General features: G+C 39.7%; 101 protein-coding genes (2 of these 101 only partly in view). 47 read left to right on the top strand and 54 right to left on the bottom strand.

The genetic code is table 11. From position 1 onward, the window contains the following. The 5 genes from PLZ15_07040 to aspS form a co-directional block, all read right to left on the bottom strand. Positions 1-1,561, bottom strand: partial view of a GspE/PulE family protein gene (locus PLZ15_07040; protein ID HOI29505.1) — the 5' portion only. Its footprint begins 227 nt before the window's first position; only the first 1,561 of its 1,788 coding nucleotides appear in the window; its start codon is at positions 1,559-1,561; its stop codon lies beyond the left edge, outside the window. Between the two features lie 19 nt (positions 1,562-1,580). Then, positions 1,581-2,921: a type II secretion system F family protein gene (locus tag PLZ15_07035; GenBank protein ID HOI29504.1), complete on the bottom strand. Its 1,341-nt coding sequence runs from the start codon at positions 2,919-2,921 to the stop codon at positions 1,581-1,583. Positions 2,922-2,999: 78 nt separating this feature from the next. Next, positions 3,000-3,386 carry a hypothetical protein gene (locus tag PLZ15_07030; GenBank protein ID HOI29503.1) on the bottom strand — a complete coding sequence of 129 codons (387 nt, stop codon included), beginning with the start codon at positions 3,384-3,386 and terminating at the stop codon, positions 3,000-3,002. A gap of 71 nt (positions 3,387-3,457) precedes the next feature. Continuing rightward, a complete protein-coding gene (locus PLZ15_07025; protein ID HOI29502.1) occupies positions 3,458-3,838 on the bottom strand; it encodes a hypothetical protein in 381 nt (126 codons plus the stop codon). Positions 3,839-4,099: 261 nt separating this feature from the next. Continuing rightward, on the bottom strand, positions 4,100-5,866 hold the full coding sequence (gene aspS / locus PLZ15_07020; protein ID HOI29501.1) for an aspartate--tRNA ligase: 1,767 nt from the start codon (positions 5,864-5,866) through the stop codon (positions 4,100-4,102). A gap of 130 nt (positions 5,867-5,996) precedes the next feature. On the opposite strand from aspS, the gene PLZ15_07015 reads away from it, so the two are divergent. Continuing rightward, positions 5,997-7,133 (top strand): 4-phosphoerythronate dehydrogenase, encoded by a 1,137-nt coding sequence (locus PLZ15_07015; GenBank protein HOI29500.1) that lies wholly within the window; start codon positions 5,997-5,999, stop codon positions 7,131-7,133. Here PLZ15_07015 and PLZ15_07010 read toward each other — a convergent pair. After that, complete coding sequence (locus tag PLZ15_07010; protein HOI29499.1) at positions 7,126-8,250, bottom strand: M20/M25/M40 family metallo-hydrolase; 1,125 nt, start codon at positions 8,248-8,250, stop codon at positions 7,126-7,128. The genes PLZ15_07015 and PLZ15_07010 overlap by 8 nt on opposite strands. A 269-nt stretch (positions 8,251-8,519) precedes the next feature. Between PLZ15_07010 and PLZ15_07005 the strand changes: the two genes are divergently transcribed. Together PLZ15_07005 and glnA are read left to right on the top strand one after the other, a co-directional pair. Continuing rightward, positions 8,520-8,966, top strand: coding sequence for an Lrp/AsnC family transcriptional regulator (locus tag PLZ15_07005; protein HOI29498.1), 447 nt, complete (start codon positions 8,520-8,522; stop codon positions 8,964-8,966). 13 nt (positions 8,967-8,979) lie between these two features. Beyond that, positions 8,980-10,407 carry a type I glutamate--ammonia ligase gene (gene glnA, locus PLZ15_07000; protein HOI29497.1) on the top strand — a complete coding sequence of 476 codons (1,428 nt, stop codon included), beginning with the start codon at positions 8,980-8,982 and terminating at the stop codon, positions 10,405-10,407. Positions 10,408-10,451: 44 nt separating this feature from the next. Here glnA and PLZ15_06995 read toward each other — a convergent pair whose 3' ends face one another. The 13 genes from PLZ15_06995 to htpX all read right to left on the bottom strand — a co-directional run bounded on the left by PLZ15_06995 (position 10,452) and on the right by htpX (position 24,103). Further along, entirely contained in the window at positions 10,452-11,966 is a 1,515-nt protein-coding gene (locus PLZ15_06995) for a T9SS type A sorting domain-containing protein (GenBank protein ID HOI29496.1), read from the bottom strand. A gap of 287 nt (positions 11,967-12,253) precedes the next feature. Then, on the bottom strand, positions 12,254-13,678 hold the full coding sequence (locus PLZ15_06990; protein HOI29495.1) for an NOL1/NOP2/sun family putative RNA methylase: 1,425 nt from the start codon (positions 13,676-13,678) through the stop codon (positions 12,254-12,256). 1 nt (position 13,679) lies between these two features. Beyond that, positions 13,680-14,105, bottom strand: a complete 426-nt coding sequence (locus PLZ15_06985; protein ID HOI29494.1) for a hypothetical protein — start codon at positions 14,103-14,105, stop codon at positions 13,680-13,682. 9 nt (positions 14,106-14,114) lie between these two features. Continuing rightward, positions 14,115-15,239, bottom strand: a complete 1,125-nt coding sequence (locus PLZ15_06980; GenBank protein HOI29493.1) for a hypothetical protein — start codon at positions 15,237-15,239, stop codon at positions 14,115-14,117. A gap of 19 nt (positions 15,240-15,258) precedes the next feature. Continuing rightward, positions 15,259-16,041: a prolipoprotein diacylglyceryl transferase gene (lgt, locus tag PLZ15_06975; protein ID HOI29492.1), complete on the bottom strand. Its 783-nt coding sequence runs from the start codon at positions 16,039-16,041 to the stop codon at positions 15,259-15,261. Positions 16,042-16,132: 91 nt separating this feature from the next. Then, positions 16,133-16,792, bottom strand: coding sequence for a heme exporter protein CcmB (locus PLZ15_06970; GenBank protein ID HOI29491.1), 660 nt, complete (start codon positions 16,790-16,792; stop codon positions 16,133-16,135). Between the two features lie 66 nt (positions 16,793-16,858). Then, on the bottom strand, positions 16,859-17,500 hold the full coding sequence (locus PLZ15_06965) for an ABC transporter ATP-binding protein (protein HOI29490.1): 642 nt from the start codon (positions 17,498-17,500) through the stop codon (positions 16,859-16,861). Next, a complete protein-coding gene (locus PLZ15_06960) occupies positions 17,493-19,133 on the bottom strand; it encodes a hypothetical protein (GenBank protein HOI29489.1) in 1,641 nt (546 codons plus the stop codon). Before PLZ15_06960 ends, PLZ15_06965 begins: the two co-directional genes overlap by 8 nt. Further along, a complete protein-coding gene (locus PLZ15_06955) occupies positions 19,130-21,277 on the bottom strand; it encodes a VCBS repeat-containing protein (protein HOI29488.1) in 2,148 nt (715 codons plus the stop codon). The genes PLZ15_06960 and PLZ15_06955 overlap by 4 nt, the downstream gene beginning before the upstream one ends. Further along, positions 21,204-21,692: an acyl-CoA thioesterase gene (locus PLZ15_06950; GenBank protein HOI29487.1), complete on the bottom strand. Its 489-nt coding sequence runs from the start codon at positions 21,690-21,692 to the stop codon at positions 21,204-21,206. The genes PLZ15_06955 and PLZ15_06950 overlap by 74 nt, the downstream gene beginning before the upstream one ends. Continuing rightward, positions 21,689-22,441, bottom strand: coding sequence for an outer membrane protein assembly factor BamD (gene bamD / locus PLZ15_06945; protein HOI29486.1), 753 nt, complete (start codon positions 22,439-22,441; stop codon positions 21,689-21,691). The genes PLZ15_06950 and bamD overlap by 4 nt, the downstream gene beginning before the upstream one ends. A 99-nt stretch (positions 22,442-22,540) precedes the next feature. Continuing rightward, the gene (locus PLZ15_06940) at positions 22,541-23,131 is read right to left on the bottom strand and encodes a hypothetical protein (protein ID HOI29485.1); all 591 of its coding nucleotides are present in this window, start codon (positions 23,129-23,131) and stop codon (positions 22,541-22,543) included. 114 nt (positions 23,132-23,245) lie between these two features. After that, a complete protein-coding gene (gene htpX / locus PLZ15_06935) occupies positions 23,246-24,103 on the bottom strand; it encodes a zinc metalloprotease HtpX (protein HOI29484.1) in 858 nt (285 codons plus the stop codon). A gap of 180 nt (positions 24,104-24,283) precedes the next feature. Between htpX and porQ the strand changes: the two genes are divergently transcribed. Beyond that, on the top strand, positions 24,284-25,207 hold the full coding sequence (gene porQ, locus PLZ15_06930; GenBank protein ID HOI29483.1) for a type IX secretion system protein PorQ: 924 nt from the start codon (positions 24,284-24,286) through the stop codon (positions 25,205-25,207). A 29-nt stretch (positions 25,208-25,236) separates the two neighbouring features. Here porQ and PLZ15_06925 read toward each other — a convergent pair whose 3' ends face one another. After that, a complete protein-coding gene (locus tag PLZ15_06925) occupies positions 25,237-26,385 on the bottom strand; it encodes a tetratricopeptide repeat protein (protein HOI29482.1) in 1,149 nt (382 codons plus the stop codon). A gap of 527 nt (positions 26,386-26,912) precedes the next feature. Here PLZ15_06925 and PLZ15_06920 point away from each other — a divergent pair. Genes PLZ15_06920 through PLZ15_06910 form a run of 3 tightly spaced genes read left to right on the top strand, consistent with a single transcriptional unit; the run spans position 26,913 to position 30,372 of the window. Beyond that, positions 26,913-27,611: a hypothetical protein gene (locus PLZ15_06920; GenBank protein HOI29481.1), complete on the top strand. Its 699-nt coding sequence runs from the start codon at positions 26,913-26,915 to the stop codon at positions 27,609-27,611. A 10-nt stretch (positions 27,612-27,621) separates the two neighbouring features. Then, the gene (locus PLZ15_06915; GenBank protein HOI29480.1) at positions 27,622-28,698 is read left to right on the top strand and encodes a hypothetical protein; all 1,077 of its coding nucleotides are present in this window, start codon (positions 27,622-27,624) and stop codon (positions 28,696-28,698) included. Positions 28,699-28,734: 36 nt separating this feature from the next. After that, positions 28,735-30,372 carry a tetratricopeptide repeat protein gene (locus PLZ15_06910; GenBank protein ID HOI29479.1) on the top strand — a complete coding sequence of 546 codons (1,638 nt, stop codon included), beginning with the start codon at positions 28,735-28,737 and terminating at the stop codon, positions 30,370-30,372. 73 nt (positions 30,373-30,445) lie between these two features. Here PLZ15_06910 and lpdA read toward each other — a convergent pair whose 3' ends face one another. The 9 genes from lpdA to mfd form a co-directional block, all read right to left on the bottom strand. Then, entirely contained in the window at positions 30,446-31,858 is a 1,413-nt protein-coding gene (lpdA, locus tag PLZ15_06905) for a dihydrolipoyl dehydrogenase (protein ID HOI29478.1), read from the bottom strand. A 92-nt stretch (positions 31,859-31,950) separates the two neighbouring features. After that, positions 31,951-33,231: a 4Fe-4S dicluster domain-containing protein gene (locus PLZ15_06900; protein HOI29477.1), complete on the bottom strand. Its 1,281-nt coding sequence runs from the start codon at positions 33,229-33,231 to the stop codon at positions 31,951-31,953. A 12-nt stretch (positions 33,232-33,243) separates the two neighbouring features. Next, a complete protein-coding gene (locus tag PLZ15_06895; protein HOI29476.1) occupies positions 33,244-33,969 on the bottom strand; it encodes a hypothetical protein in 726 nt (241 codons plus the stop codon). Positions 33,970-34,113: 144 nt separating this feature from the next. Further along, positions 34,114-35,805, bottom strand: coding sequence for a dihydrolipoyllysine-residue acetyltransferase (locus PLZ15_06890; GenBank protein HOI29475.1), 1,692 nt, complete (start codon positions 35,803-35,805; stop codon positions 34,114-34,116). 97 nt (positions 35,806-35,902) lie between these two features. Further along, entirely contained in the window at positions 35,903-38,581 is a 2,679-nt protein-coding gene (aceE, locus tag PLZ15_06885; protein HOI29474.1) for a pyruvate dehydrogenase (acetyl-transferring), homodimeric type, read from the bottom strand. 186 nt (positions 38,582-38,767) lie between these two features. Then, the gene (locus PLZ15_06880; GenBank protein ID HOI29473.1) at positions 38,768-39,979 is read right to left on the bottom strand and encodes an acyltransferase family protein; all 1,212 of its coding nucleotides are present in this window, start codon (positions 39,977-39,979) and stop codon (positions 38,768-38,770) included. 239 nt (positions 39,980-40,218) lie between these two features. Then, the gene (locus tag PLZ15_06875) at positions 40,219-40,656 is read right to left on the bottom strand and encodes a heme-binding domain-containing protein (GenBank protein ID HOI29472.1); all 438 of its coding nucleotides are present in this window, start codon (positions 40,654-40,656) and stop codon (positions 40,219-40,221) included. A 38-nt stretch (positions 40,657-40,694) separates the two neighbouring features. Continuing rightward, positions 40,695-41,972: a hemolysin family protein gene (locus PLZ15_06870; protein ID HOI29471.1), complete on the bottom strand. Its 1,278-nt coding sequence runs from the start codon at positions 41,970-41,972 to the stop codon at positions 40,695-40,697. A gap of 5 nt (positions 41,973-41,977) precedes the next feature. Further along, positions 41,978-45,337: a transcription-repair coupling factor gene (mfd, locus tag PLZ15_06865; GenBank protein HOI29470.1), complete on the bottom strand. Its 3,360-nt coding sequence runs from the start codon at positions 45,335-45,337 to the stop codon at positions 41,978-41,980. Between the two features lie 208 nt (positions 45,338-45,545). On the opposite strand from mfd, the gene PLZ15_06860 reads away from it, so the two are divergent. From PLZ15_06860 to PLZ15_06835, 6 genes are all read left to right on the top strand, one after another. Beyond that, on the top strand, positions 45,546-48,029 hold the full coding sequence (locus PLZ15_06860) for an ATP-binding protein (GenBank protein ID HOI29469.1): 2,484 nt from the start codon (positions 45,546-45,548) through the stop codon (positions 48,027-48,029). Continuing rightward, positions 48,026-49,450 carry a pyruvate kinase gene (gene pyk / locus PLZ15_06855; protein ID HOI29468.1) on the top strand — a complete coding sequence of 475 codons (1,425 nt, stop codon included), beginning with the start codon at positions 48,026-48,028 and terminating at the stop codon, positions 49,448-49,450. Before PLZ15_06860 ends, pyk begins: the two co-directional genes overlap by 4 nt. 29 nt (positions 49,451-49,479) lie before the next feature. Beyond that, positions 49,480-50,508, top strand: a complete 1,029-nt coding sequence (gene amrS / locus PLZ15_06850; protein HOI29467.1) for an AmmeMemoRadiSam system radical SAM enzyme — start codon at positions 49,480-49,482, stop codon at positions 50,506-50,508. 125 nt (positions 50,509-50,633) lie between these two features. Next, on the top strand, positions 50,634-51,155 hold the full coding sequence (locus PLZ15_06845) for a hypothetical protein (GenBank protein HOI29466.1): 522 nt from the start codon (positions 50,634-50,636) through the stop codon (positions 51,153-51,155). Positions 51,156-51,643: 488 nt separating this feature from the next. Beyond that, positions 51,644-52,936 (top strand): PAS domain-containing sensor histidine kinase, encoded by a 1,293-nt coding sequence (locus tag PLZ15_06840; protein HOI29465.1) that lies wholly within the window; start codon positions 51,644-51,646, stop codon positions 52,934-52,936. Continuing rightward, on the top strand, positions 52,918-53,382 hold the full coding sequence (locus PLZ15_06835; protein HOI29464.1) for a response regulator: 465 nt from the start codon (positions 52,918-52,920) through the stop codon (positions 53,380-53,382). The genes PLZ15_06840 and PLZ15_06835 overlap by 19 nt, the downstream gene beginning before the upstream one ends. 57 nt (positions 53,383-53,439) lie before the next feature. Here PLZ15_06835 and PLZ15_06830 read toward each other — a convergent pair whose 3' ends face one another. Genes PLZ15_06830 through PLZ15_06820 form a run of 3 tightly spaced genes read right to left on the bottom strand, consistent with a single transcriptional unit; the run spans position 53,440 to position 56,874 of the window. Beyond that, complete coding sequence (locus PLZ15_06830; protein ID HOI29463.1) at positions 53,440-54,717, bottom strand: adenosylhomocysteinase; 1,278 nt, start codon at positions 54,715-54,717, stop codon at positions 53,440-53,442. Positions 54,718-54,733: 16 nt separating this feature from the next. Further along, positions 54,734-55,879 (bottom strand): methionine adenosyltransferase, encoded by a 1,146-nt coding sequence (gene metK / locus PLZ15_06825; GenBank protein ID HOI29462.1) that lies wholly within the window; start codon positions 55,877-55,879, stop codon positions 54,734-54,736. A 17-nt stretch (positions 55,880-55,896) separates the two neighbouring features. Then, positions 55,897-56,874: a sugar phosphate nucleotidyltransferase gene (locus PLZ15_06820; GenBank protein ID HOI29461.1), complete on the bottom strand. Its 978-nt coding sequence runs from the start codon at positions 56,872-56,874 to the stop codon at positions 55,897-55,899. Between the two features lie 97 nt (positions 56,875-56,971). Here PLZ15_06820 and PLZ15_06815 point away from each other — a divergent pair, with 97 nt between their 5' ends. The 3 genes from PLZ15_06815 (at position 56,972) to PLZ15_06805 (ending at position 59,876) form a co-directional block, all read left to right on the top strand. Then, positions 56,972-57,937 (top strand): nitronate monooxygenase, encoded by a 966-nt coding sequence (locus tag PLZ15_06815; protein ID HOI29460.1) that lies wholly within the window; start codon positions 56,972-56,974, stop codon positions 57,935-57,937. A 220-nt stretch (positions 57,938-58,157) separates the two neighbouring features. Then, positions 58,158-58,847 carry a helix-turn-helix transcriptional regulator gene (locus PLZ15_06810; protein HOI29459.1) on the top strand — a complete coding sequence of 230 codons (690 nt, stop codon included), beginning with the start codon at positions 58,158-58,160 and terminating at the stop codon, positions 58,845-58,847. A 339-nt stretch (positions 58,848-59,186) separates the two neighbouring features. Next, positions 59,187-59,876, top strand: coding sequence for a helix-turn-helix transcriptional regulator (locus PLZ15_06805; GenBank protein HOI29458.1), 690 nt, complete (start codon positions 59,187-59,189; stop codon positions 59,874-59,876). A gap of 431 nt (positions 59,877-60,307) precedes the next feature. Here the strand turns inward: PLZ15_06805 and PLZ15_06800 are convergent, their stop codons facing one another. Continuing rightward, the gene (locus PLZ15_06800; protein ID HOI29457.1) at positions 60,308-61,417 is read right to left on the bottom strand and encodes a hypothetical protein; all 1,110 of its coding nucleotides are present in this window, start codon (positions 61,415-61,417) and stop codon (positions 60,308-60,310) included. Positions 61,418-61,454: 37 nt separating this feature from the next. Beyond that, entirely contained in the window at positions 61,455-62,123 is a 669-nt protein-coding gene (locus PLZ15_06795; protein HOI29456.1) for a FlgD immunoglobulin-like domain containing protein, read from the bottom strand. 138 nt (positions 62,124-62,261) lie between these two features. On the opposite strand from PLZ15_06795, the gene PLZ15_06790 reads away from it, so the two are divergent. The 3 genes from PLZ15_06790 to rseP are packed head-to-tail and all read left to right on the top strand — an operon-like array spanning position 62,262 to position 65,287. Beyond that, positions 62,262-62,753 (top strand): hypothetical protein, encoded by a 492-nt coding sequence (locus PLZ15_06790; GenBank protein HOI29455.1) that lies wholly within the window; start codon positions 62,262-62,264, stop codon positions 62,751-62,753. Positions 62,754-62,778: 25 nt separating this feature from the next. Continuing rightward, positions 62,779-63,924: a 1-deoxy-D-xylulose-5-phosphate reductoisomerase gene (locus PLZ15_06785; GenBank protein ID HOI29454.1), complete on the top strand. Its 1,146-nt coding sequence runs from the start codon at positions 62,779-62,781 to the stop codon at positions 63,922-63,924. A gap of 10 nt (positions 63,925-63,934) precedes the next feature. Beyond that, the gene (gene rseP, locus PLZ15_06780; GenBank protein HOI29453.1) at positions 63,935-65,287 is read left to right on the top strand and encodes an RIP metalloprotease RseP; all 1,353 of its coding nucleotides are present in this window, start codon (positions 63,935-63,937) and stop codon (positions 65,285-65,287) included. A gap of 56 nt (positions 65,288-65,343) precedes the next feature. Here the strand turns inward: rseP and PLZ15_06775 are convergent, their stop codons facing one another. The 7 genes from PLZ15_06775 to gpmA all read right to left on the bottom strand — a co-directional run bounded on the left by PLZ15_06775 (position 65,344) and on the right by gpmA (position 70,144). After that, positions 65,344-65,715 carry an energy transducer TonB gene (locus tag PLZ15_06775; GenBank protein ID HOI29452.1) on the bottom strand — a complete coding sequence of 124 codons (372 nt, stop codon included), beginning with the start codon at positions 65,713-65,715 and terminating at the stop codon, positions 65,344-65,346. A 22-nt stretch (positions 65,716-65,737) separates the two neighbouring features. Beyond that, positions 65,738-66,526: an energy transducer TonB gene (locus PLZ15_06770; GenBank protein ID HOI29451.1), complete on the bottom strand. Its 789-nt coding sequence runs from the start codon at positions 66,524-66,526 to the stop codon at positions 65,738-65,740. Between the two features lie 8 nt (positions 66,527-66,534). Continuing rightward, positions 66,535-66,993 (bottom strand): hypothetical protein, encoded by a 459-nt coding sequence (locus PLZ15_06765; GenBank protein HOI29450.1) that lies wholly within the window; start codon positions 66,991-66,993, stop codon positions 66,535-66,537. Positions 66,994-66,995: 2 nt separating this feature from the next. Beyond that, positions 66,996-67,523, bottom strand: coding sequence for an RNA polymerase sigma factor (locus tag PLZ15_06760; protein ID HOI29449.1), 528 nt, complete (start codon positions 67,521-67,523; stop codon positions 66,996-66,998). Between the two features lie 61 nt (positions 67,524-67,584). After that, positions 67,585-68,133, bottom strand: coding sequence for a hypothetical protein (locus PLZ15_06755; protein ID HOI29448.1), 549 nt, complete (start codon positions 68,131-68,133; stop codon positions 67,585-67,587). Between the two features lie 17 nt (positions 68,134-68,150). Continuing rightward, positions 68,151-69,182, bottom strand: coding sequence for a PorV/PorQ family protein (locus PLZ15_06750; GenBank protein HOI29447.1), 1,032 nt, complete (start codon positions 69,180-69,182; stop codon positions 68,151-68,153). Between the two features lie 215 nt (positions 69,183-69,397). Further along, a complete protein-coding gene (gpmA, locus tag PLZ15_06745) occupies positions 69,398-70,144 on the bottom strand; it encodes a 2,3-diphosphoglycerate-dependent phosphoglycerate mutase (GenBank protein ID HOI29446.1) in 747 nt (248 codons plus the stop codon). 108 nt (positions 70,145-70,252) lie between these two features. Between gpmA and PLZ15_06740 the strand changes: the two genes are divergently transcribed. From PLZ15_06740 to PLZ15_06730, 3 genes are all read left to right on the top strand, one after another. Beyond that, positions 70,253-70,711, top strand: coding sequence for a TPM domain-containing protein (locus tag PLZ15_06740; protein HOI29445.1), 459 nt, complete (start codon positions 70,253-70,255; stop codon positions 70,709-70,711). Between the two features lies 1 nt (position 70,712). After that, positions 70,713-71,861: an alanine racemase gene (alr, locus tag PLZ15_06735; protein ID HOI29444.1), complete on the top strand. Its 1,149-nt coding sequence runs from the start codon at positions 70,713-70,715 to the stop codon at positions 71,859-71,861. Positions 71,862-71,925: 64 nt separating this feature from the next. After that, positions 71,926-72,864 carry an MBL fold metallo-hydrolase gene (locus tag PLZ15_06730; GenBank protein HOI29443.1) on the top strand — a complete coding sequence of 313 codons (939 nt, stop codon included), beginning with the start codon at positions 71,926-71,928 and terminating at the stop codon, positions 72,862-72,864. On the opposite strand, the gene PLZ15_06725 is transcribed toward PLZ15_06730, so the two are convergent. Next, on the bottom strand, positions 72,861-73,745 hold the full coding sequence (locus PLZ15_06725; protein ID HOI29442.1) for a DMT family transporter: 885 nt from the start codon (positions 73,743-73,745) through the stop codon (positions 72,861-72,863). The genes PLZ15_06730 and PLZ15_06725 overlap by 4 nt on opposite strands. A 247-nt stretch (positions 73,746-73,992) precedes the next feature. Between PLZ15_06725 and PLZ15_06720 the strand changes: the two genes are divergently transcribed. From PLZ15_06720 to PLZ15_06670, 11 genes are all read left to right on the top strand, one after another. Beyond that, positions 73,993-75,387, top strand: coding sequence for an aminopeptidase P family protein (locus tag PLZ15_06720; protein ID HOI29441.1), 1,395 nt, complete (start codon positions 73,993-73,995; stop codon positions 75,385-75,387). A gap of 76 nt (positions 75,388-75,463) precedes the next feature. Continuing rightward, positions 75,464-76,390, top strand: a complete 927-nt coding sequence (locus PLZ15_06715; GenBank protein HOI29440.1) for a proline dehydrogenase family protein — start codon at positions 75,464-75,466, stop codon at positions 76,388-76,390. Positions 76,391-76,405: 15 nt separating this feature from the next. Beyond that, positions 76,406-77,290, top strand: a complete 885-nt coding sequence (locus PLZ15_06710) for a dihydrodipicolinate synthase family protein (protein ID HOI29439.1) — start codon at positions 76,406-76,408, stop codon at positions 77,288-77,290. Positions 77,291-77,323: 33 nt separating this feature from the next. Further along, positions 77,324-79,780 (top strand): beta-galactosidase GalA, encoded by a 2,457-nt coding sequence (galA, locus tag PLZ15_06705; protein ID HOI29438.1) that lies wholly within the window; start codon positions 77,324-77,326, stop codon positions 79,778-79,780. Positions 79,781-79,807: 27 nt separating this feature from the next. Next, entirely contained in the window at positions 79,808-80,932 is a 1,125-nt protein-coding gene (locus PLZ15_06700) for an alanine--glyoxylate aminotransferase family protein (protein ID HOI29437.1), read from the top strand. A gap of 173 nt (positions 80,933-81,105) precedes the next feature. After that, complete coding sequence (gene pruA, locus PLZ15_06695; GenBank protein HOI29436.1) at positions 81,106-82,743, top strand: L-glutamate gamma-semialdehyde dehydrogenase; 1,638 nt, start codon at positions 81,106-81,108, stop codon at positions 82,741-82,743. Between the two features lie 77 nt (positions 82,744-82,820). Then, positions 82,821-84,110, top strand: a complete 1,290-nt coding sequence (locus PLZ15_06690; GenBank protein ID HOI29435.1) for a S28 family serine protease — start codon at positions 82,821-82,823, stop codon at positions 84,108-84,110. 129 nt (positions 84,111-84,239) lie between these two features. Then, entirely contained in the window at positions 84,240-84,992 is a 753-nt protein-coding gene (locus PLZ15_06685) for a cytidylate kinase-like family protein (protein ID HOI29434.1), read from the top strand. Between the two features lie 96 nt (positions 84,993-85,088). After that, on the top strand, positions 85,089-86,591 hold the full coding sequence (locus PLZ15_06680; GenBank protein ID HOI29433.1) for a serine hydrolase: 1,503 nt from the start codon (positions 85,089-85,091) through the stop codon (positions 86,589-86,591). A gap of 131 nt (positions 86,592-86,722) precedes the next feature. Further along, a complete protein-coding gene (locus PLZ15_06675; protein HOI29432.1) occupies positions 86,723-88,531 on the top strand; it encodes a PDZ domain-containing protein in 1,809 nt (602 codons plus the stop codon). A gap of 97 nt (positions 88,532-88,628) precedes the next feature. After that, the gene (locus tag PLZ15_06670) at positions 88,629-89,678 is read left to right on the top strand and encodes a serine protease (GenBank protein HOI29431.1); all 1,050 of its coding nucleotides are present in this window, start codon (positions 88,629-88,631) and stop codon (positions 89,676-89,678) included. Positions 89,679-89,693: 15 nt separating this feature from the next. On the opposite strand, the gene PLZ15_06665 is transcribed toward PLZ15_06670, so the two are convergent. Continuing rightward, positions 89,694-91,010, bottom strand: coding sequence for an aminotransferase class V-fold PLP-dependent enzyme (locus tag PLZ15_06665; GenBank protein HOI29430.1), 1,317 nt, complete (start codon positions 91,008-91,010; stop codon positions 89,694-89,696). A gap of 162 nt (positions 91,011-91,172) precedes the next feature. On the opposite strand from PLZ15_06665, the gene PLZ15_06660 reads away from it, so the two are divergent. From PLZ15_06660 to PLZ15_06635, 6 genes are all read left to right on the top strand, one after another. Continuing rightward, positions 91,173-93,515, top strand: a complete 2,343-nt coding sequence (locus PLZ15_06660; GenBank protein HOI29429.1) for a CotH kinase family protein — start codon at positions 91,173-91,175, stop codon at positions 93,513-93,515. A gap of 59 nt (positions 93,516-93,574) precedes the next feature. Next, positions 93,575-94,084 (top strand): DinB family protein, encoded by a 510-nt coding sequence (locus tag PLZ15_06655; protein HOI29428.1) that lies wholly within the window; start codon positions 93,575-93,577, stop codon positions 94,082-94,084. Then, the gene (locus tag PLZ15_06650) at positions 94,085-94,609 is read left to right on the top strand and encodes a 2'-5' RNA ligase family protein (GenBank protein ID HOI29427.1); all 525 of its coding nucleotides are present in this window, start codon (positions 94,085-94,087) and stop codon (positions 94,607-94,609) included. 110 nt (positions 94,610-94,719) lie between these two features. Next, positions 94,720-95,064, top strand: coding sequence for a DUF2752 domain-containing protein (locus PLZ15_06645; protein HOI29426.1), 345 nt, complete (start codon positions 94,720-94,722; stop codon positions 95,062-95,064). Continuing rightward, complete coding sequence (locus PLZ15_06640) at positions 95,036-95,380, top strand: TM2 domain-containing protein (protein ID HOI29425.1); 345 nt, start codon at positions 95,036-95,038, stop codon at positions 95,378-95,380. Before PLZ15_06645 ends, PLZ15_06640 begins: the two co-directional genes overlap by 29 nt. Positions 95,381-95,433: 53 nt before the next feature. Next, complete coding sequence (locus tag PLZ15_06635; protein HOI29424.1) at positions 95,434-95,649, top strand: cold shock domain-containing protein; 216 nt, start codon at positions 95,434-95,436, stop codon at positions 95,647-95,649. Between the two features lie 70 nt (positions 95,650-95,719). Here the strand turns inward: PLZ15_06635 and PLZ15_06630 are convergent, their stop codons facing one another. Beyond that, complete coding sequence (locus PLZ15_06630; GenBank protein ID HOI29423.1) at positions 95,720-97,156, bottom strand: pyridoxal-dependent decarboxylase; 1,437 nt, start codon at positions 97,154-97,156, stop codon at positions 95,720-95,722. 11 nt (positions 97,157-97,167) lie between these two features. Next, positions 97,168-98,004, bottom strand: a complete 837-nt coding sequence (locus PLZ15_06625) for an alpha/beta fold hydrolase (protein HOI29422.1) — start codon at positions 98,002-98,004, stop codon at positions 97,168-97,170. A gap of 130 nt (positions 98,005-98,134) precedes the next feature. On the opposite strand from PLZ15_06625, the gene PLZ15_06620 reads away from it, so the two are divergent. From PLZ15_06620 to PLZ15_06595, 6 genes are all read left to right on the top strand, one after another. Further along, positions 98,135-99,820: a proline--tRNA ligase gene (locus PLZ15_06620; protein ID HOI29421.1), complete on the top strand. Its 1,686-nt coding sequence runs from the start codon at positions 98,135-98,137 to the stop codon at positions 99,818-99,820. Positions 99,821-99,909: 89 nt separating this feature from the next. Beyond that, entirely contained in the window at positions 99,910-100,599 is a 690-nt protein-coding gene (gene rsmI / locus PLZ15_06615; GenBank protein ID HOI29420.1) for a 16S rRNA (cytidine(1402)-2'-O)-methyltransferase, read from the top strand. Further along, the gene (locus PLZ15_06610) at positions 100,596-101,603 is read left to right on the top strand and encodes a uroporphyrinogen decarboxylase family protein (GenBank protein HOI29419.1); all 1,008 of its coding nucleotides are present in this window, start codon (positions 100,596-100,598) and stop codon (positions 101,601-101,603) included. The genes rsmI and PLZ15_06610 overlap by 4 nt, the downstream gene beginning before the upstream one ends. Positions 101,604-101,611: 8 nt before the next feature. Beyond that, complete coding sequence (locus PLZ15_06605; protein ID HOI29418.1) at positions 101,612-102,775, top strand: sialidase family protein; 1,164 nt, start codon at positions 101,612-101,614, stop codon at positions 102,773-102,775. Positions 102,776-102,804: 29 nt separating this feature from the next. After that, entirely contained in the window at positions 102,805-103,476 is a 672-nt protein-coding gene (locus PLZ15_06600; GenBank protein HOI29417.1) for a M15 family metallopeptidase, read from the top strand. Positions 103,477-103,629: 153 nt separating this feature from the next. After that, positions 103,630-104,172 (top strand): NifU family protein, encoded by a 543-nt coding sequence (locus tag PLZ15_06595; protein HOI29416.1) that lies wholly within the window; start codon positions 103,630-103,632, stop codon positions 104,170-104,172. Between the two features lie 47 nt (positions 104,173-104,219). Here the strand turns inward: PLZ15_06595 and PLZ15_06590 are convergent, their stop codons facing one another. From PLZ15_06590 to pepT, 7 genes are all read right to left on the bottom strand, one after another. After that, entirely contained in the window at positions 104,220-105,563 is a 1,344-nt protein-coding gene (locus PLZ15_06590; protein ID HOI29415.1) for a lysine 2,3-aminomutase, read from the bottom strand. A gap of 206 nt (positions 105,564-105,769) precedes the next feature. Continuing rightward, on the bottom strand, positions 105,770-105,934 hold the full coding sequence (locus tag PLZ15_06585) for a DUF4295 family protein (GenBank protein ID HOI29414.1): 165 nt from the start codon (positions 105,932-105,934) through the stop codon (positions 105,770-105,772). A 91-nt stretch (positions 105,935-106,025) separates the two neighbouring features. Next, on the bottom strand, positions 106,026-106,493 hold the full coding sequence (ybaK, locus tag PLZ15_06580; protein ID HOI29413.1) for a Cys-tRNA(Pro) deacylase: 468 nt from the start codon (positions 106,491-106,493) through the stop codon (positions 106,026-106,028). A gap of 58 nt (positions 106,494-106,551) precedes the next feature. Further along, the gene (locus PLZ15_06575; GenBank protein ID HOI29412.1) at positions 106,552-108,624 is read right to left on the bottom strand and encodes a carboxy terminal-processing peptidase; all 2,073 of its coding nucleotides are present in this window, start codon (positions 108,622-108,624) and stop codon (positions 106,552-106,554) included. 184 nt (positions 108,625-108,808) lie between these two features. Continuing rightward, on the bottom strand, positions 108,809-110,503 hold the full coding sequence (locus PLZ15_06570; GenBank protein ID HOI29411.1) for an AMP-binding protein: 1,695 nt from the start codon (positions 110,501-110,503) through the stop codon (positions 108,809-108,811). A 37-nt stretch (positions 110,504-110,540) separates the two neighbouring features. After that, complete coding sequence (locus tag PLZ15_06565; protein HOI29410.1) at positions 110,541-111,392, bottom strand: cation diffusion facilitator family transporter; 852 nt, start codon at positions 111,390-111,392, stop codon at positions 110,541-110,543. A gap of 78 nt (positions 111,393-111,470) precedes the next feature. Next, positions 111,471-112,721 carry a peptidase T gene (pepT, locus tag PLZ15_06560; GenBank protein ID HOI29409.1) on the bottom strand — a complete coding sequence of 417 codons (1,251 nt, stop codon included), beginning with the start codon at positions 112,719-112,721 and terminating at the stop codon, positions 111,471-111,473. Between the two features lie 153 nt (positions 112,722-112,874). Between pepT and PLZ15_06555 the strand changes: the two genes are divergently transcribed. Both PLZ15_06555 and PLZ15_06550 read left to right on the top strand, forming a co-directional pair. Next, a complete protein-coding gene (locus PLZ15_06555) occupies positions 112,875-114,185 on the top strand; it encodes a thymidine phosphorylase (GenBank protein HOI29408.1) in 1,311 nt (436 codons plus the stop codon). Next, positions 114,186-115,112, top strand: a complete 927-nt coding sequence (locus PLZ15_06550; protein ID HOI29407.1) for a cobalamin-binding protein — start codon at positions 114,186-114,188, stop codon at positions 115,110-115,112. On the opposite strand, the gene PLZ15_06545 is transcribed toward PLZ15_06550, so the two are convergent. Both PLZ15_06545 and PLZ15_06540 read right to left on the bottom strand, forming a co-directional pair. Further along, positions 115,069-115,305: a hypothetical protein gene (locus PLZ15_06545; GenBank protein ID HOI29406.1), complete on the bottom strand. Its 237-nt coding sequence runs from the start codon at positions 115,303-115,305 to the stop codon at positions 115,069-115,071. The genes PLZ15_06550 and PLZ15_06545 overlap by 44 nt on opposite strands. Further along, on the bottom strand, positions 115,280-115,343 hold the end of the coding sequence (locus tag PLZ15_06540; GenBank protein ID HOI29405.1) for a hypothetical protein. It continues 278 nt past the right edge of the window; only the last 64 of its 342 coding nucleotides appear in the window; the start codon falls outside the window, past its right edge; the stop codon is at positions 115,280-115,282. Before PLZ15_06540 ends, PLZ15_06545 begins: the two co-directional genes overlap by 26 nt.

Here is a 115,343-nt window from a genome sequence, read left to right as displayed (position 1 = left end):
ACTTATCGCATCCTACCTGCTCATAAATTTCGTTGCCGGACCAATCCTTTATATCAAGTCCCGCAAGTGCAATATGCTCTTCAAGATTTTCAACTTTCCGTTTACAAACCGTACACAGTTTTCTTATCAGTCGCTGAGCAACAATAATGTTGATTGCATAAGCAATCAGGAACGGTTCTACACCCATTTTGAAAAGACGCGCTACCGCACTGGGTGCATCATTTGTATGAAGTGTAGAAAACGTAAGGTGACCGGTATTAGCAAGTTTAATAGCTGTTTCGGCAGTCTCTTTATCACGCATCTCACCAACAAGTACAATATCCGGATCGTGGCGGAGTATTGATCTGATGGCCTGTTCGAAATTCATTTTATGACCGATTTTAAGCTGCCGGGCACCTTCAATGACATATTCAACAGGATCTTCAACTGTTAAAACATTTTTCGTAGGATTTATAACCTGGTAGAGAGCAGCAATAAGAGTAGTACTTTTTCCCGAACCTGTTGGACCGGTTAATATGATCATTCCCTGCGGCTGGCTGATGGCTTTTACAAACGCCTTATTTGAGTATCCGGTTAAACCGAGCTTACCTAAATCCCTTATTACTTTTCTATCGTCGAGAATTCTTATTACGATACTTTCAAATTTGTTTTTAAGTTCTGTTCCTACAGTCGGAAGCACGGAGACTCTGAAGCGGATTATATGACCATCGATTTCCCTTTGTATAAATCCATCCTGTGCTCTTTCTCTTTCGAATCTGTCGAGGCCTTTTGAACGGTCTTTAACAACCGCCATAACTGCTTCGGGCATTGTTCCCTCCTGAACATGCCAGAGCTGCAGTTTACCATCAAGGCGGAAATGAATTTCTGTTTTGTTACCGCTCCTTGGTATAATGTGAATATCACTGACTCCTTTGCGTACCCCCTCAACCAGAGCCGCTTCAATTAGATTTATAAGAGCACTTTTATTTATTTCAGCATCAAGTTCATCTTCATTGATCGAAACCTCTTCCTGAACAACCTGCATCTCTTCGGCAGCTTCTTCGATCATTTTAAGGTATTCATTCTCGGAAGTAACCAGCAGATTTATCAGACGGTCGTAATCTTTTTTTCTCAGATAGTTTATTTCATACTTTTTTGCGTTAAGTGTATATGCAATTTTTGCAAGCGTCCTATCGGTCGGATCAACAGCTGCAAAAACAAGTTTATCTTTTATTTTATCGTCATACCTGTAAGGAATTACACGGTGTTCGAGGAGCATTTTACGTACTTCCGGCCCCTGTTTATTCATCAGGTTTTTTATCTCGCTGACTCTCTCTTCCGAAAGTTCCTCGGGATGAATGTTCAATTCTTTGAATGCGTAGAGGACGGCAACTTCGCGGAAGATAACATCGTGTTCAAATCCAAATTCTTCAACAAGGATCTGCGCCAGATTCCTCTTCTGTTTTAATTGATCGGCATCCTTGATTTTAAGGGATTGTTCTAAAATTTTTGAATCGATAATTCCCTTCTTGAGTAAAAGGTAACCGATTTTATCAGTCATTTCGAGATGCGCGTCAATCATACCGCTTCCTTATGTTTTTTTACATCACCGGTGATTTCGGACTAATAGTAGCTGTCTCCGCCGATATTAGTGTCAATGCGATCATTACTATCATAATCACCATTGCAATTCCAACCTGAATTAATTCAATTACGTTTTTAAGTCTGAATACAGTTTCGCTTTCGTAGTAATTTGCAAGCTGAAGCGCAGTATTCTTGATTGTACCCGTCTCTTCTCCGGAATGGAATCTTGAAAGAGCCGTTTCTGTAAAAACATCGCTCGCCTGGAAAGCTTCGGTAATTCCAATTCCTTTTTTAATCATAAGCGGGATTGCAACTGTTTTAATCTGATTTTCAAAATAGGCATTGCCGGTTGCTTCGGCTGCTATACGTATCGGTTCAATACTTTCAGCCGATCCGCTGTAAAGAGTATAGAATACACGGCAGAAAACTTCAATTGTTGTTTTATGTATAAGCGAGCCCATTATCGGTATCTTGAACATAAACCTGTCTAATAAAAGTTTTCCCTTTTTTGTCTTTGCAAACTGCCAGATGCCGATAACAGGTATAAACATTCCAATTGTAATTAATAGCATATTACCCATCAGGAAATCGCTAATTTGAAGAGTCGCTGCAGTTAAAGGGGGCAGATCAATTTTAAATTTGACAAACAGTTTTGCCGTTTCCGGGAAAATGTAACCGATATAAAATATGACGGCAAGAAAGAGAACAAATAAAGTAACAAGAGGAGTAATGAGCGCGCTTCTCAGATTTTTCTTAAACTCCTGCTGTCTTTCCAAAAATTTTGCGGTTGCTTTATAAATTTCTGACATATTACCGCTCTTAGATGCAAGTCCCAACATATAAGCTGTAAACTTTCCAAAAATTCCCTGATACCTTAAAAAGGTTGCTTCGCTATCGGCTCCTTTTTTCAATTCATTGTTAATCTGTTTTAAAGTCTCCTTCAGGGTTTTGTTCTCAATATCATTAATAAGGAGGGTTAAAATTTCACTGTACGGCAATTTCTGATCCAGAAGTTCTGCGCTTATTTTAACAAAAGAAACAATGTCCTGCTGAGGCGGCTTAAAATTAAAATCGAGTAGCTTCTTGTTGACCGATAAAACTTCATAGCCAAGTTTACGGAGTGCATTTGAGACTTCCTCTTTAGAGTAAGCTCTTTGTTCGCCGATAATCGGTTTTTCTTTACCACGTCTTATTTTATAGAGGTACGAGCTTTTCTTTTCAATCGAATTGATTTTAAGCTGGTGTTTTTCGGCAAGCTTATGAATCTTTTTTTTTGCTTCTTTATAGGTAGGTTCGCTCAAGTTGCCGGAAATCGCCTGTCCATTAATTTTTTGCGCGTTGAATCGAACTTCAATCATGTTAATCGTCCTTAACTAAAAAAGAAGGCGGTTAAATTGATTTAACCGCCTCCAATTTAAGAAAATTCAAACAAAAAATTAATTATCTATGACAGTTGATTCGATTCGATTCGGACCAACCACCATTGTTGCCTGAACCGGACCGGAACCGTCATTACCGGTTTCATTACCGATACCTACTAGTGTTACCGACTGAGCAGCTACAGTTGCAGCATAGGTTCCATTACCAGTTGTATCGAGCGTGCCGGGAACTGTCCAGCCAGTAAATGTATTACCGCCGCCGCCGAGAGCTTCCGGTTTTCTGTAGAACTGCTGTGCTAAAGATGCAAGGTTTGTCATATCTGCAATAACTGCATCTCTGTTAGCCTGCGTACTGCTGGCTGTGAAAACATTAATACCAACTACAACAGCGATACCAACAATGATAACGCCCAATACGATTAAGAGAAGTTGTTGCTGACCCATAATTTACTCCTGTTATTTAGTTGCTAATGAATTAATTAGTTACAATAAAAGAATATTTCTGTTTTGATATATCAATAAACTATTACTGTCCTATATGAAGTAGGTCTTACAGTTAATTCAACCTGTATTGAATCATTATTTGTAACTACTTCATTTCCAATGCCAACCAGAACAACACTATCCGCAAAAACTGTTGCGGTAAAATGTCCGTTGGCTGTAACTTTAAGTTCATCTGGGACGCGCCAGTCGGTAAATGATCTTGATCCGCCGCCAAGTGAAAGAGGTTTCATATAGTATTGTTGAGCTAAGGATGCAAGATTGACAAGTTCATTGGTTACATTACTTCGTTTGGCTTCGATGGCATTAGCGCGGAAGAGATTTATTCCCACAAAAATTGCAACACCCACAATCAGAATTCCCAATAAGATTAATAGAAGTTGCTGTTGTCCCACTTAAAATTCCTCAATAATTGTTTTCAAGTAAAAATTTCCGATTAATCAAATCAAACTCAACTTAACATCCTGATCTTCACTTAAACAAATATCAAACCAATTGGGAAAGTGGAAAATTTTTCATCTTACGGAAAGGAATATAGCAAAGGAAAGACTTAATCCAAAGAAATATTTTAAAGAAATTAATAATAATGAGGCATTTCAGGTAATTGTTACCTGTAACCGGAAGGGTAGGACAGAACTCCTACCCAATAGAATTTATTATTTTATTCGAATATGCAGTTCGGTAAGTTGAGCTTCATCGACGTGCGAGGGGGAATCGTCCATTAATGAAAGTCCACTGGATGTTTTAGGAAACGCAATAACATCTCGGATTGATGATTTACCGGCAAACAACATAACAAGCCGATCAAACCCGAATGCAATACCACCGTGAGGCGGGGCTCCATATTTGAACGCGTTCATTAAAAATCCGAATTTCTCTTTTGCCTCTTCCTCACCGATTCCAAGAGCTTTGAACATTAATGCCTGAAGTCCCGAATCATGAATTCTTATACTTCCTCCGGCAACTTCGTTACCGTTAAGAACCAGGTCGTATGCGCGTGCTTTTACTTTACCGGGTTCTGCTTCCATAAAAGGAATATCTTCAATTCTTGGAGAAGTGAACGGATGATGCATTGCATAGTAACGCTTTGTCTCATCATCCCACTCGAACAATGGGAATTCTGTTACCCAGATCAAAGCCGGTTTTGAATCCGCAAGTATAAGATTCATTCTCTTTGCCATCTCGAGGCGGAGATTACCCATCACGGATAATGTCTTAAGTCTCTGACCTGTAAGAATAAACAAGAGATCCCCGGGTTCGGCATTCATTTGAGCGATCAGATTTTTCTTCTCGTCATCAGTCAAAAATTTTGCGATCGGAGCGTCGAGATCATTTTCTTTTACACGCATCCATATAAGTCCGCCCGCACCAAGCTTTTTAACATAGTCGGTAAGAACGTCGAGTTGATTTCTGGTATAATCTCCGCAACCCTTGGCGAGCAATCCGGTAATTATTCCGTTTTGAGAGATAGAATCTTTGAACACACGGAATTCCGATTTTTCAAAAACATTATTCAGGGTAACCATTTCGAGACCGAATCGAAGATCCGGTTTATCGCTTCCGTATTTTTCCATTGCTTCGTCAAAACTGAGTCTGGGTATCGGTGTTTCCAGATTGTAGTTCCAGATCTCTTTGAAGAATATCTTCATTAATCCTTCAACTACTTCAAAAATGTCTTCAACGTCTACGAAGGACATTTCAACGTCGATCTGAGTAAACTCGGGCTGACGGTCGGCTCTCATATCCTCATCGCGGAAACATTTAACAATCTGGAAGTAACGGTCGAATCCCGAAACCATAAGTATCTGCTTATAGGTCTGCGGAGACTGAGGCAACGCATAAAACTTTCCTTTATGAAGCCGGCTCGGCACTAAAAAGTCGCGCGCACCTTCCGGTGTGCTTTTCATAAGCACAGGAGTTTCAATTTCAACAAATCCATTGGAATCGAAATATTTTCTGGTAATCTGGTACATTCTATGACGCAGAAGCAGATTCTTCTGAACCTCTCCTCTCCTCAGATCCAGATATCGATATTTAAGTCGAAGATCCTCACTGGCATCAACATTATTGTCAATCGGAAACGGGGGGGTCTCGGCCTGATTCAGAATAATCAGCTTATCTACCATTACATCAATTTGTCCTGTCGGGAGATCCGGATTATCGGTTCCTACCGGACGTTTGCGGACTTTTCCTTCAACCGAAATTACAAATTCAGATCTTAGTTTTTTTGCAAGTTCGTGAGAGGCAGGGTTATAAGAAGGTTCAAAAACGATTTGTGTAATTCCAAAACGATCTCTCAGCTCAATAAAGATTACTCCTCCGAGGTCTCTTCTGTTGGCAACCCATCCGTTAAGGACAACACTTTCCTGAATATTTACTTCGCGCAAGTCGCCGCATGTATGTGTTCTTCTATTGAATTTCATTGAATAAACTTTACTCCTTTTTCAAAGTCAGGCGCAAAAATAAACATTTAATAAAGTGATTACAAATTGAAGCAAGTTGACTAAGTTTAACGCCATTGAGTTATATTTGCAAATCAGAATCGGGAAGACAATGAACATTTTAGCAGACGAGAATATTCCGCAGGTAAAAGAGGCTTTTTCAAATTTCGGTGAAGTCCGGCTTTCGCACGGCCGTCATATAACCGGTGAGATGCTGAGAGATACCGATGTTTTAATTGTCCGTTCCATAACGGATGTAAACAGGAATTTACTGGATGGAAGTAATATTAAGTTTGTGGGGACGGCAACAATCGGAACGGATCATATCGACAAAGAGTATTTAAGATCCAGGGTTATTTATTTTGCTGATGCAGCAGGTTGTAATTCGTATTCGGTTGCCGAATACGTAATTAGGGCTGTTGCAAAAATTTTTACGGAAGAGAAGAAAAGTTTTGTTGGAAAAACTTTTGGTATAGTCGGTTACGGAAATATCGGGACAAAAGTGGCAGTATTTGCCCGTGCGCTCGGATTCGAGACTGTAATCAACGATCCGCCTCTTGAGAGGAAACTCGGGAAAGAGAATTTCCGGAGCCTGTCCGATGCACTTCAATGCGATGTTGTAACTTTCCACGTCCCGCTCAACAAGAGCGGAATTGATAAAACTGTTCACCTATTGAATGAAAAGAATATCGCGGAGATAAAATCAGGAGCTCTTTTAATAAACACTTCGCGCGGACCTGTGATTAAGAATTCCGTTCTGAAAAAAAGACTTCTCGAAAACCGGAATATCAGGACAGTCCTCGACGTCTGGGAAAACGAACCGGTTATAGACACAGAACTGCTCGGCCTTGTTGATATTGCTTCGGCGCATATTGCCGGTTACTCGCTCGAAGGAAAACTGAACGGAACGCTATTCATCTATAATAAATTCTGCGGGTTTATGAATTGCAAACCGGAATGGAAACCCGACTATCCTCAAATAGAGGAACCGGAAATTGCTCCAGATAAAATTGATGGTCTTGAAGAGTTGATTGATGAGATTACCGGAAAGGTATATGATATTTCACTGGATACGGAACTGATAAAAAAAATAATTGCGATTAATCCCGAAGAGCGGGGCAGGCAGTTCGATCAGCTAAGAAAAACTTACAGGATAAGACGCGAATTCAATAATTACTCGGTAAAGTCGAAAGATTTGAATAACACAATGGCTAATGTCCTTACAACGCTCAGGTTCCGGCTTACTTAAGGTAGAGCATTTTCCTGGAGATTGTATAATTACCCGAGTACATTGAATAGAAATAGAGACCGCTGGACAATCCGCCCCTTACATCCGACGCATCGAAGTTTACGCTGTATGAAGCCGGCGGTTTTACTTCATCTACGAGTACCGCTAATTCCCTTCCGATAAGATCATGGACAACAATCTTTACCGGCATTTCTTTATCAATTGAATAATTGATTACCGTGGTTGAATTAAACGGGTTGGGATAATTCTGAGATAAACTATATGAAGAAGGCAACGGAGAATGAACATATGTAGGATTCTGAACACCGGCATAAAGCGCTACTGTGCCGATAGCAACTTTCGAACACTTTTCGAAATAGGATTTATTTATGTATTCAATTCTATCATTAGCCGTATGATAATATGGATGAAAATCTCTTGAACCATTTGTCGCATCATAATCTTCTATTAATAGTACAGCCGGATAATTGTTATACCAAAACGATGCGTGATCACTCGCAGTTGTTGCTTGATTTGCAACTAAAAGATTTAATCCAATATTATAATTAGTATTCACTTCCTGAAGCTTTTGAACAATTTCGTAGGAGGTGCTGTAGTTTTGAAAATGAATTTCTGCAATATTATCGTTATTGCCATCCCACCCGATCATATCCATATTAATAACGGCAATAATTTTATCGTTCCTCAACCGAGCCTGTTGTGCATAATAATAACTACCCTGAAGTCCAAGTTCTTCGTTATCCCACAGCGCATAAATAATTGTGTAATCAGTCGGATACTTCGAGAGAATTCTCGCCGCTTCAAGGACTGCCGAGGTTCCGCTTCCGTTGTCATCCGCGCCAGGTGCAATGTAAGATCGGGGCATGCTATCGAAGTGGGCACAAATAATAATCTGTTGTTCAGGATACTTAACTCCGTGCTGAATTGCATAAATGTTTCCAATCCCGTTGTCGTGATTCTGCTGATAAGTTTCGAGTCCGTAAGCTTCGAGACGTTGTTTTAAATATTCTTCCGCGATGAGATTTGTATATTCGTATGCGTGCCGCGATAGGATTTGAAAAGTGCCGCTGGGAACCGTTACCTCTTTTGCGCCCGTCAGGTATTCCAGGTTTTCCATTAAACGGCCGGAATCGACTTGGTTGATAATTGATGATATTAATGGATTTGCCTGCGGCCGGATGATCCCCGAAAATAAGAACAGGATTACCGCAACGGCGTAATTTACCCTCTGTAACAAAAGCCCTCCAAATCTTGAATACTAATCTAAAAAAGAAACCGGTTACGGCAATGCAATAAAAGAAGAACTTTTTTTATTTGTTTATTATTTCTATATACCTTATTTTTTCAGTCAATTAAATATAATTACCTAAATAATTAAGAAAATATATGCTGGATAGCTTAGATTTAATTATACTGAAAAAGCTGCAGGAAAACGGAAGGACTAAGCGGAATGAACTTGCCGACGCTGCTGGCCTCTCACTTCCCTCGCTGAGCGAACGGCTCAGAAAGCTGGAAGAGAACGGAATTATCGAGGGATATTACACAAAGCTCGACCGTCACAAATTCAACCTCGATATAATGGCTTTCATAGTTGTGATAATGGACTCCTCAAAGAATTACGAAAAGCTGACCGATCACGTAAAAAAAACTCCCGAGATACTTGAATGCCACGCTATACTCGGCGAAGGCTCGCATATTATGAAAGCGCTGGTTAAGGATACAAAATCTCTCGAACAGCTTTTAAGTAAGATACAATCCTGGCCGGGTGTAAACCGGACCGTTACAAATTTTGTACTTTCAACAATTAAAGAGACCACAAACATTAACATATAACTCAGGAGAAACTATGGGTAAATCTGCATCAAAGATTCAGGAAATTCTCTCATACATTAAGAGTAACAAAATTCAGTTCGTCGATTTCAAGTTCATGGACTTCCCGGGACAGTGGCAGCACTTTACCGTTCCGGCAGGAGAATTGAAAGCCGATTCATTTGAAGACGGATTCGGGTTCGACGGATCTTCAATCCGCGGATGGAAAAGCATTCACGAAAGCGATATGCTTCTCATTCCGGATTCCGAAACTATGTTTTTCGATCCGTTCATCGAAGCACCTACAGTATCATTAATATGCGATGTATACGAACCGGCAACCAGAGAAAAGTACGACCGCTGTCCTCGCAACATCGCGCAGAAAGCAGAAGCATATCTGAAATCAACCGGGCTGGCAGATACATCCTATTTCGGTCCCGAGGCAGAGTTCTTCGTATTCGATGATGTCCGTTTCGATTCCGGACCTAATTTTTCATTCTACACAGTCGATTCAATTGAAGGTAAATGGAATTCCGGCCGCGAGGAGAATCCGAACCTCGGATATAAACCCCGTTTTAAAGAAGGATATTTCCCGGTTCCCCCGACAGACCAACTGATGGATCTCCGTAATGAAATGGTTATGAACCTTATCAATATGGGAATTGAGATAGAAGCCCAGCATCACGAGGTTGCAAGCGGCGGACAGTGTGAGATCGATATGAAGTTTAAACCGCTTCTTCGCGCGGCTGACCAATTGCTGATGTTTAAATATGTAATTAAAAACACGGCAAAGAAGCGCGGCAAAACCGTTACGTATATGCCCAAGCCGATCTTCGGTGATAACGGAAGCGGAATGCATGTTCATACAAGTTTGTGGTTGAAAGGCAAACCTCTCTTTGCAGGGGGCGGATATGCAGGACTGAGCGATATGGCGCTCTACTTTATCGGCGGATTATTAAAACATGCACCTTCGCTACTCGCTTTTACAAATCCAATTACAAATTCCTATAAGCGGCTTGTACCCGGATTCGAAGCACCCGTGAATCTCGCTTACTCTCAAAGAAACCGGAGCGCTTCCATAAGAATTCCGATGTATTCAAATTCTCCAAAGTCTAAGAGAGTGGAATTCCGCTGCCCGGATCCTGCTGCCAATCCGTATCTCGCGTTTTCGGCAATTATGATGGCGGGTCTGGATGGAATTATGAACCGTATCGATCCGGGTGAACCGCTCGAAAAGGATATCTACGATATGTCCCCCGAAGAACTGAAGGATGTTCCGTCAACACCCGAATCGCTAGCCCAGGCATTGAAAGCACTTGCCGAAGATCATGAGTACCTGCTTAAAGGGAATGTGTTTACAGAGGATGTTATCCGTGCGTGGATAAATTATAAAGTTGAAAAAGAGATCAAGCCGATGGCGTTGAGGCCTCATCCCTACGAATTCGAAATGTACTTTGATGTATAATAACCTGTTTAAATATAAGAGCGGCTCTATGCGAGCCGCTTTTTTCATTTAATAATTATCATCTTCCTTGTTTGGGAAAAACTTTCGGTTTGCAGCCGATATAAATAGATACCGCTTGAAAGTTCTCCTGATTCAAATTCAATCTCGTAATTGCCCGGTTCAATTCTCCCGTTTATTAATGTTGCAATCTCCCTTCCGAGAAAATCGTATATTTTTAATGACGCTGTTTGAGTAACAGGGATCGATACTCTAATCACCGTCGAAGGATTGAACGGATTAGGATAATTCTGCGACAATCGGAATTGAGCAGGTATAACATCCTGCTTTTCATCCAGGCCGGTAATTGTAACTGTTCCTTTCGAGAAATAGACTCCATCGTTGCTGCTTCTATTATCAGACCAGACAGAATAAATCATATCGTTTGCATCCACAAAGAGAGATGGATTTTTGGAATCCGCGTTTGTGCTGTTTACAAATGAAGTTTTAGGGAATGAAACTCCGCCATCAATGGATTTGGTACAGAAGATGCCGTTCTTATCCCCGGAATAATTAGGATATGCAATATAAATCTCGCCTTTACTGCTAACATTCATGGACGGGGATCCGAATCCGTTGGAAGCGATTTCATATTCCGTACTGAAAGTTGATCCGCCGTCGGTAGATTTTTTAAAGTAGATTTTCCGGTTGCTTCCGTTATTATCGTCCTCCTCTCTCCAGACGACATAAAGATTCGAACCGTAAGCCGAAATGCTTGGAGCTGTCCGTTTTTTATCAACACTGCCAGATACGCTGTTTACCATTTTGTTCTGGCCGAAACTTACACCGTTATTTGTAGATTTCGCATAGTATATATCAGTACCGCTTCCGCCTCTTCTGCCATCATTCCATATACAGAATATATTACCCTGTGCATCAACGGATATCGAATTAGGTGAATCAAATTTAACCGAGTTGCTTCCGATTACTGCATCTGTAACTTCATAGGGAGTTTCGAAATTCGCCCCTCCATTTGTAGATCTTGCAAAGAAGAGACCCGTTTTATTATCGGCTTTCGGTCTGAAGAAACAGACATAAACATTGTCGCCATTAACAGCTATCTGAGAAATGAAACCGTCGGATGAAATCGTAACAGGAGAGCTGAACGTTGCTGCCTGATCGGTTGATCTGGAAAAATAAACGCCTGTCAGATTATCATTAACAACTCCGCTCCATACAGTGAAAAGAGTGCCGGAATTATTAGCTGCCATGGCACCGAACAGATGCGGATCATTTCCTCCAATCTTAATCCCGTTACCAAAGCTTGTCCCTCCGTCCGTTGATTTTGATATATAAGAAGAAAATGTAGTATTAAGATCCTGCCATAAGACATAGACATTATTGCCGTTTACAACAATAGAATTTCCCCCATCTGTATTCTGATCACCCTGGGTCAAATGATTGATTTTAAGATTTGAAGAAAAACCCTGACCGGCAATAGAAATTTGGAAAAGGAATAATAGTACAATCGGGTAAATAGAAAGTCTGGCAATGCAATTTTTAAGAAGAATATCAGAACTCATTTTGCCCTCCTAAATAAGGTTTCTAAATTATTCGATACCTCTTACAAGAGTAGATTTTTACTTAATTAAAAAATTTATCTGTCGAACTGCAGTATCTACTTTAACACATAATTTTTATTTAGGAGAGAAATTTTTTTGATTCCGTACTTATGGTAAATAATTCGACCTGGAATAGCAACAGTTTATTAAGGAAATCATCCGGTCAGTATCATTTCAAAAAAGATAATAAGTCACAGATTTTGCGATTATAATTTTTTGAATAAGAAGCGGATGGTTTTAAGCAGTAACTACTTGATAATAATTTCCTGTGTTCGTAAAGCCCGCGGGAACTGACTCTTCAATCCGTCTTTGGATAATGAAGCTGTGCCGATAATCATGTTATCCCATTTAACAATTTTCTGTCCCGTCGTTCCAAATTCTCTCTTTATCGTTCCACCGTTAAGATAAATTTCCAGGTCTTTAATATCATTAAACTCAACTACGTTTCTGGTGAAATTAATTCCAAAAGTTTGAGCAGCTAGAGTATGAAGTTGAATAAACTGCTTTTTATCAATCAGTCCGAGTTTAGAACCGACGCGAATAAATATTTCCGGATTTTCTATTTCCAGTCCTTCATCCGCAAAATAAATATCACCGTTTTTAATCAGGAATTTGTATTGTTCAAAGTGTTTGCTCTCAATTCCGAAATATTCGCAAAGAAGATCAAGCAATTTTCTTATCTGAAGATTCCGGGAGTTCACAAAACTATTTTTCTTCCTGTTAATAATCTCGGATGATTTTTCTATCTCTCCAATTTTTCGAAGTTTAGCTACAAAAAATCCTTCCGAGCCGATCTCCCACGGTACAATCCTTCGTGCTTTACTTATCGACTTATCAAGAGTCTGATCCTTGTAATAAGTAAAAGCTTCGCGGCTTTTTACAGGCAGTTCTATATCCAAAAGTTCTACCGGATACTTCTTCAGTATTTTATCCAGAACCAGTTCATTCTCTTCGAGAGCAAGGGTGCAGGTTGAATAGAGAATTTCACCTCCGACTTTGCACGACTTTATCGCGCTCAAGAGAAGTTTAAATTGTATTTCCGCAAGTCCGGATGCTTTTTTCTCATTCCACCAGCCGCTCACTTCATTTTTCTTCTGAAGTATTCCTAATGCGCTGCAGGGTGCGTCCACGAGAATTTTATCAAAATAATTCTGATATATTTTACTAAGCAGCTCCCCTTTCCCCTGAAGTACGCCGACATTAACAAGATTCATTTTATCGATGTTGAAAACGAGGCTTTTTAATCTCTCCAGCGAAATTTCATTTGCAATCAGGGTACCCCTGTTGCCCATCATGTCGGCAAGCTGGGTGGTTTTAGAACCGGGTGCGGCGCACAGATCGAGAACTTTATCACCGGGTGCAGGATTCAGGACTAACGCGGGGATCATTGAAGAGAGACTCTGGATATAGTAAGCGCCTAAAATAAAATCGAGCGTCTTACCGGCAACAGACTGCCCGCCAGTTATTATAAAAGCATTAGCGACGTTTTTTACAGGTTCAAGCTGAACATTGTATCCGCTCAGTCGCTCAAGAATTTTATCCCGGGATAATTTAGATGAAAAACGGAGATATGTATTATGACCGCTGTTAATAAATTCGAGATAATTTTTAAGATAGTCTGTTCCGAAATGAGTAGTGATGTAGGAACTGATATTATCACCGAGATGAATCACCTTAGGTTCTGGTAAGATTTAATGAACTGAAAATCTGCGAAGAGATTATTTTAAATCCTTTCGTCTTCTGGAAGATCTGCTTAAAATCTTTTTCCATCTCTTTCAGGAATCCGTCGAGGTATCTTTCGTAGTCGCGCACCGCTTCATATGTCTGAAGCTGATCTGCTGGAATCTTAACCAGGGCAGGTTTAACCCTGTTTGCGTAATAGACATATTTTGCCCGGAACATATCGTCCGTGGAGTAGAAAGTATCGCCTGCCTCATCTGAAAGCTGATAGCTTCCGAATAAAGGCGGATTTAGAAAAAGAATTTTCCCGGGAAGAGATATCTCCTCGTACTTATCGGAATGAACAAAATCATCCGGAAAGTTCTTAAGCTCCGCCTTAATCTTTTCAATCCACTTCTGGGAGAATTCTTTTTCTGTCATAGTATTAAATTATTTTTCGGGTTCTTCAACCCAGTCAGCAATAAAAATGTTTGTGTCCCTTGAGGGTTTTCTTTCTGCATTTCTGTTTGAACAGAAGACGAGCTTTTTACCGTCGTAAGAGAACATCGGGAAAGCATCGAATATTCCCGAGTTGGTTATTTGTTTTAACCCGGTTCCGTCAATATTAATCATAAAGATATCGAAGCGTCTGCCGCCTTCGTTGAGTGAATGATGATTTGAACAGAAGAGCACTTTTTTGCCATCCGGGTGGAAAAAAGGCGCCCAGTTTGCTCCGGGTAATTCTGTAACCTGTCGTGCATTTTTACCATCAATATCAGCGACAAAAATATTAAGCTCTTTCGGTTCTACTAAACCCTCGGCAAGAAGTTTTTTATAATTTTCTGCATCTTCGCCTTCAGGTCTGCTCGCACGCCAGACAATATATTTAGAATCGCGTGAGAAGAAAGCGCCGCCGTCGTAACCAAGTTCATTGGTTAACTGCAAATACTCTTTGGTTTGAATATCATAACGCCATAATTCCAGATCGCCGGAACGTGTGGAAGTAAAAATAATATATCGTCCGTCAGGTGATACAGTAGCTTCAGCATCATAACTTTCACCGCCGATAAGTAATTCGGGATTAGAACCATCAGCATTAGCAACATAAACATCATACGAATTATAAATCGGCCAGACATACCTTCCGCCGGAGAACATAACGGTTTCCGGGCATTTGGCATCGGCTTCGTGTGTAGAAGCGTAAATTATTCTTCCGTCACTTAAAAAATAGCTGCACGTAGTTCGTCCTTTTCCGGTTGAAGCGAGCTGATATTTATTTCCGCCGGTAAGATCGGACCCATCGGCATTCATTATGAAAATCTGATCGCAGCCTTGCGGATTTATCTTATCCCAGTCGCTCTGAAAGACCAGCAGTTTATCATCAAAACTCCAGTACGCCTCGGCATTGTTTCCGCCGAAAGTAAGCTGACGGATATTTCTAATGTGAACTTCCCCTTCATAACGCAATGTGTCTTTTGAAGGATCGTAAGATTCGGATTTGATACAGCCGGTAAATGAATATGAGATAGTAATTATTAGAACCGCGATAAGGAAGATGTATATTTTTCTAATCATTAATTAAGTCGCTTTCCATTTATAGTTTTAAAATCTTTTTGTCCTTATGAAAGACAAGATAAACTCCCAGAATTATGAAAGGGATACTGAGCAGCTGACCCATATTTAAAAGCCAGCCCTTTTCAAAATAAGTCTGATCTTCTTTTACAAATTCAACCAGGAACCGGAATGCAAAAACTGAAATGAGGAACCATCCGAGAAGCAGTCCGTTTTTAAATATTCCCGATTTTTTGAAATAGTAAAAGAGGAGGAAAAAGAAAATTGCAAGGTATGCAAGCGCTTCATAAAACTGGGCAGGATGACGCGGCACACCATCTACTGCAGGAAAAACAAATGCCCAGGGCAGGTCGGTTGGTTTACCGATAATTTCCGAATTGAACAGATTTCCCATTCTGATAAAAAATCCGCCCAGCGCTACAGTTATTACAATTCTGTCGAGTATCCAGAGGTATGAGAATTCTTTGTGCTTTCTTACAAAAATGTATATTGCCAGCAGAATACCAAGTGCTGCGCCATGACTTGCCAAACCTCCCTTCCACACCTGCAGAATTTCGAGCGGGTTGGCGAGATAATAGGCAGGATTGTAGAAAAAACAGTGACCCAGGCGTGCACCGAGGACGGTTCCAAGAATCATATACCAGATCAGATCATTCAAAATAGCATCCGGTCGGGATTCTTTTTTGAATATCACATAAAAAATCTGATAACCGATTATAAATGAAAACGCAAATAAAAGACCATACCAGCGGATTACGAAGGGGCCTATAGAAAAAATGTCCGGACTGACATCCCAATAGATCACAGGCAACCTGAATTTTTTGAATAATTAACTAAACCCTGGCTAAATTTAGTAATTGAAGGGGTATTTAACAACGGCCAAAATCAGTAAAAAATCACTCTTTCCAGATAAAATCGAATAAAAGATAGGAAGCCGTAAGCATTATTACATCATAGCAGACAAGAACGAGGATCTCAACAAGAGAATCGTTCAATGAATTTCCATCCATCGAAAATTTTGTAAGCTCAAGAAGTGTGAGAATCAACGGAAGAAGAATTGGAAAGGAAAGGACCGGGTAGAGAGTTCCTTTGGAAGAGGCCTTCGAAATAATGGCCGCGATTATTGTAGAAGAAATTGCGATACCAATATTCCCAAGAAAAAAAGTGACGGCAAAAAGTAAAAAGTTCTTAATAATAAAAGATTCGAAAAGAATCAGAAAGAGGAATGTTATTGCAAAATTCATAAGGAAAACAAGCAGCAGGTTGAAAATCAATTTACCTGAAAAAATTGTTGATGGGGATGCGATCAAATGAAGAGTCATGGTTGTGCCCCGCTCCTCCTCGGAAATGAACGCACGTGATAATCCGGACATTGCAGAGAAAAAGATTACCACCCATAGAAGACCGCCGGTAAGGTATGAAGTTATTTTTTCGCTGCCTATCGAGAACATTATTACACTGATGGTCACAAGTATAAACATAGCAAGGGCATTAATCGCATAACGTGTTCGAAGTTCCGATTGCCAGTCTTTCTTGAATAGTGAATATGATTTCATCTAAGTTTTCCTTTGCGATCTCTGCGTGAAATTCTTTAAAGATTAACACGCAGAGAACGCAGAGTCCTATCTTTTATTCCGTTTATAATTCTCTATATTAATTGTCTCTTTACACAACTGCAAATCTGAATCTTCATTCGAAGCAATTATAACGATATTCGATTTAGCTTCTTCTTTTATTAATTCATAAACTTTTTCTTTACCGTCGTTGTCAAGATTGGAAGTCGGTTCATCCAGAATTATCAACTGCGGATTATGGAGTAGCGCAAAAATAAATTTCAGACGCTGCTTCATTCCGGAAGAATAACCACGTACAAGATCCCCCCGTCTTTCATAAAGATTCAGTTTGCTGAGCAGAAAACCGGAGCGCTCCCTGTCAAATTTAATCCCCCTTATATTTGCAAAGTGAACGAGGTTTTCTTCTGCCGTGAATTCATCATAAAGAAACAGGTACGGGGAAACAAAACCGATATAATTGTGGAGATTTTCGGGCTCAATTATTTTTCCGCCCGATTCGTGAATTACTTTACCGCGGGTTGGAGAGATGATATTCGACAATATCTTTACAAGTGTCGATTTTCCAGATCCATTCGGACCCGATATACCGTAAATAGTTCCGGCTTCGAAAGAGAAATTCAAATCGTTAAAGACGAGCCGTCTTCCGAAATATTTTACAAGATTTTCGAGTGTTACTTTATAATCAGTCATTATAGACTACAAACTTTCCCTTTTTTATAATATCGCCGCTTTTTACAATGTAAATATAAACACCGGTCTTTAATTTGCTTCCATTATTGTTTTTGGGATTCCACAAAAGAACTTTTTTATCGGAAGCGATTATCCTCTCCTCACCGCTGAAAACAAGATCCATATCCGGTGAATAGACGTTGAGAAAAGCGTATGCGTCATCAGAATTCCCCGCAGGGAAATAAATAAACGAATCCTTCGAATACCTGAACGGCTGCGGAAAAGCATAATCGATTTCTGTTGTTGAAATGAAATCAATTGGTGAATTATTAAAAATATTTATCTCGGAGAGGAGAAATAAATTGTCGCTTTCAAGATTTGTAAAGTAGCCGTCCCGTATTTTTCTATAACCGGAGCCTGCCTGATTCGACAAACTGTATTTAAAGGAGAGCGATTTAGTAATATCATTTACTCCGTTTGCTAAATCGGAATTGGCAATTATTGCATAAAACGTATCGGCAGCCGAGGAATTATCGTAGAACATAAGGTAATTGAGTGAAACCGGATTTGAAGCAATATTAACTTCTGATACCGGTTTGGAGAACGGCATAACCATAAATGGATTAATCCGCGGATAGTTTTGAGCTTCTTCAAAATATTTACCGGGCACCGCTCTGCTTCCGGTAAAATAGAGCCACTGACCAAAGAGGCAAAATTCATTTTTAAACATTGAACCAGCTTCTGCTATAGCATCTGCAATAGCATTCAGAGCCCTCTTATCTTTCATCAGTTCCCATGTTCTTTTCAGAATTCCGAAACCGAATCTCTCTTTGAGGAAAATATTCCAGACGGCCAGATCGTATCCGTCAGTAATCCAGGCTCTTCCAAAAGATCTTTGAGGATTATAAGTATAAGAATGAATATAAAAGTAGTAATCATTGATCGAATCGAAAACAAATTCCTCCATTGCCGTGGAAGAAAGCTCATTAAAGAAACTATCTGAAGAACGGTAAATGAAATTTCCGGAATGAATTGCATGGTGCATTTCGTGGGCAACTGTAACCCTGGCTCCATCAATTCCTTTTGTAAACACGGAAGAGAAATCGTTATCTATCACCATAAAACTTGTCCATCTTCCGTTTCCCAATTCCGATTCCAGTTCAGTATAACCGTAAACACCGGTTCCGGGATTTCCGACTATATAAATATCGTAAAGATCATCTCCTCCGGCACCTGAATCCGTAGGCGGGGCAGGATACCCGAGTTTAAGCACCTGAAAATTGTATGAGGAATCAATTGCCTTTGCAAGATCGTTTAAGCTGTATACCGGCGATTCAAATCCGCTCTTCCTAAAATGAATTCTGAATTTGCCGGAAGGAGTTACAAAACTTGTATCCGAACCGGGACGGTTTAAAAATCCGGCGAGCACTTCTTTCTGTTTTTGAGTGAATTTGTTGAAGTTGATTTTAACATCGTTAACTATTCCGAATCCGCATTTAACAGGAATCTTATCAACTGCTGTTTGATGCCGGTCCTTTTCAGTAAGAGGAACAGTCTTAATTCTAATGAATTCATTGTAAAGCGAATCCAGGTTCTGAGCTTTCAAAGCAACTGCTGCTATTAATATGAGTATTAATCCGGAAAATTTTATCATTTAATCTGTTCTATTTTTATAAGGTTGTCGGAACTATCGGTGTAAATAAAAAATTCATTTCTATTATTTAATTTATCGACAATATAACTATTGATAGTCTTTGATTCAAAAACATCCCGCGAGCTTAAATCCTGGCTCTGAATATTTATGTTTACCCTTCTTACCTTTCCTTTCCTGCGGTCGTAAAGAAAGAGGCTATTCTGTTCGTCATCATCAAGGTAGATCATCGAACCGGGTTCGGGGTTAAAATCGTCCAGTTTAATTCTACCGCTCCATCTTAAAGTGAATAGGCTGAGTTCGGTGTTATTTTCAAGACTAATAAAAGCGGCGACAGTATTTTCTGTTCGGATTCTGTCGTTAAAACTTTTTACTTCCAAAAGAGGATTAAAATCTTCCGGAATTCTCCTGTTTGCAAGGATTTCCTTACCAATTACTTTTCTATTATAAACTGATTTAAGCAAAGAAAGTTTTTCTTTTTCCCTATTGAAATGAAAAATTTCTTTATACAAATTAAAAGAAAGAGCGGCATTCATAACATCCTCAGCAACCTGATCCACACCGGCGCTCAAATATCTGAAATCCCTGAATTCAAATTGTTCTATAAAGAGTTTTCGATCTTTGCCTGATAAGAGAAAAATAGTCTGCCTGTCTTTTACCCGGTCGCTTGTAATCTTAAGATCGTATATCGGCCCGTTTGCGTAAAAAAATCTTTTGGAGAATTCCAGTTTAGGGTAACCTATTCGAAGCAATTCAATAAGTTTTTCACCCTCGGAATAGAAATAAAATGTTTTGTGATCTTTGCTGATCTCATCAACGACTACATTTTTATAATCCTGTGCAACCGGAATTGAGAAATATGTATCGTAAAGTCTTTTCCTGGATTCCAAAAAGTTTATTTTCAGATCATCCTTATCGACAAAGAAAATTCCTTTACTCTTGTAAACAGGAAGATCGTAAGTTCCGATAATTGACGGATTTAGTCCCAGTGCAATTGAAACATTGCCAGATTCAGTAATCCGTTCCAGCTGATAAATTCTACCCTCTGAGTTAAGCACTGCCAGTTTTCTTCCGTCCCGATCGATATAACCGGATAGATCCACAAGGCCTTTCTTCTGGAAGTATGTAACGTACGGGAAGAATTCCTCTGAACTTTTTGCATAGGAAATGAAAAGTTTTCCTGATTCAATATTTATGTAAGCAACATCGTTGAACCCGTCGCCGTTAAAATCAAGTATGGTATACCGGTCCGGTGGCAAAGGTGTGTTTAATACAATTCTCTTTTCGAATGATGAAACTGAATCGCCAAGCAGCACTTCGAAACCGTATTTGGTTGTAAATACCAGATCATTAAAACCATTGCTGTTAAAATCCGCCACGCTGAATTGTTTTAGTTCGCTCTGTAATCCGATTGACCGGGAAGGGCGGAAGTTACCCGACCTGTCGTTGTAAAAAAGAATTAATGAATTCCTGAGCAGGTTTAATGCTACAATATCCTGGTAGCCGTCGTAATCGAGATCAAAAAACCTTGAACAGGAATAGATCTGCTCGTTGTCAATTAAGGTTTCAGTTAATTTATTTCTTTCTTCTTTTAATAATGATAATCCTTTAAAACTGCTTCCGGAGACCAGCATCTGGGATTTTCCGTTTTTATCCGGAGCATCTAAATCCATGCTTGAAGGATACGATTCATATTTTTTCTTCAATTGGAACGAAGGAATACCGGAGCGATTGATAATTACAAATCCGGCTTCTCTTTCCTTTCTTGAAATGAAAGCAAATTTTCTGCCCCTTCCCTGTTCCGGTCCCGCTGGGATAAGATCGTAAAATGAAACCGATGTAAACCTACCGCCTGGAGAGGAAAATATATTTTTATTCCGGGTTTGAATCGAGAATTTTTTAGTAACCTGATCCGAGAGGATAAAATCGCGCCATCCGTCGGAATTTATATCGATCGGAAAAATTCTAGTTTGATTTTTTGAAGTCGTAAACTCCTGATATCCGCAGAAACCGTTCAGGGGAATTTGCGCGGACAATTCTGAGGTTACAAGAAATATTAATAAGAATGAAATGCTAAATATTCGGCCTGCTTTCAAGACGGGCTTTTCTTCTATTGAGTGCATCTTCAAACCGGCGTTTCTCTTCATCTGATTCCGGTACAATTTCGAATGTATCAACTGGTTTTCCATTTTCATCAACACTTACAAAAGTCAAATATGCAGAATTTGAGTGAATTTTTTTTCCTTCTACATACGACTCGGTAAAAACTTTAACCCCGACCTCCATAGAAGTTTTGAAGGCTCTATTAACCGAGGCGATCAAAGTTACAACATTTCCAAGTTTAATTGGATGATGAAAGTCAATCCTGTCTACCGACGCTGTAACACAAACGCGCTGCGAGTGTTTTGCCGAAGCAAGAGCGGCGCATATATCGATCCAGTGCATTAACTGTCCGCCCAGAAGATTACCAAGCTGATTTGTATGGTTGGGCAGTACAAGCTCGGTCATAGTAACAACCGATTCGCTTACAAACTTACTTCTTTTTTTCTGAGCTGTACTCATTTATTCGTCAATCCTGATTCAATGCTTTGTAGTTCTCCTGCATTCGGGTGATCGGGATACCGGCTCAGAAAGAGGGCTATATCGGCAAGCGCTTCGTTATTCATCCCTTTCTTAACTTCGATCTTTATCTTGTTGTATAACGCGACCGGCGCATACTTTGTATCGTGAAACGATTCTGTTACATAAGTATAATATTTCAAAGCGGCGTATTCATATTCCATTTTCTCATAAATCAATCCGCTCTGGTATTCCTTTTCCGCGAGACGTTCATTCATCTCTTTTATTTTCATTTCAGCCTGTTCAACTTTTGGACTGGCCGGGAAGAAATCAATGAATGCCTGAAACTCCTCGATTGCTTTTTTCGTATATGCCTGATCGAGGGGATAACCCGGAGCCAACTGGTAATAGGACTCGCCCAGCATAAACTGTGCGTCGGGTACGAAAGGGCTAGCAGGCGTATTACGAATCAGTTTGCTGAATTCATACGCGGCAAGGAGAAACTGTTCCCGGTTGAAATATGTCATGCCAAGATAATACTGCGCATCATCATTTACAGAGCTGCCGGGGTACTGAAGCAGTATATTCTGAAACTCTACGATTGCCACTTCATAATCTTCGTCGTTAAATAATTCCATCACATATTTAAAATAATCTTCCGGTGTCATTTGAGATGTATCAACAGAAGAAGAACATGCCGCAATTAATAATGCAATAAAAGTTAAAGAAAGGTACTTTATTTGATTTCTCAAAAACTGCTCCCAATTAAAAATTCGAGTTGTAAAAATAAGTAAAAATGAATAGCCGTGAAATACTGCTATCATCATATCGGGGAAATTTCAACGAAATATTCATTTACTTCTGACTGTAAAAAATAAAATAATTGTAACGATTAAAGTACCGACCACGATAATTGGTTCCAGAAGGTTGGAAAAAAGGGGAATTTCCGGGATTGTCCCCCTTGTGAAAGGTATCGATTGGTCCTCAATTTCCGCAATCCGGCCCAATTCTACACTATCAATTAAAGATTCATTCAGCCGAATCGAGACGACACCATCCGGTCCTGTAAAAAGGGCAATTCCTTCAAAAATTACATTCCTTTTAACCATCAGCTCACCGAAAAAACCATCCTTAAAAGGTTCGGTGTATTCAACTTTTATGTTATGAATCGAATATTCAAGTGTGGCATTACTTCCGGATCCATCGAACTTATACCCGGACTTTAATAGATTATCTGCGACTTTAGATTTAAGGAAATTATATGAATCGGATGATGTATAGGAAAAATTTGAAATTTTTTCCCTGTTAACAACAAATGAATCGATTTTAGAAATTGAGTTTGAAATTAATTGATAAGCAATATCAAGATTGGTCTTTTGTTGGAGAAGGACCGGCGAATTACTGATGATAAGCAGAAAGAAAACTAAGAATATTCTTTTCAAAAAATTCCATCGTCAATTTGTTATGGCTCAAATTATAGAATCAATTATGGAATATCAAACGAAAGATGATTAAAAGAAATCCGCCGCCCGGTACATGGACGGCGGATAAAAAGATTACCTTCGACCCGCAGCAATTTCCTTCAAACGTTCTATTCTTTCCTCAATCGGAGGATGAGTTGAAAAGAGTTTCATCATAGAACGGGCGCTGAGCGGATTGACAATAAACATATGAGCGGAAGATGCGCCTGCATGAGCCATCGGCAGCATTTCATTAGCCTGGTTCAGTTTGCTCAAGGCATTAGCAAGTCCCATCGGTTTACCGGATATTTTAGCTCCGCCTTCATCGGCCATATATTCCCTCGATCTTGAAATAGCCATCTGGATCAATACAGCCGCAATAGGGGCGACAATTAGAAGAGCTAATTCGTAGAAAATATTTCCGCCACGGTCGTTGTCGTCTCTGCTGCTGCCGCCGAACATAGCGGCATAACCGGCCATACGGGCAAGAAATGTAATAGTGCCTACAAGAGTTGCGGCAATAGTGCCGACAAGAATATCCCTGTTGCGTATGTGCGAGAGCTCATGAGCTATAACGCCTTCGAGTTCCTCCCTGTTAAGAATTTTCATAATACCTGTTGTGACGGCAACAGCTCCGTTCTGAGGATTCCTTCCGGTTGCAAATGCGTTAGGCGTAGGGTTCTCCATAATATATACTTTAGGCATCGGGAGTTCGGCCCTGGATGCAAGTTTTTCAACCATATCATATAATTGAGGCTGATCTTCACGGGTTACCTGCCGGGCACGGTACATACTAAGAACGATTTTGTCCGAAAACCAGTAAGCCCCGAAATTCATTACAAGTGAAATCACAAATGCCATCATAAGACCCTGCTGACCGCCGAGTACGCTACCTACAATAAGGAAGAGTACCATCATAATTGTCATAAGAATAACGGTTTTAAATCCGTTCATTTTCACTCCTTCTTTTTTCCGTTTCAAATTTATCTAAACTTTGACAAATGTAACAGAAACGGGATGATAAATGTTCCTCGGATTAGTTTATCCGATAGAAGGGATTAACACCGGTCCTAAATCAGTACCTTGCCTTTATAAACAATAATCTTTAAAATCGTGCGTCAATTTGGAAGAAATATGAAAAAAATCTGGCTTTTGTTCATTTTTACAACGGCATCTCTATATCCGCAAAGCACATATAAATTTCTTAATCTGGATACGTCACCCCGCGCTGCCGCGGTGGCCGGGAGTTTTGTATCGAACAATGACGATCCTAATGTAATTTTCTATAACCCGGCGGGCATCAACTTTCTTACAGAGTCGCCAATCTCATTTTCATTTCTTAAACACCTTATGGATATTAACTCGGCTTCACTGGTTTATTCACGTGAATTTGAGAATATCGGCCGGTTCTCCGCCGCAGTTCAATATATTAACTACGGCGAATTTACTAAAGCGGATGCAAACGGAATGACATACGGAAATTTCGGTGCCGGTGATGTGGCTTTTATTGTGGGATACGGAAATAAACTCGATCAGAATTTTTATTACGGCGCGAATATTAAATTTATTTATTCCGGGATTGAAGAATACTCTTCTTCGGCTGTCGCATTCGATTTAGGTTTGCATTACGAAATCCCTGAATCAAAATGGAATTTCGGATTTTCAATATTAAATCTGGGCGGACAGATTTCATCCTACTTCGACACGAAAGAGGAATTACCGATTGATATCCGGCTCGGATTTTCCAAGCAGCTGGAAAATCTACCATTCAGACTCTACTGGTCGTTCAATAAACTGAACGAAAACCAGGAGACATTTTTCGACCGATTCAAGCAGATAACAATCGGAGGAGAATTCAAATTGGGTACCAGTTTCAGGCTTCGATTCGGATACGATAATGAAAAGAGGAAGGAATTTAAGATCGGCTCCACGCCGGGTTTAGCAGGATTCAGTCTTGGAATCGGTTTTAATGTTAGCTCGTACGTAATAGATTATGCTTTTTCTTCGATGGGCTACATCGGCTCGCTTCACAGATTCGGAATCTCTACAAAGCTTTAAGAAATACAGAACTTTAATTTCTTATCCCGTTACTTCCTGTAAGGAGTTTTAAGATATTGTTTTGCGATGTCGTGGGAATTATTCCGCTCCTTAAGGCGCAGAACTTCATTATAATATTTTACCGCTTTATCCCGATTTCCCAGAAGATCGTATAACTGCCCGAGATATAATACTGTGTTGATTAAAAATCCGGATTCGTTTCCTTTATCCAGTTCACGAGAGAGTTTTTCAGACATTTCAAAAAAGTGGGCAGCCGAATCTGCGATATTCCTGTTTTTGAATTCCTGGCCGATGTAATAGGAAGCTTCTCTTTTATAACGTTTATTATATCCCGGCAGACCTTTTTCAGATTTTAAAAAAATATCACGGAAAGTTTTTACGGCTTCGGGATAGTTATTCTCTTTAACATATGTTAGCCCGTAATATTTCTGAAAGTTCGGATTATTGGGGTAATCGCGCAGCAACGCTCTTCCCCACCGTCTCGATTCCTCCATATTCTCTTCGAACTGGAAATTAAGTTTCTGTAAAAAGTGTCTCGATTCTACAAGTGTGTACCGTCCATTAAGGGCAACGTATTCCAGTTCCTTAAGGCCTTTCTCCTTATCGCCTTTAGGGAAGAAAATCATAAAAGGTTTTACAACCGGATATTTCTTGGGGATAACGTCGGCATAATAGTGATATATTCCGAAACCGAGCTGAACATCTACGTTCTTGGGATCGACCTCATACGATTTGAAGACAAGACCTAAACCGTCTTTTCCATCCAGTGCGGCTTTAAACCAGCTTTCGCGGATTGCAAGCAGCTGTCCCCTGAATCCGAGCGAGCCCCCTTTGAAAAACATTGCATCAACATTTCTTTCGTTCTTATCGAGGATATCGTCACACATATCGATGCATTCCTCAAGCTGGTCATAGAATTTATCATCCATGCTTTCGTTGTCGAGGTCGAGAAGAATTCGCCACCAGGTTGTCATTGCTTTGAAGAATTTACCGGAAGGATGTGACGGATATTCTTTTTCAATTTTATCGAAAGTCCGGTCGGCTTTATCAAATTCGATGCTGTAAATCTGGTTTATTCCGGCTTTTACAAGTGAATCGTGTTTAACCCAATTGTAGTTTTGAGAAAAGACAAGTGATGCGTTTATAAGAATTATGGCTAACGAATATCCTGTTTTCAAGCTTTTTTCTCTGAAAATTTTGAAAGTCTAATCCGAACCTAAAGACTTAGGTAGTCAATTTCCAATGAAAAAGGAGTCACTTACTTTTGTTATATGTCCCATGGTAATAAATAATATAAAGAAATAGAATAAAATCAATAATTAAACATTCTCAATTTTCTCAATAAATTATATTAAAAGTATCGTTGATAAAATTAATTCCGTTTGCTAAGTTTCCTACGGCTATCATGATATATTCTTCACACTTTATTCAATTGAAAATAGTTGGCCCGTCTCAATTTCTCTTTTCCGGTTCGACATATTAAATACCGAACAGATATATGTCATTGCACCTATGCGGTAAAATGACTTTTTCCTTTGGCCAATCATTTAAAAACGACCTCATAAGCCAATCCAAATTATCATACCTATTAATAAAATCGAAGCTGAACATAAATTTTTTCATTCATGCATTAATTAACAGGAAAAATCATTCATTAGCCGGAATTTTAGTTACCGGCTAACTAAAACTCTACACCGGAAATATTATGTACTTCGTAGTTGTAAAGGAAATTTCAACCGGTAAAATTGTTGATAAAGCTGGACTATCATCTACAGGAAACATTGTTGGAGGTTTAGCACAGTCTGCTCTACTGACAAAAAGAAATTTTGAGCGGCAATACCCTCCGGAAACCTACTCAATTACTTTTGAAAAAGCGGAAAGCTGGGAAGAAATAAAGTCAAAAAATGTTCCGGCTGACAATGATACTTTTAGAATGACCGGTTCAAGAACTTATCAGCTCATTGTAAACGTTGCGGTAATGATCGGCGGAACATTTCTTATGTTCCTTTTAATGACAGTAAGATTACTTTTTAATCCCTTCCTTTTTATTCTAGGAATCTTCATTCTATTTCTGTATCTGGCAATTGACTACAGCATCTGGCTTAAAAAAGGAATCCACAAGATTGAAATCGATAAGAATGGCTTTACTGTTTATTACGGCACGGAAATGATTCCTGCACGAATTGATAAGAAACAAATAACCGGAATTAATTTCTTCAAGAAATTGAACAGAAGAATCGTAAATGTTTTACTCGGCGGTAATGCTGATAGTTCGATTCCTGGCATTACACTGTTTTCCGGACCACGTATTAGAATTACCGACGAAGCATTTAATGAAGCAGAGTTCAAAGTCTTTGTAAAACTTATTTACGATTTGAGACCGGACATATATTTCATAAAATAAAAGGTGTAAGATGAATAGAATTATTAAAGCAATAATATTTACATCTATTCTTACAACTTCATTCCCAATTAAAAATTTATCACAAATAGAACTTACAACAACAAGAGAATGGAAAATCGGCAATAACATCAATTCTGTTTTATTCAGCCCTGACGGGAAGGTTCTTGTCGCAGTGGATAATGTTTTTACGATCTTCTATAATTTGCCGGATTGGGTAAATTATAAAAAATTGAATATCCCGGCTCCATCACTAATCAGCAAAATAACCTTTAGTGTCGATGGTAAATACCTGGCAGGCGGTTGTGATGACGGCAATATTTATATCTGGGATGCGCTAAAATTTGAATCCGCAGATCCCTCAAGCATTAATAGTAATATAAAATTATCGGGACCTTCAGAGGAAATCACTTCTCTTGCATTTAGTCCAGATGGAAAATGCTTCGTAGCCGGAACCTTAGACGGTAAAATTAATATTTGGGAGACTTCATCCTGGAAAAGTATTAAGAATATTACCATCCATAAGGGTAGAGTTACAGACTTAGCATTCCGCCCGGACGGGTCATATTTAGCAAGCTCAAGTTCTTACGAGAAATTTATTCGAGTTTGGGATGTTTCAACCTGGAATGAGAAGAATAAATTTTTCAATGAGGATAAAGAATATGATGAATATGATTTAACAGATTTCAGAAATCTTTGCTTTAGTCCGGATGGGAAATATCTAGCATGTGCTACTTTTAACGGATTTAGGGATATAATTTCCATCTGGAATATGTTCTGGGAGGGAAGCATTAAAAGTATTCATTCCATCTATATTACATCTGCTAGTGATCTTAAATTCAGTCCGGATGGAGAGTATTTATTCATTGCAGGCTCGAATAGTGTATTAGCTATTTTCAATACATCGGGCTGGGAAGCTGTTAATGCAATTAAATTGGAAAATGACAATCCTATAAGATCAATTTCGTTTAGTCCCGATGGTAATTTTATTTCTTTTGCTCACGGAGATAAAATATTTATTTGCAGTATTGATCCACCTTTGACACCCAATAAAGAAAAAATTCCTAAACCTCAACCAAAGCGAAAGTAATAATGAAAAGTTTTTTACTAATATTCTGGAGATAAAATGAAAACAATGATTAAATTTTTAATCTGTCAATTAATTGTCGCGACTATATTAAATGTATTTCTGGAAAACTCTATTCTTAATGCACAGCCTAAATACTTTAATATCTCGATTTGCAAAGTGCACAAAGAATTGCAGGACAAGGGTTATGGAAAATGTGCTTCGTGTAATAATAGTGTTTCCTCAAGAAGTAAAAGAGCAAAAATTTGTGAAGAGTGCTGGGTAAAACAAGGAGGACTCTGGAACACTGGATGTTACTTTTGTAAAGAGAATATTATTGGCGGCGACTATGCAAGAGTTTGCAGCGATTGTGCCGCTAAAGATGAATGTATTGTTTGCAAGAAAAAACTTCACAGCGGGAATGATTCGAATGAGGACGGACGGCGAATTGTTGAGAAATACTCTATACAAATAACAGTTCCAGGTCAAAAAGAAAAATTTCAAGAATATCTAAACTCCGCAAGCATCGCTATGGCAAACGAAGAATTTGAACAAGCTATCACCTATTTTAAAAAATGTGAAGAAATTATTCCCAACAGCATGGCCTGTAATATAGGAGTTGCTTTAAGAGAATTGAATAAAAATGAGGATGCTCTAGGTTATTTTGATACCGCTATTAAAGAAGAACCCACTTGGGGCGATCCATATGGCGAGAAAGCAATTACACTTGCTTATATGGGACGCTGGAATGATGCCGGTCCCTTGTTTAAAAAATCAATTGATCTGAAATATGACTCTCCGACAGTTTACTGGATGTACGGAAAGTATCTTGAAGAAATTCTAAAAAAACCTTCTGAAGCAATTCCATTTTATGAAATGGTGATTGCAAAAAATCCCAATAGTTATAAACTTTACAACAACATAGGCGATATTTACTTTAATGAGGAAAAATATGACGATGCTGAAAGAGCATACAAAAAAGTTCTTGAACATGATAATAACGATTTTAACGCATTAGCTTTTTCTGGAGAAATTAATTTCATAAAGCAAAATTTTGAAGAAGCATTAAAATATTTTTTACTCAGTCATAAAATTAAACCCGATAACCTTGAACTTAATTATCATATGGGGATTTGCTATGGGTATTTGAACCAACTTGATAAGGCAGAAAGTCATTTTAAACATGCTTTATCATTGAATCCAAATCTTGCAGATGTTTCATTAGAACTTGCCCGGCTCTATAAATCTTACGGGGTTTATGCTAAAGCTATTCCGATATATGAAAAACTAATTTCCGATGACGCTGTTACCCATCCCGCTTATTTGGATCTTGCGTTATGCCAGTATATGAACAAACAATATAAAGACGTTATTGAGAGCTGTAAAAAGTTTATCGAAAAAGACACAGGTAATTATCCGGATCCATATAAATGGATGGCGTTAGCAGCTGCAAGATTAAACGATACGCAGGACGCGGAAAAATATTGCAACAAAGCCATCGAGCTTAACGTGGAAAATCAAAGTGAAATATTCTATTTCGTTGCTGCTGCTTACTCTTTAATTAATGATTCTGATAAAGCTTTGCTCTATCTCGAAAAAGCAATTAATGGAGGAATGCCAAAAGAAAGTCCGGAAAATGATTCTGAATTTGATAATATAAGAAACTTACAAGCGTACAAAAACTTAATTGACAAATAGTAATTATTTAATAAAAATATTTACCTTAACAAAAGTGAGCTTCTGAGTCCGGTAATTTCCGGACTCAGAATTGTTATTTTCTTTTTGGTCTATACATATCTGTTGCATGACCGTAGAATAATTCTGCCGCAAACATCATAGTTTCTGATAAAGTAGGATGCGGATGGATTGTCAGTTCGAGATCTTTAACAACCGCACCCATTTCAATTGCTAGAGTTCCTTCTGCAATCATATCCCCCGCGCCAACACCAACAATAGCTACACCCAGAATTCTTTCACTTTCCGGCTCTATAATAAGTTTTGTCATACCATCGTTACGGTCTAAAGTTGTAGCTCGTCCGCTTGCGCCCCACGGAAATTTTGCAACTTCAACTTTAATTCCTTTTTCACGTGCTTCGGTTTCTGTTAAACCCGCCCATGCTAACTCGGGATCGGTAAACACAACTGCCGGAATTGCGTTTGGTTCGAATGCAACTTTATGACCAAGTATTGCTTCAACTGCAACTTTACCTTCAGCAGAAGCTTTGTGTGCAAGCATTGCACCACCGACAATATCACCAATTGCATAGATGTTAGGATCATCAGTTTTCAATTGCTTATCAACAATAACAAAACCGCGCTGATTAACTTTTACATTTGTGTTTTCAAGTCCAAGTCCTGCTGTAACAGGTTTTCTTCCAATTGAAACTAAAACTTTATCAAATGTCTGTTCGGGTTCTGTAACATTTTTCCCTTCCAGTTTAACAACAATCGAATTGCCGTTATCTTTAAGATCAACAACCTTTGTTTCCGTATAAACTTTATCAAGAATAGTTTTCAATCTCTTTTCAAGCACTGCAACCACATCTCTATCTGCACCGGGTAATAATCCCGGTAACATTTCAACAACCGTAACTTTACTTCCGAGAGATGCATAAACGGTGCTTAATTCCAGTCCAATATATCCGCCGCCAATCACTAATAATTTTTTGGGAACATCATTTATATCTAGCGCTGAGGTTGAATCCATAATACGCGGAGAATCCGTTGGAAAACCGGGAACAGTGGCTGGAATAGAACCGGTTGCAAGAATCGCCTTCTCATAAGTTACTTCTTCAGTTGTTCCATCAACCTTTGCAACCGACAAAGTATTAGAGTTTACAAATGCGGCCTTTCCGTTTATATAGTTTACTTTCCTCTGTTTGCAGAGCTGACCTAATCCGCCGGTGAGTTTATTTACAACACCGTTTTTAAAATCGCGTAGTTTATTTATATCGATCTTCGGTTCTCCGAATTCCACGCCCCATTTTTTAGCATCTTCAGCTTCGTGAATAAGTTTGGCAACATGAAGCAATGCTTTTGAAGGAATACATCCTCTGTAAAGACAGACACCACCGGGATTTTTTTCTAAATCTATTAAAGTTACATTCATACCTAAGTCTGCTGCAAGGAACGCTGCGGCATAACCGCCGGGTCCGCCGCCAATTACTGCCAATTGAGTCTTCATCGATATATAACCTTTCCAAGTATTTAATTAACAATGATTCAAAAATAGTAAAAAGTAAAGAGAGTTTTTTCCTGCTTAGTAAGCGGCAGCTATCAATTTTTATTATAATTAGATAGCAGATAGCCGAGGTAATTCGATTTTAATTGCTGACTTGCGAGAACCTGTTTTAACGGGGGCAATTTAAGAATAACACCAAGAATTGCGGCCATAGCTCTATGGTTCCATAATGCCTGATTATCAAAAATTAAATTCTGAAGTTGCCCTCTTTCAATTGCCATTATCACTGCCCGATGCGCGGAATTTACCGGTGTAATAACTTTGTTATCCCTCGCACGCATTAAAATATACTCTTTACTGCAGACACGGACACAAACTCCGCATCCAAGACAAATTTCTTCATTCAATTTTGCTTTCTTCTTTTTCTTTTTACCCGGATCGTTTGCAGAGACAAGAGTCATAGCTTCAACAGGACATACCTCAACGCATTTCCCGCAGCCGTTGCATTCAGATTCATTTATAACTGGTAGAAAATTCGTTGTATGTATTGGAGATAATGAAGCAAACCTTTTTGCTGCAAGCATGGCTTCGCAGCAGCATCCGCAACAATTGCAGATAAAGCTTACACTGTTCTGAACATTCTCGCCGAATTGAACAAGGTTATTATCATAAGCTAAATGAAGCAGATCCATACCTTCCTTAATATCAACCTTACGTGCAATTTTATGCCTTATCAAAGAATCGGCAACTCCATTAAAAGTCATGCAGATTTCCATTGGTGCATCGCAGGCTTTTCCCAGATGTTCCATTTTATGACGGCAGTAGCAGATCCCGACTCCTATGTGAGTTGCAGTGTTGATTACTTCAGAAGCTCTTTCATAATCCAGCACTTCCAGTTTTGTATTTTCTATGGCTTTCTCATTTACAAAAGTTCTGCCGAGCTGTGTTTCTCCGTTTGTAAACAATTCTCTTATAAAATCCTCTTCAACATTTAGATACTGATAAAACAATTCAGCCAGGACTTTTTGATCTATATCGGTGCGCAATCTCATCATAGAGAATTCGAAGAAGCCGGCCATAGGGGGCGGGAGTGTGTATTGCTTATTCCCTTTTACTTCAGCATCGAGTAAAATTCCCCGAGATGATAGTTCGTCCAGAATTTTTTCTGTTTCCGCCAGCGATTTTTTTGCAAGCTTTGATGCAAGTTTTGAATCGAACGGTTTTATCGGAAGTAAAGAAACAAATTGGGCTTCTTTTTCCGAAAAGAGCATTGTTAAAATTTTGTAAAGAGTTTCAGAAGGAGGAGCTCCTTGAGGGAATAGATTCAAACGATCAGTTAAATTCTGATATGCGGATCGCAGAGTAATATGCGCCATAACTCAAAGACTTTATTGAATGTTTTCGGATTCCGATTTAAATTCTTTTACGTTCGGCGGATTCCATCCTACAACAGAACCGCTTTTAACTACCGAGAAGTATGGAGAGAGTGTAGTACCCGGCAGAGTTCTCACGTTATCCTCTATTTTGATTGGACCCATTCCGGTTCCGGCGCCGAGCAGGCAATTATTTCCAATCTCAATTATTCCATAGCGGAATTTTCCCGAGCCTTCATAGGAGTGAACGGTCAGCCTTGTGAATGCACCCAACAATGAATTACTGCCTATAAAAATTAATTCCGGCCGGAAATGATCGAGCCAGACCATCTGCATTATTTCAGTCCCCTTACCGATATGAATACCCATCCACCTGTAAAACCTGTTCTTAAATTTATTCCCTTTCAGAAAAAATGACAGGGCAACCTGAAAAGTGTGGAGTGTTCTGCGTCCGAACGGAAGGTTCAGTACGCGCCAGTTAATTGAATCCGGTTCTTCAATTGATCCCAATCCTGAAAATGTATAATGCCTTCTAACAGGTGAAAAGAATTTCTCGAGGTTTGTCTTTCCTTCAGAAGTCCGGGGATTCAACTGATTTACATTTGTTCCTTTTCCGCCGGAAGTTTTACTAATAAAGATCTGCCGATTCTTTTTGCGGCCGAGTTTAACTGCACGCTGTATAATTTCAGTGGTTACAATTCGAATAACATCCTCGGGGGACTTGTCTCTGTATTTGTTCAAATCAAACACCTGCGGAAATTCAATTACAAAAAACGAATAATAAAATTGTCAGTCAAGAATTGTTTTTTATAAGATTTAACCTATCGAGGATTCTGGCGGGATATTAAAAAGCGAGACGTTCAATTCTGAACGTCTCTAAAACTACTATCCTTCCAGGCTAAGCAGGAATGGATTTTCGAGAGCGTTGATCACCCATCTTAAAAACCGGATAGCATCGGCACCGTCTATTATTCTGTGATCATAAGAGAGTGATAAAGGCATCATCAGTCTTGGTTTAAATTCCCCTTCAATATAAACAGGCTCGAAAGCAGATTTCGAAACACCGAGTATAGCAACTTCCGGCGAATTAACAATCGGCGTAAAATATGTTCCGCCGATTCCCCCAAGATTAGAAATTGTAAAGCATCCGCCCTGCATCTCTTCGAGCGAGAGTTTTTTATCGCGTGCTTTCCTGCTAATCTCATTCAGCTCGACTGAGATTTGAGTAATATTTTTCTTGTCTACATCACGGATCACCGGCACCAACAAACCTCTGTCTGTATCAACAGCTATTCCGATGTTGAAATATTTCTTGTAAACAATCTCATTCTTTTCCATATCAACGCTGGCGTTGAACTGGGGAAAGACTTTCATTGCCGAGGCAATCACTTTGAGAAGAATTCCTGTTACAGTAAGTTTGCCGCCGGCTTCTTCAACTTTCTTTCCGAATTGTTTGCGGAGTTTTTCAAGCTCAGTAATATCGGCTTTATCGAATTGTGTAACGTGAGGTATAGTTGCCCAGGCATAGCTTAAATGCTCGGCAGTCTTGCGGCGAATATTGCTCATTGGCTGACGGTCAATCTCTCCCCACTTACTGAAATCGGGTAATGTTTCTTTTGTAATTGAAACACCGCTGCCAACTATTCCTCCTTTCTGAATCTGCTGATTCAGATTTTTCGCATACGCTTTAACATCTTCAATCGATATTCTGCCGCCGGGTCCGCTTCCTCTAACTCCGGTAATTTCGACACCGATTTCGCGGGCAAATCTTCTAACGGAAGGCGCCGCAGGGACAACAACTTTAGAAATATCTTTGGGAACAGTGATAATCTGCGGCATATGTGAATGTTCTTTGGCAACAGCCGATTCTTTAATTTCAGTCTTCTTCTCTATCGATGATGAAACGGGTTGTACCGGACTGGCCGGTGTATCTATCCCCGGTTCTGACGCAGATGCCGTTTCAGATCCTTCAATTATTAAAGCCACTGATCCGACGGGTACTTTATCACCCTCTTTAATCTTAACTTCTTTCACAACACCTGCAGATTCCGCAGGAACTTCTACAGTTGCTTTATCAGTTTCAATTTCAAAAACGATTTGATCAGTCTTAATCTTGTCCCCCGGCTTTACAAGTACTTTTACTATCTGGGCTGATGAGATATTTTCTCCGAGAGCCGGAATCTTAAACTCATAAGTTGATAAGTAATTATTAATTGCCGGTTTTGGTTTGTCCGCCGCAATTTTTGTTTCGGCAAGTTCAGATTTTTTGACCGGCGCCGTTTTTTCAGGTTCTGCTTCTACTATTCGGGTTTCAGATTTTTTACCTGGTGCATCACTTTCATCAACCTCAATTGATAATACCGGTTCACCTACATTGGTTTTACTACCTTCTTTTACAAATACCTCTTTAACTATACCGGCTATTTCGGAGGGGACTTCGACAGTTGCCTTGTCCGTTTCAATTTCTACAACCACCTGGTCTATTTCAATTTTGTCGCCCGGTTTAACAGGTATTTTAATAACATCAGCGGAATTTATTCCATCGCCAAGAAACGGCATTCTAAAATCTACTATCATTTTATCCTCAATTAAATTCTTCTTGTTAAATGAAGAATCCTTTCAAAATTATTTTTAAATCTTCATCCCGAAAATTTAAGGATGATAAATTCTACAATTAGCTTTTAGCCGGATTAGGTTTATCCGGATTTATACCCAAATCTTTCTGTGCCTTTTTAACGGTTTCGGTTTTTATTTTACCTTCTTTAGCAAGTGAATGGAGTGACGCATACACAATATGTTTTGTATCCACTTCGAAGAAATCTCTAAGAGATGCGCGGCCTTCGCTTCTTCCGAATCCGAATGTACCGAGAGAATGAAGCGGTCCGGGGAGCCACTTAGCAATAGCATCGCTGGAGAGCTGTACAAAATCCGATGCGGCAACGAATACTCCGCTTTCACCTTTGGTTATTTCTGAAACATAAGGCGTTCTTTGATCTTTATCGGGATTCAGCATATTCCATCTTTCCGTTTCCTGAGCATCCAGATGGAGATTCTTATAACTAGTAACACTCCAGATATCAGCGGCAACACTGTAATCCTTTTCTAACTTTTCAGCTGCTTTTATAACTTCATTAAGAATTGTACCGCTACCGAGAAGATGAACTTTTCCCTTAGCATTTTTCAGTTCACTTTTTTTGAATCGGTACATTCCTTTCAGAATACCTTCCTTTGATCCTTGGGGCATTTCGGGCTGAGCATAGTTTTCGTTCATCACGGTTATATAGTAGAATATATTCTCCTGCTTTTCATACATCCGGTAAATTCCATCGCGGACTATTACAGCAAGTTCATAGGCAAATGCAGGGTCGTAGGCCATTAGATTAGGAAGAGTATAGGAGAGGAGCAGGCTGTTTCCGTCCTGATGCTGAAGTCCCTCGCCGGCAAGAGTAGTTCTTCCGGCAGTAGCACCAAGGAGAAATCCCTTGCATCGCATATCACCCGCGGCCCAGGCAAGATCGCCGAATCTCTGAAATCCGAACATCGAATAATAGATAAAGAATGGAATAGTATTAATTCCATGTGTGGCGTAAGCAGTTCCCGCGGCAATAAACGACGACATGGAGCCGGCCTCTGTAATTCCTTCTTCAAGAATCTGACCGTTCTTTGCTTCCTTATAATAGAGCAGACTGTCTTTATCAACCGGTTCGTAGAGCTGGCCTGCGTGCGAGTAGATACCGATCTGGCGGAAGAGCGCTTCCATTCCGAATGTTCGCGCTTCATCCGGTACTATAGGTACAACAAGATGACCCAGTTCCTTATCGCGCAGCAGTTTCGATAAAATTCTAACAAACACCATCGTAGTTGAAACTTCTCGGCCCTCTGTGCCCTGATAGAATTCCTCGAACAATTCCTCTGACGGCGTCTTAACAGGTGTTGCTTTAACAACCCTCTTAGGGACGTAACCGCCGAGCTGTTTTCTTCTCTCCTTCAAATAAGTAATCTCAGGACTATCCTCCGCAGGACGATAGAAAGGAGCTTTAACAACTTCATCGTCGCTGATCGGAATGCCGAAACGTGTTCTGAATTCTTTCAGTTCATCTTCATTCAACTTCTTCTGCTGATGTGTGATATTCTTTCCTTCACCTGCCTCTCCCAGTCCATAACCTTTAACAGTTTTGGCAAGAATAACTGTCGGTGCGTCTTTATGTTCAACAGCGGCTTTAAATGCGGCATATACTTTTTCGGGATCGTGACCGCCGCGTTTCATTTTCTCAAGTGTTTCATCCGAATATTTCTCAACCAGTTTGGCAACTTCAGGATATTTGCCGAAGAAGTGATCGCGTATAAATTTTCCGCCGCGTACAATATAATTCTGGGATTCGCCGTCAATAATTTCATTCATTCTTTTTATCAGAAGTCCGTTCTTATCTTCATCCAGCAATGGATCCCAATCGCTGCCCCAGATTACTTTAATCACATTCCAACCTGCACCCCGGAAACTGGCTTCAAGTTCCTGAATAATGTTTCCGTTTCCGCGAACAGGGCCATCGAGGCGTTGTAAGTTACAATTGATTACGAAAATCAGGTTATCTAGTTTCTCACGTGCAGCAAGAGATATTGCGCCGAGAGCTTCGGGCTCATCAGTCTCGCCGTCTCCAAGGAATGCCCATACTTTCTGATCGCTTGGCTGTTTCAATCCTCTGTCTTCGAGATACCTGGCGAATCGGGCCTGATAAATTGCCTGGATCGGGCCCAGACCCATCGAAACAGTCGGGAATTCCCAGAACTCCGGCATCAGCCAGGGATGCGGGTAGGAAGATAATCCGCCGCCTGGTTTTAATTCCCTTCTAAAATTCTGCAGCAGCTCTTTAGAAAGTCTTCCTTCCAGGAAAGCGCGGGCATAAAAGCCGGGTGCGGCATGCCCCTGAAAATAAATTATGTCCCCTGGATGATTTCCGTCCTTTCCTCTGAAGAAATGATTAAAGCCGACTTCGTACAAAGTAGCGGCCGATGCATAGGTGGAAATATGTCCGCCTATTCCGGATTCCTCTTTATTAGCGCGGACAACCATAGCCATTGCATTCCAACGTATCAAACTTTTTATACGGCGTTCAATTTCTCTTCCGCCCGGGAACGGGGGCTGATTCTCTTTTGGAATTGTATTTATATAAGGGGTGTTTGCAGTAAACGGGATTTCGACACCGGATTCCTGCGAGTAAACACTTAAGTTGTGCAAAAGCTCTTTTACTTTTTCAGGTCCTCCCGATTGCAGGACATATTCAAGCGATTCAAGCCATTCCCGTAACTCAACTTCATCGAGGACTGACTGACCATTGTTTTTAATATCGTTCATTTATATTTCCTTTGTATTTCATTATCTGCAGAAAAATGGTAGAATTTATTAAATGCGAAAGCAAATTTAACAATTAATAGAACCGATTTCTATTATAGAGTTTTATATGAAGGACAACGATGTCTTTGATGGATTAGTTCAAAAAAAAACGGGATACTAAATATCCTGCTACAGATTGAATTATTTTCAATCGCCGGTATCCACTTCAAGATTCTTTTCGGTTCTATTGAATTTTGTGAATGCCGGCTTAGCAACAGCCGGTTTCATACCGAAAAGTAATCTCAGAATTCTGCTCCGTTTTATCAGTAATTCATAAATCATAAAACTTCCGCCGAATGTAAGAAAGACAAGGAGGATAAACTTCGGCATAATTCCCCAGTTCCATTGAATTATGTAATATCCGAAGAAGATCATAACAGTTTGATGAAGTATATAAAGAGGGTAGACAGATTCATTTGCATAGGTAAGCACACTGCTTGATTTGTTTAACAATATTCTGCCGTAACCTATAAAAGTGAAGAGCCAGTAAGGAATCAGAATCCATTTAAGAATTCTATAGATAAATGCGAATTCCTCTGTGCGGTCGTTGAATATCTCAAATGTCGGACCCCATACAAAAAGTATCAGGAACAGAGATGGAACTAACGCTAATATTAAAGATTGTTTCCGTTTTGCGGTAATAGCTTCTGAAAGGCCATCAATTGCAGAAATAAAGAATCCATATACAAACAACGTAAACGAGATGCTGTGGTTATACCAATCGTCAAAAAAACCATGCGTGGTAGGAAAGCGCCTGGCAAGAGTTATACCAATAAGAAAGAGAGGGATAATAATCAGATAAATAGAATTTGGATGCCGCTTAACAAAGTTGCTTAATCCATTTCTTAATGATTCGGAGCGATTATTTTTAAGGTATAAAAATAATGGTAATGCAATAATCGAATAGAATAAAACATAGAGCACATACCATAGGTGATGCCAGCTTAAACTTCCGCCGAGCGGATAAGGTACAAAATTGAAAACTGTTTTCCAGAAATCCCAATAGCTTGCGAAATGAACTCCGTTAGAAATTCTTTCAAAATAGATTTGCGGCGGGACAATAATGAGCATACCAAAGAGAAGCGGGACGAATAACCGCTTTGTTCTTTCGAGAAGAAAACTTCCACCTGTACGCTTTCCCAGTGAATAGTAAACAACCATCCCTGAAATTAAAAATAGCAGCGGGAGTCGCCATTGACTTAAAAAAGCCATCCATGTTTCGAACCACTCCGCTGTTGTATTGTTTTTAATATGAAAATCCCAGGGGACGAATATCATGCCGACATGATAGAGAATCAGCAGGTAGAAAGCTATTACTCTTAACCAGTCAATATCGTAGCGCCGTTCTTTTATATCCATAGTAATTTATTTTCTTCTGTAATTTTGACGTCAAAAAAATATGATAGTTATATATTCATTTAACGATTTTAAGTAATCTGGAAAAGTATGCCGGAATAAATCACTCTTAAATAAAAGTATCGACCAGGTTCATAAAATGCAATCTGGTTCGCCTGGCAATTACATTATTACATTGAAGAACAGTGATAAGCTTCTGATGAGAAGAAGTTTTTAAGTCGGTTTATTCCCGAATAAATAGATCAATTCAAGAATCCGTTGCCGGTAGCCCACTGTTTAATCAGATTTTTCTGTGTAAAATCGAGTTTAGCTTCCGGATGCGTGTATGTATAAATTGTCATAGGCATTTTATCATTCCTTACTTCCTCCCAGATCTCTTTTTTCAGCTCCTCTTTTTTTCTGCCGGGCAGTTTTTCCCAATCGGAAAAGTTAAGATGTTTTCTACCTTCAGCAACATCGTTTGCTACCAGCCATGAAACCGGAGCGACATAACTGTACCAAGGCCATTCAGTTTGATTCGAATGACAATCGTAACATGATTTTATGAAAAGCTCTTTTATTGCAACCGGAGCTTTGAGATCAGCAGTTACAACAGGATTGGTTCTTTCTACATCTATAAATTGAATTCCGATCAGCGCAATCAGAATCATAACAAAAAACACTTTTAATATTCTACCCATTATTACTCCTCGATTATGGACGTAAAAATTACTTCTATTTAACTTATTTTTTTGACCATCACCTTATCGACGCGTTTACCATCCATATCGATTACTTTGAAAAGGTAATTAAATTTTTCAAAGTTATCTCCTGTAGCGGGAATCCGGTTAAGATAATACATCACAAATCCCCCCAGAGTATTGTATTTATCCTTCTCTTCCAGTTCAATATTTAATTTTTCCTCGAGCTCATCAACCAGGTACGAACCATCAATAAGCATCGACCCGTCCTTCTCATAATAAATTTCCTCCTCACTCTTTTCAAAAAACTCGGGGAGATCGCCGAAAATGTTTTCAACAAGATCGTGCAGCGTTATCATTCCCTTGACATCTCCATATTCATCAATCACAATCGCGGTATAATTTTTTGTCTCTCTGAACTTATCGAGAATCTTAAGCGAACTTGTAAACTCGGTAACAATAACGGGTTGAATCAGAATTGAACGGAGGTTTACATCATCAATAGTAAAATAGTTTTCAAGAAAATCTCTTATACTCATTATACCCAGCAGTTTATCCAGCGAACCGTCGCAAACAGGGTATTTGGAAAATTTATACTTAATAATAAAGTCTCTTATTTTTTCGGGTGAATCGTTCACATTAATCCAGACAATGTCTTTTCTGATAGTCATAATCGATTCCGCATTTCTATCACCGAATCTAAAAATACTTCTGATCATATCGGCTTCCCTGGTTTCAACTGTTCCGTATTTGGATCCCTGTTCCAAAAGAATTTTTAATTCTTCTTCTGTAACGGGAGGCTGAACATTCTGCTTGATACGAAAAAGTTTTAAAAAGAGTTTTGTAGAAATACTGAGAAACCAGATTACAGGCGAAACAATTACCGATAAAACTTTCATAGCAGGAGCAACAGCAACCGCAATAGCTTCTGGATTGTTGAATGCAATTGTTTTAGGAACAAGTTCTCCAACAACAAGTGAAAGGTATGTAATTGCCGATACAACCAGAATAATCGCAATCTCGTCGGCAGCATCTTTAATAAAATCGATCTTCTGCAAGACAGGAGTAATATCCTCCGATATAGCAATACCGCCGTAAGCGCCGGCAACTATCCCGATCAATGTTATTCCGACCTGCACAGTAGAGAGAAACTTCTCCGGTTCTATCATAAGGTTTAAAGCAATCCCGGCACCTTTTTTACCTTTCTTTGCAAAATCCTCAAGTCTCGCTTTTTTGGAGGATACTATTGCGATTTCAGACATTGCAAAAAAACCGTTCAACAGAACCAGGAACAGTATAATTATAGTTTCAATCATCCGGATCAGTTATTAATAAGGTTGTTTAAGTTCTGCAGAAAGTTAATCAAGAATATTAAATTTTGCTCGGGGGATTCAAATCTTCGTGTTATCTCAAGTTTAAGCAGGTCTCTGTTTTGAGTAAATCTGACCTCTTTTGAATAGTTTTTATCTATAAAGTCGAGCATCTGAACAAATTTAGCTTTATAAAATTCTTCGCGTTCACCTTTAGGGAGAATTACAGAAGTTTTGTCTTTCTGAATTACAATCCTCTCAAGTAACGCATAGGATGCATAGTATCTGATAAGAGCAGCTGAAATTAATCTTTCTACCATAACAGGAGGCTTACCGAATCGATCGAACATCTCCTCTTTAATCTCGTCGAGTTCTTCAATCTTAATCATTGAAAACAGCGCAGTATAAAAACTTAGTCTGTCCGACTGATCCGGCATATAATGCTTAGGGATACCGATTTCAAAGAAAGTATCTATAGTAGGTTCGGAGCGTTCGGCTATTCTAGGAAGATCCTTAAATACCTCCTTGAATTCATCCTGTTTCAGTTCATCAACCGCTTCATCAAGTAATTTCATATAGAGCTCAAATCCGATCGAATCAATAAATCCGCTCTGCTCCGTTCCTAATAAATTACCTGCACCGCGGATTTCGAGATCCCTCATTGAAAGGTTGAATCCTTCCCCGAGATCCGTGTACTCTTCAATTGCCTGAAGACGGCGAACCGCCTTCTTGGTTACAGAATTTAGAGACGGAACAAGAAAATATGCATAAGCCTGACGATCACTTCTTCCGACCCGACCCCTTAATTGATGAAGTTCGGCAAGACCGAACCGGTCTGCACGATTTACAATAATCGTATTAACATTGGGAATATCGATACCTGATTCAATGATCTTGGTTGAAATAAGCATATGATACTTCTTGTTTAGAAATTCATAAATCACTTTTTCAAGCTGAGCAGGTTTCATCTGGCCGTGGGCTACACATATATTGATCTCGGGAATATGTTTCTGAATATAGCCAGCAATCTTTTCAATTGATTGAATCCTGTCGTGAACAAAATAAATCTGGCCGTTTCTTTTAACTTCGTTCAGTATCCATTCTCTAACTTTGAAAATATCGAACTTATCCACCCTGGTATAGATCGGCTGACGGTTGGGCGGTGGTGTTGCAATAATCGAAAGATCCCTGGCTCCAAGAAGAGAAAGATTTAAGGTCCGCGGAATCGGAGTAGCCGTTAATGTGAGAGTATCTACATTTGCTCTCAGCGAACGGAGTTTCTCTTTAGCCATCACACCGAAACGGTGTTCTTCATCTATAATAAGAAGGCCGAGATCCTTAAACCGGATATCCTTGGACAATAAGCGGTGAGTTCCGATTACCAGATCAACCTCCCCACTTAAAAGCTTATCTAAGATAATAGATTGTTCGGATTTCGTCTGAAACCTTGAAAGAGCTTCTATCTTAACCGGGTATTGAGAAAGACGGTCTTTAAATGTGTTGTAATGCTGCTCTGCAAGAATTGTAGTTGGAACAAGAAGAGCAACCTGTTTACTGTCGTTAATGGCTTTAAATGCGGCACGCACGGCTATCTCGGTTTTGCCGAAACCTACATCTCCGCAGACTAGCCGGTCCATCGGATTCCCGTTCTCCATATCACGCTTTACATCCTCGGTAACTTTAATCTGATCCGGGGTATCCTCATAAAAGAAAGAAGCTTCAAGTTCGCGCTGCCAGATTGAATCGGGGCTGAAAGCGATTCCTGTTGATGCTTTCCGTTTCGCGTATAATGTAATAAGCTCGCGGGCCGCTTCCTTTATTTTCGACTTTACTTTCTTCTTTGTCGATTTCCATTCTGCACCGCCGAGTACCGAGAGCTTCGGTTCTGCATTTTCTTTTGAGGAGAATTTCTTTACAAGAGAGAGGTAATTAAGATTTACATATACAACTCCCCCTTCGGCGTATAATATTTTTATTGATTCCTGTTCGATCTGACCGATCTTAATTGTTTCCAATCCAGCATACTGTCCTATTCCAAAATTTTCGTGAACAACGAAATCCCCTTTTTTTATTGATGCAAAATCTTTTACCCGGGATTTTTTGATTTTGTAAGCTTTGCTGATTTTCGTCCGGTATGGTTTATTAAATATCTGATAGTCGGTTAATAATAAAAGGGAGCTTCCTTTAGAGATAAAACCCGACTTAACCGGAAGGACAATTATTTTGATAACTCCATTTTCAATAAGCTCTGTAATAGTCTTATTAAATTCAACAAGAAGTTCAAACAGCCTTTTGCTTTGCAGCTCATTCTCAACTGCAATAAATATCTGGAAATGTCTTCCGGAGTATTCTTTAAGTAAACCGGTTAACAATTCGAAATTGGAATTTATCGGCGGAGGTTCTGTAAGGTCGAGATTTATCCTGTCATCACTTTGATTCAAAATATCTTCGATTATCCATCTTGCATTTTTTTTCAAAATATCATCTAATGATGTGGTCCCGTCGGTAATATCCTGCTTATGTTCAACTTCAAAGGTCTTATCGTTCGGCTCTTCATAAAGTTCTTCTAATAGTTCCCGATCTATTTCAAATGGAGTTTTTTCTGGTTTTTGCGAATCACTCGTTGTAAAAAGATTTGCAAGTTCATAATTATCTGCAATTATCAGCGGATTATCGAGATAGTCGAAGATAGTATCACTAAAAATTTCCTCCATGCTTTCAATAGAAGAGGCAAGAGAAACAGAAGGGATCTTATCGAGCGATCTTTGATTTTCAGGGTCAAAATGTCTGATCGATTCGATAAAGTCGCCGTTGTACTCGAGTCTAACAGGCTGCTTTTCACTATACGACCAGAAATCGATAATCGAACCCCGCACAGAAAACGTACCGGGCGAATCGACAAATTTATCGCTGTCGTAATTGATCGAATTAAGATACTCGATTAAATCGTCATAAGAGAGGTTACCACCCAGCTCAATGTTCGTAGTACTTCTATTCAATGAATTCCGGGAAGGGAGACTAAGTGTAAGAATCTCGTATGTGGCTACAAGTATAAAATGCTCTTTCTTTGCAATATCGGTCAGGCGCTCCTGAAGATTCTCGGCATTAAATTCATCTGCCGAGATAAGGAATTCTTCGAGGCCGAGTATTGTTAGTTCAACTTTTACTTCGTTAACCACCTGAACTGTAGGGCATAGCAGTAAAATCTGTTTTTCATTTTTTATCATTCTGCTTATTAACAATTGTCTGGTGCATCCGGCCAGGCGAGAGACGTAAAATAACCCGGAATCAGTTTCTCTTGACTTAATTTTCTTATAAAATTCCCGGAGGGATTCTATCTTATCAAATAATTCGTGCTCAGTTCTATTCATTTCCACGCTGTTTTAAAATATAATTATCCCCTTCCGGAAAACTTCGGGGGGATACTAATTGAGAAAAACCGACGGATAAAATTACTATCTTTAACAATAAACTGCAGAGATTATAATTGTAGGAAGATATACTTGTCTGTTTCAATAAGCTTATTTTTATCTTATTTTTGAAAAAGAATTGACTCGAACCTCAATCAGGAAGCAAAATATGGCACTTCAGAAAGCACGAAAACCAGTAGAATTAAAACCGGAAGATTTAAGGTGGATATGCGACCCGGAAATTTTTGATTTCGATACAACTAAAACGGTAAAACCGATTGAAGGAATAATCGGCCAGGAAAGAGCCCTAAAAGCATTAAGGGTGGGGGTTGAGCTGAAAAGTCCCGGTTACAACATTTTTGTAACAGGATTATCGGGCACCGGAAAATTTACTACTATCAAAATGGTTCTGGAATCGATCAGCCCCAATCACGCCAAACTTTTTGATTACGCATATGTAAATAATTTCAAGGATGAAGACCGTCCCACACTTTTAATTTTTGACGCCGGTAAAGCTATTCACTTTAAAAAAGACCTCAGCCGGGCTATAAGATTCCTGCAGGAAAAAATTCCGCAGGTCCTCTCGACAGATCCTTACTCATCCCGAAAAAAACAAATGCTCGCTGAGTACGGAAAGATTCAGCAGAAGATGATGACGGGGTTTGAAGATAAATTGCGCAAGGACGGTTTTACACTTGGACAAATCAAAGTCGGTGAGCTGACGCGCCCGGAAATATTAATGGTACTGGATAATCAGCCCTATTTCATTCACCAGCTCGATGAGTTGATACGGGGAGAAAAGATATCAAAAGAAAACGCTGAAGCAATTACAACCAAATACGCCGAGTACCAGGAGGAATTGCAGCAGTTGTTCAAAGAAAGTCTTAAGCTTACTCAGGAATTTCAGGAAAAAGTTATACAGCTCGAAACTCAGTATACCTCCGACATAACCTCGGTTGCAATTGAAAACCTGAAGAAAAAATATAAAGATCAGAAAGTACGCGACTATCTCGACCAGGTTCATCTGAATATACTTCAGAACCTCGACGTGTTCAAAGGACAAAAACCGTTTCAGGAGGAAACCTCTGCCGGAATTGTAATAGATTACCTTAAAGAATACGAAGTGAATATAATTCTGGATAATTCGGAGACGAAGGAGCAGCCCGTAATTGTAGAAACATCTCCAACATACAGCAACCTGTTCGGGACAATTGAAAAATATAGTGACGGTCGAGGAGGATGGTACGCGGATTTTACTAAAATTAAATCGGGTTCTCTACTGCGTGCGAACGGCGGTTACCTTGTTATTAATGCTATGGATGCGTTCAGCGAGCCAGGCGTCTGGAAATCACTTAAACGGGTTCTGCTGTTCGGACAGCTTGAGATTCAGGAGCTGGCGAATCTTTATCAGTTCTCCCCGAGCGTTTTGAAACCGGAACCGATAAGCATCGATACAAAAGTTATTATGATCGGAAATAATTATATCTACTCTATACTTTCAGGTTATGAAGACGATTTCAATAAAATTTTCAAGATAAAAGCCGATTTCGATTATGAAATGAAGAAATCGGAAAAGTCTCTAAACGAATATTCGATGGTTATCAAAAAAATAATTGAATCGGAAAAAATGCTTGAATTCGACCGCTCGGCAATTGCAAAACTTGTTGAGTATGGTGCCAGATATGCCGGGGAAAAAAATAAACTTACGACACGGTTTGCTTTCATTGCAGACCTTACCCGCGAGTCAAGTTTCTGGGCCAAGGATAGCGGAGAGAAAAATGTTACCAGTTATCATGTTGACGAAGCCTATAAAGCATGGAAAGAGAGACACGGACTTTATGAATCTAAGTTGTCCGAAATGATTAAGGAGGGAACTATATTAATTGATACCGATGGTGAAAGAGTTGGAACAATTAACGGGCTTGCTGTATACGAAAGCGGATTGTTCGGATTTGGAAAACCTTCCAGAATAACGGCCAGTGTTTCACTCGGCAGCGGAAATATTATAAACGTTGAACGGGAATCCGGATTAAGCGGCAATACACATAACAAAGGAGTATTAATTATATCAGGTTATTTCAGGGAAAATTTCGGGAAGAATATTCCGCTCTCTTTTTCTGCAAGTCTTGTTTTCGAACAGGGATACGGAATGATCGACGGCGACAGCGCCTCAATAACGGAAATATGCGCTCTAATGTCGGCGATATCCAACATTCCTATAAAACAGTCTCTAGCAATAACCGGTTCGGTTAATCAGAAAGGTGAAATCCAGCCGATTGGCGGTGTAAATGAAAAGATAGAAGGCTTTTTTGATGTATGCTCTGCGCGCGGTCTGAACGGAAAGCAGGGAGTTATTATACCTGTTCAGAATGTTAAAGACCTTATGCTGAGAAATGAAATCATTGATTCTGTTAATGCAGGGAAATTTCATATCTACTCGGTAAGCAAAGTGGAAGAAGCGATTGAAGTATTAACAGGCATTAAAGCAGGTACCAGATTAAAGACCGGGAAATATGAACCCGGCACAGTCTTCGGAACGGTGGAAAAGGAATTAAATGCAATGAGAAAAAGATTAAAGCCGGAATCGAAGAAAAATAACCAGGAACAAAAAAACAGTAATACAAAGAATAATATGAAGTCGAAGAAGAAATGAAAAAAAGTACAAAGACTAAAATTTTAGCTACAATCGGCCCGGCAACTTCGACAAGAGAACAGCTCGAATCAATAATTGATTCCGGTGTTGACGGAATAAGATTGAATTTTTCCCATGGGGATCATAAATATTTTGAAGAGGTATTCAATCTGATCAACGATCTTTGCGTCAGAAAATCGATGCCTATTCCTATACTTATTGACCTGCAAGGCCCTAAAATCAGAATAGGCAGGTTAGCTCAAAATGAAATTGAACTGATTGCCGGAAAGAGTATTGAAATTACCAGAGAGGATATTGAAGGAACTTCTGAAAAAATCTCTACCGGTTTTAAGGAATTAATTGATGACTCAGAGTTAGGCAATATAATTTTAATTGATGACGGTCTAATAAAACTTAAAATTACCGGGAAGAAAAAAGATTCCATAGTTTGTGAAGTAATAGAAGGCGGAATTCTCCGTCCAAAAAAAGGCATGAATCTGCCCGGGATGAAATTGTCTGCCGATGCTGTAACTGATACAGATTTTAATAATCTTGAATTCGCTTTAAAGCACCGGGTCGACTATATCGCGCTTTCATTTGTGCGCGATGCATCGGATATTATTAAACTTCGCAAATGGCTCGCCGGACATGGATACAACAAACAGATAATCGCAAAAATCGAAAAACAGGAAGCCGTTGATAAATTCGAAGAAATCCTTTCTGTATCAGACGGCATCATGGTTGCACGCGGAGATCTCGGAGTCGAACTCAGGCCACATGAAGTTCCGATTATTCAAAAGAGAATTATAAAACGTTGCAATGAATCGGGTAAACTGGTTATAACTGCGACTCAAATGCTGGAGTCGATGGTTCACAATCCAGTTCCTACCAGAGCAGAAGCCTCCGATGTTGCCAACGCAGTGTGGGATGGAACCGATGTTGTTATGCTCAGCGCCGAAACTTCCGTGGGAAAGTATCCTGCGCAGACCGTAAAGATTATGAATGAAATTATTTCGAACGCTGAATTATCTTATGACAACGAACCTAAAAGAGATTTTGAAGTTCCGGTTGAAATAGAAGAAAACCTTTTCGATTCTATGAATAAGGGAATTTGTTCCATCAGCAGGCAGATCAACGCAGAAGCTATTGTTGCTTTTACAAGCAAAGGTAATACTCCCGGAAGACTTTCAAAGTTCAGACCGAAAGCAAAAATTATAGCTGTGACCGACAATTTTGAAACAATGAATGTACTAAATCTTAAATGGGGAGTTATCCCACTTTACTGCGAGGATATAAGCAACCGGAATAAAGCTTCTGAGGAAATCAAGCAAAAGCTGATTGCTCTCGACATGGTAGAAAAAGGGAGTGTGGTAATTTATACCGAAGGTGGAAATAAAATCTCCAACGTACGGGAAAACTGGATCCGGTTTGAAGTAATCTGATGCATTGGAAATATTATTGTTAAGCACAAATGCAATCTTTGGAAGAAAAATATTATCCGGCTAAATGGTGGGAACAGGCTCCCAACGGAAAAATTCTCTGCACATTATGCCCACGTTATTGTACTATTGGTGAAGGTCAGGCAGGGTTTTGTTTTATTAGACAGAATATCGGAGGTAGTTTGTATTCGGTCGGGTATGGAAGGCCTACCGGATTTGCAATTGATCCGATCGAAAAGAAGCCGTTGAATCATTTCCTGCCCGGGAGCGAAATCTTAAGCTTCGGAACAGCCGGATGTAATCTGGGCTGTAAATTCTGTCAGAACTGGTCTACAAGCAAAGCACGCATCGACACTAACAATTCTATTTATGCAACACCTGAAGATGTTATTCAGATAGCAAAAAAATATAAAACCCCTTCAATTGCCTATACTTATAACGATCCTGTTATATTTGGCGAATATGTAATAGATGTGTCAAAAATTGCCCGCCAGAATGGGATTAATAATGTAATGGTGACCGCAGGCTATATAGATAAGAATGCGCGCAAAGATGTCTTTAGACATATCGATGCTGCGAATGTTGATCTTAAGGCCTTTACAGAAAAATTCTACCACAACCTTACTTTCTCGCATATTACCGATGTACTTGAAACACTCATCTGGCTGAAAAAGGAAACCGGTATTTGGATTGAGATTACCAACCTGATTATTCCAGATGAAAATGACAGCGATGATGAAATAAGAAAAATGTGCGATTGGATAGTTGAAAATCTTGGTGATGAAGTCCCTCTCCATTTTACGGCATTTCACCCCGACTTTAAGATGATCGACAAACCGGGAACACCTCAATCTACACTCAGCAAAGCTAGGAGTATATCAAAATCTCGGGGTATAAAGTATTGTTACACTGGAAACGTTCATGATATTGATGGCCAAACAACATATTGCCCTTACTGTAATTCAAAATTGATCTCCAGAAACTGGCATTCCGTAATATCAAATAAGTTAAGGGAGGGCCACTGCTATAACTGCGGCTTAATGATAGCTGGGAAGTTTTAATCTTTTTATTATAAATCTTCTGTTATTTTTATTTTTTTCTAAATATATTTAATCACTAATAAGAAAGTGTTTAGCAACTTTTTTATCAGGTAACTTATTAAGAAACTACTTAAAGAGGGGTTAATATGAAAAGGTTACTTTCCTTATTCATTTTCATTTCACTTATTCTCACACTTACATCTACAATATCTACCGCCCAGGGTAAATTTGGAACTGTCGGCAAAACATTTTCAAAAAATGAAGCCAGAATCCTGTTTGGCAAAGTAATGGGCTCAATAAGAGTTGAAAAGACGTTAGTGGAAAAAGCTCTTGCAAGGGCCGACAACTATGTTCTTTTCGCAATAAAAAACAGCAGGGTACATATTCTCGGTGAGAACAAATTTTCACTAACAGATATAAACTTCTCGCTTGGGAAAGAAGAGGTTGCTTACATGTTCAGTACATCTGTTGTAAAAGAGTTTTTAAATAAAACTAAAGGTAAATTCCTCACGTTTGAGCTTAGATATAACCAGCCGGTTAACCAGTTGAACAAAAGCGGGGAAATGTCAACAACCTCAGATAACACGGGTTCTATCATTTTTACCGTCACCGGGGATGAAGAAACTTTAGAAATGTCATTCATTTGTCCACCGATCTGCCCGAATTAATTAGAAAATGAATCTCATCGGTATATCGCAAATATTGTTTTATACAAGTGTTGTAATCTGGTTGATACCAGCATTCAGACAATATCATTCAAAATTATTTGTTTTCTTCTTTATACTTGCTCTAATGGATCCTATATCTATTGCGTATTTATATATTTTGAATAAAGTAATCCCAGTAGAATTCTATTTGTTTGCAAACTATGTCCTGTTGATAAGTTTGATTGATAGAGAAGCACTTAAAAGAAATCTCTTTTTTGTGGTCATATCATTCATAATCATTCTGTTCCTAATAACTTTTGCAAACTTCAGTATCAATCAGAATTTTATTATTCTTATTTCGATTCAATTCTTAATGCTGGCAATTATATTAAAAAGATTTATAGTTAATTACGCTTTTGAAAAGAGTATAAATTTATTTTATCTGTTGCTCTGTTTTTACTTTTTAACAAATATTACAAAATTTTTCAATGTGTTAACCGGTTTTGCCGATGCAACTGCTTTTTTTATTATTACTTCAATCGCGCAAATCATCTTTGGACTCTTCTTTTCAATCTTTAGAGAAGATAACCCCAAGATCATTCTTTAGTCTGGAGAATCCTTTAATATTCGCTCTGGTACTGATTGCGTTAATTCTCGTGGTTACGTATATATATTACCGTTACGTAATTATCCCGATGAGGAAAAAGCATCTTCAGGAGCAGGAGAACTTGAAGCTGCAGCAAGCCGAACTAATGGCATTATTTGCCGAGCTTTCCCCGGATCCGATCTTCCGATTCGATGAAAACGGGAAAATCGTTCTGGCAAATAATTCAGCTCACAACATTTTTCCGCACAAAATTCTCGTAGGCGAACATGTTGAGATTGTGCTCCCCTTCATGAAAAGCTTCGATATACACGACCTTATCAAAAACAATAAATCGGTAAGCTACACTTCTCTTCTCGGCGAGAGTTATTACCAATTCATTATCGCCGGAGTACCGAAGTTTAAAGTCTGCCAGGTTTACGGAAGAGATATTACGGAGCTTAAAAAGACAGAGAAAGATTTGAAAATAGCTCTTGAAAAAGCCGAGGAATCGAAAAAACTGAAAGAGTTTTTCCTTTCACAAATCTCTCATGAGATCCGTTCCCCGCTTAACGTTATTACGGGATACAGCGATTTGCTTATGCAGGAGCTCCACGACAAATCGAGCGAGTATAACGATATACTGAGATCAATTATCAACAACAGTAAAAGGTTATACCGGACTTTCGATTTAATGCTGAACATGTCACAACTTCAGACCGGCAAATACGAGGCCCGGTTTGAAAGGATTAATCTACTTGCTTTAATGAATACAGTTGCCAATGAATTCCGGTCGTTCGCAGAGGAAAAAAATCTTAAGCTTGCTCTTGTCAATAAACTTGAAGAAGATCATACCATAACAGCAGACCATTACTCTGTGGCTCAGATTTTTATCAACCTTGTTGACAATGCAATTAAATATACTCCTCACGGTAAAATTGAAATACAGCTTTATAGAGATCACAATAATATCTGTGTCGATATCTGTGATACAGGAATTGGAATATCTAAAGAGTACCAGGAAAAACTATTTACTCCTTTTTCGCAGGCGGACATGAGCTACACAAGACCATACGAAGGGACAGGACTCGGTCTGGCTCTTGTTAAAATTTTTATCGACCTGAACAGGGCCAAAATAAAAGTTCACAGTGAACCCGGCAAAGGTTCAACGTTTACAGTAATTTTAAGTGGAGATAAAAAATGGGGAATTCAGAAATAGTTAATTCCGGCAATAACGGAGTTAAACCCAAATTACTTATTACTGAAGATGATTTTGAAAACCAGAAATTTCTTGAATTATTTCTCAAAAGATATTTTGAAGTGGATGTATGTGATTCATCCGATACTTTTTACAATTTCCTTAAAATAAAAAATTACGACGTAATCCTTATGGACATTTCAATAAGGGGTAAAAAGAACGGATTGGAGCTTACAACAGAATTAAAAAACAATCCTGAATACTCATCAATTCCGGTTGTATGTTATACGGCTCATGCTTTTAACCGGGATAGAGTAAATGCTTTCAACGCTGGGTGTGATGCCTATTTAAGCAAGCCATCTGATATACGCACATTATTAAATTCTTTATTTGATATGCTTAAAAAGACAAAAAAAGATTTTTCATTCGACCACCCACTTCCGAACCTCACTTTTGCAAACGCCTGATAAAAAAAAGTCCCGATAATTATCGGGACTTTCTTCTTTGAATATATAAATTGAATATCAGGTTCCGGCACTGTAGTCGTTCATATATTTGATCTGTTCATTTGACAGCTTATCAATTTTGTAATTCATGGTTTTAAGCTTGATCTTAGCAATTTCCTGATCCTGGACTTCCGGAATTTCAAGAACCGAAGGTTCAACTTTTACCTTCCGCTTATGAAGGTCAACTAGTCTTAGCTGTGACATAAACTGATTTGCAAATGACATATCCATAACTTCTGAAGGATGTCCTTCGGCAGCAGCAAGATTAACAAGTCTGCCCTTAGCAAGCAGGTATACCCTTCGACCATTCTTAAGAGTATATTCTTCATTATTGGATCGTACTGTTCTCTTCTTTTGGGAAATTCTTTCCAGCTGCGGAATATTTATTTCACAATCGTAATGACCGGTATTGCAGATAATTGCACCGTCTTTCAAAGATTTGAAATGTCTCTCAACAATTATATCTTTAACGCCGGTAGCGGTAATGAAAATGTCGCCCACTTTAGCAGCTTCATCCATCGGCATTACAACGAAACCATCTAGAGTGGCTTTTAGAGCCGCGGTTGGTTTCACTTCTGTTACGATTACATTTGCACCTAAACCAGCAGCACGCATTGCACATCCTTTTCCGCAATGCCCATATCCGGCAACTACAAAATTCTTTCCGGCCAGCAGAACTGATGTAGCACGTAAAATACCATCAATGGAAGATTGCCCCGTTCCGTAAACATTATCGAAATCCCACTTTGTTTCGGCATCGTTAACAGCGACCACAGGATAGAGGAGTTTTTTTGCTGCGGACATGGCCCTAAGTCTTTGAACTCCAGTTGTTGTTTCTTCTGTTCCGCCTATTATGTTTTTTACGAGCTGAGGATATTTATTGTGAACCGTGAAAATCAGGTCCGCTCCATCATCAAGAGTAAGATTCGGTTTCATTTTCAAAGTCTGTTCAATCGACCAGTAAAACTCTTTTACATTTTGTCCATGCCATGCGTAGATTTCAATTCCGTTTTTTGCTAGAGCGGCAGCTATCTCATCCTGTGTTGAGAGAGGATTGCACCCGCTCCAGGCAACTTTTGCACCGACCGCCTGCAAGGTCTCTATCAGAACCGCTGTCTCTTTTGTTACATGAAGGCAACCGGCAATCCTGTAGCCTTTTAAAGGTTGGGTTTTAGAATATTTCTCTCTCAAAGCCATGAGCACGGGCATTCTTGATTCCGCCCATTCAATTTTTTTTCTGCCTTCTTCGGCAAGTTTTAAATTTCTGACTTTATACTTTCCTGATTTGTAATCCATGATTTGTTATTCTCCTTTACTTAACAAACTTTTTAAATACCGGGACAAGATCCAATTTTTCCCATGTAAAATCTTTTTCATTTCTTCCAAAATGACCGTAAGAGGAAGTTTTCTGATAGATCGGTCGGCGTAATTTTAGCCTGTTTATAATTCCTTTGGGCGTAAGATCCACATTTTTCTTAATTAAGCCACCTAATTTCTTATCAGATATAATTCCTGTTCCTTTTGTATCAACATAAACCGACACAGGTTGAGCCACTCCTATTGCATAAGCCAGCTGAACAAGACATTCTTTAGCCAAACCGGCAGCAACAATATTTTTAGCGATATGTCTTGCAGCATAAGTTGCGCTTCTATCAACTTTCGAAGGATCTTTTCCGGAAAAGGCTCCTCCTCCGTGCTGAGCCCAGCCACCGTAAGTATCAACAATTATTTTTCGTCCTGTTAGTCCGCTATCTCCATGAGGCCCGCCGATTTCAAATCTTCCCGTAGGATTAACATAATATTTAGTATTGCTGTCCAGATATTGAACGGGAATAACCTGTTTAATAACATGTTTGATAACATCTTCTTTTATTTTTTTCTGACTCACATTACCGTCATGCTGAGTAGAAATTACAACCGCATCTACTCGGATCGGGTTATGGTTTTCATCATACTCGATAGTAACCTGAGATTTTGCATCGGGACGTAGATACGGCATTAAACTGTTCTTTTTCCTCCTTATTTCCGCCAGTTTCTTAACAAGCTTATGTGAATAGACGATAGGCATCGGCATTAATTCTGGAGTCTGGTCGCAGGCATATCCGAACATTAAACCCTGATCGCCAGCCCCTCCTTTATCAACGCCCATAGCGATATCGGGAGATTGTGAATGAATAGCATTTAGTATTCCGCAACTCGCTGCATCAAATTTATATTCGGCTTTTGTATAACCGATTTTTCGTATAGTCTTTCTTACAACTTCCTGAACATCTATATATGCATCCGTAGTAATTTCTCCCCCAACAACTACAAGCCCGGTAGTTACGAAGGTCTCGCAAGCTACCCGGGCATCAGGATCTTTAGCCAGGATTGCATCAAGAACCCCGTCGGAAATAGCATCACAGATTTTATCCGGATGTCCTTCTGAAACCGATTCAGAAGTAAATAGGTATGACATTAGTTCCTCTCAATTAATTAATAAAATTCTATTTCGGATGAATCGCCGGTATTAAGTTTTTTATAATTACCTTTTATAATCGCATCACTTCCGATAATTGAACTCTCAAGCATTGCTTTTTCAACTACGGCACCGGGACTTATAATCGAATTTACAATAATTGAATCAACGACTTTACAATTAGCTGCAATAGTAGTAAACGGACCGACAACAGAATTACTCACTGTTGCTTTTTCCGAAATAAACACTGGATGTTTTATCACAACATTTTCAGGAATTCTGTTAGTACCGCTTTTAGATAATAAAAATTTGTTTGTAGAAAGCAGTGTCTCTGGTTTACCGCAATCATACCAGCCATCGACCGGAAACGTAACAATATATTCACCTTTGTCGATCATCAATTGAAGCGCATCAGTAAGCTGATATTCATTTTTTGTCTGGATTTTTTTTTGAATCAACTCTTCCAAACATGCTTGTAAGAGTTTTGCATTATTAATGTAATAAAGGCCTACAAGAGCAAGTTTGGAAACCGGTTCTTTCGGTTTCTCAATCAATCGGGCTATTCTTCCATTTGAACAAACGGCTACCCCAAATCTTCCGGGGTCATCAACCTCTTTTACTCCCAGCGCAGTTCTTTTATTCCTAAAGACTTCGTTCAGGCTTACATCAAAAACAGTGTCCCCGAGAATTATAAAAACTTCATCATCATCAAATGTCGGAGTCGAAAGGTAAATAGCGTGTCCCAGGCCCAACATCTCTTTTTGTTCAACGTAATCGGCCTGTAATTCAGGATAATGTTTTCCCACGTAATTTACAATCTTTTCACCCAGGTAACCGATTACAAATGTAGCTTTAGTAATCTTCTCTTCAATAAGCTTATCAATTATATGCCCAAGGATCGGTTTGCTTCCTACATTCAACAATACTTTTGGAAGAGAAAATGTGTGGGGTTTAAGTCTTGTTCCAAATCCTGCTGCCGGTATTACCGCTCTCAATAAATACCTTATTTTTTTTATTTCTGCTGTCAATTTAATTAATAGGGTATCGTTTATCAAATTGGATTATATTTATGGAAACTAAATAGAAGTTGATATGAATATAAAAAACCGAATTACAGAACTGTTGGGGATTCAGTTCCCTATCATTCAGGCTGGAATGGTTTGGGTAAGCGGATGGAAACTGGCAAGTGCGATTTCGAACAGCGGAGGACTCGGCTTGATAGGAGCCGGCTCTATGAAACCGGATTTACTCCGAGAACATATAATTAAATGCAGAGCCGCCACCGCCAAACCGTTTGGAGTGAATATACCTCTTCTTAGAGGCGATGCTGCCGATCTGATAAAAACTTCAATTGATGAGGGTATAAAAATTATTTTTTCTTCTGCCGGACATCCTGGCAAATTCATTGGCCTAATGAAAGAAAATAATGTAAAAGTGGTTCATGTAGTGCCTTCATTGAAATATGCACTCAAAGCTGAAAGTGTGGGTTGCGATGCTGTTGTTGGCGAAGGTGTTGAAGCTGGAGGTCATAACGGAATTGATGAAATTACTACTTTTACTTTGATTCCTCAACTTTCCGATGCACTTAATATCCCTGTAATTGCTGCCGGCGGAATTGCAGACGGACGTGGAATTCTGGCCGCTTTTAGTCTTGGAGCTGAGGGAGTTCAGATTGGGACGCGATTTGCCGCAACAATAGAATCATCCGCTAATGATAATTATAAGAAGAGAATTATACAGGCCGCAGATAATGATACGATACTGGTACTAAAAAAAATCGGTATGGCCAGAATGTTAAAAAATGAATTTACCGAAAGGGTTTATAATGCCGAAATAAACGGTACCTCCGAAGAGGAATTAAAAGCAATTCTTGGGGAAAAAAGAGAAAGACTTGGAATTTTTGAAGGCGACGAGAAGGAAGGTATGCTGGAAGCCGGACAATGTTCAGGATTAATAAAGGATATACCCCGCGTAAATCAATTATTCGAAAGGATTTTGAAGGAGTACCGTGATTCTTTGAATAATCTTATTTCAATTTCTAAAGTGAATGAGTTGTGACCCCGATTTTTGTAAGCGGTATCAGGTTTATATTTTAATTTTTAAAATTACTTGTTAAATTTGCAATAAATATTTGCTTCAGTAAACCGTTCATGAAATGGGTATTCTATTATCATTTTTACACATTTCATCCTTTGGCCCGGTAATTCGATTTAGGAAAAATCCTCTCTTCTATTTTTTCTATTTCTCTATGTTAGTGGACTGCATAAGCTTGTTAATTATGATCTGGTTCCGCATTCACAGCTCCTCATTCGAAATTTACCTGATCGGCAATCTTATTATAGCACTCTCTCTCCCGGAAGTTTCGAAAAAATTTAAGTACGGGCTGTTTCTTTTCATAGCTTTTTATTTTATCATTAATAAGACCACACTTGTTACAATCCTAGCCAATATTCTAATAATTCTTTACATAACGGTATATTTTGTAAACCGGCTTTTAAACGAAATTAGAATCTCAGGAAAAGTTTCGGTATTCATTCTCCTTGTAATCGTATTAAACTTACAATCTCTTGTGACCGTTTTTTTGTTTTACTTTGATATATATCTATTAACAGTTTATTACAACTTGAAAATTACATTGATAATATTTCTAAATGCGTTTATAACCTTTTTGGGACCCAATAAAAAACTTACATTTACTTATGGTTACGACCCATCTATAAGTGCAAAAGCTGCAAGTGAATTAGAAATTCATGTAGAGGAATATGGTAAATATCTTGAGAAAGGACTGACTCACAGGGAGATCCAAGTTTTCCTTTTGATAAAAAAGGGGCTTTCTAACATTGAAATTGCAGAAAAGTTGAATATAGATAAGAAAACTGTTGAAAGTCATCTTCAGCATATGAAGACAAAACTCGGATTCACAGCACTTCAGAGGATGCGGGGATACTTAAAAGAATCTATTGAATAAGAAGAAATTGCTCCTTGTTTGGAATATCTCTATTATAAAAACAAGTTTTGCTTTTAATCATACGATTACCAAGTCGGGAGCTATTTTCTGATTGTAAATTTTTGTGCTCCAGGAATTTAAGTTTCCGAGTTGGTTTAGTAAAAAATAGTAGAAGGGTTTTCGATAACACATGACTTTTAATCTGTTTTGTGGACACCATACGTGAAAATTTTAGCCGCGATTCAATTGATTTTCTTGATAGGTCCCTTAATTCGTTTTAAGGACAGTAAATATTTTTTTTATTTTTTTTCCGTCTTATTAATAGAATCGTTTGCTCTTTTATCTAATCGGCTACTTAATATGCCCGCCCAGTTTTCAATAATCAATTCCATTGGCTATATAGTAATTATTTTTTCGCTTCCGGAATTAACAACAAAATACAAGGTTGGATTTGTTCTGTTTTTAATTTTTTATTTATTGATCGACATTAGTTCATTGTCCTCATTAATTGCAATGATATTCTCAGTTCTATTTATACTAATTTATTTTGCGAATAATATTATTCATGAGATCAGGCTGGATGGGAAGATCAGCCTGTTTTTTATTCCTCTCTTTTCTACTTATTTAGTTTTAATCGTCACAACATTTGCATCGTATACTACATCCATTCCATCAGACAATATATTTTATGCTAGAATTATTTTAATAATTCTAATTAATATTTTATTAACTCTATACGGACCGGATAGAAAAATAAATTTCACTTTCGGCTATAATCCAGAATTAAAGAAAAAATCACTTCATAACATTGATCTAAGTAGAGAAGAATACAATCTTTATCTGGACAGGGGATTCTCCGACAGAGAGATACAAATCTTTCAATTGCTAAGGGCAGGATTTTCAAATAATGAAATTGCAAGAAAATTAGGAATCGGGAAAAAAACTGTTGAAAGTCATCTCCGAAATTTAAGATCAAAATTAAAAATAAAATCACTGACAGAGCTACGGGACACATTGAAAGACCGCGAAAAAATTGCAGACTCATTTTGATAATCCTGTCTAATAATTTGGACACACTTAGAAAAATCAGTGTGTACACTTAGGAAATTCAGTGTGGACTACCGTTGACAAACCTCTCTTAGTATAATACATTTCTCTCAGTTTTTTTAATTGTTTTTTACCTAGTGAAAGCACTTTTGATTTAGAAGAGAGCTTCATCGTATTACAAGAATCCTCTTTTTCAGTATAGATTTTCCTTTCCTCTAATGATAAACAACAAATCTAATTTGTTGTGGTAGGGCAGAAAAGGCTGTTTTGAAAGTAGTTTGTCTTACAACTTTTGCAAACTGATGTAGATCTGATGCTCCTGCATCAGTTGAAGAAAGAGAGGGGGAGACAAAAAACTTTTGAAATGGCCTTTGTTTTTCTCCAGATTTATCTCGCACACATTTCTTTTCAATCTTGTTTTAATTTATAACTACTTAATACCAAAAATGGAATTGCAAAACGAAAGCATTATTGTTTTTGGAGGGTTCTTCAAGATTAACACGGAACTGCGGACGAAGTTCAACAAACGCAAACGGAAAAAATTCAAATCCAAAAATTAAGTGAGAGAGTTGATCGCCTTCTTTTTTAGTATCTCGGTCAAACCGATCGTAACGTACTATCGCTTCAATTCCTACATCTATCAAATATGAAGCTTCGATCATCAATGCACTTGAGATTAAATCCCGGGCCAGATAATCTTCCGCCAGATCAAATTCACCCATCAGCGAAAAATCAGGTGTTGCTAGTCCGGCAAATCCACCATATAAGATTGTATTAAGTTTATTAGTTCCGGACCTAACTTTGGTGGAAGCAAATGAGCCCCCAAAAACAAATCCCATTTTATTTACAGACGAGTTAATTTCAAGTCTGGTTGTTAGAGTTGGATCGGTTGTTAGTGAAGCGTTAAACTTGTTTTTACCTATACTTGCAGTAAAAAATCCCCATGAAGAAATATTTGCTCCTAATTCAATTCCCGTTTCCACATAGAACGGATTATAAATTAATCCCTGAATCGCTCCTATCGAAAAAAGCAGACCATAATCCCCCCCTTTTGTATAAGATGTATGATCATCAATTCTAATTCCGAAATAAGGTGTAAAAGTACCGACCTTGATATAACTCTCGTTAGGGAATATCCGTGCAATACCGTAGGCTTCCCAGATTGAATTTAAAAAATCATATCTGGCAAGCAGATCTATTTTCCTGGATACAGAGGCATTCAAGTATACAGATCCGGTCATCTCCTGAAAATCTGACCTCTTTTTTTCCTGTGAATATATATACTGAGAGCGGAAATCCAAACCAAAGGAGATGTTTTCATTTAATCGGGGAGATAACAAAAAATCTTTATCGATAGGTGATGATCTGCTAACAACATTCTTACCGAAAAAAAATCCGTTCTCATTTCGTATAATTCCACCAGTCGGATTGATATGACAACTAATACACCTATCCTTCTGCTGAAGAGAAAACCTTGGTAGAGAATAGATTCCCGAATAGAATAATATGCTTACAAATATTGAATAGACAAAAACCGATTTCATTATTGATCTCCGCCCGAGTTAAATGTGATTAATTAATTTATTTCATTAATAGCATTCTTGCGGAACGATCGAAGTAACCGGCAGAAAGCCGATAAATATAAATGCCCGAAGCAGCTATATTTCCTGTATTATCTTTACCATCCCATAGTCTCTCATGCCTCCCGGCCGGTAAATCTTCATCTGCAAGTGATCGAACAAGCTGCCCGTTGATATCATATATTCTTAAAGAAACAACCTCATTCTTAGGGATTTCGAAAACAATTCTTGTTGAAGGATTGAAAGGATTAGGATAATTATTATAAAGTTTATATTGATTTGGGATTGTTAGTTCAGTTACAGATGTAGGGTTCGGTTTACTGAGCGGATCTCCTGGATTTGTCACTTTTCCCTGATCCCCGATTGGTCCCCCGGTCCAATTCCCGGAAGGATTCTGAAGTTCCACTCCGTTTGAGAAACCATCACCATCAGAGTCGATATTAGCCAGCGATGGCCCCCATACAACATTCCCCTGAGAATTTAGAAAACCGCTTTCAACGGTTTGACCGAAACTATTTCGCGGTCCGCCACCATTTGGATTGAAATGGCAATTTGAACAAGAGTTTATTCCCCCATTTGGAATCTGGCTGACTCTAAAACTTTGTGAAACGAGTATAGATGTGGCAAGTGCGGCTATAATAAAAAACGGCATTATTATTTTTCGTTTCATATAAAACCCATTTTTATAAGTGAACTTGATTTACCTTAAACCGGTTTAACTTAGTAATAATTCGATATAATGTCCAATACTAAAATCTGACTCTGTTTTTAGTATATTTATAACATTAAATAAGAGGAGAAACCGGGAATGGAATATTATCCGATTCTTATAACAATACACATAATATTTGCCGGCGGCTGGCTAATAAACTTTTTAATCGAGCCGGTGATTAAAAAGAATATAAACCTTAGAAAAGGAACCCCTTCAGAAAAGATTCTTGTAAATCTCTACCTGAAATTTTCAAATCTTCTAGGGATAATCGGTGCTACAGGGATTCTGATTACCGGTATTACAATGGTAATACTGAACCCGGGTTTCGGATTTTTTCAGATGACTGCAAATCACTGGCTTTCAACCAAACAAATTCTGATGGTAATTCTTCTTTTGATTATTTTTCTTTTCATAATACCGACGGCAAAAAGATTGCGATCGGATATAAGTGCTGGGCTGGAGGATAAAGAACCGTTAACTGAAGAGTCATATAAATATTTGAAAAAAATTTACCGCCTTAATACAGCAGTTAATATAATAGTTTTATTGAACTTCCTGTTCGCGATAACAAGAAGATTTATGGCATAACTGCCATTTCGGGAAATGAATTTTAATGAAAAGGTTACTTCTACTTGGTTCAACAGGTTCAATCGGCTCAAACACTCTCGAGTTAGTCCGTAAATTCCCTGACGAGTACCGGATAACCGGATTAACCGTCAATCAGAATATTGAAACGCTTGCCGCTCAGATAAAGGAATTTAATCCCAAAAGCGTTGTTGTAGCAGATATCGAAAAAGCAAAATCCCTTAAGAACCTGATTAACAACCACTGTGAAATTCTCTCGGGTGACGAAGGGATTTTAGAGATCACCCGACGCGGAGATTATGACGTAATCGTTTCAGCTATGGTCGGATTTTCCGGATTAGGACCAACTATTGAAGCAATTAAACTTGGAAAAAGAATTGCCCTTGCAAACAAAGAAACTCTTGTGGTTTCCGGAAAACTTATCATTGAGCTTTGCCGCCAGTACAGTTCCGAGTTAATACCCGTGGATTCCGAACACAGTGCAATTTTTCAATGCCTGACCGGAGAAGATGAATCTTCAATTAAAAAGTTAATTCTTACTGCTTCCGGCGGACCGTTTCTACACAAAAGCAAACAGTATCTAGAAAATGTAACCGTGGAAGATGCATTGAAGCATCCCAACTGGAAAATGGGAAGCAAGATTACAATTGATTCTGCAACTATGATGAATAAAGGTCTGGAAGTGATTGAAGCTTTCTGGCTTTTCAATCTCCCGAAAGACCGGATTGAAGTATTAGTTCATCCTCAATCGGTAATCCATTCCATGGTTGAATTCACGGACGGTTCAATAAAAGCGCAATTAAGTACTCCCGATATGAAACTTCCTATTCTATATGCTTTATCATATCCTTCCCGTTTAGTATACGGTGGTGTTTCCACAGATTTTAAAAAAATAAGCGAGTTGACGTTTTTTGACCCTAATTTTAATAAATTTGAATGCCTGAAACTGGCTTATGATGTAATTGAAGAGGGCGGGACCGCACCATGTATTCTTAACGCTGCTAATGAAGTTGCGGTAGAAAAATTCCTTTCCGGTAAAATTAAATTTCTGCAAATACCGGAAATGGTTAAGGATGCTCTAAATAATATTTCTAAAAGTAAGGAATCAGATTTGGAAGTAATAAAAGAGTGTGATTCGCTTACAAGAAATTATCTTAATAAAAAATATAATTAACAGGAAATAAATGGATTATATAATATATTTTATCATTACTGTAGGTATTCTGGTATTCGTTCATGAGTTCGGACATTTTGCTGCGGCAAAAATGTGTAAGATCCGTGTTGATGCATTTGCAATAGGATTCGGAAAAAGGATTTGTGGATATAACAAGATTGACGGTTTCTCATGGGGAGATCTTCCAAAAGATTGGGATGGAAAAGGGAATACAGATTACCGGTTATGCATCTTCCCGTTAGGAGGATATGTAAAAGTTGCAGGTATGGTTGATGAAAGCATGGATACCAAGTTTATGGAATCCGAACCTCAACCGTGGGAATTCCGTTCAAAACCGACTTACCAAAAGCTTTTCGTTATTACGGCCGGTGTCTTGATGAATCTGCTTCTTACAGTTTCAATTTTCTGGGGAATTAATTTTTTCCAGGGAAAACAGGTTTTTAAATCCACAACTATCAGTAAAATTGAAGAAAATAGTTTCGCTTCCAAAGCCGGTTTCAAATCCTATGATAAAATTATTTCCATCGACGGTATTCCGACAAAAGACTGGGATGAAATAATCGACAACCTTCTTGTAAGCAGTAAGGCTAATGTTACAGTCCAGGTTGAACGAGATGGAATTGAGCAGAAATTTGATGTCTCAAGGAATTTAATTACCGAGGGTTCTCAAAACGGATTTTTCCTTTTCCCATATCCCACTCAACCATTCATACAGGATGTAATGAGTGATTCCCCGGCTGAAGATGCGGGCATAAAACCAGGAGATATTTTCATCTCTATTGACGGCAGCGAACTAAAGGATCGTGAACAGGTTGTTCAATTAATTTCATCGAATAAAGAAAAGAATATTGAGATCATCTTTTTACGCGGCGAGGATACATTAAAAGTAATGATCAATCCCGGTATTGAGGGCAAAATAGGAATTGCTGTTACTGATGCGTACACAGGCGAATTTGAATTCAAGACATACGGATTCTTCGGGGCTCTTACCCACAGCATCGATAATATAGGTCAGTATACAATTCTAACATTCGGAATGCTTAAAAACGTTATTACGGGGAAAATTGCCTTCAACCAGGCATTCGGCGGACCCGTAAAAATTGCTCAATACGCGGCACGCTCTGCGGATACGGGAATAAGTTCGTTTCTGTTTTTCCTTGCAATGCTAAGTCTTTCTCTGGCAATAATTAATATTCTCCCTTTCCCTGCTCTGGACGGCGGACATTTTATAATTATTCTCATTGAAGGAATTTTCAGAAGGGAATTACCTCTCAAAGTCAAGATCGCGATTCAGAACGCCGGCTTTGTATTACTACTTGCTTTAATGGCATTTATAATTTACAGCGACATTATAAGCTTATAAAAACAAAGGGCGGTTATACCGCCCTTTTTTAATTCCCCCCGATAAAACAAAAAAAATTAACTGAGTTTGAACACAATCGGAACAACTACTTCCGCCTTCACTTTTTTTCCTTTAAGCTCGCCCGGTATAAATTTGGTAGCTTTAACCGCTTTAACGGCGGCATCTATCAGAAGTTTATTATCCCCTTTTTCTATTTTTACATCTGTTACATCTCCCTGCTCATTGATTTGAGCCCGGACAAATACTTTCCCTTCAATCTTATCCTTTTTAGCGTCTTCTGGATAAACAACATTCTTGACTATTGCCTGCATACCACCTAAGGGTGTCGGCATTTTATCGAGCTCTTTCTTATCCTGAGCTGAAATAATATTCCCTGATATCATAATAAGAGCAAATACGATTATGAAGATGTTTTTTAGAGTTTTCATAACTCCCCCATTTGTTAGTGGTTCATTTAAGTGCAAAAACTATTGGTATAGAAATCTGTGTTTTAACAGGTTTGCCTTTTTGTCTTCCTGGATTGAATTTGGTTTTCATTACTGCGTCAACAGCCGCAGAATCAAGAGCAGGATGAGCTTTTTTAAGTATTTCCGCTTTAACAACATTCCCGTTTTCATCAACATACGCTTTAACAAAGACTTTGCCCTGTATACCGGCTCTTTTGGCAATTTCCGGGTAAGTAATTTTTTTCTGAATTGCCGCCATTCCGCCAACCGGACCCGGAGATTCATCAACCGCAATAAAGAAATCACTTGGAACGATCTGTTGTTTTGATTCATCCTCTTCGCCAACAGAAACGATTCCCCATTTACTAATAAAACTATACTTAACGGGTTTACCATTTTTATAACCAACCGGAAACTTTTCGTTTTCCAGGATCTTTGCATATTCTTCTGTCATCTTTGCTGTATTTAACTTGAATTCAACAGAATCAGGACCAAGTATTACATCGGCGGGAATCTTATTTATTGGGCGGATTTTCTCTGTATTACCATTTTCGTCAATAAAAATCTCATAGTGGAAATAGAATCTGACCGATGAATTTTTATTTTCGGACTTCAATTCATCAGCATAACTATCAAGTTTTATGTGACTCAAAAGTTTATCGTTTGAAAAGCCCGAGTCTAATTCCGCTATATTAAAGTACTCTACTTCATTTTCATTAAGCACTTCTATTCTCTGTTTTTCACAGCTGACGGTGATTATAATTACGAAGATTAACAAGAAACATTTTTTCATATTACACCTCACAGGTTTGCTTTGACTATAACTGCGTTCTGAATCTCGGACTCAACTTCTACATTCGGAAGACTGTTAATGAGTAAATTAATTGTTTTCTGTTGTTCAATAATTTTTTGAGAAGTATGCTGTAGATCATTCCTGTAATTCCGCAATTCGTTTAACATGACGAGAGACGCAATCAAGAGTATAACAGCCAGAGAATACGAAAGAACCGGAAAGAATCTTTTATACCACAGAGTACCTTCCCTGCGGTTCTTAATATAAGAATAGATTCTGCTTTCGAGCCCGATAGGGAATTCTTCAACACTATTCTGTACAACACTCTTCAGTCTATTCATTTCCTTAAAGTATTCTCTGCATTCTTCATTTCCCGAGAGTTCGGAGAAGAGCAGCGCTTCTTTATTTTTATTTAGTTCACCATCGAAGTAGTGACCGACCATCATTTTTATTTCATCGTGCAGCATTTTTACCTCGTTACGATTCTGGATAATCTCTTTATTAATTTCTGTCTTGTTTTGAAGAGCCGGCTTTTCACAAGGTCTTCATCTATTTTCATAACCTCGGCAATTTCTTTGTAGCTCAGACCGCCGTATTCCTTCAGCAGAAAAATCTCCTTTTGTTCAATCGCAATTTTATTCAATTCGTTCATAACAATTTCCGAAAGCTCTTTCTGTTCATATTCATAATCCACATTGTCGCCTGATTCGATATCTATCTCAGTACTATCCTCGGCTCCGAACTGATCGAGATGGACTTTTTTCCTTCGGTAGAAAGTATAAATCTCGTTTCTCGCAGTACTGAAAAGCCAGTACTGGATGCGGTCTGGATTTCTTATCGACTTCAGATTCTCAAATAATTTAATGAACACGTTTTGAATAATATCTTCGCATGTAAACCTATCGTTAACCATTTTAAGCGAGAAGTTGAAGAGTTGACGCTTGTAACGGTTATAAATAAGCGTGAAATCAATAATATTTTCGAGGGGATTACTCAAAACATTATTTCCGCTTTATATAAAAGATGCTTTAGTTGACGAAATGTTGCCTGAAGATAAATTAATTCAAAGAGGTAAGCACAGTATTTTGAATTACCCAGAGTTGTTCATAATTGCCGGGGTCTTTAGATATTGCGGTTAATTCGTAAAATCTGTTATTATGACCGAATAACACAACCCTGACAATTCTACCCGAATCATCCGAATATTGATATGCATGAAATTGTTTTTTGTCCAGTTCAAAACTCTCTTCATTTAAAAAACCTTTAAATGAATTTCCAAGTCTAGCCCTTACAAAAATCCTGTTGTATTCCGACAGCTTGCTTAATCCATTTTCGCGGATTTCATTTACTGTTTTTTCATCCGGATTAATAACTGTAAAATTTAGCGACTGGGATAAATCATTTTTTATCAACCAGAGATCGATACATTTGCATTCATTATCCTCAGCAGTAAACCAGCCATCCGGAATACTGACTGAAATGTTTGTGTTTTTTGAATATGCTTTTCGGGAAGTTAAAGTGTAGTCAAACTCATATAATGATTTGACTGCGGTTGAACATGAATAGAATATGAGAGGAATCAAAACCAGAGCAAATACTATTTTCATAAAAAAATTGGAACGGGTTATTCTCCGCCTCTTAAAAAGTTAGGTTCTTCAAGTGTAAGTATTAGTGATATACGGTGCGAATCCGGAAGCCGGTCAGATTCCGACTGACTGAAGCGTGCGAACGAATAATCGATCTGAAGCTTGGGTAAATAAATTCCGGCACCCAGAGTAAATTGTTTTACATCGTTATAACCGGCACGTACCGCGAATATATTTTTATAATTGTACTCGAATCCGGTGTGAAGATCGAAACTTACCGGCCCCACGTTAAACATCGAAGCATATTTCCTGTTCTCAAATCTCAAGTCGAGATCGAGCGCGGGTAAAATCCGTCCTCCTAAAAATTCGAAACTGTATGCGGCACCAATCTTTGCGGTGGGGGTTATCAATTCATTTCTGCCTGTACTCCACGCAACAAGAGTTGTTGTAACGTCCTGAATATTCGCACCCAGGTAGAGATTATCAAACGGCATATAAAGAGCGCCTACATCAAAGCCGATTCCTGTAGCTCCATACTCTGCGAGATCGCGCCTGATTATTTTAACGTTAGCACCCCAGTAGAATTTCTCCGAATGTCGCTTTGCAAACGAAAGATAAAGAGCCCAGTCCGTATTGCTGAATTCGGTTATCTTCGAATAGTCGAGACGGTCTGTATGGATATCGAGAATCCCGTCGCCGTTTGCATCGTAAAGGGCATTTCGGGTATCGGGAATTCCGTCTATGCTTAAACGGATCAGACTTACGCCAAAACTCATATCCTTGCCGTAAGGAATTGCTACAGCACCGTAATTATAATTAACCAGGCTACCGAAATGCTCTTCGTGCATTAAGGAGAATTGCGGGTAATTAATGCGTGCTAATCCTGCCGGATTCCAGTATCCCGCTGTAACATCACCTACAACCGCAGTATGCGCCGATCCCATAGCAAGGGCACGGCCTCCGACTCCGATTGCTAAAAATTCACCTGCGTACTTTCCGATAACTGTCTGGGATTGAACGATTGAGAGGGCTAAAAAGAAAAAGGAGAAAAGAAGGATTAACCTTTTCATAAAAAATTTCCTTAGTAAATTAGTTATTGTAGAAATAACTATATATTTCTCCTTTCCTGTGTGCAATATTAATTTTTATCCTGTTTTGATGCAAGACTTAAAATCCTGCCAAAATTTTATTGTCGGAACTAATTAGAATACTTAAGTGACTTAGCCGTTTAATAAGGTTCTCCGGTGCAAAATCACTATAGAAATTGAGACAATAATTAAAACGTCTACTTCTTTTCCGCCTGTTTAGCCACAGCATTAATAGCTGCGTTAATCGCCTCCTGATCACCGAGATAATAATGTTTTACCGGTTTCAGGTTCGTGTCGAGTTCATATACCAGCGGAATTCCCGTTGGAATATTCAGTTCAACAATTTCAGATTCGGGAATATTATCCAGATACTTAACAAGGGCGCGGAGACTGTTTCCGTGAGCGGCAATAATAACCTTCTTACCGCTTTTAATTACCGGAGCAATACTCTGATGCCAGTAAGGAAGAAACCGGTCAACGGTTAGTTTAAGACTTTCCGTGAGCGGAATATCGTTCTTATCCAGTTCAGAGTAACGCGGATCTTTACCGGGATATCTTTCATCCTCAATTTCCAGAGCCGGCGGGGGAACGTCGTAACTTCTGCGCCAGATTTTGACTTTTTCGTTACCGTATTTTTCTGCGGTCTCGGCTTTATTCAATCCCTGGAGAGCGCCGTAATGTCTTTCGTTAAGCCGCCAGTTCTTTATAACCGGGATCCACATCAAATCCATCTCATCGAGTGTAATATCGAGTGTCCGTATCGCTCTTTTCAACACAGAAGTAAATGCGACGTCAAACCTGAATCCTTCCGATTTAAGAGTTTTACCTGCCTGGTGAGCTTCGTTAAGTCCCTTTTCGGATAAGTCGACATCGGTCCATCCGGTAAAAAGATTTAATTTGTTCCATTCGCTTTCGCCATGTCTTAATAATACTACCTTATACATTTCTTTTTCACCATAAATTGTTAGAATGACTTTGTAAATATAGGAAATTTAGAACTTCTCTTTATTTCATTTAATTAGACCAAAACTTATCTTTGCGTAGGGTTGAATATGAAAAACAGATTAATCTATAATTTTTTCAGCGATGACGATTTCCTCAGGATTTCCGGTCAGATTAAAAAATCGGAACTTACCACATCAGGCGAGATCCGAATTTCTATAAGGGAAAAACGGTCAATGCTCGAATTTAAAAAAGAGATTCGTCAGCTCGCCGAGAAGGAATTCAAGCGGCTTGGAATGAATAATACGCGGGATAAGACCGGAATACTTTTATTTCTTCTTTTAGGCGAAAGACAATTCTACATTCTTGCGGATGAAGGTATTAACAGTAAAGTCACAGTCGATACATGGGACATGATCAGAGATGAAATCCAGGAACGTTTCCGAAACGGAAAGTTTGCAGGCGGTATTATTCACGGCATCGAACGCGTGGGAAAAATTCTGGCGGATCATTTCCCAATTAAATCCGACGACAGGAACGAACTCTCTAATAAAGTGATTGTGAATTAAATTGAACTCCGCAGTTAACCACCCTGTAATAAGCATGGATGAAATTGTCCGGCCGACACGTGTAGAGGTCGATTTAGTTCAGCTTACCGAAAATTTCCGGTTGATAAAAAAACACACATCCCCATCTAAAGTGATGGCGGTACTGAAAGCCAATGCTTACGGAAACGGACTTGTCCGTGTGGCGCAGCTGATGCAGGAACTCAATGCGGATTACCTCGGAGTTGCAGTTCTTGAGGAAGGAATTCTTCTCCGGCAGTCGGGTATTGAGCTTCCTGTTCTCGTAATGGGCGGTATGCTAGGCAACCAGATCCCGGTTTTCTTAAAATATGATTTAACTATGACCGCTTCATCAATCGAAAAGTTGAATCAGATTGATCAGGCAGCAGAGCAATTAAAAGTGAAAGCAAGGGTTCATCTAAAAATTGATACCGGGATGGAAAGAATTGGCGTACATTATTATAACGCTGAAAAATTTCTGGAAGCTTCCGTTAAATGCAGGAATGTTTTTGTTGAAGGAATCTATTCTCACTTTGCAAGTTCCGAATCTTCCGATCTATCATATGCCAGACTTCAGCTTGAGCGATTCCTGGAAGTTCTTAATTTCTATAAAAAAAATTCAATTGAAATTTCGCTAAGGCACATCTCTAACTCGGGCGGAATTCTTCAGATGCCGGAAGCAAATCTTGATCTGGTGCGGCCGGGAATATTACTCTACGGTGTTTACCCTTCTAGCGATGTGAAAAGAACGATTACCGTAAAACCTACATTATCCTGGAAATCCCACGTTGTATACTTCAAAGCTATTAAACCGGGCCATCCGGTAAGCTACAACTCTACCTACACACCGGATAGACTGATAAGAGCAGTTACAGTTCCTGTTGGATATGGCGACGGATATTTCCGCAGCATGTCCCGCAAAGCTGAAGTACTTGTCCGCGGAAAACGCTATCCGGTTATTGGATCAATTACAATGGATCAGATAGTGGTTAACATTGCAAACGACAGTGCTTTCAATGGCGACGAGGTTATACTAATTGGAAGCGACGGATCGAATTCCATTACCTGTGAGGAACTTGCCGACTGGGCAGGAACAATCCCCTACGAAATTTTAACAAACATCAATACCCGCGTACCAAGGATTTATAAGTAGGAATGTTGGAATTGTTTGTTCCTTTTAGTAAACTTTTTTCTGTCTTCAATTGTTAACAGTAATTATGAAGCGAAGAAAATTTCTTAAAAATATATCCATAGCAACAACCGGAACATTGCTCGCTCCCCTGTTTTTTCAAACAGATACCAAAGCGAAACCACGAATAAAATTAAACTACAAACCGGAGCCGCACACCTGGGAAAACGATACGGTTACACTTTCCTGGATCGGGCATGCTACCGTCCTTATAAACATTCATGGTAAATGGATTTTAACCGATCCGGTATTGTACGATAATGTGGGTTTATATTTTCTTGGCAACACAATCGGTCCAAGGCGAATGACTCCGCCGGCGTTAGAAATTGATGAGTTCCCCAAGCCGGATATCATTCTCCTATCGCATGCGCACATGGATCATATGGATTATCCCACATTAAAACATTTCGCAAATAAATATCCTGATCAGATAGATGTTGTTACTGCTTACCTCACCAAAGATGTAATTGAAGATCTGCCGTGGAAATCTATCTCCGTAATGGACTGGAATGATGAACTAAAACTTCAGGAGATTCGATTCAGAGCTTTGGAAGTAAAACATTTCGGATGGCGATTTCCGTGGGAGAAGGACCGTTCTCGCGGTTATATGAAGGACGGAAGAAGTTTCAATGCCTATGTAATAGATTACGGCGGATCGAAAATTCTCTTCGGCGGCGACACGGCAATGTCAGATAAATTCAATATCGTTAAGGATGAAAAAATCGATATCGCAATTATGCCGATAGGTGCTTACAATCCATGGCGGAGAAGCCACTGCAACCCGGAGGAAGCTCTGAAAATGGCAAATGATATTGATGCAAAATACTTTATTCCGATCCACACTAAGACTTTCAAGCAGGGATCGGAGCCGTTTAACGAACCGATCGAATGGATGAAACGCGCCGCAGAAAATCTCCCGATAGAAATCGGGATCGATGAAATTGGCCAGACTTTCGTTCTCGGTTAACCGCTTTCTTTTTTCAGCTGTTGAAATAGAATCCCGCCGACTATCATTACCAGCCCAATTATCGAAGAGATAAACAGTTTCTCTTTAAGAACTAGAGCAATAAAAAAGAGAGAGATTACAGGGAAAAGATAAACCATAGTGGAGGTTTTAGCTTTGTTATCGCTGAGCGAAAGCGCTTTAAGCCAAAGGAAAAAAGTGATTCCCATTTCGAACAAACCGATATAAACCGATCCCAGAATATATCCTGTTTTAACCGGACCGAACGAGCCGAATAATAAAATGTAAATACCGGTATAAACCGTTCCGAAAAAGAACGATCCGAAAAGTTTTACCGACTCCTCCCTTTTATCGAGCAGATTAAGAATCCAGAAGGAAGCCCAGATAAATGAGCTGCTAAGCGCAAGAAGTACTCCGTATAAATTATGAAAATGGAGATTCAGTAAATTCCCCCGTGTTGCAATTACTACAACCCCCGCAAAGGAAATTAAAAGTCCAATTACTGTTCTTACGGAGAGTTTCTGTTTAAGAAAAAGAGCCGAGAAGATCGAAATGATTAAAGGCCAGGTAAGGTTTATCGGCTGTGCTTCCTGTGCCGGCAGAACCGAATATGCTTCGAACAGAATCAGGTAATAAACAAAAGGATTAATTAAACCGAGCACCGTATTATTTTTAAGATGATGCTTGCTAAAGAACTGCTTCAATTCCTCCGGGGAATTTTTATACGCCAGCGGAAAGAGGACCAGAACACTCGTCAGGGATGAGTAGAATAATAGCTGGGAATTGCTCATGCCCTCAAGTATCAATTTGAATGCGGTTGCAACTGTAGACCAGAATAAAATTGCACCCGAGGCATAGAGGATCGATTTCTTTTTATCAGTCATTGTTTTCAAAAATCTTCTCCGATAAATTAATCTATTCACACCCTAAAAAAGAAATTAAAATTGGGGAAAGTCGATTTAATTTTAGGACTAAATACTTTATTTTACTTCCGGGATTTGACTGTCATTTAAACACGAGAAAGAAACCATAAAATATAATTCCCGGATCAGTATGCTTGTTATAAATTAAACAGATCTGTTCTGTTGGAAGAAAAATCAGAATTTGAGTTAAAAAAAACAGAGGTAGAAAATGTTCAAATCAAAAACTTATATTCAGAGAAGAGCGGAATTAAAGAAGAAAGTCAGGAACGGAATTATCCTTTTTCTCGGCAATAACGAAGCCCCGATGAACTACACCGACAACACTTATCACTTCAGGCAGGACAGTACATTTCTTTATTATTTCGGACTGGACCGCGCGCAGCTTTCGGCGATTATCGATGTGGATGAGAATAAAGAAATTGTCTTCGGCGACGATTTTACGATCGATCATATAGTCTGGATGGGCCCTCAGCCAACAATTAAAGAGGAAGCGGCTAAATGCGGTGTTAAGATAACAAAACCGCTGAGCGAACTTGCAGCAATCTGCGCCGATGCTGTAAGGCGGGGAAGGAAAATTCATTTTGTTCCTCAATACAGGTACGACAATATCTTTACCATTCACAAACTGCTCGGTATTGCGCCCGGAAGAGTAAATGATTACACCTCGATGGTTCTTATTAAAGCAATAGCAGAACAGCGACTCGTTAAATCCGCCGAGGAAATAGCTGAAATAGAAAAAGCTATCGGCATTGCATACGAGATGCATACGGCTGCAATGCGTTTTACAAAACCGGGTATGTATGAAAAAGAAGTTGCCGGTTTTATAGAAGGCCTTGCCTTATCTCTCGGAAGCGGACTTGCATTCCCGCCGATCTTTTCAAGGAATGTTCAGACTCTTCACAATCATTATTACGGCAACAAATTGAAAGATGGTGATCTTGTAGTAAACGATTCCGGTGCAGAAGCCGCTTCTCATTATACAAGCGATATAACCAGGACTTTTCCTGTTAACGGTAAATTCACTCCCGTTCAGAAATTTATCTATGAGATTGTTCTTGCAGCAAATATGACTGCTATTGAAAGCATTAAACCGAAGCAGAATTATAAATCAATACATCTTAAATCAGCGGAAGTAATAACCGAGGGGTTAAAAGCACTCGGTATAATGAAAGGAAATACAAAAGATGCTGTTGAAGCAGGCGCACACGCTCTTTTCTTCCCTCATGGCCTCGGTCATTTAATGGGTCTAGATGTTCATGATATGGAAAATTACGGCGAAAATAATTTCGGTTACGATGAGAAGACTAAAAGAAGCACACAATTCGGTTTAAAATCTCTCCGTTATGCGCGTCCCCTCGTACCTGGAATCGTATTAACAGTTGAACCAGGGATCTATTTTATACCTGAGTTGATCGACAAGTGGGAAGGCGAAAAGAAATTTACCGAGTTTATAAATTACGCTAAAGTAAATCAGTATCGAAAATTCAGCGGTGTAAGAATTGAAGATGATATTGTTGTTACAAAGACCGGATGCCGCGTTCTTGGAAGGCCTATTCCGAAAACTGTTGATGAAGTTGAAGAAGTAGCTTCGGAAAAAGTGTAAGCGCTGTATTCATTACGAAGTGAATTCCCTACCGCGTGGAGGGATTGCCGAAACTTTAATAACAGAGGATCTTTGAATGAGTATTTCCAGAAGCATCCTACTCTGGATGTCGGAAAATAAATTTATGAAAGAGCGGATCCCTAAACTGGGATTTGTCCGTAAAGCCGTTAAAAAATTTATGCCGGGTGAAACAGAAGATGCTGCCCTCGATGCCGCTTCGGAATTTTCAAAACTCGGCATTCCTTCTGTCTTTACAAAGCTTGGTGAAAATATTACCCGGCTTTCAGAGGCAGAGACTGTTCGTGATCATTACCTTCATTTGATCGATAAAATTGCGGAGCGCAAGCTCGACATTGAAATATCAGTTAAACTCACGCAGCTCGGATTCGATCTTTCCGAAGAGGAGACCTACAGCAACTTCATCGCTATTGTCAAGAAGGCCGGGGAAAAACTCGGCAACTCGGTATTTATCGATATGGAGAGCAGTCTTTACACTCAGCGCACAATCGATTTTTATAATAAGTGTAAGAAAGAATTCGGCAACATTGGCATCTGCATTCAGGCATATTTGTACAGAACCGGGAACGATATTCAATGGCTGCTGGGCATCGATCCGGAAATAAGAATAGTAAAAGGTGCTTATAAGGAACCGACAGAAATAGTGTTTAAGAAAAAATCCAACGTTGACGAAAACTTCTTTGTATGCGCAAGTAGATTGATGACTGAAACCGGGAATAAAAAAGTACGCCCCGTATTCGCCACACATGATGAAAAACTGATAAGAAGAATTAATGATGAAGCCGGTCTGATTGGAATAGATAAAAGCAAATACGAATTCCAAATGCTCTATGGTATTAAAACAAATCTACAGAAGAAACTTGCTGAGGAAGGATACAAATTCCGTGTTTTGATTGCCTACGGCGAATCGTGGTTTCCGTGGTATATGAGACGCCTGGCGGAGCGTCCGGCAAACATCTGGTTTGTATTAAAAAATATTTTTTAGAGATCTGAAGGTCAAATGAAAAAACTAAAAGGAATTATGCCCCCTATAACCACTCCGTTTGTAAACGGGGAACTTGCCGCCGATAAACTCCAACTCAATATTAATAAGTGGAATAAAACCGGATTAAGCGGTTATGTGGTTATGGGTTCCAACGGTGAATCGGTTTTTCTCACACGCGAGGAAAAACTTATACTAGTTGAAACCACAAAAAAATTTGCTTCACCCGATAAACTGATAATTGCCGGAACCGGAAGCGACTCAATTAAAGAAACTATTTCGCTGTCGAACGAATCTGCCGATAGAGGTGCAGACTACGCACTTATATTAACCCCCTCTTTCTATAAACCCGAGATGAAACATAATGCCTTCATTAAATATTTTATGTCAGTTGCCGACTCCGTAAAAATACCGGTGATTATTTACAATGTTACAAAGTTTACGGGTGTAGACATAGAGGCTGAGACGGTAGCGAAATTATCGGCACATCCGAATATTTTTGGGATAAAGAACAGTTCTGAAAACGTAAGGCAGAATAATGAATTCGTCTCACAATCTCATAAAGACTTTGCCCTGCTTGTAGGTACCGCCTCAATGCTCTATTCCGGTTTTACCGCAGGTGCGGTTGGCGGAATACTTGCCCTTGCCAACATAGCTCCGGAGGAATGTATCAGAATTCATGAGCTTACGGAAAAAGGTGATTTAAAGGAAGCGCTCGATTTGCAGAACAGAATGATTCCAGTTAACAAAGCTGTTACAGCGAAATACGGTGTGCCCGGCTTAAAATACGCTATGGATTTAACCGGTTATTACGGCGGAGAACCGAGATCCCCTCTTTCACCGTTGAATGATACCGGAAAGGAGGATATAAGACAGATTCTTACTGCAGCCGGATTGATCTGATTTGTAATAAAAATAAAATAAATCGGTGAAAACATGAAAGGATTCAAAGCTGCGTTCTTCTTTTTCCTAATTTCTTTTTCATTCTCATTTGCTCAGTCACATCTGATTAACGCCCCGGTTGAAAGAGAAAAACTACTGATGGATTTTAATTGGAGATTTCATTTCGGAAATTCCGAAGATTATCAGAAAGACTTTAACTACGGATTGGAAGAACCGTTTGCCAAATCGGGTGCCGGCAACAGTGTCCTGAGAACTGATTTTGTGGATACTTCCTGGCGCAAACTTGATCTGCCTCATGACTGGGCTGTGGAGCTGAATTTCGAGAACAGGGTTCACGACGATCAGGTGGTTTCGCACGGTTACAAACCGATCGGGAAAAAATTTCCTGAGACAAGCATCGGCTGGTACAGAAAAACATTCACAATTCCCTCAGGTGAAAAAGGAAAACGATTTACGATTAAATTCGACGGAGTTTTCCGCGATTCTCACGTCTGGTTCAACGGCCATCTGCTCGGCAGAAATTTAAGCGGCTACAGCGAGTTCAGCTACGATATTACTGATTATATTAATTACGATAGAACGAATGCACTGGTCGTAAGAGTGGATGCAACTTTTTATGAAGGATGGTTCTATGAAGGTGCCGGAATCTACCGACACGTGTGGATGATAAAAACCAATCCTCTCCACATTCCCCTTTACGGAACATATGTAAGAACCGAAGTAAAGAAAGGGAACGCCGACATAATTATTGAAACAGATTTGAAAAATCAATTTTCAACCGGTCAGAAATTCACCCTTCATTCACTGATAATGGATGATAAGAATAATATTGTCGGAAAAAATTCAACACGTGTTGATTTAAATCTCTTCGATCAGAATAAGATCAAAGAAAGCATTAGCCTGAAAAATCCCTCCCTCTGGTCAATTGAAACGCCCTCACTTTATAAACTGATTTCAATTATTGAAAAGAACGGGAAAGTAATCGACAGAATCGAAACAAATTTCGGAATACGGACCATTTCTTTCGATAAAGACAAAGGATTTTTTCTTAACGGTAAGCATGTGAAAATAAAAGGTGTTTGCTGCCATCAGGATCACGCAGGAGTAGGTTCGGCACTGCCCGACAGACTACAGTATTACCGGGTTGAGCTGTTAAAAGAGATGGGATGCAACGCCTACCGCGCAAGTCATAATCCGCCGACAAACGAATTACTTGAGGCATGCGATAAACTCGGGATGCTTGTTCTCGACGAGAACAGGTTGATGGGAAGCAGTCCGGAATTCATGCAGCAGTTCGAAACATTAATCCTTCGAGACCGTAATCATCCGTCGATAATCGCATGGTGTTTGGGAAACGAGGAATGGGTTGTTCAGACAACCGAGATCGGAAAAAATATTGCGCTTTCACTGATGCAGACACAGCAGAGACTTGATCCTTCGAGACTCTCCACTTATGCAGCAAATACTCCGAAGTATGAAGGTGTTAACAGCGTTATCGATCTGCGCGGTTTTAATTATATGAACAACTGCAATATCGATAACTACAGAAGCGAACATCCCGAACAGATTCTCTGGGGAACAGAAGAGGCAAGCACCCTTTGTACTCGCGGCGTCTACTCGAATATTCCCGAAGAAGGATTTATGGCGGATTATGATACCAATGCCCCGCCATGGGGATCAACCGCGGAGGTCTTCTGGAAATTTTACGACGAAAGAGAATGGCTGGCCGGCGGATTCGTATGGACAGGTTTCGATTACCGTGGTGAACCTACTCCTTATAAGTGGCCCTGCATCAATTCACATTTCGGAATAATGGATGTCTGCGGATTCCCTAAGAATGTTTATTACTATTATCAATCCTGGTGGAGCGATAAAGATGTCCTTCACATTTTTCCCCACTGGAACTGGAACGGCAGAACCGGAGAAACCATTAATGTATGGTGCTATTCCAACTGCGAAAGCGTTGAACTTTTACTCAACGGCAGAAGTCTCGGCAAAAAAGATGTCCCGAAGAATTCGCATCTCGAATGGAATGTTACTTATGAACCCGGAACTCTCGAAGCAATTGGTATTAAAAACGGTAAAACGATCACAAAAAAAATAATTACTACGGGTGAAACATATACAGTCTTATTGACTCCCGATAGAAAAACAATTAATGCGGACGGAGAGGACATTTCTGTAATTAATATATCAGCGGTTGATAAGGACGGCAACGAAGTACCTACAGCTAATGAATCGCTTATTTTCGAAATAACAGGTAACGGGAAAATTATTGGTGTTGGAAACGGGAATCCGAGCAGTCACGAAGCGGATAAATTCCTCAACGGGAAATATAAAAGGAGTTTATTCAACGGTAAATGTCAGGTTATTGTACAATCTACAAAAAGTGCCGGAGAAATAGTTTTAACAGCCCGTTCGGAAGGATTAAAATCTGCTTCGGTAGTAGTTAATTTTAAGTCAGCGGTATTGCGTCCGGTATTCAATTAAAAAATTTTTATTGATAAGGAATAACTGATGGAACATTCATTTACACCGTTAAACAGAATTTTAATGGGGCCCGGCCCTTCAAACGTCAATCCAAAAGTCCTGAAAGCATTATCGAAACCCGCGCTCGGTCATCTCGATCCGCAGTTCATCGGCTTGATGGATGATATAAAAGGATTGTTAAGATATACATTCCAAACCGGAAACGAAGAAACGTTTGTATTATCCGGTCCGGGATCGCTCGGCATGGAGGCATGCCTGGTAAACCTGATAGAACCGGGTGATAAAGTTATTGTCTGCGTTGGCGGTTACTTCGCTAACAGAATAACACAGATAGTTGAAAAAATCGGCGGACATGTTCGGATAGTTAAGGAAACCTGGGGCCGCGCAATTGATCCTCAGAAACTTGAGGAATCATTGAAACTGAATCCTGATACAAAGGTTGTTGCATTTGTTCATGCCGAAACATCAACCGGCGCTTTATCGGATATAAAAACACTCTCAGAAATTGCACACAGGTATGGAGCCCTTGTTGTTGCTGATACCGTAACTTCGCTTGGAGCAGTTGAAGTTCAGATTGATAAATGGAAGATCGACGCTGCGTATTCATGTTCTCAAAAAGGATTATCGTGCGTTGCCGGAATGTCGCCGGTTACTTTCAGCCCTCAAGCCGTGGAGCGGATTACGAATAGAAAGATACCGGTCCAAAGCTGGTTCAACGACCTGAATCTTCTCTTAGCTTACTGGAACGGGCCGGGTAAAAGAGCATATCACCATACAGCACCGAGCAATCAGTTCTACGGTCTTCATGAAGCTCTTCTTCTTCTTAAAGAGGAAGGGATCGAAAACTCGTGGAGGCGTCATAAAGAAAACAGTGTAAAACTGATTTTGAAATTAAAGGAGCTGGGTCTTGAACCCCTAGTTCCTGATAATGAAAGAATCCCGAATCTTCTAACAATAAAAATTCCTGATGGTATTGATGAAGCCGTTATTAGAACCAACCTTCTAAATAAATTCAATATCGAAATAGGGGCGGGGCTCGGTGAACTGGCAGGGAAGGTATGGCGCATCGGATTAATGGGTTATAATTCAAATGAAAAGATGATCGACCTTTTTATTCATTCCCTCAAAGAGGTACTTCACAAAAAAGGTTAAACAGCCCGAATTAAAAATTTCCTAACATTGTGCAGAATTACCTCGAATAATGCCGGATTTATAAATTTCCTCTTAATAATCCGGCTTCGATTTTTTGGTTTCGCACCGGTTATTTTTCCTAATTTTACCTACCTAAAAAACCGATTTATTGCAAACAGAAAAAAGGATCAGATATGGCAAACGCAATCTTCAATGTACCATTACCACCGAACGAACCAGTAAAAAATTATGCACCGGGATCTCCCGAAAAGGCAGCGCTCAAATCAAAATTGGATGAATTGGCTAATCAGCAGATCGATATTCCGATTATTATCGGCGGAAAGGAAATCAGAACCGGCGATACCGACAATTGTGTAATGCCTCACGACCACAAACATGTGCTCGCCAAATATCATAAGGTTGGAGAGAAAGAAGTTAAAATGGCAATCGACTCGGCAATGGAAGCTCATAAAGCCTGGTCGAGAATGGACTGGCAGGATCGAGTATCAGTATTTCTTAAAGCAGCTGATCTTCTTGCATTAACAGAATGGAGATATATTCTAAATGCCTCTACAATGCTGGGTCAGAGCAAGAATCCATTCCAGGCGGAAATTGATTCGGCGGCAGAGCTTGCCGACTTCTTCCGGTTCAACTCGTATTACGCAATGCAGATATATCAGCAGCAGCCGATCCACTCTCCTTTCGGAATGTGGAACAGATCCGAATACCGTCCGCTCGAAGGATTCATTTTCGCAGTTGCGCCGTTCAACTTTACTTCGATAACAGGCAACCTGCCAACAGCTCCAGCAATAATGGGAAATGTTTCTCTATTGAAACCGGCTTCAAGTTCAGTTTACTCTGCATACTGGATTATGAAATTACTTGAAGCAGCAGGGCTCCCGGCCGGAGTAATTAATTTTGTCCCCGGTTCAGGTTCTAAGGTTGGCAATCCGGTAATGGATTCAGAGTATTTCGGAGGAATTCACTTTACCGGTTCAACTCCTACATTCCAATCGATGTGGAGAACAGCGGCAAACAATCTACCGAAGTATAAATCGTACCCCCGTATTGTTGGGGAAACAGGAGGTAAGGATTTTATCTTCGCTCATTCAAGTGCCGATATTACAGCTCTGGGTGTTGCTCTTATCCGCGGTGCTTTTGAGTATCAGGGACAGAAATGTTCTGCGGCATCACGTGCATATATTCCTAAATCGATCTGGCCCAAACTGAAAGAATATGTTCTCGCCGAGATGAAAACAATTAAGATGGGCGATCCGCGCGACTTCACTAATTTCTTTAACGCTGTTATAGATAAAGGCGCATTCGAAACTATCACCTCCTACATCGATTACGCAAAGAAATCGAACGATGCAAAAATTATTGCCGGCGGAGGATACGACAGCTCGAAAGGATATTTCATTGAGCCGACTATCATTGAAACAACAGATCCTAAATTCAAATCGATGGAAGAGGAAATCTTCGGACCGGTTTTAACACTTTACGTATACGACGATAATAAATATGAAGAGACATTGCAGCTTTGCGATCAAACATCCCCATTCTCCTTAACCGGTGCAATTTTTGCACAGGACAGATATGCAGTTGAAAAAGCCGATAAAGCTCTTACGCATTCAGCAGGTAATTTCTATATCAACGACAAGCCGACAGGCGCGGTTGTTGGTCAGCAGCCGTTTGGTGGTGCAAGAGCAAGCGGAACCAACGATAAAGCCGGCAGTTATCTTAACCTTATCAGATGGGTCTCGGCTCGTACAATAAAAGAAAACTTTATTCCTCCAAAAGATTACCGATATCCTTTCCTGAGCGAGAAATAAATTGATTCGTGTAAAGAGACGGCTGATTAGGCCGTCTCTTTTTTTCACTGATAAAATCATTTCCAATGGAGATCAAAATGAAACGCTTTCTTAATCTATTCATTCTCCTTTTTGTAATTCACTCACTCACATACTCACAGACAGAATCCGAACTTCTCAAACACCTTAAATCATTAAAAGAGCTGTCGGAAATTACTGCTGTTAGAGTTGATACAACTTATAAAGAGGGATACGAAATTCTTATAACCCAGCCGCTCGATCATAAAAATCCCGCGGGCAAAACTTTTACTCAAAGACTTTTCATATCTCATTCAGATTTTTCAAAACCTATGGTTATTGTAACAGAAGGATATTCGGCTAACAGGAATTATAAGTCGGAGCCTGCACGTCTGTTAGACGCCAACCAGATTATTGTTGAACACCGGTACTTCGGAAAGTCGGTTCCGGGAAAAATCGACTGGCAGTATTTAAATATCGAACAGGCGGCTAATGATCACCACAAAATTGTCCAGCTATTTAAAAAACTATACAAGGGGAAATGGATTAATACCGGGGTTAGTAAGGGAGGTCAGACGACTTTGTATCACCGCTATTTCTTTCCTGAAGACGTTGATGCTTCAATCCCTTATGTAGCACCGGTAAACCTCGCACAGGAGGACCCGAGGATTTATATCTTTTTAAATTCCGTTGGCACCGCGGAATGCAGAGAGAAAATTAAAAATTTTCAGCGGGCATTTTTATCCAAACGCGACGAAGTAAGAACGCTGCTGATGAAAGATGCCGAACAAAATCAGATCCGATTTGCCTGGGATTATGATTTCGTCCTGGAGTATATGACACTTGAATACTCTTTTGCTTTCTGGCAGTGGGGACAAACGAAATGCGAAGATATTCCGGGGCCGGATGCCGGCGCCGAAGAACTCTATAATCATATGAAACAGTCCAATCCTCTCTACTTCTTTACCGAACAGGCAATGAGCGACTTCGGACCATTTTACGTGCAGGCGTATAATCAGGTCGGTTATTACGGTTATGACCTTTCACCTTTCAAAGACCTTCTCACCGAAATAAAAGACGGCTCGAATAAAATGCTTGTGCCCGAAGGCGCAGAGATTAATTTTGACTGCAGTGCGTTGCAGAATGTAAATACATGGCTGCAGAAGCATGCAAACAACATTCTATATATATACGGCGGAAATGATACCTGGAGTGCGACGTCGATACAATTGCTGGGGGAAAATAATTCGGTTAAGATGGTTAAAAAAGGGGGCGCTCACGGTACAAACATCGGAAGTTTTGATGGTGAAGAAAAAGAAATGATCTATTCCACACTGGAAAAATGGCTAGGTGTACAGATTAAACGATAAATTCACCGGGGGCCCTTAACAAAGGATCCCCTCCTTCCAATAAAAACAAGCGCCTCAATATTTCTTTCATTATTTTCTAATAGAAATTTTCCTCTCCTCCATCCAAAAACCAAAATGTGGAGGTGAATTATGAAAGTCCTCGGTTCCTACGAAAAAGCCCGAATCTATATCGAAAAACACTATGAAGCATCCGAAGAAGCCCGACGTCACAGGAGAAGATTAAATCCCGGCCCGGTAATTACAATTTCAAGAGAAACCGGAACCGGAGCCGCAAAAGTCTGCGAGAAACTTGTTGAATACTTAAACAGCCATGCGGTAGACGATTATAACGACTGGACATATTTCGACAGAGACTTCATCGAAAAAGTAATGGAGGATCATAACCTTCCTGATCATTTCCGTAAACATCTATTGGAAGAAAAGCCGGCGAAGATCGATTCATGGTTCGGGGAGATGCTCGGGATCTCTCCGTCAAAATTGTTACTGCTTCATAAAACATCGCAAACTATTATAAGGCTTGCAGAATACGGAAACGTTATAATTGTCGGACGCGGAGCCAATGTTATTCTTTCCCACATGAAGCGTGCATTACATATCCGTCTTGTCGCTCCAATCAATTTCAGGATTGAAACAGCAATTGAGATTTACGATGTGGAGCGTAAAGCCGCTGCCGATTTTATTAAGAAGGAGGATGAGGCAAGGAAGAACTATCTGTGGAAATATTTTCATAAAAACATCGAAGACCCGCATCTCTATCATGCAATTATCAATACTAATCTGCTTCACTTCGAAGAAATTGCAGAGATGATTGGTCATTGTGTAACAAAGCGGTTTCCGAATTTTTTTGCTGAATCAAAATCTGAATTGCCCGGAATAGAATAAGACGCTATTTTTTGCAAAGCATTTCCGGGCGGGATTGTTCGAACTCCTTCTCGAAGGACCGGTATTCATTTTTTAAATATTATTTCGGAGCGTTCTATGTCATCAAAAATCAAGTACTCTATCTTCTTTTTCATTCTATTCATCCTATCCCCCAGCCTTAAAGCGCAGGAGCCAAGGATTGATAAAATCGATTCCTACATTTCACAGGCAATGAAGGATTGGAAAATGCCCGGATTCGCGGTTGCAATTGTAAAAAACGACTCTGTGATTTTTGCGAAAGGATACGGTGTAAAAGATATAAGATCGAACGAACCGGTTGATCAGAATACAAATTTTATGATTGCATCCTGTTCCAAAGCATTTACAACTGCTTCAATCGCGCGGCTCGCAGATCAGGGCAAATTAAAATGGGATGATCCTGTAATTAAACATCTTCCCTATTTTCAGATGTATGACCCGTGGGTTACAAAAGAAATGACAATCCGCGATCTTGTAACACACAGAAGCGGTTTGGCTACATTTAGCGGCGACATACTATGGCTCGGATCGACATACAGCAAAGAAGAGGTTATTAAAAGGGCTCAATTTCTTAAACCCACATCAAGTTTCAGATCGCGCTACGGTTATCAGAATATAATGTACAGCGTTGCCGGCGAAGTTATTGAGGCTGTTTCGGATACCAACTGGCATGATTATGTGAAATACAATTTTTTCAATCCTCTCGGAATGAACCGCAGCGTTACATCAATAAAGGAATTGAAAGAAAAAGGAAATAACGCCTGGCCCCACAGGATAAAAGACGGGAATGTTATTGCATACAACGATTATTATTCGATTGAGACAGTAGCGCCGGCCGGAGCGATTAATTCCAGCGTTCACGATATGGCTCAGTGGATAAGATTACAGTTGAATAAAGGCAAGAACGGCGATAAAAGGATTTTCAGCGAACGGCAGTCGTTTGAAATGTGGGCTAATCATATGTTCCTGGGAAATAACAATTACGGACTTGGCTGGTTCAGTGCTTACAGTAACGGCAAGAGAGTTTTGAATCACGGCGGAGGTATGCCCGGAATGATCTCTGACGTAACGATTATACCTGAAGAAAAACTCGGAATGGTAATTCTGAGCAATCTGGAAACAGGAATGGTAAGCGCAATTAAAAATTATATTGTCGATGTAATGCTCGGAGTTGAACCGAAAGATTATAACAAAACCTCTATGGAGGGGTGGAAGAGAAGGACTGACGCATATGAAAGAGAAAATAAACGAAGAGAAGAGATAAGAGTTAAAGATTCTAAGCCGTCACTCGCTCTCGAAAAATACTGCGGCATATACGAAGACAAAATGTACGGCAGGGCTGAAGTGACTCTGAATGACGGGAAATTGTTCATGCAGTTTATCCCTTCACCGGAGTTCCGCGGCGAATTAAAACATTATCAGTTCGATCAGTTTTATATCGACTGGCAGGATGAATTCCTTACCCGGGGATGGATTAAGTTCGATATGAATTTCAACGGTGAAATAAAGGATTTTACAATTGAAGTCCCTAATTCACCCGATTTTATTTTCACAGAATTATTTTTCGAAAAAGTTAAATAAGTATTCTGGTGTTTGGAAAAAGCCGGGTATGCGTCTGATTCTCCGGCTTTTTTTTGTTCCTGTTCTCTCGCAGGTCCGGCACATTTTCTTCCTTCAAGCCGTCAAATTGTTAACAAAAAATGAGTTTAGCGATGAAAAACAAGCTTGAACTAATACTTGCGGTAATTCTCTTTTCATTCCTTTTAAATATTTCTCTTTCTTCTCAGCATAAATTTCAAATAAATCTGAATGACAGAAGCGACGATTTATTCAAAGTGACGCTCATACCCGAAAAGTTATCCGAGAAGAATAAAATTTATCAGTTTGCGGCCACTGCACCTGGTACATATCAGATAATGGATATCGGCAGATATGTAAAAAATTTTAATGCATTCGATGCGGACGGATCGGAAGTTCCTGTTAAGCAGCTCTCCGTTAATCAGTGGGAATTATCAAATCCCGGGAAGGTAAGCAAAATAGAATATTCGATCGCTGAAACATGGGACACGCCGATGGACAAGAATCCTGTTTACCCGATGTGCGGAAGCTCCCTCGAAGAAGATCATGCCCTAATTAACGGCCAGACCGTCTTCGGATATTTCCACGGCATGCAGAAATACCCGATTGAAATTAAATTGGATTATCCTGCGGGATGGGAAGTAGGAACAGCTCTCACTAAAAACGGCAACGGATATTATTTTGCACCTGATTACGATTTCATTGTAGACTCTCCTATTCTGCTCGGCAATCTTTCCAAAGCTTCAACAAAGATCGAAAATACTGTGGTCGACGTTTTCACATATTCAAAAACCGGTCTCGCTAAATCCGGGAGTATTCTACTTTCACTTGAAGACATTCTTTCGGCAACGAAGCAGTTTCTAAACGGACTGCCTGTGGAAAGATATGTCTTTCTATTTCACTTCGAGAATTTCTCTGCGGGCGCCTGGGAACACAATTACAGCTCGATATATGTTTTTAAGGAACAAAACTTAGATGAACAATACATTTCAGAGCTGCGTTCGACTGCAGCGCATGAGTTTTTCCATATTGTAACACCATTGATGATTCACAGCGAACTTGTTGAAAACTTCAACTACGAGAAGCCTGTTATGTCCAGACATCTCTGGTTTTACGAAGGTGTTACAGAGTGGGCATCGGATATTTTACAATTAAGGGATTATCTGACAAGCCTGGAAGACTACCTCCGCCAGGTCCGCCAGAAACTAACTGTCAATGATAATTACGACCAGTCTGTTTCCCTTACAACTTTAGGAGTTCAGTCGACGGAAAGACAGGATCAGTATTTCAACATTTATAACAAGGGTTCTGTAGTGGCAACTCTGCTCGATATCAGGCTTCTTGAATTATCAGGAGGAAAAAAAGGTTTGAGGGAATTAATAATTGAACTGGCAAAGAAATACGGGGCGAGAAAATCTTTCAGCGAATCTGGTTTCTTTAACGAACTGGTCAATATTACTTATCCCGAAATAAAAAATTTCATCAACAGCTATATTGATGGAACGGATCAGCTTCCCGTGAAAGAGTATTTCCACAAACTCGGAATCGATTATACTGAAAACGCCGGTTATGATTCGACAAGAACAGGACTCGGCTTCGGAATCGGATTTAAAGACGGCAAGTTTATTGTAACTAATGTTGAAAAATCCGAGGGTGCGCAATTACAAAGCGGCGATCAGCTTTACAAATTTGAAGGTACCGAATTGACAATGCAGAATGCCCAGCAGATTTTGGCTCCGCTTGCAAAACTGAAAGTCGGCGAGAGTTTTAATATCTCAATTCTGCGTGACGGAGAAGAGAAAGAAGTAACGGTAACCATGCAGCCGAGGAAGATACGTCATCTCTTTAAAGTAATTGAAAATCCGACAAAGGAACAGTTAGCTCTACGTGAGGCATGGATGCAGAATCAAATGAATTATCAAGGGGAAATGGAAAAAAGATAGATATTACCGGACACCAAACGAACCGATTATTTTACTCTTTCTAAAGAAATATATTTGATTTAGATTGAGTGTGAACATAAATCATAATAGGTGCCCTATGCTTCTCCGGAAAAGAATTTCTCTTGCGGCTTTATCATTCTTATCCCTAACACTGATTGCATGCACCTCCGTATACGAAACAGTATTTCCCACATTAACCGACGGAAGATACGACAGCGAATTCCCTTATAAAAATTCATCAAAACAACTCGAGGAAGTAAGCAACTCCATAAAACTTTTAAACTGTATTGCCTTCTACAACAGCTATCTCTTCGATCAGGAGCTTAAATTATCGGCAAAAGATTTGAAACGGATCGATCTGGAGAAATCCGCACGGAATATGATTTTTTTTAACAGGACTGCTTCCGGGACAGCCACCGTAATTTCGGAAGATCACGGAACAATTACACTTATTACCGTAGCTCACATAGTAAACTTTCCGGACACTGTTATATCATACTATACAAATCCTGACGGATCGGTAACACAGAATATTCAGAGTGTGTCAATTAAAACCAGGCAGTCGAATTATATTCCCGACCTGCCGGATGGCGGCGAGCTGGAAATAGTACTAATGGATAAGTTACAGGATATCTGTCTGATGGGTAAAAAATACCAGGCTGCCAAAGGTGCAAGTGTTGAAGTGTTTCAGTATCCGTGGGGTAATTCAAACGAACTTGAATGGGGTTCGTTCGTTTATGTTTTCGGCTATCCGATGAATTTTAAAATGATCTCGAAAGGAATTGTCAGCAGTCCCGGACGGGAAAAGAACTCGTTTCTCATAGACGCCGTATTCAACCGCGGCTCGAGCGGTGGTGTCGTTCTTGCCATTCGCGACGGCGTACCAAACTTTGAATTGGTCGGACTCGTAAAATCAGTGCCTGCGGACTATCAATACACAATTCATCCAATTACAAAGACCCAGGAACTTGAATACAATCCGATGATACCGTATAAAGGTGAAGTTTACGTTCAGAAAGAACAGGTACTCCGTACAGGAATTACAAAAGTAATCGGAATCGAAGCTATCGAAGAATTTCTTTTATCGAACAAAACATTCCTGATCAGTAAAGGATATTACATTAAAAGTCTGTTCGACAGGGATTAAATAGATCCCTTCGTTCTAATTTGTCTCCATTACTTCTTTAACCTCTCCTTTCGCAACCGATACAATAATATCTCCGAAGAGATCTATTTCCGATACAAGAGTATAAACATTCGGGGTAACCCTAATTCCCTTGAACTCAGGATGAACGATGGGAACAACATAAATCCTGTGTTTAGCAAGGAGATAATCTACAAGCTTACCGACATCAACGCCGTCAATATAAAAGTTTACCAGTCCGCACCAGCTGGAAGCATCGTTAATATTAAGTCTGAATTTCACATTGCTGAAATCCTTTACCCTGTTGATCCATCTTGAATGAAGGTATCTGAATCTTTCTGCTTTACGCTCAATTCCGATTGCCTCATTAAACGCGAGAGCTTCGCCTATTGCATTGTGAGTAGCTGCGGGGTGTGTCCCTATTTCCTCAAATTTTCTGATATTCTCATCCATCTCCTTAGGAGCGGCCATCAGCGGCCAGATAGTCTTAATCAAATCTTTTTTAACATATAGCATACCCGTTCCGACTGGAGCGTAAGTCCACTTATGAAGGGATGTGCCGAAAAAGTCGCACTCAAGGTCTTTCAGTTTATACGGAATATGATTGAAGGAATGAGCCGCGTCGCATATAACGGGAATTCCGTACTGGTGTGCCAGCCTGCTTACCTCGAGGATAGGAAGAATCTGCCCGGTTAGAAAACAGATATGGCTTACAAGAATTGCTTTGGTCTTGGAAGTAATCCCCTTTTTAAAAGCATTAACGTAATCTTCTCTATTAATTAAAGGTGTCGGATAAGGAACCTGTACAAGTTTTACTCCCCATCGTCTTTCAAGCTGTGTATAAGTTGTAATCATACGGGGATAATCCTGCGTTGTAGTGAGTACTTCATCCCCTTCTTTAAGATTCATCCCCTGTTGAACAATCTGTAAAGATTCGCTCGCATTTCTTGTGATTGCTATTTCCTCTTTATCGGCACCGAAAGCGATTGCAAGTTTCTCGCGGACAGTTTCTACCTGCGGTTCAACATGACGCCACATAAAGTATGCGGGTGCCTGGTTGGAATAATCTGTATACCGTTTGAAAGCATCGATTACAACTTTCGGTGAAGGAGAAACACCGCCGTTGTTCAGATTGATTAAGGTTCTATCCACGTCGAACGCCGATTGAATCCGGCCCCAGAACGCATCATCGGAGGCAAGCTCCTTCGGAGTAAGGTCGGTTGCATACTTTTCGACAGCTTCCGCAGCTCTGGCAATTGCATCAGTTTTAAGAACCACAAATGCGGCTCCGGTGGTAAGCAAAAACTTATTTAAAAATTCGCGGCGGGACGTCATGGCTTCTCCTTCTTATTTTCTGTTTCAACTTTTGAAATATTTTCCACAAAATCAATTATTATTTAATTGATTTGCTGTGTGAGGGTAATTGTAATCGGTTAGTAATATTCGGCTCAGTTTCTTACTTTCGTTTATTATTTTCCAACATTGATGAATTACAGCATGAAATACTATCTTCTAACAATTTTTATTCTTTCTTTTTCTTTTATCAACAGTCAAAGCAACGACAGAAGCTGGCAGCTATATGATGATACCGAGGTTGCGATTATAAATATAACAATGAATCCGGCTGATTATACATGGATGATGAGCAATCCCAGATCCGATTCACTCCACAGATGTACGGTTCACTTTAAAAATAAATATATCGATGAGACAATTAATGATGTCGGCATTCGAATCCGGGGTAATACTTCGAGAGATGCCCGGAAGAAATCTCTCAAACTCTCATTTAACGATTTTGTAAGCGGAAGAGAGTTTTATGATGTAGATAAAATGAATTTGAACGGTGAACATAACGATCCTTCAATTTCGAGAGCCAAGTTGAGCTGGGATCTGTTTAATCAGGCCGGTGTAATTTCCAGCAGGGCTGCGCACGCAGCCGTTTATATTAATAATTCGTACATGGGCCTTTATATCTCCGTTGAACACGTCGACGACGAATTTCTAAAAAAGAATTTCAAAGATGATTCCGGCAATTTATGGAAATGCCTCTACCCTGCCGACCTCAATTACCGCGGAGGTAATCCCGATTTGTATAAATATTTTGTCGGCGACCGGCAGCCATACGAGCTTACATCCAATGAAGAAGAGAACGATTACACACAGCTGGCACGCTTCATCAATATAATAAACAACACACCGCAGAATGTTTTTCCCGATTCTCTTGAATCGATATTCCGTGTTGAACAGTTCCTGATGTATCAGGCAATGAACCTGATGATCGGAAGCTGGGACGACTACTGGTCGCTAATGAATAACTATTACCTTTATTACGAGCCTTCTGAAAAGAAATTCAACTGGATACCTTACGATTATGACAACACTTTTGGAATCAGTTGGTGGGAAATAAACTGGGCAGTGAGTTTACCTTATAAAATTCCTCAGGTTGATACAACTTCTACGCGACCATTATTCTCAAAAATAATGAACGTGCCAGAGTATAGGAATCTCTACTCGCATTTTATCGATTTCATTTCGAAGAATATAGTAAATCCCGGTAATACAACCGGCCGAATTGATTCGCTGCGTAATCTTACTACCCAGTATGCGGCTGCCGATACGTTCCGGACAAAGGATTACGGATTTACAATGGCAGATTTTACAAATTCGTTCGATGCGATGAACGACCGCCATGTTAAACGCGGTTTAAAAGAATTCATTCAGCTGCGGAGTAATTCAATTACAACCCGTATCAATTTCGTTCCGGCAAATCCATTCATATATAAGATCGATTTTGCACCGGCCAATCCCGGCCCGAACGATTCAATTTATGTTTATGCATCAGGTTTCGATAACGGTTCAATTACAAATATGCGTGTGGAATTTCATCCGGGAATACTAACTGTAGTATACTATTATGATATGACGTTCAAACCACTGCCGGGAAAAAATGTTGCCGACAGCGACAGATGGGTCGGTGTAATTCCCCCTCTGGGCGAGAACGGATTCGGGAGATTTAAAATCGACGTAACCGATAATGAAGGCAATCGTGTTGTATATCCGAGGAGTGAGTTTATGGAAGTCCGGGCTTCCGGTTCCAATTCTAATGGAATTAAGATAAACGAATTTATGGCTGATAACGCGAATACAATAAAAGACGCCGCCGGTGAGAATGATGACTGGGTTGAATTATACAATCCGACATCCGAACCGGTTGTATTGACCGGGATGTATATGACGGACAAAAAGGATAATCCAACCAAGTGGAGGTTCACGACCCCGAATCTGGTAATAAACCCGGGCGAACATCTTCTTATCTGGTGCGATGAAAATCATAACGATAATCAACCCGGAATTCATACAAACTTCAAACTCTCCAAGGGAGGCGAGTTTATCGGAATTGTATCGGGCGACGGATCAACCTGGCTCGATTCCCTCACGTTCGGCAGCCAGACAACGGACATATCATACGGCAGAGCCCCGGACGGCGGATCAGTGTGGGGATTTATGACTCCGACGCCGGGAGCCTCAAACGTAACAACCGGCATGAACGATCAGGTTATTCCATCGGAATTCAGAATAGCCGCATTTCCTAATCCATTCAATCCTTCTACAACAATTCAATTCCGTTTGCCGGTTGGTTCGGACGTTTCAATTACTATTTATGACCTTTTAGGTAGAGAGATCTGGTCTAAAAATGAATTCAATCAACCACCCGGAACATATAATATTGTCTGGAATGCAAAAAGCAACATGAATTTAAGTGTGAGTTCCGGCTTCTACATTTGCCGGGTTAAAACCGGAAGTAATACGGCTACCTTGAAACTTCTTTTATTGAAATAATAAAAGAATTTTTAAGGAAAGGATATTTACATTTTTTTATATTGCGTACAGGAGGAGTAATGAACCGCCCCGAAAAAAACGAATATGCCGAATACTACCATAAATATGTAAACGGTGTACCTGAAGGCGATATAAGAGACGTTCTTGAAGATCAGTTGAATTCCACAATTACATTCCTTTCCAGCATTGACGAAGAAAAATCCAAACTGAGATATGCGCCGGGCAAATGGAGTCTGCGGGAGGTTCTGGGTCACATAATAGATTCGGAACGGGTATTCGCTTATAGGGCTCTCCGCTTTTCACGAGGCGACGAAAAATCCTTGCAGGGATTTGACGAGAACCTCTATATAGACAATTCCAATTACGATACTACAAATCTCTCCCGTCTGATTGAAGAATTCTCTCTGATCCGTCAATCAACAGTTGCACTGTTCAGAAACTTACGGGATGAACAATGGCTCAAAAAAGGAAACGCATCGGGTTATAATGTTACAGTAAGAGGCCTGGCATATATAATTGCAGGGCATACGGAACACCACCTCAACGTCATCAAAGAGAGATATTTATAGATGGCACTCCTATTAATTGCATACCCTACCATAGACAGAAAAGATTTTAACTGGATCCAATCGATCCGCAAAGATCACGATAAGCGTTTTTACAAAGTTGTTGATCCCCACTTCACACTTGTCTTTCCGGTAGAAAATATAAAGTACGAGGTTTTTCTCGAACACGTCAGAAAAGTTGTGAATAAATTCGGTACGTTTTTCTTTGTCCTCCGTTGCGCGCAGATTGTAAAAGATTCGTTCAGCGATTTTACCGATCTCTTTTTAATTCCCGAAGAGGGTTACAGGCTGTTTGTAAAACTCCATGACGAACTTTATACCGGTCCGCTTGAAAAGGAATTGCGCCTGGATATTCCTTACATACCGCATTTAGGAATCGCAAATGATCTCGATCCGTTAAAATGTAAACATCTTGCAGACAAAATAAACAGGAAAAACCTAGAGATTGTTGGCGCAATAAATAAAGTTGATATCGTTTCATATGAGAACAACAGTGTCGGGAGTATGTCGTCAATTGTTTTGCAGTAAACTATTTTGGTTAAGATCAAAACCATTTTTTTCCAGAAACGACTAATGATTTAACCGTACAGAATATTGATGCGGTTAAGGAATTCAAAAACAAATTCAGTTTAGAATTTATGTATAAGCTGAAAAAAATATTCAGGTTTGCGGATCCGGAAGCAATTCTCTGGACAGCAGCACTGGTGTATCTCTTTTTTATTAATCCATACGAAGTGCATGAATTCACATTCTGCCCTTTTCATAATATCGGTATCGAAAATTGTCCCGGATGCGGACTCGGCCGTTCGATCTCATTTTTTTATCATGGCGACCTGGATCATTCATTACAAACTCATCCGTTAGGAATAGCTGCATTTTTTCTTATTTCCGCCAGAATAATTCAACTGACACGCAAAATGATAAATAACTATCAACAATCAAAAGAGGCTCAATATGGCAAACGTATACGAACTAATGCCTGAAATAATGGGTGAAGAACAGATGTATATTTCGAGCATCATCAAAACGATGGATGATCAGAAAGCCCAGCAGTTTGCAAACATCTACAGGTCACGCAGGAAAGACCCGCAGATTATTCTACTAGTTACTCTGGTCGGCTTTCTGGGTATTGCGGGAATTCAAAGATTTCTGACGGATCAGATAGGACTTGGAATTCTTTACCTGTTAACGGGCGGAATATGTATGATCGGTACTATTATAGACCTGGTGAATTATAAAAAGATTGCATTTGAGTATAACCAGAAACAGGCAGCACAGATTGCAATGATGATCAAATAGAGAACTAAAAATCTATTAGTCATTAATCATATTAAATATTTCAGGAGTTTTTAATGGCAGAGCGTGTAACCGGAACCGTAAAATGGTTTAATGCGGCAAAGGGATTCGGATTTATTGAAAGATCTGAAGGCGGCGATCTATTCGTTCATTTCTCTTCGATTAAATCGGAAGGATTTAAGAGCCTCGAGAAAGGTCAGAAAGTTGAATTCACAGTTGGTGAAGGTCCTAAAGGACCGCAGGCACAGGATGTTATAATTGTAAAACAATAGAGGTTGTTTGAATATTTAAAATCCCGCATATCGCGGGATTTTAAAATGATTAAGTCAGAAATCTTTCTCATTATGAAATTATTTTCTCCAGTTCGGAATTAATAGTCTCCCATGCATTTTTAACATGCCTCTCCTCCATTCTGAGGCCGGAGATTACCATTCTAATGGTAAATTTTCCGTTCAGCCTGGTATTAACAATAAACACTTTTCCCGTACTGTTAACTTTTTCGAGCAGTCTCTCGTTTAATTTATTTAATTCATTTTCTTCCCTAATATTTTCCGGTTTCGCGCGGAAACAGACGGTGCCGAAATAAACCGGAGCTAATTTTTCAAAGTTAGGATTTTCATCAACCCACCCGGCAAATAATTGCGTTAGCCGTAAATGTTCTCTCAATCTTTCTCTTAAACCCTCAATACCGAAATAACGAAGCACAAACCAGAATTTCAAAGAACGGAATCTTCTGCCGAGCTGAATTCCGTAATCCATATAGTTAATAACCGATTCTTCGGAGGTCTTTAGGTAGTCGGGAACAAGACTGAATGCATTTCTTAATACTTCGGGTTTCGATGTGAAAAGAACACTAAAATCAACCGGAACGAAAAGCCACTTATGCGGATTGATTACGATCGAGTCGGCACGATCCATTCCTTTAAAATACATTTTCATTTCCGGAAGCATTGCGGTTACCCCGGCATAAGCGCTATCTACATGGAGCCAGATCTTCTCGCGGATACAGATATCAGCGATTGAATCAACCGGGTCAACGGCAGTTGAAGAAGTAGTACCTATTGTAGCGACTACACAGAACGGCAAGCATCCTTTAGACCTGTCCTCTGAAATTGCTTCCGCGAGCTTTTCCGGAATCATAGCAAAGTTTTTATCGTTAGGAATCTTCCTAACACCCTCCATTCCAATCCCTAAAGTGAGGGCTCCCTTTTCAATTGATGAATGTGTATGCTCTGTACAATAGAGAATAAATTTTGGAAGTCCGGACAATCCCTTTTTCCTTACATCAAGGCCCGTGTACTCCCTTGCTGCCGCGATTGCATGCATCGTACTTACAGAAGCGGTGTCGTAAACAATCCCTAAATAATTTGCGGGAAGCCCGATCATTTCTCTGAACCAGTTTAGTACTGTCTCTTCAAGCTCCGTACCCGACGGATTCGATTTCCATACCATTCCGTTTGAATTGAATGCCGCAGAAAGCAATTCGCCTAATATTCCCGGCCCGCTTGATGTAGAATTGAAATATGCCATAAAGTTCGGATGATTCCAGTGTGTTACTCCGGGCATAATTATTTTGTTCAAATCATTAATCATATCATCAAATGTTTCCCGGTCGGTAGGGGCTGTTTTTGGTAATTGAGATTTTACTTCACCCGGTTTTATTTGTGCAAGCACAGGATATTTTTCGATGTTATCAAGATAATCTGCAACCCAATCGATTAATTGGTAACCATACTTTTTAAACTCATCTGAAGGCATATCCAATGTATTCTTGCTCATGATCTTGCTCTCTAAATTTTAATTTGACTTAACCATTCACAAATAATTTTTGTCAGCCTTATTCTGCTGTCAGAAAACGAATGACCGGTTTCTAAAATATGTTCTTCGAAATTTCCTGCACCTGCCATTTTCAATGCACCAACCAATGGTTTATGATGAATATCGATCGGTGCTATTGTATCATGTTTTGCTGCAATTATGAGCCAATTTTTGTTTTTCAAAGTATCAATATGATTAAGCAGATTCCATTCTTTTTTATTCGTGATCATTTCATTTAAAAGTGTAACTGCGGAGTTGCATTTAACAAATTCCATAGCCGGCTCCATTGTATCCGAACTAAATTGGATCAACTCATTATTCCCTTCAATAAATTCTCCGAAAAGTCCGGAATTAAATCCGGCAATGGAAGCAATGTTTTTTATATCATCGTGTTTGATTGAATTAAACACGGCGCCAAAACCGCCCATACTGTGCCCGATCAAAATGATTTTATTTGTATCAACATTATATTTTTCTCCGGCTGTTTTACTCTGGAGGAATTGAACTGCCGTTTCAACATCCTCAACCAGGTGAGTCCATAGATACTCACCTTCGCTCCCCCAGCATCCGCGGTAGTGAAACACCATTACGTTATAACCCATTCTTCTTGCTGCGTGTGCGATGTCAAAGTTTACTTCGTTACCGGGGAAACCGTGAAGAAGAAGAATTGTCGGATGAGGCCCTTCGCCGGAAGCGAAGAAAAATGTTCCGAATAATTTGCACCCTTTGCTTGTAAATGAAACCGGCTGCATAGAAGCGGGATTCTTCGGATCATTAGGTGCGTCTTGTGATACCGGATCGAAATTCATAATAATCCATTTTTAGATTAACCTGCTGAAAAATAAGAATATTCTGTTTAAGAGTTAGCCCCGACCTAATTTTCTATTCCCCGCATCATTTCTTATCTTTGCTCATTATTTATAAACAAAACTGTGATATATGCGATTTACTAAGAATTTTCTCCCGACCCTTAAGGAAGTTCCTTCGGATGCGGTAATTCCGAGTCATGTTCTAATGATCCGCGCGGGTATGGTTAGAATGCTTTCAGCAGGAATCTATTCATTTCTGCCACTCGGCTATAGGGTAGTAAGAAAAATCTCCGACATTATACGCGAAGAGATGGATGCAATAGGCGGACAGGAATTCCACTTCCCCGGACTGAATCCTAAAGAGATATGGGATGCAACAGGGAGAGTTGAAGCATTCGGCGATATTTTATTTCATGTAAAGAACCGCGATTATGTTTTAGCTCCTACTCACGAAGAGATCGTCGCATTTCATGCGAAGGGAGCTGTTACCTCTTACAAAGATCTTCCGCAGATCTGGTACCAGATACAGACAAAATTTAGAAATGAACCGAGACCGAGAAGCGGCGTTATACGCGGACGGCAATTTTTAATGAAGGATGCCTACACACTCGATAAAGATTTTGAAGGACTGGACGCAGGCTACGCAAAACACGATATGGCATACAGAAAAATATTCGACCGGTGCGGACTTAAATATTTTGTTGTAGGAGCTTCATCCGGCGCCATGGGAGGAAGCAAATCCGAAGAGTTCATGGTTAAAAGCGATGCGGGTGAGGACCTTATTGCGCATTGCAGTAAGTGCGGTTATGCTGCAAACGCGGAAGTTGCTCAATCGGTAACTAAACAGGCGCCCCGTCATCAGGATAGCAAACCGTATTATGAAATATCAACACCGGGTGTAAAATCGATCGATGAATTATGCGAGTTCCTCAAAATAGACGAACATGAAACCGCAAAATCCCGCGTTTACATTCACGACGGCAAACCGGTTCTTGTACTTATGCTCGGCAATGATGAAGTGAACGAGACAAAACTCGGCTCCCTGCTCGGAGGAAATGTCCGCCCGGCTCATCCTGAAGAATTGAAGGATATTTCAGGTGCGGACGCCGGTTCGATCGGTCCGATCGGATTCACAAGCAGGATAATAGCCGATAACCTTCTTAAAGACGCTAACAACCTCTACAGCGGCGCCAATAAAAACGATTATCACATCGGCGGCATCGATCTTAAACGCGATGTTAAGAACATAGAGTATGCAGATCTTCGAATCGTTGAAAACGGCGAATCATGTATACGGTGCGGTTCAACTCTCGAAGTCTTTAAAGCGATTGAACTCGGGCATATTTTCAAACTCGGCACAAAATATTCCGAAGCGCTCGGTGTTAACTTTCTTGATGAGAACGGGAAGGAACACCCTATTGTGATGGGAAGCTACGGAATTGGTGTTGAAAGAATTTTTGCGTGCTACATTGAACAGAACTACGACGATAAAGGAATTATCTGGAGAAAACCTCTGGCTCCTTATGATGTCCATCTCATAGGATTGAATATGAAAAATGCAACAGTATCAGATACTTCTAACAAGCTGTACGAAGAGATAAGTAAGGAAGGATTTGAGGTACTGTTCGATGACCGCAGCGATGTAAGTGCAGGTGTTAAATTCAACGACGCAGATCTTCTCGGTATGCCGGTTCAGATAATTGTAGGCGAGAAAAATCTGAAAGACGGAAAGATAGAACTGAAACTGCGCGCAACTAACGAGAAACAGATTGTTGAATTATCCGCACTGATCAGCAAGCTGAAAGAATTAATTTAAGCAAAGAGTAGAGTCCGCATTTTTTATCTGCCGGGCTCTGCTTTACTTTGCATTCCCGGAAGTCGGCAATTAATTTTAACAAATCAATTATGACTTCAAAACTCTTCATAGTGTCCACACCTATCGGCAATTACGGCGACATTACATTCCGCGCAATAGAAACCTTAAAAGATGCCGATTTTATTATTTGTGAAGAATACAAAGAAGCGAAAAGAATTCTATCCCGTTTCAACATAGAGAAAGAACTGATCTCCTTAAATGAGCACAATGAGAATGAAGCGAGCACAGAGATCTTCCGGATAATCCGTGAAGGGAAATCCGCAGCTCTTATATCCGATTGCGGAACGCCTCTTTTTTCCGATCCGGGGACTCAACTTGTTCAGCTCTGTATTGATGCCGGAATTGAAGTGATTCCTATTCCGGGTGCAAGCTCTATTATGGCAGCGCTTGCAGGATCCGGATTCTCTCTTAAGCGGTTTTATTATGCCGGTTGGCTCTCTCCTAAAACAGAGATCAGAAAAAAAGAATTACTGCGGCTTAAAGGAATTAAAGAATTGATAGTTGTTATGGAAACTCCTTACCGTTTAAAGACACTTATTTCGGATGTTGAAAAATCTTTCGGTTCAAGTGTAAATATTGTAATCGGTTTCGATCTTACACTACCGACCGAAAAATTCCTCAGGGGCAATGCCGGCGAACTTAATAAGTTGATTCATGAGAAGAATCTAAAGGGTGAGTTTGTATTCATAATCGATAATTCCGCAAATTCTGTAAAATGAAACAAGACATGAAGAAGTGGGTCGACGAGATTCGATCCTCTAAAATAAAAAAATCCCTCCCGGTTCTTTCCTTTCCGGGAATTCAACTTCTTGGCATCACTGTTCGAGACTTGGTAGGAAACGGTAATCTTCAATCCGCCTGCATGATAGCGATCGCTGAGAAGTACGATTCACTTGCTTCGGTAAGCAATATGGATCTTTCCGTTGAAGCGGAGGCCTTCGGAGCGCAAATTCTCTATTCCGATACCGAAGTTCCTACGGTTACCGGCTCTCTTATTCAGAATGAAGACCAAATCGATTCAATGATCATTCCGGAGATCGGAATTGCCCGAACCGGCGAATACATAAAGGCAATTGAAATTGCATCGCGCTCAATTAACGACCGTCCAGTTCTGGCGGGTGTGATCGGACCTTTTTCTTTAGGCGGCAGACTGATGGAAATAACCGAGTTTATGATTAAATCGATTACAGAGCCGGAGGTTGTTCACAAAATTTTAATAAAGGTATCAGAATTTCTAAGAGAATATATTCTTGCTTTTAAAGAAGCCGGAGCGAACGGAATAATAATGGCAGAGCCTGCTGCCGGACTTCTATCTCCGGAACTCTGCTCGGAGTTTTCAAGCTTCTACATAAAGAAAATAATTGATTCGGTTGAAGATGATAATTTTCTGGTCATATACCATAACTGCGGCAATACTATTCCGCTTACCGATTCAATCTTATCGACCGGCGCAAAAGCAATTCATCTCGGTAATTCAGTCGAACTTACGCAAGCTATTAAACAATATCCGCCGGATAAATTGATATTCGGCAATCTGGATCCCTCAGGAATTTTTATGAACGGTTCAACAGAAACCGTTGAAAATGAAACCTTGAATTTACTTTATGAAATGGGAAAGTACTCCAATTGGATAATCTCTTCCGGATGTGATATTCCTCCTTTAACCCCCATTCAAAATCTTGATGTCTTCTTTCATACCGTTAAAAAGTATTACTCGAATTAAGGGGAATAATGAAAAAGATTTTCGTTTTAATTTTTCTGATCTCTCTCTTTGCATCGCAGGCACAGAATAAAATTACTGTTTATAAATCAGGAACAGAAGGATTTAAAAGCTTCAGAATTCCGGCAATAATCAGCCTGCCAAACGGAGATCTACTGGCTTTCTGCGAGGGGCGTGTAAAAGGAGCTGCCGACTTCGGAGATGTAAATATCGTGATGAAGCGAAGCCGCGATAACGGAGTGACATGGTCTTCAATCAATACCATAGTTGATTATGACACGCTACAGTCCGGTAATCCTGCGCCTGTTTTAGATTTAACAGATCCGGAATATCCCGAAGGAAGAATTTTCCTCTTCTTCAATACCGGGAATAATCATGAAAATGAAATCCGTCAAGGTAACGGTCTTAGAGAAGTCTGGTTCGTCACATCAACCGATAACGGAGTAACCTGGAGTAATCCGGTTAATATAACCCGCATGGTTCACCGCCTGAAGCAACCAAATGTAAATCCCGAATACAACTTTGAGCAGGATTGGCGGACAACAGCAAATACTCCGGGCCATGCACTCCAGCTGACAACCGGAAAATTCAAAGGCCGGATTTATGTCGCTGCAAATCATTCGGAAGGAGTTCCTGAAGAAAAGTTCAGAGATTATTTCGCACACGGTTATTACTCCGACGATCATGGAAGAACTTTCAGGCTCAGTGATAATGTTGATGTTCCAGGCTCAAATGAGTCGACCGCAGCGGAATTATCGGACGGATCTTTAATGCTAAACAGCAGAAACCAGAGCGGGGATATCCGTTCAAGAATTGTATCGATAAGTATGGACGGCGGCGCAACATGGGACACAACATATTTCGATACTAATCTTCCCGATCCTGTCTGCCAGGGTTCCTTCCTCTCATTTAAATCGATTGACGGGAAAACCTACATTGTATTCAGCAATCCGGCGGATCCATCACGGCGGAATAATCTAACACTCAGAATTAGCAGCGACGACGGCAAAACATGGTTTAAAAATTTTCTGATCGACAAGGATGGTACTGGTCCAAATAATGATTTCACAGCTTACTCGGATATTATAAAAATTTCAGAAACAGAAATAGGAGTACTCTACGAAAGAAATAATTATTCCGAAATTGTTTTTACCGGGATAAAATGGAACGAATAAATTTCCGGAATCATTGAAAGAAAACCAGAATGAATAAGAAAATAAATTTTTTAATCCGCTCAAATTTATTATCCCTGTCAATTCTACTCATTCTATCTGCGTGCAGTTACGGACCTCCAAAAGAGAGCGGAGAATTTCTAAAACCGGATCTTGTAGAGCTGACAGAACTTGACTCAACATTTAAGCTGGACATCCGTTACTCAACCTCCAACAATTTTCTCGGTAAGGCAGTCTACTCGCAGGCAACGGCTTTTCTTCAGCGCCCGGCCGCCGAGGCGCTTGTGCGTGTTAGCAAAAGTCTTAAAAGAGACGGATACGGAATTATAGTTTTTGATGGTTACCGCCTGTGGTCCGTTACTAAATTATTCTGGGACTCGGCAACCGAGGAGGAGCGGCAAGCTGGTTTCGTGGCAGATCCTGCAAAAGGATCACGGCATAACAGGGGCTGCGCTGTTGATATTTCACTTTATGATCTCAAAACCGGATTAGAAGTGAAAATGCCGAGCGGATATGACGAGTTTACAGAGCGCGCATTCTCAAATTACATCGGGGGTGATAAGGAAGCTACAAGATTAAGAGACCTCCTGATAACAGCAATGGAATCGGAAGGATTTACAGTCCTTGAACAGGAATGGTGGCACTTCGATTACAAGGATTGGCCGATGTATCCGATCCTTAATGTTGATTTTGAGGATCTATAACGAAATTCGCTTGCACAATAAACCCTATATCCTATCGGAATCATTCAGCAGCTACCGTATAGATCCCTTGAATGGCAGAACTAATTTTAATTATCTTGCAGTAGAACTATCCGGAGAATTATCAGGTTTAATAGAAAAACCAAGGAGAATAACATGTTAATTGTACAGGATGTGGATTTAACACCCAATCCCCAGGCGCTAAAATTCATTTTGAATGAAAAACTGCTGAATAAAGAAACAAGGCATTTCAAAAATAAAGAGGAAGCCGTGCAAGATCCGCTCGCCAATGGAATTTTTGGCATCGATGGAGTCGTTTCGGTTTTCTATATGGATAAATTTATCACGATCGAAAAAGACCAGAAAGTTCAATGGGGACAGATTCAGAAACCCTTCGTCGAGTTCATGAAAAATTTCGATAAAAATCTAATCCCTCCCGAGGAGGAAATAAAAGTAACCAAAGAGGAAGAGACGGAATTGCTTAAAAAAATAAATGAGATACTGGATACTCGTGTTCGCCCTGCTCTTGCTGGAGACGGAGGTGGATTGGAAGTCCGCGGTCTTGATGGCCTTACTCTTAAAATCCGCTATCAGGGTGCCTGCGGCAGCTGTCCGAGTTCAATCCGCGGCACGCTGGTTGCTATCGAAAATCTTTTAAAGAGAGAAATCAATCCTGCTATTGAAGTAATCCCCGACTAGAATATTTCAGATCACAAAAAAAGAAGGCTGGGTCTACCAGCCTTTTTTTATTCAAAATTCTCCGTTTCATCATCGTAAACATGTTCGTGGAATAAATGCTCAAGTTCTTCTTCGAAGAAGAATTTTTCTTCGCCGAAAGCCGGTTTTAAATCATCCAGCCATGCTGCTTTCTCGTTATACTCTGCAAAGAAGGGACGGGCAACCCAGTTCGGATCCCGGCCCTGAAGAAATCTCATCACAATTACTTTTTCACCACGGACTTCACTTACTCCGAGCACCTGCACTTTACCGGGGGTAGAACTCATACTAGGGCCTCTAACAGTTCTGCAGACACCGCTTACTTTTTGATATGCCTCCCGGAAAATTTTCCAGGCTTCAACGAGTGAAACAGCAAAGAACTCCTGTGCCCCGGTATCGCGTGCAACAAACATATAATAGGGGATGCAATTATTGTTTACCTGTTTACGCCACATATCCGCCCATATTTCCGGTGAGTCGTTTATATGCTTCAGTATTGGCGATTGTGTTCTAATCTGCGCACCGGTTGCTCTGATCCTTTTCATCGCGTCCCGTGCCGCAGCAGTTTCAAGTTCAACGGGATGGTTGAAGTGGGCCATTATGGCAAGGTTTTTACCTGCACCAACAATTTTCTCGAAGAGGCGGATAAGATCATCGGAATCGTCATCAGTAAGAAAACGATAAGGCCAATAACCGATTGCTTTAGTTCCGATTCGTATAGTCTGGATATTATAAAGTGATTCATCCAGAAGCGGTTCGATGTAGGTAGATAAAATCTGCGTCTTCATTATCATTGGATCGCCGCCAGTAAATAAAATATCGGTAATCTCTCTGTGTTCTTTTACATATTGAGCTAACAATTCAATTTCCCGCATCGCGAATTTCAACTCGTTCATTCCAACAAACTGGGGCCACCTGAAGCAGAAAGTGCAATACGCATGACACGTCTGTCCCTGACTGGGGAAAAAGAGAGCCGTCTGTTTGTATTTGTGCTGAACCCCGGCAAGTTCAATTCCATTCACAGTTGGAACATTATGCTTCTGACCGGCTGGATGAGGATTCAATTCCATTCTAATATTATAAATAGACTGCGCTAAAAATTCCTTAGATGCATTTTCATTTTTTAATTTCTCAACCGTTTTATAATGATGATCCTTTAGCATTTCTTTACGGGGGAAAGTCAGTGTAAAGATCGGATCGCCCGGGATATTATCCCAGTTAATCAATTGATCGATTACATAATTATTCGTCTTAAACGGCAAAACACTTCCAACAATTTCAAGCGCGGATTTCTCTTCGCCGGATAATAAATGAATTTGCGGAATGTCGTTATAATTTCGAAGGGAGTAACTCTTATAAGAATTAGCTGCCATACTTCCTCCTTTGAATTAATGGTAATGTTAAACTAATCCTGGTATACTAAAAACCGCTATTAGATGAGCGCGATCAGGTAAAAACAGATCTGATATAAGCGAAAACTTTTTTACAAGATAAAATAATTGATGAGAATGTCAAGTAAGCGGGAAAATATTTCCGGTGTAATAAACAAAAAACCACCGTTTAGCGGTGGTTTTTCAAATTACTTAAGTGTAGTTACTTTACTGATATCGTCCAATTTCACAAATTTTTCCTGAAATTTATACGATCCATTAGCGGTTTTTACAGTTTTAATAACTTTCACATTAACATGGGATGAGCCGTGTTTCTTTTTGGCTTTCTCCGCAAATGATTGTTGTTTTGCCATTTCATCTACTCCTTAAAAATTCGGGGCTAAATCTAAAAAAAATCCGGCTGAAATAAAACCTTCTTTTTTGGTTGACGAAAATCCCCGTTTTCTACAATAAATCGGCATATTTCCCGTCAATCAGCCGGCATAAGTCGTTGGGTGAAATGATCACCTGAATCCCACGTAAACCGGCACTAATAGAAATTGATTCGAACAATTGTGCCGACTCATCAATAAAAGCGGGGTATTGTTTTTTCATTCCTATTGGTGAGCAGCCGCCCCTTATATATCCGGTTAAGGTCTGGATTTCCTTTACCTTTATCATTTCAACACTTTTATTACCGGAAACGGAAGCAGCTTTTTTAAGATTCAGTTCATAACAGCCGGGAATTACAAAAACAGAAATCCCGTTAGTGTCGGAGCGGGTTACAAGTGTTTTAAAAACGCGCTCGGGATCGAAATTAATTTTTTCAGCGACCGAGACCGCGTCAATTTCATCTTCTTTGAATTCGTATTCAATTATTGAATGGGGAATTTTGTTCGATTCTAAAATTCGAATTGCATTGGTTTTCATCATTGAGGAGTTTAAATATTTTATCCCCCTTCCCAGCCGGGAAGGGGGAATATTGCAAAGTCTATCCTACTTTTGCTAAAATCAGATCGGCCAGAATTCTTCCGGTTTCTTTCAATTCAAAATCGTTAATAACTGACGTTTGGGATTGAACCTCTTCCTTGTCCTGAATTTTTATTCCAGTAATTTTTGCTCTTTCCTCTTCTCTTTTCTTTCTCCGTTCTTCAGCAAGATCTCTTTCTTCTTTTCTTACTTTTTCATTTAGCGAAAACTCTTTTTTATCCCGGTTAATTTTAAATTCATTTATCTCATCCATTACAATCTGGTATTCCGGATCATTTTTAATTCTCTCCTCATGTTTAATCCGGAGCTGATCGATAAAATTTGAGAGATCGCCATACTTCGAGTATTTTGCCGGCTGAATCTGATCCCAGGGTAATGCACCCTGCATAGAGCTTTCGCCGAATTCCTCATGCGAATAGGGAGATGGAAATTCGATATCCGGTTTAACCCCTTTATGTTGAGTGCTTCCACCGTCAACTCTGTAAAACTTTGCGATTGTCAGTTTAACCTGGCCGAGAGTTCTATCCTTGATCGGGATTGTCCTGTTTAAGTCGAGAAGGTTCTGAACAGTTCCTTTTCCGTATGTATTTTCGCCGAGAATAATTCCTCTTCCGTAATCCTGAATAGCAGCAGAAAAGATTTCGGAAGCTGAGGCGCTGAAACGATTTGTTAAAACGGCCAGCGGCCCGTCGTACACAATCGATGGATCGGGATCCTGATTTATCTCAATTATATTACCGGAGTTTTTTACCTGAACAACCGGACCGTTTTTAATGAACAACCCGGTTAATGCAATTGCTTCCTGAAGGGAACCTCCGCCATTATTCCTTAGATCAATAATAATACCGTCTACTTTTTCCTGTTTAAATTTTTCAAGTATCTCCTTCACATCCCGGGTAGTACTTTTATAATTCTGTTTTCCCTGTCTCTGAGCTTCAAAATCAGTATAGAAAGAAGGAAGTTTAACAACCCCGAGTTTAAAGTTGGTTCCATGCTCTTCAATATTCAGGATTTCACTTTTAGCTGCCTGCTCCTCAAGCTTAACTTCATCACGGACAATCTGAATTTCAGTTGGAATGGAATTTAGATTCTCCTTGGCCTTGATAATCTGAAGCCTTACTAAAGTCCCTTTTTTACCTCTAATAAGCTGAATGGCATCGTCAAGGCGCCATCCGATAATATCAACAAATTCACCCTCCTGACCCTGGGCAACCCCAACAATTCTATCCTCCTCTTTTAACAGACCGCTTTTATGGGCCGGTCCGCCGGGGACAATGCTTGCAACAATTGTGTAATCATTTTCGCTGCGCAAAGTAGCGCCGATCCCTTCAAGCGAAAGTTTCATTGCAATGTTGAAGTTCGTTGACGCAGCCGGCGATAAATAATCCGAATGGGGATCAAACGTTCTCGTAAACGAATTCATAAAAAGAGAAAAGACATCTTCGGTTTCATATTGGAGAATTATCTTATGAAAGTTTTGATAACGTTTCAGGAGTACATCCGCACTGCTTTTCCAATCTTTTCCGGAAAGAACAAGGTTGAGCGCGTCGTTTTTTATTCTCAGTCGCCAGATTTCATCAAGTTCCGATGATGTTTCAGCCCAGTCGGATTTTGTACGGTCCGGAGAATATATTTCTTCCTTTAAAAAATCGAATTCATTTGCCAGCAGCTTGTTAACATGTGAAATTCTCTCGTTCACCCTTTTTTTGTAGAGATTAAATATCTCGAAAGGAATTTCAAGCTTACCCTCCAGAATAAAATTATCGAATTTATCCCGGTATTTTTCGAAAGAAGCAACATCCAACTTTATAAAATAGAGCCTGTTGATGTCGAGGTTTTTAAAATATTCATCAAAAATTACTGATGAAAGGGAATCATTAAGATTCTGTTTCCGGTAATGATAACTTGTAAAGATCTGAGTAATTACCTGGTTAATTCTTTTATACGATTCGTCCGGTAAAATTACCTTGGCGGAATCTATTTTGTGATCTTTGGATAGAACAGCTTCGGGATTCTGTGCGTAGCAGCCGTTTACCACAATAAAGAAAGCCAGTAAAAGTATTATCTGTTTCATCCTTATTTCTTTCATAATTTAATTTATCATACAGCAAAATAAGTTATTTGTTTCAAAACCGTTATTAAACCTGCCGAAATTTTAGTGCTAAAAATAATTCGTTGATAATAAATTTCCCGATATAAAGGAGCCCGTTATCTTCTGACTAAAAATCCATAGTTAATTATGAAACCAAATATTTGAATTAATCTACATACAGGAACCGTTTAATCTTTTGAGTTGGAGTTTTCTCAAACGGTTCAAGCTGTTCAACAACTTTTGTTATTCTTGAAAAGGAATTCACTCTTTCATTAATCTGAACGAGCAGATCGGAAAGTATTTTATTTAATATTTCACGAGCCTGCGATTCGTTCAGCTTTTGAATCTTAAACGTATCGTCGATCTGATCGTGGTTAAGATAGACCCGTGCAACCAGTCCGTCTTTTCTTTCGATAACGAGCGATTCCAGCACATAAGGAAATTCATTTATGATCGATTCGATCTCTTCGGGATAAATATTTTTCCCGTTTGAACCGATGATAACATTTTTAGATCTCCCTTTGATAAAAAGATATCCGTCCTGATCAATCACCGCCAGGTCACCGGTTTTAAACCATCCGTCATTATCAAATACTTCACTTGTTTTTTCAGGATCTTTGTAGTACCCTTTCATTACATTTGGTCCTTTTACAAGGACCTCACCCTCGCCGGTTTTAGGATCGGGATTATGAATTTTAATCTGTACTTCCGGAATAGTCTTTCCGGCCGATCTGAACCTTACAAGCGCAGGATTTGTCCCGGTTACCAGCGGAGATGTTTCAGTAAGTCCGTAACCGATCGCATAAGGGAATCCTCCTTCTTTCAGGAATCTTTCAACATCGGCAGCTAGAGAAGCGCCACCGATGCAGAACATTTTAAGTTCCCCGCCGAAAGTCTTTATCAATTTTTTACCGGCAATCTGATGCAGCTTTTTTCTAACAGCCGGAATTTTATAAAGTCCGCGCACAATCGGTTTCTTGTTAATCTCGGGCAGGATTCTCAAACGGAAAATTTTCTCAATGATCAGCGGAACCGCCAGCATTATTGTCGGTTTTACAATCGATAATGCGGGAAGCAGAACCGCAGCCGTGGGAGGCTTATCGAGGTATGTTACGCTGGCACCGGCAATAAAAGGAATAACCAGACCGAGAGTTGATTCAATTGTATGAAAAAGGGGAAGTATGGAGAGCATCCTGTCGCCGGGGACCACATCAACCATACCGAGGGTAGAAAGTGCGTTTGAGACAATGTTTTTATGAGTCAGAATTACGCCCTTGGAATGCCCGGTCGTTCCCGAAGTATATAATATTGACGCAGTATTATCCTCCGCTACTTCTCCGGGAATTAATCCGACAAATTTCATCGCGGCTTCTTTGACCTTTGCAAATTCTTTTCTGCCCCCCGCGATCACTTCTTTAATTAAATCATTCTTTGTGTCCGGCGGAATTATTGAAAAGTCATCAAGTAGAACCCTGGCTTGGAGCGAATCGGAATCAAGATCTTCAATTTTATTAAAGTACTTGACGGAAACAAAAATCGCCTTGCTTTCCGAATGACGAAGTATATGATGAACTTCTGTGCTGTGGAATTCCGTCATAATCGGAACGGCTATTGCACCAAGGGTGGTTACGGCAAAGAAAGCTATTCCCCAGTTAGGTTGATTTTCGGCAAGAATAGCAACTCTATCTCCTGCAATTATCCCTTCACCTTTTAGGAAATGCTTAATTGTTTCAACACGCTTTTTGAATTCACTGAAAGTAATCTTTTCGGAATTGAGATAAGAGACGGCCGGAAGATCGGAGTATTTTTCTGCAGCTGTATTTAAAACATGCAGCAGGGTCTTTGTCTTCAATTCATACATTATCTTTTTCCTTTTAATTGAAATTCAATTGATTAAGTCATACCGGATCAACATGCACAAAAACTTTTTGAACTTCCTCCAGCCTTTCAAGAGTGAAGCGGACTTCATTACCTATGTCGTGCGAAATTTGAGTTGAATGATTTTTATCGACTTCAATATGTATTTCGACATGAAATTTATTTCCGACATAATGGGAGCGGAGATCGTTAACACCTTTAACGCCGTTTATTGAGAGTGTAATTTCCTTAATTTTCCTGTCAAACTCGCCGGGCGCCGAGTGTCCCATAAGATAATCGATATTCTGCTTCCCTACTTCGTAGCCCGTCTTAAAAATGAAAGCAGCTACAAGAATTCCGGCTATTCCATCAACAATCTTTAAACCCAGGTTTATAGCAATAACACCCAGGAGCGCAATCGATGATGCGAGAATATCGTTCATGCTGTCGACAGCCGCCGCTTTAATTGCAGGACTCTTGAATAATTTTCCGACATGCGCCTGATAACGGTTCAAAACAATTTTAATAATTATTGTTGAGATCAGGACGACATATACGGCGGGGATCGCTCGAATATCCTGCGGGTCGATTATTCTCTTAATCGATTCTTCTACAATATTAACACCGACGACAAATGCAAAGACAGAAACTATAAAAGCCGCAATCGGCTGCGCCGCATTGTGACCGAATTGATGATTAATATCGGGTTTTTGATTTGAAACGGTTACGGCACGCTTGATTGCAAGGGATGAAATAATATCCGTTAGCGAATTTAATGCCTCCGAAATTACTGCTATAGAATTTGAAATAAATCCCGCAGCGGCTTTTATCAAAAAAAGAAATATGTTAACGATCAGAGTAGAATCAACCGCTCTTTTCAATCTATGAGGCACTTAATACTCCTAAAAAAATACCCCGTCAAATACGGGGTATAAAAATAAGGAGATTTCTACTGAAAGGAGCTAAAAAAACTAGGATTTTTCCTCCCAGACCTGTATCAAAGTAACGATATTCTTAACTGCCGCTTCCATATCCTGTACCGCAACATATTCGGTATAAGCATGGAAATTATGTCCTCCTGCAAACAGGTTCGGAGTGGGAAGACCCATAAAACTGAGACGCGAGCCGTCGGTTCCACCGCGAATCGAGGATTTAAGCGGCTTAATACCGAGGCGGTTGAGAGCTTCTACAGCGAATTGCTCAACCTGCGGGTGATTATCCAAAACATACTTCATGTTTCTGTACTGTTCAATAACTTCAAATTCATACGAGGAACCCGGAAATTGTGCAACTGTTTTTTCAATCAGGTCTTTCAAGAAGGCTTCGTACTCCTTCAATTTATCCGCGCTGAAATCCCTGATAATAAATTTGATTACTGTCTGAGTTTCATTTCCGTTTGTTGAAACAGGGTGAACATAACCTTCTCTCTTCTCAGTGGTTTCCGGTGAAAGAGAATCTTTCGGAAGCATTTCCAGAAAACGGGCGGCAATTTTAATCGAATTGATCATTTTACCTTTAGCATAACCGGGATGAACATTCTTACCGTTGAATTTGATTACAACAGCGTCGGCACTGAACGTTTCGGTTTCAACTTCTCCGCGTGTGCCGCCGTCGATTGTATAAGCATATTTAGCGCCGAACTTTTTAACATCAAATTTTTCAGTTCCTCTTCCAACCTCCTCGTCGGGGGTAAAGCAGATGCGGATTTTCCCGTGTTTTATTTCCGGATGCTGGATAAGATAGTTCATAGCATCTATAATTTCGGCAACTCCGGCTTTATCGTCGGCGCCGAGAAGTGTAGTTCCGTCGGATGTAATGATGTCGAATCCTATCATATCTTTCAATTCGGGATTGCTGGCAGCGTCAATAATTTTGGTTGGATCTTTAGATAGAACTATATCTCCACCCTGATAATTTTTATTTATTACCGGATTAACATTTTTACCGCTTACAGCCGGTGAGGTATCCACATGAGCAATAAAACCGATTACAGGAACTTCTTTTTCAGTATTTGAAGGAAGAGTTGCAATTACATAACCGAATTGATCCATTTCAACTTCTTTCATACCGATCTGTTTCAATTCTTCAACCAGGAGTTTTGATAGTTCAAGCTGTTTAGGGTCACTCGGAAAAGTTTTTGATTCTTCGTCTGAAGTAGTTTCAATTTTTGCGTATTTTTGGAAGCGTTCTACAACTGTGAATTTGTAATTGGGATCGAACATGACAACCTCTCGTTTTCTGTTATTATTTTATATTCCTGTCGGCAAGTTAATAGAAAATTGGTATCTGTTTCAATAAAACCGATCCGTTTAATAGTGTAAGGTTTTTCAGTTTTTAAATAAATATTCTTTTAAAAGATATTTTCAGGAGATTAAATGAATCCGGTTGAATTAATAAGAAAGAAAAGAGAAGGTGAACCCTTAAACCGCGAGGAAATTGAATTTTTAATTTCCAACTTCACAAGAGGCCGGATTCCATCATATCAGTTCTCCGCATTTCTTATGGCGGGATTTCTGAATGGATTCAGCAAGGAGGAAACCGCATACCTTACAAAATCGATGCTCTACAGCGGCAAGGTTATTAACCTGAATTCGATCAAAGGGAAAAAAATAGATAAACACTCAACGGGAGGCGTAGGGGATAAAACTTCTCTAATTCTTGCCCCGGTGGTTGCGGCAGCCGGCGTAAACGTTCCAATGATAAGCGGTAGAGGTTTAGGCCATACGGGTGGAACGCTCGATAAACTCGAATCGATTCCCGGATTTACTACAAACGTAACACTTAAACAATATAAATCGATCATTCAGAAATGCGGAGCGGTGCTTGCCGGTCAGACAAAAGAGGTCGCACCCGCCGATAAACTTATCTACGCGCTCAGGGATGTAACCGCAACTGTTGAATCGATACCACTCATTACTGCCAGTATAATGAGTAAAAAACTGGCAGAGGGAATCGACGGACTTGTTCTGGATGTAAAAACAGGTTCGGGTGCTTTCATGAAGAAATATGAAGACTCCCGAATCCTTGCAGAGTCCCTTACCAGCACAGCTGTTGCATTCAATAAAAATGTAATCGCATTTATTACGGATATGAATCAACCCCTTGGAAACTATATAGGAAACTGGCTCGAGGTATATGAAAGCATTGAAGTGCTGCAGGGTAAAAGAGCGGGAGACCTTCTGGAGCTTAGTTTATATCTTTCCGGCGCGATGATCTACCTTGGCAAAAAAGCCGATTCAATTGAAGATGGAATCCGGGTTGCAAGCAGAATGATCGAGAATGGAAAAGCTTTCGACAAATTTATTGAGATTGTAAAACTTCAGAAGGGCGATGCGGACTTTCTTATAGAGACGAAAAATTATCCGCACTCAAAGATTCACGAAAAAATCTATGCGTCAAAGTCGGGCTTTGTCAGCTCCATCGATTCGTTCGAGATCGGAATGGCATCGCTGGAACTTGGAGCCGGAAGAATGACAATGGAGGATAAGATCGACCCGAAAGCCGGAATTATTTTCTATCCGAAGATAGGCGACAAACTCTCAAGGGGTCAGCTTATCGCAGAAATATTCACGGATAAAAAAGCCGTCCTCAACGGAGTGGCCAGAAAAATCGAAAAGGCTATTCTTATATCGGCTAATAAAACAAAACCGGTACAATTAGTTAAATCGATCTCTGTTCATAATTAAATGAAAAAATTTTTCTGGTTAAATCGAATAATCATTTACCTTTTATCAATTGTCTCTCTTTTTTCCTGTTCCGATCGGAAGGAAGAGGTCTACCGGGAGAATGTTGTAGTTGACGATCTGGGTTACGGATTTAAATTCGAGAAACCGCCCGAAAGAATTATCACCCTGGCGCCCAACTTAACGGAATTTATTTTTGATTTGGGGCTTGAAGAAAAGCTGATCGGAAATACACTCTACTGCGATTACCCCGAAAAAGCCGGGAAAATTGAAAAAGTTGGCGACTTACTAACATTCAATTTTGAAAGAATTCTTCTGCTTAAACCGGATCTGATTTTTATAACTGTCGAAGGCAACACCCGGGAAACATACGATAAATTCAGAGAGCTCGGATTGAAAATATTTGTATCGAATCCACGGGGATTCGACGGTATAAAAAAAACCTGCATGGACATCGGCAGAATCTTCGGAAAAGAGGAAGAAGCCCGCTTAAAAGTGGAAAAATGGGATTCCATAATTAGCGGAATTAAAAAGGAAGCCGGAAAATTTGAAAGCCCCGCTCTCTATTTTGCTATAGAACTTAAGCCGTTGATGGTGGCAGGAAAAAATACTTTTATGAACGAGATCATTGAGATATGCGGCGGTAAAAACCTCGCATCAGGTTCCGCTCAGAATTATCCCGTTTTGAACAGGGAGGAAATATTAAAAGCTGATCCAGACTATCTCCTATTCACAGCTCATATTTCGGATACTGCCGATATGATAATTCAACTTTACCCGGAATGGAAATCTCTTACTGCTGTTAAGAATGGTCGGCTTATTCTGATCGACAGAAATCTTTTTGGAAGACCTGGTCCGCGATTTGCCGAAGCAGCTTCAAAACTGTTTAATCTTCTTCATCCTCAAAAGAAAGATACTCTTCTTCATTAGCGATGAAGAGCATAGAACACTTATCACCTTTGAACTTGCCTTTCCTTTTGCAATTCTGATATCGTTCCCTTACTTTTTCTACATCAACGCCCGAAATTCCGAAAAGCTCCAGCTCTTCGCCGCATTCGGCACAAAAGACCACGTTTTTAACCGGTGCAGCAGTTTTGTTATGTATGTATTTCTTTTTGTTCATGTCCTTCACCAACAGGTTCCCAATCAAGACCTTCGCAT

The sequence above is a fragment of the Melioribacteraceae bacterium genome (assembly GCA_035362835.1).
Taxonomy (GTDB): Bacteria; Bacteroidota; Ignavibacteria; order Ignavibacteriales; family Melioribacteraceae; genus DSXH01.
This window is presented reverse-complemented; position numbering and strand designations above follow the sequence as displayed.

Bases quoted from the DNA above. Each gene is read 5' to 3' on its own strand.
- PLZ15_07035 (HOI29504.1), bottom strand. From the start codon at position 2,921: ATGATTGAAGTTCGATTCAACGCGCAAAAAATTAATGGACAGGCGATT.
- PLZ15_07030 (HOI29503.1), bottom strand. From the start codon at position 3,386: ATGGGTCAGCAACAACTTCTCTTAATCGTATTGGGCGTTATCATTGTT.
- aspS (HOI29501.1), bottom strand. From the start codon at position 5,866: ATGAAATTCAATAGAAGAACACATACATGCGGCGACTTGCGCGAAGTA.
- PLZ15_07015 (HOI29500.1), top strand. From the start codon at position 5,997: ATGAACATTTTAGCAGACGAGAATATTCCGCAGGTAAAAGAGGCTTTT.
- PLZ15_07010 (HOI29499.1), bottom strand. From the start codon at position 8,250: ATGGAAAACCTGGAATACCTGACGGGCGCAAAAGAGGTAACGGTTCCC.
- PLZ15_07005 (HOI29498.1), top strand. From the start codon at position 8,520: ATGCTGGATAGCTTAGATTTAATTATACTGAAAAAGCTGCAGGAAAAC.
- glnA (HOI29497.1), top strand. From the start codon at position 8,980: ATGGGTAAATCTGCATCAAAGATTCAGGAAATTCTCTCATACATTAAG.
- PLZ15_06995 (HOI29496.1), bottom strand. From the start codon at position 11,966: ATGAGTTCTGATATTCTTCTTAAAAATTGCATTGCCAGACTTTCTATT.
- PLZ15_06985 (HOI29494.1), bottom strand. From the start codon at position 14,105: ATGACAGAAAAAGAATTCTCCCAGAAGTGGATTGAAAAGATTAAGGCG.
- PLZ15_06980 (HOI29493.1), bottom strand. From the start codon at position 15,239: ATGATTAGAAAAATATACATCTTCCTTATCGCGGTTCTAATAATTACT.
- PLZ15_06970 (HOI29491.1), bottom strand. From the start codon at position 16,792: ATGAAATCATATTCACTATTCAAGAAAGACTGGCAATCGGAACTTCGA.
- PLZ15_06965 (HOI29490.1), bottom strand. From the start codon at position 17,500: ATGACTGATTATAAAGTAACACTCGAAAATCTTGTAAAATATTTCGGA.
- PLZ15_06960 (HOI29489.1), bottom strand. From the start codon at position 19,133: ATGATAAAATTTTCCGGATTAATACTCATATTAATAGCAGCAGTTGCT.
- PLZ15_06955 (HOI29488.1), bottom strand. From the start codon at position 21,277: ATGAAGAGAAACGCCGGTTTGAAGATGCACTCAATAGAAGAAAAGCCC.
- PLZ15_06950 (HOI29487.1), bottom strand. From the start codon at position 21,692: ATGAGTACAGCTCAGAAAAAAAGAAGTAAGTTTGTAAGCGAATCGGTT.
- htpX (HOI29484.1), bottom strand. From the start codon at position 24,103: ATGAACGGATTTAAAACCGTTATTCTTATGACAATTATGATGGTACTC.
- porQ (HOI29483.1), top strand. From the start codon at position 24,284: ATGAAAAAAATCTGGCTTTTGTTCATTTTTACAACGGCATCTCTATAT.
- PLZ15_06920 (HOI29481.1), top strand. From the start codon at position 26,913: ATGTACTTCGTAGTTGTAAAGGAAATTTCAACCGGTAAAATTGTTGAT.
- PLZ15_06915 (HOI29480.1), top strand. From the start codon at position 27,622: ATGAATAGAATTATTAAAGCAATAATATTTACATCTATTCTTACAACT.
- PLZ15_06910 (HOI29479.1), top strand. From the start codon at position 28,735: ATGAAAACAATGATTAAATTTTTAATCTGTCAATTAATTGTCGCGACT.
- lpdA (HOI29478.1), bottom strand. From the start codon at position 31,858: ATGAAGACTCAATTGGCAGTAATTGGCGGCGGACCCGGCGGTTATGCC.
- PLZ15_06900 (HOI29477.1), bottom strand. From the start codon at position 33,231: ATGGCGCATATTACTCTGCGATCCGCATATCAGAATTTAACTGATCGT.
- PLZ15_06890 (HOI29475.1), bottom strand. From the start codon at position 35,805: ATGATAGTAGATTTTAGAATGCCGTTTCTTGGCGATGGAATAAATTCC.
- aceE (HOI29474.1), bottom strand. From the start codon at position 38,581: ATGAACGATATTAAAAACAATGGTCAGTCAGTCCTCGATGAAGTTGAG.
- PLZ15_06880 (HOI29473.1), bottom strand. From the start codon at position 39,979: ATGGATATAAAAGAACGGCGCTACGATATTGACTGGTTAAGAGTAATA.
- PLZ15_06875 (HOI29472.1), bottom strand. From the start codon at position 40,656: ATGGGTAGAATATTAAAAGTGTTTTTTGTTATGATTCTGATTGCGCTG.
- PLZ15_06870 (HOI29471.1), bottom strand. From the start codon at position 41,972: ATGATTGAAACTATAATTATACTGTTCCTGGTTCTGTTGAACGGTTTT.
- mfd (HOI29470.1), bottom strand. From the start codon at position 45,337: ATGAATAGAACTGAGCACGAATTATTTGATAAGATAGAATCCCTCCGG.
- PLZ15_06860 (HOI29469.1), top strand. From the start codon at position 45,546: ATGGCACTTCAGAAAGCACGAAAACCAGTAGAATTAAAACCGGAAGAT.
- pyk (HOI29468.1), top strand. From the start codon at position 48,026: ATGAAAAAAAGTACAAAGACTAAAATTTTAGCTACAATCGGCCCGGCA.
- amrS (HOI29467.1), top strand. From the start codon at position 49,480: ATGCAATCTTTGGAAGAAAAATATTATCCGGCTAAATGGTGGGAACAG.
- PLZ15_06845 (HOI29466.1), top strand. From the start codon at position 50,634: ATGAAAAGGTTACTTTCCTTATTCATTTTCATTTCACTTATTCTCACA.
- PLZ15_06840 (HOI29465.1), top strand. From the start codon at position 51,644: ATGCAACTGCTTTTTTTATTATTACTTCAATCGCGCAAATCATCTTTG.
- PLZ15_06835 (HOI29464.1), top strand. From the start codon at position 52,918: ATGGGGAATTCAGAAATAGTTAATTCCGGCAATAACGGAGTTAAACCC.
- PLZ15_06830 (HOI29463.1), bottom strand. From the start codon at position 54,717: ATGGATTACAAATCAGGAAAGTATAAAGTCAGAAATTTAAAACTTGCC.
- metK (HOI29462.1), bottom strand. From the start codon at position 55,879: ATGTCATACCTATTTACTTCTGAATCGGTTTCAGAAGGACATCCGGAT.
- PLZ15_06815 (HOI29460.1), top strand. From the start codon at position 56,972: ATGAATATAAAAAACCGAATTACAGAACTGTTGGGGATTCAGTTCCCT.
- PLZ15_06810 (HOI29459.1), top strand. From the start codon at position 58,158: ATGATCTGGTTCCGCATTCACAGCTCCTCATTCGAAATTTACCTGATC.
- PLZ15_06805 (HOI29458.1), top strand. From the start codon at position 59,187: ATGCCCGCCCAGTTTTCAATAATCAATTCCATTGGCTATATAGTAATT.
- PLZ15_06800 (HOI29457.1), bottom strand. From the start codon at position 61,417: ATGAAATCGGTTTTTGTCTATTCAATATTTGTAAGCATATTATTCTAT.
- PLZ15_06795 (HOI29456.1), bottom strand. From the start codon at position 62,123: ATGAAACGAAAAATAATAATGCCGTTTTTTATTATAGCCGCACTTGCC.
- PLZ15_06790 (HOI29455.1), top strand. From the start codon at position 62,262: ATGGAATATTATCCGATTCTTATAACAATACACATAATATTTGCCGGC.
- PLZ15_06785 (HOI29454.1), top strand. From the start codon at position 62,779: ATGAAAAGGTTACTTCTACTTGGTTCAACAGGTTCAATCGGCTCAAAC.
- rseP (HOI29453.1), top strand. From the start codon at position 63,935: ATGGATTATATAATATATTTTATCATTACTGTAGGTATTCTGGTATTC.
- PLZ15_06775 (HOI29452.1), bottom strand. From the start codon at position 65,715: ATGAAAACTCTAAAAAACATCTTCATAATCGTATTTGCTCTTATTATG.
- PLZ15_06770 (HOI29451.1), bottom strand. From the start codon at position 66,526: ATGAAAAAATGTTTCTTGTTAATCTTCGTAATTATAATCACCGTCAGC.
- PLZ15_06765 (HOI29450.1), bottom strand. From the start codon at position 66,993: ATGCTGCACGATGAAATAAAAATGATGGTCGGTCACTACTTCGATGGT.
- PLZ15_06755 (HOI29448.1), bottom strand. From the start codon at position 68,133: ATGAAAATAGTATTTGCTCTGGTTTTGATTCCTCTCATATTCTATTCA.
- PLZ15_06750 (HOI29447.1), bottom strand. From the start codon at position 69,182: ATGAAAAGGTTAATCCTTCTTTTCTCCTTTTTCTTTTTAGCCCTCTCA.
- gpmA (HOI29446.1), bottom strand. From the start codon at position 70,144: ATGTATAAGGTAGTATTATTAAGACATGGCGAAAGCGAATGGAACAAA.
- PLZ15_06740 (HOI29445.1), top strand. From the start codon at position 70,253: ATGAAAAACAGATTAATCTATAATTTTTTCAGCGATGACGATTTCCTC.
- PLZ15_06730 (HOI29443.1), top strand. From the start codon at position 71,926: ATGAAGCGAAGAAAATTTCTTAAAAATATATCCATAGCAACAACCGGA.
- PLZ15_06725 (HOI29442.1), bottom strand. From the start codon at position 73,745: ATGACTGATAAAAAGAAATCGATCCTCTATGCCTCGGGTGCAATTTTA.
- PLZ15_06720 (HOI29441.1), top strand. From the start codon at position 73,993: ATGTTCAAATCAAAAACTTATATTCAGAGAAGAGCGGAATTAAAGAAG.
- PLZ15_06715 (HOI29440.1), top strand. From the start codon at position 75,464: ATGAGTATTTCCAGAAGCATCCTACTCTGGATGTCGGAAAATAAATTT.
- PLZ15_06710 (HOI29439.1), top strand. From the start codon at position 76,406: ATGAAAAAACTAAAAGGAATTATGCCCCCTATAACCACTCCGTTTGTA.
- galA (HOI29438.1), top strand. From the start codon at position 77,324: ATGAAAGGATTCAAAGCTGCGTTCTTCTTTTTCCTAATTTCTTTTTCA.
- PLZ15_06700 (HOI29437.1), top strand. From the start codon at position 79,808: ATGGAACATTCATTTACACCGTTAAACAGAATTTTAATGGGGCCCGGC.
- pruA (HOI29436.1), top strand. From the start codon at position 81,106: ATGGCAAACGCAATCTTCAATGTACCATTACCACCGAACGAACCAGTA.
- PLZ15_06690 (HOI29435.1), top strand. From the start codon at position 82,821: ATGAAACGCTTTCTTAATCTATTCATTCTCCTTTTTGTAATTCACTCA.
- PLZ15_06685 (HOI29434.1), top strand. From the start codon at position 84,240: ATGAAAGTCCTCGGTTCCTACGAAAAAGCCCGAATCTATATCGAAAAA.
- PLZ15_06680 (HOI29433.1), top strand. From the start codon at position 85,089: ATGTCATCAAAAATCAAGTACTCTATCTTCTTTTTCATTCTATTCATC.
- PLZ15_06675 (HOI29432.1), top strand. From the start codon at position 86,723: ATGAAAAACAAGCTTGAACTAATACTTGCGGTAATTCTCTTTTCATTC.
- PLZ15_06670 (HOI29431.1), top strand. From the start codon at position 88,629: ATGCTTCTCCGGAAAAGAATTTCTCTTGCGGCTTTATCATTCTTATCC.
- PLZ15_06665 (HOI29430.1), bottom strand. From the start codon at position 91,010: ATGACGTCCCGCCGCGAATTTTTAAATAAGTTTTTGCTTACCACCGGA.
- PLZ15_06660 (HOI29429.1), top strand. From the start codon at position 91,173: ATGAAATACTATCTTCTAACAATTTTTATTCTTTCTTTTTCTTTTATC.
- PLZ15_06655 (HOI29428.1), top strand. From the start codon at position 93,575: ATGAACCGCCCCGAAAAAAACGAATATGCCGAATACTACCATAAATAT.
- PLZ15_06650 (HOI29427.1), top strand. From the start codon at position 94,085: ATGGCACTCCTATTAATTGCATACCCTACCATAGACAGAAAAGATTTT.
- PLZ15_06645 (HOI29426.1), top strand. From the start codon at position 94,720: ATGTATAAGCTGAAAAAAATATTCAGGTTTGCGGATCCGGAAGCAATT.
- PLZ15_06640 (HOI29425.1), top strand. From the start codon at position 95,036: ATGGCAAACGTATACGAACTAATGCCTGAAATAATGGGTGAAGAACAG.
- PLZ15_06635 (HOI29424.1), top strand. From the start codon at position 95,434: ATGGCAGAGCGTGTAACCGGAACCGTAAAATGGTTTAATGCGGCAAAG.
- PLZ15_06630 (HOI29423.1), bottom strand. From the start codon at position 97,156: ATGAGCAAGAATACATTGGATATGCCTTCAGATGAGTTTAAAAAGTAT.
- PLZ15_06625 (HOI29422.1), bottom strand. From the start codon at position 98,004: ATGAATTTCGATCCGGTATCACAAGACGCACCTAATGATCCGAAGAAT.
- PLZ15_06620 (HOI29421.1), top strand. From the start codon at position 98,135: ATGCGATTTACTAAGAATTTTCTCCCGACCCTTAAGGAAGTTCCTTCG.
- rsmI (HOI29420.1), top strand. From the start codon at position 99,910: ATGACTTCAAAACTCTTCATAGTGTCCACACCTATCGGCAATTACGGC.
- PLZ15_06610 (HOI29419.1), top strand. From the start codon at position 100,596: ATGAAACAAGACATGAAGAAGTGGGTCGACGAGATTCGATCCTCTAAA.
- PLZ15_06605 (HOI29418.1), top strand. From the start codon at position 101,612: ATGAAAAAGATTTTCGTTTTAATTTTTCTGATCTCTCTCTTTGCATCG.
- PLZ15_06600 (HOI29417.1), top strand. From the start codon at position 102,805: ATGAATAAGAAAATAAATTTTTTAATCCGCTCAAATTTATTATCCCTG.
- PLZ15_06595 (HOI29416.1), top strand. From the start codon at position 103,630: ATGTTAATTGTACAGGATGTGGATTTAACACCCAATCCCCAGGCGCTA.
- PLZ15_06590 (HOI29415.1), bottom strand. From the start codon at position 105,563: ATGGCAGCTAATTCTTATAAGAGTTACTCCCTTCGAAATTATAACGAC.
- PLZ15_06585 (HOI29414.1), bottom strand. From the start codon at position 105,934: ATGGCAAAACAACAATCATTTGCGGAGAAAGCCAAAAAGAAACACGGC.
- ybaK (HOI29413.1), bottom strand. From the start codon at position 106,493: ATGATGAAAACCAATGCAATTCGAATTTTAGAATCGAACAAAATTCCC.
- PLZ15_06575 (HOI29412.1), bottom strand. From the start codon at position 108,624: ATGAAACAGATAATACTTTTACTGGCTTTCTTTATTGTGGTAAACGGC.
- PLZ15_06570 (HOI29411.1), bottom strand. From the start codon at position 110,503: ATGTATGAATTGAAGACAAAGACCCTGCTGCATGTTTTAAATACAGCT.
- pepT (HOI29409.1), bottom strand. From the start codon at position 112,721: ATGTTCGATCCCAATTACAAATTCACAGTTGTAGAACGCTTCCAAAAA.
- PLZ15_06555 (HOI29408.1), top strand. From the start codon at position 112,875: ATGAATCCGGTTGAATTAATAAGAAAGAAAAGAGAAGGTGAACCCTTA.
- PLZ15_06550 (HOI29407.1), top strand. From the start codon at position 114,186: ATGAAAAAATTTTTCTGGTTAAATCGAATAATCATTTACCTTTTATCA.
- PLZ15_06545 (HOI29406.1), bottom strand. From the start codon at position 115,305: ATGAACAAAAAGAAATACATACATAACAAAACTGCTGCACCGGTTAAA.